This is a genomic window from Photobacterium kasasachensis (assembly GCF_050336885.1).
GTDB classification, from domain to species: Bacteria; Pseudomonadota; Gammaproteobacteria; order Enterobacterales; family Vibrionaceae; genus Photobacterium; species Photobacterium kasasachensis.
Genome location: NZ_JAKJSH010000008.1, coordinates 57,672 through 173,014, shown reverse-complemented (window position 1 = coordinate 173,014; position 115,343 = coordinate 57,672). Strand labels below are relative to the sequence as shown.

Here is a 115,343-nt window from a genome sequence, read left to right as displayed (position 1 = left end):
ACCAACTGCTCAGTCAGCCCCTCAATAAAGAAATCCATCGTATGACGTGGCGTTTCCTTTAACAGAAAAGAGCTTCCCATATAGGGCTCTTTACCGTTATATATCGGAGAATAAGAGCAAGATACAGTCATCGCTGCCAGTATCAGGACTATCCATTTTTTCATTCTTGCCAGCTCCGGATGAAAATAGACTTGTAGCCTGTTATCGTTCGTATAAAGAAAAACTTTACTCGTTATTATCTCGCCATTTCAAAAAGTGCTACTAGGAACACTCTTTGCATAGATGTTCCAAACCTAATTAAAGAAACGGCAATTTTCTTTAGCTAATCACTGAGTAAGCAATTTTCATACCGAAGTTGAAATATGAATAAAAAAATTATTAACACCTTGAGTTGCCTATGTCTTATCGCCGCGTTTCAGCTTAATGCCGCCTGGCTTGAGGTCACAGGCTCTGCCGTTATGCTTGAAAGTGAAAAGACAGCCAGAACCAATGCGCTGGAAGATGCCGTTTATCAGGCGATAGGGTATGCCGGTGCCGACCTTGCCAGCTTCCCGAAACTTAAGCCTTTTCTGGCCTCGGTCCGTGACGAGTACCAGTTTAGCGGTAATGAAGTACGCCATGTCATGGTGACGGAAACTCGTAAGAAAAGCGGCAAATATTACCTGACGGCACGTATCGACGTTTACCCATCGGCAAATACTTGCCACAAAATCCAATACAAAAAAGGTGTACTGCTAGGCAGCTTTGATATTGTCTCGCCTCAGCACGCTGCGATGGGGGGGGTCTATCAGCTCGGCAACGATTTTTCGTTAATGCTAAAGCGCCAGATTGAGCGGAAATCACAGAGCTTTGTTGTTTCCGGGATCACTCGCGTACCAGTAAGTGCCGGGCAACCTGCCGCGATGATGATGCTGGCCGAAGACAATGACGCCCAATATATTATCAACGGTCAAATAACTGACCTGACATCGACCCTGGATCAAAAACTGCTCCAGAGCGATAAGATAAACCGTCAATTTGCCGCCACTCTCAAGATAATGGATGGCAAAACCGGTGAAGTGCTGATGCAAAATAACTATCGTGAAATTGCCGAGTGGCCATTCTCCCGTGTCAGCCAGGTCGATACCCAGAGTGCCCGTTTTTGGCAATCGAGCTATGGTCAGGCAGTACAGCGGGTAAGTCGCAACATGATGCTGGATCTCGAGAGTGCCCTTTCATGCCGAACAAGCCTGCCTGAAGTCGTGAACGTCTACGGTAACAAGGTTCAAATCAATATTGGTCGTATTCATGGGGTAAAACGCGGCGATCAGCTGAAGCTTTGGCACAGCGCTGGCTTTATTGATCAACAGGGTATCCCGCGCAATCGAATGGTGCAGACGGACATTACCCTGACGGTAGATCGCGTATACGAAAAATCGACAGAGCTTTCCGTCGAGCAAGCAGATCTGGCGAGCAGCATTCAACCTGGTGATTTACTGACCAAGCAGCTGCCTCGTTAACACTAATTACTTAAAATCAGTAATATTTTAGGTATAATGGCAATTCAAGTATGACTTGATGCTCCCTTAGCTCAGCTGGATAGAGCGTCCCCCTCCTAAGGGGAAGGCCGCAGGTTCGACTCCTGCAGGGAGCGCCATTTCCCTTTTTATTATTAGCTTAATCCCTTCTCAAAATCACACTACCTGATTAGTACACCGAATGCTTGCCTAAACACAGTACTACTTCCTCGTTAAAGCCGATTTCTGACTGGATTCAGTTAATGGTAAATAATACCAATCTACATAATAATTGAGGGATAAAGTTCAGTTGGATGGAAAATGGTTGCGATTGATTGCTCTAAATAGCAAAAAACCCCGCAGCAAGGCGAGGTTTTTAGTTGCCGTGCTACCCTAAGGTGCCCGACATGAAATTTGGTGGAGCTATGCGGGATCGAACCGCAGACCTCTTCGCTGCCAGCGAAGCGCTCTCCCAGCTGAGCTATAGCCCCAAATCGTGGAGCTGATAATAAAAACTTAATGAATTCATGTCAATAGAATAAAAGCGAATGTGTAACCAGCGAGACAAAAGTGTTAAGAGGATCACACTTTAAATCGACTGGTCGACCAGCTTAGTATACACCGGTGTCAGAAAACTATTATTGGCGTATAAAAAAGCGGAAGCACAAAGGCATCCGCTTTTAGCCATCATGACAACAATCAGAGAAGCTTATGCGTTCGCTTCACGCTCAGCGATGAATGCCAGAGCCATGTTAATACGTGCAGCGACACGATCTTTGCCGACAAGCTGCATCACCGCGTCAACAGACGGCGACTGGCCCTGACCAGTTACTGCAACACGCAGCGGCATACCGACCTTACCCATGCCAACTTCAAGCTCCTCACAGGTTTCTTTGATCACGCTGTGTAGGTTTTCAGTTGTCCACTCAGCCAGCGCTTCTACTTTCGACAGTGCAAGAGCCAGTGCATCCTTGGCTACCGGGCGTAAGTGCTTCTTCGCCGCGCCCGCTTCAAACTCATTAAAATCCTGATAGAAGTAACGAGACTGTTCGGCAAGTTCAATCAGCGTATTGCAACGCTCACCCACCAATGCAATGACATCAGTAATCGCCGGTCCGTTGGCAGTATCGATTTCTTTCTGATCAAGGTGCCATTGCAGGTACTTAGCCACATACTCCGGTTCAGCCGTCTTAATGTAGTGGTTGTTTAACCACAATAGCTTGTCAGTGTTGAATGCAGAGGCAGACTTGCTGATTGAGTCCAGGCTGAACAGCTTGATCATCTCTTCCAGAGAGAAGATCTCCTGATCGCCATGAGACCAACCCAGACGCACCAAGTAGTTAAGCAGTGCCTGAGGCAAATAACCCTCATCGCGGTATTGCATCACGCTAACGGCACCATGGCGCTTAGACAGCTTAGCGCCGTCATCACCAAGGATCATTGCACAGTGCGCGAACTCAGGTACCGGCGCGCCAAGAGCTTTGTAGATGTTGATCTGGCGCGGCGTGTTATTGATATGATCTTCACCACGAACAACCTGAGTGATCCCCATATCCCAGTCATCAACCACTACGCAGAAGTTGTAAGTCGGGCTGCCGTCGGTACGGCGAATGATCAGATCATCAAGCTCGCTGTTGGCGATTTCAATACGGCCACGAACGTGATCATCAAAAACAACCGTACCTTCTTTCGGGTTACGGAAGCGGATCACAAACGGAGACTCTTCCGTTGCCGCTTCGTTTGCTGCAACCACCTTCGGGTGGCCCGCATCGTAACGAGGCTTCAAACCTGCAGCCATCTGCTCTTCACGCAGCTCATCAAGCAATTCTTTCGGGCAGTAGCATTTGTACGCCTTGTCTTCGGCAAGCAACTGATCGATAAGCTGGTTATAACGATCAAAACGCTTAGTCTGATAATGAGGACCTTCATCCCAGTTCAAACCTAACCATTCCATGCCTTCAAGAATGGCATCGATCGCTTCCTGTGTAGAGCGCTCAAGGTCTGTATCTTCAATACGAAGAACAAATTCGCCACCCATGTGTTTCGCGAATAACCAAGAATATAGAGCTGTACGAGCACCACCTACGTGCAAAAAGCCTGTTGGGCTAGGTGCGAAGCGAGTTTTAACCGTCATCTGTAATTACCTAAATGAAATAGAAGAGTCTGACAGCCACCAAAGGCTGCCGGACGAAAATTGGCTGCTATTTTAGCACCGTGAACCAATTGTACAAACATATCAAAGCGGGAGGTGATCCTGGTGGACAAGGTGAGGATAGGGAAAGTCGCTTGTAAGCACGATTGCCTTCAAGCGACCCAATACATTAGAAATTAGTTTTGCCACCTTTTTGCAGACAAATATGGTGCGGAACCCATTCTTCTCTGACACCGTTATCGGTATCAATGACACAGCGGTAGATAGGCATTGCAGGCGCCCCGCCAGCGTTATTGTTTGCAATCGCAAGGTGTGAGGAAAGTGACATCATCAGAACAAGACTAGCTGCAAGTAACGTTTTCATACACCCTCTCATCAGTGTGAACAAATCACCGTTGATTATAGGACAGCGGCTAATTTACAAAATCCGCCCGAATTATTTTTTGACACAAAGAAATAATTCATCTCACATCTGAAACGTCTTGCCCGTATTATCACTAGAAAGCCGGGCATAGTGCCCGGCCAAACCAAAAGAGACAGCTAACTATTTGCGTTACTTAACCGTAAATGGAATAGTCAGTGTCACCTTGATATCTGTCTCGTCCTGGAACAAGTTCGTGTATGGTGCCCAGTTACCGGCATCGGTATCATTGATGTATTCCGTGTAATAGAAGCCAAGGTTTGCCCCTTCTAATGCCCCACCCTGAATAGCATAGTTAGCGAACACACTGCCGGCATATTCGAACAGATCATCCACACCGTTGATATCCGAAGATGCCATACCGAACGCTCCTGAAACACCGGCACTGAAGCCCTGGGCCCCCAGGTCACTAAAGTCACGTGCAACAGAAGCAAATCCGGCAAACTCACCATCATGGTTGAAGTCTGAGCGGTTGTTCCACCACACATCATAAGTGCCGTTTGAACCACCGTATGCCGATGTCAGGCGGTAAGACATGTTTCCAACGACGCTTGAATCAAGCGACTCGGCCTCAGTATAGGTCGCTTCGGCACGAACAGAATAGGCACCATAGGATTTCGCAGACATGAAGACCAGCTGATAGGCTGTGCTGTCATATTGCTCGTCATCATCGACAACATAAAGCTGACCGGCAAGGTACCAGCCGTTGTCCAGGGTGTTGTTCACTTTAACATGGGCATTTTTACGATCACCGTCAGTCAAACCGGCATAGGCCACATCGAGCAACAGACCATTGTTGAAGGTATAGCGGGCACCGACTGAGTAAGCATCACCGGCATCTTCACCATTGGTTGTTTGTAAGTTGTAGGTATCCTTGAACCACGGAGCCTTATACTTGGTACCGTAAACGACACCCAGTTCCAGATTATCGAATTTATAACCTATTTCACCACCGAGCCATGTACCAGCCGCATAACTCCAGTTAACGCCGATAGCCGAAGGGACAGATGGCTGGAAGTAACCCAGTTTGGCGCTGCCGTCTTCACCCAACTTAAATTTGGCCGCCACGGTCTGATAGCTGATGCCATTGTCGGTACAACTGCTGTTCCACTGGCTATTCGTCTCTTCCAGCTCACCAGTCTCATCATTGGTCGTCACATTTTGACATTCGTCGACAGCCGGATTTTGGTCATACGGGTTATCAACGTTCCAAAAGTTCATTTCATGATCGGGAGAAGCATTTGACCACATATCAAAGGTTGCATAGACATTTAAGTCCAGACCGACAACGTCACTGGCGTATCCCGAATTGAAACCAAGGCTGGTATAGATTGAGCCGTGGTCCAGGTTTGGTGTCTTGCGTGTATCCTGACCAGTGTCGGCATCATAGCCAGCACGAGTACGATCACGCATCCAAAAATTAATTGCTCCGTTGATTGATGAGTCTTCAAAAAAAGCACTGGCCTGAGCAGAAGGAGCTGCGGTCACTGCCGATCCCGCCATAATGCCGACTACCACTGCGCTCAATAGTGAACGTTTGAACATGTTTTCCATGGAAATACTCCTAAAAATATAGCTGTATTTGAATGCACGCCTCAGTTGGCCGCCGAAGGCGCACGAACAAATCTTTATTGTGATTAATCTAATCACTGCTAAGGCTACCCGCTTTTTTTTCAGCGTGAAGATAGAAGCAAAATTTTCATGACAGCCTTCAAAATACAGAAACATCAAAAAACATAATGTCATATTAAACAGAAACTTAAGGTAAAAACATCAGAAAACATAAAGATAATTCGACATTTTATTTTGTGCGAAATACCGCAAAAAACGTGTCGTTTTTCATTTATGGGTCACAACCGAGACAAAATTCACAGGCAAGATTTATTCAATTTAGAACTATTTAGATGGAAGGTGTGATCAAACGCAGATACAGAAGTGGTTAAAGCGTATTGCTATTCATGTTGTAGCAAGGAATAAAATAAGCAGAGTTTATGTTTAAAGAAGTTCAATAGAAATAGTAATTAATGACTAAGAGTGAATGGAGAATCCATTCTCCATATAAAATAACTCAGAAGTCGGTCTTCTCTCCTTTCCCACCTTTCATTTTGCAATAGTGCCAGGGGACAAAGATAATTTTACCTGATGGTAACTCACAGACAGTTTGGCCAAAACCACCAGCCCTATCCGAATTACCTGCGCTGGCTGAAAATGAAGTGACGCTGGCTAACAATATTACGGGTACAACAAACTTCAATGTCTTATTCATATATAGCCCTCAAACATGACTTACATCACAATCAGTATAGGAGCTACTAACGATCTGGCAATTTTATAGAATTATTTTTCTCAGAAAATTAAAGGCTTATATTTAATATAGAAAAATATGTCGCATAATAAACAAAAAAAGCCAGTCATATAAATGACTGGCTTAGCTCTTTATTCAGGTTATTCAATTAATAAAAGCTATATGGAATAATTACTTGGAAACGTAGGTCGGTTTCATCATAACCACCAGCTGTATTCTGATCCGCAAACTCATCACGTACTAGGTATGTACCGTGCAGACGAACAGTCGAGCCTTTCAAAGAACCGGTTTGTAGCGAGTATGAAACAGTACCATTCACAGCATATTCACTTTCAAATGCCGAGCCAGGTTTACCATCTTTAGCCTCATCAGCACCAGTACCGTATCCGAAGCCTGCGTAATAGTTCCAACCATTACCTGCATCGTAGGAAACACGGTTATACCATGCAATCTCACCATCTTGGTTCCAGTCAGACAGAGCATCCCACCACTGAGACCAAGTACCATTGTTCGTACCGTATGTTTGAACAGTACGCGGCACGAACTCAGCACCATTCTTAGTGTCGGTGTAACGCAGTTCTGATGTCCATGCAATCTTGTCAAAGCTCTTATTCAGAGACAGACCAGCATGGTAACCTAAACCGTCATACTGGACATCGTCATCAACACCGTAGAAATCAAATGCAAATGTTGTTGTATCATTGAAGGTATAACGCGTATAAGCTCGGAACGATGTATTGTCATTATCCTCAGGCTGTGCGTTATATAAAACATTCGTTGCCTGACCAACACCAAGAGCTAGGTATAGGTCTTCTGTCGCGTTGCCACTTAGGCCAAGTGAGTGCAAATAGGTCCAAGATGTATTTGCCCAGCCAGTTGGTTCATAGTCATCTTCATGCAAAATCCACGGCGCAGTGAACTGATCAGCACCAAAGTATGACAGAGTAAAGTCACCAATCTTGCCATTTACTTCAAATCCACGGTAAGTACCTGGTACAAAACTCCACACGTTACCGACAGTACCGTTACCACCAGACTGAAGCATACCAAATCGACCATCAACTTGATCGTTAACCTTGAATTTTAATGCCGCCTTATAGATTTTCAGCTGGTTACCTTCACCTGAACCCCAGTCAAGGTTATTACAGGTTGAAATTTCATTACAAAGATACTCACCAGTTTCATCATTAACCGCGCTTGAGTTATATAGGTCACCAGAGAAGTAACCACCAACATCAGCACCCAACCAGCCATCATGGTAACCTGATGCAAAATCAAGGATAAGGTTGTATGAACCATAGTCAAAACGGCTCCAGACTTCGTCACCTTCCAGACCGCGGTTACGTGTACGTGTACGTGCATCGAAAATAACAGAAGCATTTAGCGCAGAGTCCTTCATGAACTCATTAACTGCCTCTACATATTTATCACCAGCAGCACTTTCAGTTGAAGCGTGTGCTGGTAGTGCCATAACACCAAACATTGCAGCTGTTAGTGCTGAAACTTTAAAAAGCTTTGAACTTTTTTCCATGGAATAACTCCTAAAAAATACTAGCTGTTTATTCGTGTCTTTATGGTTGGCCGCCGAAGACACCGAATAACTCTCCCATATGTCAGTCAAAAATCTAAATCCGACTAAATCATATTTTTTTAGTTTTCACGAACCCGTGTTTAACTTCAGCTACAAGACTACTTTTGCAGCGCAAAACATCAATAAGAACTTAATTTACTGTTTAAAAAATATGACTCAGTGCAAACTTTCCCGTTAATAGTGATCCATATCAAACCTTTTCGCACCCAAATATAAATAAAGCTAAAAACCAATCTAAAACATACACTTAAAGAACTAAATAAATATAAATGCGACCTCTCCCCAGTATTTCGATACGCGTTGCAACTGTTACATTACGAAAAAGCACAGGGTAAATATTCAACCTTCAGAAATATTCTCTAAAAAAGTGGCTGATATTTTGGTAGCAGGAAAAGAGAGAAACGGAGCGATGAAAAAGGCTCGCAATTTAGATTGCGAGCCTTTGTATTTATTCGAGTTCGTTGCTTTTTTTCAGGAATATAAAACAAAGAGATTATTCCTGACAACGATATTAATTAGCGATTCATAAAGTCGACAAGTGCCTGCTCATCCCATATTTCTATCCCTAGATCTTGAGCTTTGGCTAATTTCGAACCAGCCGCCTCCCCGGCAACTAGCAGATCTGTCTTCTTGGAGACACTCCCCGTTACTTTCGCGCCTAGATTCTGAAGTGCAGCTTTGGCATCAGTGCGAGTCAACTGAGAAAGAGAGCCTGTAAGAACCACCGTTTTGCCATCTAACGGAAGCTCTACTCCCTCGGCGACTTTCTCAATCGCAGGCCAATGTACACCTACGGTAAGCAAATCATTAATAACAGCCAGGTTGTGCTCTTCACGGAAGAAGTTAAACAGGTGCGCGGCAACGATGTCACCCACATCAGGGACTTCTATCAGCTGCTCCTTGGTTGCCTGAGTAATAGCCTCCAAGGTCTCAAAGTGATTGGCCAGGTTTGCCGCCGTTGCCTCGCCGACTTCACGAATGCCCAGTGAATACAAGAACCTCGGAAGTGTTGTTAGCTTAGATTTCTCTAAAGAATCAACCAGATTCTGAGCCGATTTAGGGCCCATCCTGTCAAGAACCGTCACCACACCGGCCGACAGTTTAAACAGCTCCGCCGGGGTGGCAACCATTTCACGGTCCACCAGCTGTTCGATCACTTTTTCACCGCAACCATCGACATCCAGCGCCTTGCGAGAAACGAAGTGCTTTAGGGCTTCCTTACGCTGCGCCTGACAAAACAGGCCACCGGAACAACGGGCAACCGCTTCGCCTTCCACTCGCTCGACCTTGGATTCGCACACCGGGCATTCTGTAGGGAACACAATCGGGGCGGCATCTGCCGGACGGCGTGACTCGACAACAGAGACAATCTGCGGGATCACATCACCAGCACGGCGGATTATCACGGTATCACCAACCATCACACCCAGGCGCTCAACTTCATCAGCATTATGAAGCGTCGCATTGCTCACCGTTACACCGCCGACAAATACTGGCTCCAGCTTGGCAACCGGGGTAATAGCGCCGGTACGGCCAACCTGAAACTCGACATTGTTCAGCAAGGTCATTTCTTCCTGAGCAGGAAACTTATAGGCAATGGCCCAGCGAGGAGCCCGGGCAACAAAACCTAATTGCTCCTGAAGCTCGACATCGTCAATCTTGATCACCACGCCATCTATCTCATAAGGTAGCGCCTGGCGCTTTTCGCCGATCACCTGGTAATAGGCAATGACCTTGCTCAGGCTGTCCAACCGCTGGATCTCCGGACACATTGGCAGGCCCCAGCCTTTCAGTTGCACCAGACGATCATACTGGCTCGGGGCCAGTTCAGCCCCTTCGACAACCCCGACAGAGTAGGCATAGAAACTTAACGGGCGAGTAGCCGTAATTTTCGAGTCAAGCTGTCGCAAACTACCGGCTGCGGCATTTCTCGGATTGGCAAATGTCTTCTCGCCTTTCTTTAATGCCCTTTCATTCAGATCGTCAAAGCCTTTCTTCGGCATAAACACTTCGCCGCGTACTTCCAGGCGCTCTGGCCAGTTATCCCCTTGAAGCTTGAGGGGGATAGAACGAATAGTTCGGACGTTGGCAGTAATGTTCTCGCCAGTGGTACCGTCACCGCGCGTGGCAGCCTGTACCAAGACACCGTTTTCATACATCAGGCTCACCGCCAGACCATCAAGCTTGGGTTCACAGCAATAGCTCAGAGGCGAAGCAGAAAGCAGACGATCCAACATGCGTTTTTCAAATGCCTGAAGATCTTCGTCGTTAAACGCATTATCCAGCGACAGCATCGGCAGTTCATGGGTTACCTGGGTAAAGCCATCCAACGGCGCTCCGCCTACACGCTGGCTCGGAGAATCAACCGTCATCAGCTCTGGGTTCTCTGCTTCCAGAGCCAGCAGCTGCTGCATCAAACGGTCATATTCGGCATCAGGGATTTCTGGATTATCTTCGACGTAATAGCGATAGCCATGATATGCAAGTTGTTCTCGCAACACTGTAAGTTGCTGCTGAATGTCGTGACTCATTGTTCTTCCTATCGTATAAAAATCAGGCCCCTCGAAAGGGGCCTGATTATCTCTATTCATTACCCGCATTAAGCCCGAGTATAAAGCTTGGCTTTCTCTCGATATTCATTAATGCGGTGCGGGGTGATCATCGCTCGTTCATGATCAAGCACGTCAGCCCCTAACTCGTCAGCAACACGCTGAACGGTCTGTAGCATCTGGTTAAAGTTATAATCCGGACGGCCAGGGCAAGGCAACATCAAATAAAAGGCTATTCCTGGTGTTTCAAAACTCTCGCTACCACCTTCAGGAAAATGTGCCGGGTGAACCATGTTGGTTACCGAGAAAATAATCGGCCCGGTACCGGCAACATCGGCATGGCGGTGATACACCGAGTTATCGCCATAATACAAATCGTTTTGCTCCAGGCTGTTAAACAGCTTGGTTCCGCGCAGGGTCTCACCATTACGGGCATGGATATTCAGTACCAGATAGTCAGGCTTAAGTTCTGGCTCTGGCTCTGGCTCTGGCTCTGGCTCTGGCTCTGGCTCTGGCTCTGGCTCTGGCTCAATAATGATTTGCTCTTCAACAACCGGCTCAACCTTAACTGACAGTTCTGCCACTTCTGCCACTTCTGGCTCTTGAAGAGCGGTCTCACCAGCAGCTTGCTCGTGAAGAGGTTGCTCACTCGGCTGCACAACCGTCATTTCTTCCGGGTCGATCAAAGCCTGCTTAGGTAGCTCTGGTTCAGCTGTTGCCTGAACGTGCACCGGCGAAGCGGGCTGCGGCTGCTGAATTTCAGGCTCAGGGCTAACCGCTGGCTGAGGTACAACGACAGGCTCCAATGGCTGTGACTCAGGCTCTCCGGTCAACGGATGGGAATCTACCTCCGGCCTTGTCGCTACAGGCTGTGCCTCAGGCTTGGCCGACATTTTTGGCAAGTCTAGTGCGGGTTCAGACGAGAAGTCACTGGTCGTCGACTCCATCAGCGGATCGGCTTCGATTTTAGCGCCAAAATGCAGTTCCGGCTCTCTCCGGCTAGCCTTTTCAGGTGCTTCACTATTCACAACCCGTACGCTACCGACACCATCCTGATCAAACCCATCGGGATCAACATTGCTAGCATCATCTAGCTTGCCCAACGGCTTCTCACCAAACTTCGCGGGTTTTTCCTTACGACTACTCCACAAGCCATGCAACAGTAACGCTGCAATAGCTAGCGCGCCGACAATAATAAGAACCAGACGCAATTCCTGCATATGAATACTCTGAATTTACTCGTTACCCATAACGGGGCAAATGACAACCAATGTTTCATCAAGCCAATCTGGACACATAAGTCACCCTAACTAACCTGATCACGCTAAACCAATTCCTTTAATTATCTAGCTTCGACAAGGCAGATAATTAAAGGAATTACTAGTAATGTACCAAATCTCAAATCAGAAAGAGAAGATGATTATCGTGATTCGTGCAAGATAGTGCTGCTGAGCACAAAATCGAGCAAAATACAGCCAGTTCCGTGGCATTTTTCCACTTTACCGCCTAGGTAGGCCGCAAGGAAATTTGATTCCTTGCACCACACACCGTTAACATGCACCAACTATTCTTTCCCGGTCAGTCGATCCCCCGAGAAAAAGAAGCTCATGAAGGAGAGTAAGATGCAACAACCACCAGCTATTCAAAACCCTGCCAGTGGGGCCGGGTATTTCTTTAAGGGAATGTCGCTAGCGATGCAACCAGGTACCCGCCGCTTCGTCATTCTGCCGCTGCTGGTGAATATTATCCTATTCGGCAGCGCATTTAGTTTTGTGTTGAGTCAACTGAGTGACTGGATCAACGGCTGGATGGCCTACCTGCCGCAATGGCTCGACTGGCTGTCTTATTTGCTATGGCCACTACTGGCCGTTGCCGCTTTAGTCACCTTCTCCTATTTTTTCAGTACCATTGCCAACTGGATAGCCGCCCCGTTCAACGGACTTCTGGCCGAACACCTCGAGGCCAAGCTGACTGGCGAGCCTGCCCCGGATGCCGGTTTAAAAGATATTCTCAAAGATCTACCGCGGATCATGAACCGCGAATGGATCAAATTGAAATACTACCTACCAAAGGCTATCGGCCTATTTATCCTGCTATGGATCCCCGCCATCGGCCAGACTGTCGGCCCGGTATTATGGTTCCTGTTCAGTGCCTGGATGATGAGCATCCAGTATGCCGACTATCCGTTTGACAATCATAAGGTGCCGTTTACCACGATGCGCGACGCGCTGAAAGAAAAACGCGGAAAATCCATCAGCTTTGGTAGCCTGGTCATGCTCTTCACCATGACACCGCTGCTCAACCTTGTGGTAATGCCTATTGCTGTTTGCGGCGCCACCGCCATGTGGGTTGATAACTACCGCACTCAATACAAACATCACTAGAAGCTCGAAGAGCAAGGTTCGAGAACCAAGAAAAGCGAAAGGTGTTTACCTTTCGCTTTTTTATAGGGCCTAATTTTATTAGCCCCTGTTTTCCCCGTCTTCCCATAAACTTGATTCTCGCCCTCTTATATAACAATAAGATATAACAATTAATTACTTTCCAAATGCCAATCACGGTTTATGCTTTACCTGTCATTTGTTGAAACGTGTCACGAAGGAACGACAAGCATGAGCAAGATTTACGAAGATAATTCACTAACGATCGGAAACACCCCGCTAGTTCGTCTTAACCGTGTTAGTAAAGGTAACGTTCTGGCTAAAGTTGAGGCTCGAAACCCTAGCTTCAGCGTAAAATGCCGTATCGGCGCAAACATGATTTGGGATGCCGAGAAGAAAGGCCTCTTAAAAGAAGGTGTAGAGCTAGTTGAACCAACTAGCGGTAATACAGGTATTGCCCTTGCTTTTGTTGCATCAGCTCGTGGCTACAAGCTTACTCTTACCATGCCAGAGAGCATGAGTCTGGAACGTCGCAAACTGCTTAAGGCGCTGGGTGCCAACCTGGTACTGACTGAAGCGCCGAAAGGTATGAAGGGTGCGATCGAAAAAGCAGAAGAGATTGTCGCTTCTGATCCATCCAAGTACCTGCTGCTTCAGCAGTTCAACAACCCGGCTAACCCGGAAATCCATGAAAAGACCACTGGTCCGGAAGTATGGGATGCCACTGATGGTGAAATTGATGTCTTTGTTTCAGGTGTGGGTACCGGTGGTACGCTTACCGGTGTTAGCCGCTACATCAAGCAGCAGAAAGGCAAGGCCATCACGACAGTTGCTGTCGAGCCTTCCGAGTCTCCGGTTATTACCCAGACGCTGAGCGGCGATGAGGTACAACCGGCTCCGCACAAGATTCAGGGTATCGGTGCCGGCTTCATTCCAGGCAACCTGGATCTCGCTCTGATTGACGAAGTCGAACGCGTAAGTTCCGAGGATGCCATTGAAATGGCTCGCCGTCTGATGGAAGAAGAAGGCATTCTTGCCGGTATTTCTTCAGGTGCCGCCATTGTTGCCGCCAACCGCATCGCCGAACGACCGGAATTTGCAGGAAAAAACATTGTTGCAGTGCTACCAAGCTCAGGTGAGCGTTACCTGTCAACGGCACTCTTTGCAGGTATCTTTACGGATAAAGAAACCCAACAGTGATCACATTTTATAATGATAGATTGATAATTGCTGCCTAAAAGCCCCCCTTGAGGGGGCTTTTTTGTTGCATTTTGAACTTAGCTTTAATATAAATCCGTTGCGTTTTATTTTTAGCGTCGAAATAAAAGGTCAAAAAATCGACCTTTTTGGGGCTTGTAAACCAATAATGTCACAAAAAATTGACTTGGATTAAGCTAAAACGCCGAACTGTTGGGTAGTTTATACTCCCAGTTAGCAAGCATACGTTATCCACGTTAAGCTTACTTTCAGTTACGTTAATATTAAATAAATACTATATCTACATCGGGGTGAAAAAATGTATCAGAAGCAAGTTGAAATCACTGCAGAAAACGGTCTACACACTCGTCCAGCAGCTCAGTTCGTAAAAGAAGCAAAAACTTTCGATGCTGACATCACAGTGACTTCTAACGGTAAAAGCGCAAGCGCTAAGAGCCTGTTCAAACTACAAACTCTAGGTCTGGTTAAAGGCACAGTTGTGACTATCTCTGCAGAAGGTGCTCAGGCACAAGCAGCTGTTGATCACCTTGTAGCACTAATGGACACACTGCACTAATCTGCAGTTGTTTATTACTACTTCCCCTAGTTTTTAGTCAATTTAAGGTAAGGCTATGATTTCAGGTATCCTGGCATCTCCTGGTATTGCGTTTGGTAAAGCACTACTGCTGCAGGAAGAAGAGATTGTTCTCAACAAAGCTCCAATCGCTGCAGACCAAGTCGAAAATGAAATTCAGTGTTTCTTCGACGCTCGAAAAAAATCTTCTGAGCAACTAGAAGTAATCAAAGAAAAAGCACTTGCAACCTTCGGTGAAGAGAAGGAAGCCATCTTTGAAGGCCACATCATGTTGCTGGAAGATGAAGAGCTTGAAGAAGAAATCATAGCCTTCATTAAAGAAAACAATGCTTGTGCCGCTCTGGCTATTCACTCTGTGATCGAAGAGCAGGCTGCGACACTCGAATCTCTCGATGATGAGTACCTGAAAGAGCGTGCGACGGATATCCGTGATATCGGTAGCCGTTTCGTTAAAAACGCACTGGGTATCAACATCGTTAACCTAAGCGCTATCAACGAAGAAGTCATCCTGGTTGCCAACGACCTGACACCTTCTGAAACTGCGCAAATCAACCTGGATTACGTACTGGGCTTCATTACTGATATCGGTGGCCGTACTTCGCACACCTCTATCATGGCACGTTCTCTGGAGCTACCTGCTATCGTAGGTACCAACGACATTACCGCTCAGGTGAAGAACGGCGACATGCTGATTCTTGATGCAATCAACAACCAGGTTGTTATCAATCCTAGCGAAGAAGAGCTAACCAAATTCAAAGCGATCCGTGACGCGCATATTGCAGAGAAAGAAGAGCTGGCAAAGCTGAAAGATCTTCCGGCAATCACGCTTGACGGCAAGCAGGTTGAAGTATGCGGCAACATCGGCACAGTCAAAGACTGTGACGGCATAAACCGCAACGGCGGTGAAGGCGTTGGTCTGTACCGTACCGAATTTCTGTTCATGGATCGCGATGCCCTTCCGACTGAAGAAGAGCAGTACCAGGCATATAAAGAAGTTGCCGAAGCCATGCACGGCGAGCCAGTGATCATCCGTACTATGGATATCGGTGGTGACAAAGATCTGCCGTACCTGGATCTACCAAAAGAAATGAACCCATTCCTGGGCTGGCGTGCCGTTCGCATCAGCCTGGATCGCCGTGAAATCCTACGTGACCAGCTACGCGGTATCCTGCGTGCATCTGCTCACGGCAAGATCCGCATCATGTTCCCGATGATTATCTCTGTTGAAGAGATTCGTGAACTGAAAGCGGCTATCGAAGAATACAAAGCAGAGCTTCGTGATGAAGGCCTGGCATTCGATGAAAATATTGAAATCGGTGTAATGGTTGAAACACCAGCTGCAGCAGCGATTGCTCACCACCTGGCCAAAGAAGTTGCCTTCTTTAGTATTGGTACTAACGACTTAACCCAGTATACTCTTGCAGTTGACCGTGGTAATGAGCTGATTTCTCACTTGTATAACCCGCTATCACCCGCTGTACTGAATGTGATCAAGCAAGTAATTGATGCTTCTCACAAAGAAGGTAAGTGGACAGGTATGTGTGGCGAGCTTGCTGGTGACGAACGTGCTACCCTATTGCTACTAGGTATGGGGCTGGACGAATTCAGCATGAGCGGGATTTCAATTCCACGCATTAAGAAAGTTATCCGAAACGCTAACTTTGCTGATGTTAAAGCTATGGCAGAACAAGCGCTTGCGATGCCAACAGCAGCTGAAATCGAAGCACACGTAGAAAAATTCATCGCAGAAAAGACCATCTGCTAATATAGCTGCAGATAGAATAACAACGCTTAGGAGCAACGATATGGGTCTGTTTGACAAATTGAAGAAGCTGGTTTCTGATGACAACAACGAAGCTGGTGCAATCGAGATTATTGCGCCACTTTCTGGTGAAATCGTAAACATCGAAGATGTGCCAGATGTTGTTTTCGCAGAGAAAATCGTTGGTGATGGTATCGCTATCAAACCTGCTGGCAACAAAATGGTTGCACCAGTAAACGGTACTATCGGCAAGATCTTTGAAACTAACCACGCTTTCTCTATTGAGTCCGACGATGGTATCGAACTATTCGTTCACTTCGGTATTGACACAGTTGAACTGAAAGGTGAAGGATTCACTCGTATCGCCGAGGAAGGCCAAACTGTTAAAGCTGGCGACACAGTCATCGAATTCGACCTAGCTCTTCTAGAAGAGAAAGCGAAATCAACTCTGACTCCTGTTGTTATCTCTAACATGGACGAAATCAAAGAGCTGAACAAACTTTCTGGCGCAACGACTGTGGGTGAAACTCCAGTACTACGCATCAAAAAGTAAGGCTATTTGGTCTTTGTAAAAAACGCAGCCCCTGGGCTGCGTTTTTTTATACCTGAGAGTCCGGGCACTCATTCCAACAGCGAGAGGGCTCCCCCTCGCTGTCTGATTGGAAACAGGCCCTACAGGCTTTGCAACATCTCGGCCGACGGTGCGAAGAAGTAGGCACCAGATACCGCTTTGGTAAACCGTAGCATCGTATCTGTCTTGCCGTCTGTCTCTCCGTACATGCTCTCCAGCATCGCATTAAAGTTGTGCTGAGTGTGGCAGTAAGCGATAAACAGCAGGCCGTGGTCACCGGTCACCGTGCCATACGGCAAGCTATGGCGTACGATCTTCAGGCCCTTGCCCTCTTCTTTGATATCGACACGACCGACGTGAGAGTTGGCCGGTACATCGTCCAGCTCAATGGAGTCCGGCTTGGTACGGCCAATCACCTTTTCCTGAGCCTCGACACCAAGACGGTGCCACGCCGGTAGATTGTGGACAAAGCGCTGGACCATCACAAAGCTACCGCCGGCAAAATCACCCTCTTTGATCAGTGCAACATCACTGCGCGACTCCAGGGTTTTCGGGTTTTCCGTGCCATCAATAAAGTCAGTCATGTCACGGGAATCCAAGTACTTGTAACCATAGGTCTCATCAAGCACTTCGACATCGCCAGCAATCGGCTGCAAAAACTGGCGCAGTACATAGAAATTCAAGTCATGGCGGCTGGAATTCACATGCAGAAGAAGATCGCCCCCGGTCGCCGGAGCCGTTACCTCACCCTCACCCAAGGGACTAAAATCGCCAAACTCAGCAGGAGTTCCCTTATCGAGGGATTGCCAGAAGGGCTTGCCAAAAGCGACACTTGCACGCAAGTTTGCGTCTGCCTGCTGTTCATTCAACGTTGCCAGGCTCTGGTGAAGGCTCTGACACTGCTGAATAACCGCTCGCTTATCTCCTACAATCTTCATAACGACATACAGGGCAAAAGGGCCGGCTTCCGGCAAGATTGCAGGTTGTGCGATAGCCATATTATTCTCCTAATTAGCCAATATTCAAAAAAACATTTGATTTTATCGCGCTTCTATAGCCCGAACTTGATCATGGTCATTGCTCTCATTAAATCACATCCCCTCTTTACTTCACCGCATTAGTTCACCAAAATTGGCTCCGGACAAAATAAACCAGCAGTTGCATATTGTGAAAAAGATTCTATCTCTGCTTATCTCCATATACCTGATGATACTGGCGATGCCTGCAGCAGCACTCGAAAGTGTCTCACTGCAATTGCGCTGGCTGCATCAGGCGCAGTTTGCCGGGTTTTATATGGCAAAGGAAAAAGGCTTCTATCACGATGCCGGGCTGGATGTATCCATTAAAGCTGGCGGCAACAACAAAGTCCCCATCAAGGAAGTGCTAGAGAAAAAAGCGGATTTTGGTGTCGGCAATACCGAGGTACTCGTCGCCTACGGACACGGCTTTCCTCTCACAGCGCTCGCGGCGATTTTCCAGAATTCCCCATCAGTACTCGTCGCCAAAGCCAACCGTGATATTCAAACTATTCATGATTTAGTCGGTAAACGAGTGATGATGTTCTCGGGAACCGAGGATGCAGAGCTAATTGTACTACTATCTCGCAATAACATCGCGCTGTCTGATCTTGAACAGGTAACAACTTCCGCCAATATCGATGATTTACTCAACGATCAGGTTGACGTGTTTAACGGCTACCTCACCAACGAACCGTTCTATTTGCAGGAACATGGTGAACAAGCACTGATATTCAGCCCTGCAGAATACGGGGTTAATTTTTATAGCGATGTGATCTTTACCCACCAGGACTTTGCCGACAGCAACCCCGAAACCGTTGAGCGCTTTCTCAACGCCAGCCTGCAGGGATGGTATTATGCGCTCACCCATCTTGAGGAGACCCTCGATGTTATAGAGCAGCAATACCAACCTCAGAAATCCCGGGCGAACCTGGCTTACGAGCTGGAAACGGCAGCACAGCTGATCATGCCCGAGCTGATCGAAATTGGCCATATGAACCCCAACCGCTGGCAAACTATCGCCGACGAACTGGCAAGGCTCAATATCATCCCCAGCACCACTATAGACAGTCACTTCCTCTATCCACTCCGAACTGAACTTACCTGGCAAGATATTAAACTGTGGATACAACTGGGAGCACTGCTACTGTTCATCACATCGCTGGCAACCGGGTACTTCTCTTATGTCAACCGCCAACTCAAACTGGAAATTTCTCGGCGGATAGAGGCAGAAAAGAAAGCCGAGGAGATGGCCAGAAAAGATACCCTGACCGGCATCGCCAACCGCTATGCCCTGATCGAAGAGCTACATCGCGCCGTCAACGGGATCAAGCCGCGACAAGCCAACCCGGCCCTGCTATTTATCGATCTTGATGATTTCAAGCGGGTCAATGATACCTACGGACATCATGCCGGTGATCGGGTGCTACAGCAGTTTTGTTTTCGAATTGACGCTTTGCTCACTGACGGACAAAGCTTTTTTGCCCGGCTCGCGGGTGATGAGTTTGTGATTTTGCTCAATACGACTTCCGAGAGCAATGCCAGAGAGTTGGTGGAAAAGATTTCATCGGTTGCCCGCAAAATATTTACCGTTGGCCCCCACAAAATCCAAATCGGTGCCAGCGTGGGTATCACCTTCTACCGCCAGGGTGATACCCCCGACTACTTCCTGTCCCGCGCAGACAATATTATGTACCAAAATAAAAGACGCTCCCAGAAGGAGCGCTTTGAAACTGTGTAGTTCAAACAGCCAGCAGCCATCAAACCGAGGTAACTTCTACCTGAAGCTTAACCTGTTCGTCGGCATCACCGTCAACCGTTTCAAACGATGCTGGCGAATTCAAACCAGTAGACAACGTCGGCGAGATCAGTGTCCGCCAAGCACCGTCATCGAGTCGCTCCTGCACCTTAAAAGCTATCTTGACTTCATCAGCCGAGACTTCGAGCAACTCGGCACTGCCCACTAATTCACGCGGAGCACTGCTTTCATCCGTCGTACCAAAAAAGACGGTTTCTTCGCCAGGCAACAGAGACAATGAGGTATTCACTGTTTGCGTATTGCCAGCGGTTGAGAATTCAAAGTTCACATCTAATAGCCAGTCAGCCATCGCCAGAGGGCTCAAGAAGGCGCTGAAAAGAACCAGGCCTTTACTCCAATCATTCATTTGCTTTACCTCTCCAAGGGCTTATCCGCAAATGTATTCCTGACCCGGGTGCTCCGAGCTATATAAGCGCCTAACCACAGTGTCAGTAACAAGTTAACTGCCTGGGTCCAGCTGAAAGCACCATCACTAAGAGAAAGTTGATACACTTGCAAAGCACAATCTGTCATGTAGGCAGCAAGCAAGGTGATCTTACCGTACTGCCATAGTCTATTTATTAGTTTTTTATTTTTGTATCGTTGTCCGGTTAACCACATTAGCAGTAATGCCGGTAACCCTGTTGCCATTGCGAAATATAAGTTCTCCCGCAACGGATATAAAACCTCAAGGATTTGCGCCCCTTGCTCCCGGCTAGCACCCGCCATAATAAACACGACCCACGCCTTGGCGCTAAATGCCAGTGTCAGCCAGAGCATAGCTGAAGGTTTTAACAAACCGTGCTTGTCATATGCATCAATCGGATAGAGCAAACTGTTTCCCCATTCGCCTGTTATCTATATGCAATGGAGGCTCAGTCGATTGATTTCAACCATCAACAAAGTAGCACGTCATAATATTATGCAGACACGATAATTCATCTCGCCCCAATCACAACCCTACAGTGTTTAATTCTGTGCTTTAACGCACTTATCAATTGTTCATCTTGTAGCCAAGATCACGATTTTGGTAATAAAAGTCGTAGTTTCCTACACTTTATTACACTAACCCTAAGGTATTAAGGCAAGAATGGAATCTATAAAAAGCTTTATCAAATATATAATTATCAACCCCTTACAGGTGTAAATACAATATTACAGAAAAAACACCACGTTATTCACATGTTGAAATATTCCTACATTGTTAATGGTTTTTTTATGTTTCTCCGGCTCTTTCAACCCCACACTAGCAAGGTATAATCACTGATAACCGACTGATTATCAGCCCCTCTACGGAACGACTATGAGCAAAACCACACAGCAAGCAGCACCGTCGCCGGAAACTCAGGCCGAGGCACTGAAGATTGCCCGCGCCACGCAAAAACCCGGTCAGACCAAAGAGCAGACCAAACTTATCGCCCAGGGGATCCAAAAAGGTATTGAGCAGTATAAAAAGCAACAGAAGGCAAAAGCCCGGGAAAGAGACAAACTGCGCAAAAAACAAGTGAAAAGCAAACAGGCCCAGCCAGAGCAAGAAGTGACGACGACTATCGAATCCCTGGTTATCTATAAACAGCATTGGCTACCTTGGGTGCTGCTTGTTCTCTCCTGGGGAGGCTTCGCCGCTTACTTAATGCGATAAAACCCAAGAAATACTGATAACGTCCGCCAATCGGCGGTACACGCCTCAGACAAAGGACTGCAAAATGAATAAGTCACTACTCTTATTATTGCCAAGCTTGGTGCTCGCCGGATGCTCTAATGCCGACAATGAGGCGCTGGTATTCTCGGACCGGAGTCTTGAGTCCTGTGGGGAAAAGCCAAACTGCGTGTCGACCATCGATTCTCGGCCTGACTTTTACCTATCTGCCTTCCGGCTTAACCAGCAGGGCATCAATAACTGGGAAGCTATCCAGCATATCGCCCTGTCTCTTCCCGGCGCCAGCCTAGGGCAGCAAAGCGAACACTACATCCGGGTAGAATGCCGCAGCAAAGTCTTTGGCTTTGTCGATGACTTCGAAGTCAGGTTGGATGGCGGGAAGCTGATCGTCCGCTCGGAATCACGCACCGGCTATTCCGACTTCGGCGTCAACCGCGAACGGGCAGATCTATTTCGGAGCCGACTGGCAGACGCAAAGTACCTGAAAAACTAGATCCAAGTTACATACCAAGCGATTAAACACAAGTCATACTTGATAATAGTTATCATTTAGATCTATATTGGAGATATTACTCTGAAGGAGATCTCATGGATAGGCCATCGTTTCTGGTATTTAGCTTTCTAGGCTCAATTGGCATGGTCATCTTGCACCTGATTGACATCTGGCTGCTGGAGTATAGCGACTCTCTTCTCAGGCACTTTCTGGTTGAATGGTTACCGCTGTATCTGGTTTGGATGAGCATGATGCTTATTGGCCTGGTCAGACGAACATCGCCCCCAACGCGCGGGTAATAAAAAGCCATGTCTTTCGACATGGCTTTTCAGTTAGCTAACACTGACTTAGGCGTTCTTATCTTTACCTAAAGCCAGAATCCCTACAGACACTGCAGCAACCGCTGCAAATCCCGCCAGGATGATCACTGGCATTGCGGCATAACCCAGCGTGTGCCAGATAAGCGATTCTAATGCACTCATCGTATACCTACCTTTCTATTATTGCCGGATAATCAGGCCTTACTGCCAGCCTTCAACATCTTTCATGTCAGGAAGCTTGTGCGCAATCCCTTTATGACAATCTACACAAGTCTTTTCGCCTGAAGCCAGTGCCGTTGAGTGTTGTTTCACACTACGAGGGCCCTGCTCCGAAAAGTCCATGTATTCAAAGTTATGACAGTTACGACATTCCTGAGAATCATTTTCTTTCATCCGATGCCATTCTCGGTTCGCCAGATAACCCCGGCGCTCCTTGAACTTCTCTTCGGTGCTAATGGTTCCCATCGCAAATGCCACCAGCTCTTTCGAAGCCTGTACCTTACGAACAATCTTATCGGTCCAGTTGTGCGGTACGTGACAGTCAGAACAGATTGCACGAACACCAGAGCGGTTGGCAAAGTGCACCGTCTCACGGATCTCTTTGACAATCGGCGCGTGACAGCCCGAACAAAACTCTTCGGTATTGGTTGCTTCCATCCCGGTGTTGAATGCGCCCCAGAACAGTAAACCGCCCATAAAGCCCATGAACAGGACCAGACCAACCGCCACCTTGCTCGGTGATGTTAACCTGCGCCAAAATGCTTTTAATATATTCATCTATAGCCTCTCTTTAATTAATGGCTATAACTAGCGCAACGCATCAACACGTTGGAATTCATTTTCAACAAGTGGCTTGGCGTCAGCCTGAGGCACATGGCACTGAAGACAGAAGTAACGGCGAGGCGACACATCTGATAGCACCTGACCTTCACGAGTCTGATAGTGGGTTACACTGATCTTGGTCGCGCCCATTTCATTGGCATTTTTCCAGCTGTGACAAGCCAGACACTTGTTCGCATTCAGTGATACTTCGTAGTTACGAATGGTATGCGGTACCAGCGGTGGCTGATAAACATAGTCGCTATCAATCGTGCCCTGATCGCGCGGGAAGCGTTTCATTGCATCTGCAGCACGGGTCGCTTCAAGCTCACTGGCACCACGCAGAGATTCCACTCCGCCAATACCGCCCGGATTATGAAGTTCTTCTGCACTCTGAACGGCACCGGCTACCAACATACCTACAGCCATGACCGCTAAAACTAGTCGTTTCATTGTATTCTCCGCCTAATGGCTAAATTCGAGTCAAGAGAGTGACTACCCATGAACCTGTCACGGGCAATCACACTGATTTCATTCGATTATTTATATTTTGGTGATCTTGATTGGACACTTCTTGAAGTCGGTCTGCTTAGACAGCGGATCCGTGGCATCCAAAATCAGCTTGTTAATCAAAATACGAGCATCGAAGAAAGGTACGAATACCAGACCAACAGGCGGACGGTTTCGACCTCGGGTCTCTACTCGACAACGAACTTCACCACGACGGTTTTCCAGCAATACTTCGTCGCCACGACGCAGGCCGCGAGCCTGAGCGTCATCCGGGTGGATATAACACACGGCATCAGGCGCTGCTTTATACAACTCAGGAACACGGCGGGTCATCGTGCCGGTGTGCCAGTGCTCCAGCACTCGGCCCGTACATAGCCACATGTCGTATTCTTTGTCCGGCACTTCCGGTGCTGGCTCAAACGGGGCAAAGATAATATTTGCCTTGCCGTCTGGCTTACCGTAGAAGCGGTAGCCTTCACCGGCAGGTACATACGGGTCAGAACCTTCAATAAAGCGCCACTTGGTTTCTTTGCCATCGACAACCGGCCAGCGCAGACCACGTACCTCGTGGTATACATCATACGGTGCCAGGTCGTGACCATGATCGCGACCGAAGGCAGCGTACTCTTCGAACAGGCCTTTTTGCAGATAGTAACCTTGTGCTTTGGCATCATCATTAAGCTCCTGCGCTTCGGACAGCGGGAACTTGTCGACCTGACCATTGCGGAACAGCACTTCATACATGGTTTTGCCACGGTACTGTGGTGCTTTGGCCAGCAGCTCTTCACCCCACACTTCTTCAATCGTGAAGCGCTTGGAGAACTCCATTAATTGCCACAGGTCAGATTTCGAATCACCCTGTGCTTCAACCTGCTGGTACCAAGCCTGAGTACGACGCTCGGCGTTACCGTAGGCACCTTCTTTCTCTACCCACATTGCTGTCGGCAGGATCAGATCAGCCGCCTGAGCCGTTGCCGTTGGGTACGGATCAGAACACACAATGAAGTTTTCCGGATTACGGTAACCCGGCAGACGCTCTTCGTTAATATTCGGACCAGCCTGCATGTTGTTGTTACACATCACCCAGTACGCGTTCATCTTGCCGTCTTTCAGCATACGGTCCTGTAGCACTGCGTGGTAACCCGGTTTTGGCGGAATAGTGCCTTCAGGCAGCTTCCAGATTTTCTCGGCGTAAGCACGGTGCTTAGGATTTTTTACTACCATGTCAGCTGGCAGACGGTGAGCAAACGTACCCACTTCACGCGCCGTACCACATGCCGATGGCTGGCCTGTCAACGAGAATGGGCCACAACCCGGTTTGGAGATCTTGCCGGTCAGCAGGTGAATGTTATAAACCAGGCTGTTCATCCAGACACCACGGGTGTGCTGGTTCATACCCATGGTCCATAGCGACATCACCTTGACATTAGGATCGGCATACTGCTTGGCCATTTCCAGCAGCTTCTCTTTTGAAACACCTGACATTTCAGAGGCTTTTTCAACGGTGTACTCGGCAACAGAGGCTTTGTACTCATCGAACGTCATTGGGTGCAGCTTGCCAGAGTTGGCGTTCTTGGCTTTCTGCTGCAGCGGATGCTCGTCTCGCAGACCGTAGCCGATATCGGTCGTCGCACGCTTGAAGTGAGTGTGCTTGTTGACGAAATCCCAGTTCACGGCATCATTCTGAATGATGTAGTTGGCAATGAAGTTGGCAATCGCAAGGTCACTCTGCGGCTCGAAAATCATGCCGTTGTCTGCCAGTTCGAACGAACGGTGGTAGTAAGTGGACAGCACGTTTACTTTAACATGAGGATGGCTTAAACGGCGGTCAGTCAAACGCGTCCACAGTACCGGGTGCATTTCGGCCATATTCGAGCCCCAAAGCACAAACGAATCGGCATGCTCGAAATCATCGTAACAACCCATCGGCTCATCGATACCGAAGGTACGCATAAAGGCACCTACAGCAGAGGCCATACAGTGACGGGCATTCGGGTCAATGTTGTTGGAACGGAAGCCGGCTTTCATCATTTTGGCAGCGGCGTAACCTTCCATTACCGTCCACTGACCTGAACCGAACATACCTACACCCGACGGGCCATGCTTTTTCAGCGCCGCTTTCCATTTGTCAGCCATCACATCGAATGCCTGATCCCAGGAAACTGGCTGGAAATCACCGTCTTTGTCGAACTTGCCGTTCTTCATTCGCAGCATCGGCGTCTGCAGACGGTCTTTACCGTACATAATTTTCGACAGGAAGTAGCCCTTAATACAGTTCAGGCCCTTGTTAACCGGTGCTTCAGGATCACCCTGGGTAGCCACGACACGACCGTTCTGGGTACCAACCAGTACCGAACAACCTGTACCACAAAAACGACAAGGCGCTTTGTCCCATTTAATTTTGGTTTCATCAGAACTAACGATTAAGTTAGTTGCTGATGCTGGCAACGTAATACCAGCTACAGCTGCTGCCGAAGCAGCGGCGTTTGCCTTAACAAACGCACGTCTTGTCATTTTCATGAATCATCCTCAGATTGCGAATCAAAGTGTTCAATTTGGTGATACACTAAAAAAGTTGTTAATACATGTTCTAAGTTATTGATCTTATCGATGGTGTCCGTCACGTATCCCTGGTTGGCGGTTTCCAGAACTACGATGACTTTTCCCTCTTCACTTTCGCCGTGAATCTCGGTGTTTGGCAATTCAAGTATTTGAGCTTTTACGACTTCCAGGTATTCAGGCTTGACGTGAACCACCAAGCTCGAAATATGTACTTCTTCTTGCGCCATAAGCTATTTCTCTTCTCGTTCTTTTGTGAGCATACTGATGGCTGATGCCGGACAGACCGACAGGCAGGCACCGCACCCATTACACACATCCGTATCAAGTTCCGGTATAGCTACGCCGCCGGCCTGGAGCTTGAATCGAATGGCCTGTACCTCGCACACATCACCGCAGCTTCTGCATTCAATTTTGTGTTGGGCCAGACAATCGGGAGTAATTTGCGCCCTGATGCCCCAGGGTTGTTCCGTTGTAGGGTGGAACAGTGGCTCGGGACATGCATCGGCACACCGGGTACAGAACGTACATTCACCGCGTGTAAAGTCGACAGTAGGAAACCCGCCGTCGCCTTTGACAATAATCTGTGTTTCGCATGCGCTGATACATTTATTGCAGCGAGTACAGCTATCCACAAATGTATCTTCGTCAACAACCCATGGCATTCGCTGTAATGCAGGTGTACGACGCCGAGAAAGTAAATTTCGGCGAGAACGATCAAACATTCGCTTTACCTTTCGTGAAGTAATATGAATAAAATACACATTACGGGTTGTTCTTCGACGCCGACAAACAGTCTTAAATCCTCAAAAACTGTTCACAAGTCGTCATCTTTTTACACAGCAAGTGTAAATCCCGTAAGAAATGCTTAAATACCTAGTTAGGGCTAAATAGGGGGTAAAATTGTCTTGGATCAAGAAACAGAAATGACAACCCTCACAATATTTACTACGACCATTACAACTATAGTTCAATAAACAACCTAACCAATTGATTTACAGTCAGCTGTCATTGGTAATAAATTAGAAAGGAATTTCAGTGCGAAATCGGCCGCTCAAGCCCGTCACCACCACCATTGCCCGTGCCATGCTGGCGATCCTGCTGCTGTCTGTAATGACCACCAGCTTTGCCCTCTTGACGCTGGCATCCAGCCTCAACGATGCCGAGGCCGTCAACGTATCCGGTTCACTCCGGATGCAGAGCTACCGTCTGGCCTATGACATCCAGACCGGCTCCTCGCAGTTCTCGGAACATCTCGACCAGTTCGAACAGTCACTGTTCTCGCCCTCGATGGCTGCCCTGGAGCATTGGACCGTCCCGACCGATATCAAAGTCCACTACTACAATCTCATCGGTCGCTGGGAAAACCTGCACCCCTTGCTCAATGATGGCGAAAAGCACCTTTTTCTCGATGAAGTTGCCAATTTTGTCGACAGGATCGACCGATTTGTCTTCGAGCTGCAAGAATTTTCCGTTATCAAACTTCAGGTACTGTCCATCGCTGGCGGGATAGGACTCAGCCTGATCCTGATTGTCGCGCTGTTTACTATTCACTTCACCCAGCGAAAAGTTGTCTCACCGCTCAACCAGCTAGTCGGTGCCAGCAAACAAATTCAAAACGGCCACTTTGATATCAGCCTGGACGTAAAAAGTGATAACGAACTCGGCATTCTGGCGGGTACCTTTTCCAAAATGGCCGCCGATCTCGGCAAGCTGTACCGGGGACTTGAAAAGTCGGTAGATGAAAAAACCCGTCGCCTGCGCCATGCCAACGAATCGTTGCAGGTGCTCTATAACTGTTCCCAGGAACTCTCTGTCAGCCGCCTGTCATCACAGAATTTCTCGGCGATGCTCGATACCCTGATTGAAATAGAAGGACTGACGGCAACCAAGCTGGTCATCGACGAAAACAACGGCATCAATACCGAGATAACAACGGGCAAACCATCAGAGCAACAGCAGTGGCACTACCAGGATCTAGAGCTGGACGGCCAGGTACTCGGCCAGCTGTGGTGGCAATATACCCTGCCCTGCCCGGATAAAAACCTGATCGACAACATCGCCCGCACACTTGCCCGGGGGATTTACTACAACCGGGCCCAGAAACAAGCCGAACAATTATTGCTAATGGAAGAACGGGCAACCATTGCCCGCGAGCTTCACGATTCACTGGCCCAGTCATTGTCTTATCTTAAAATTCAGATCACACTGCTTAAAAGGCAACTCGGCAAGAACGAGACCGAGAGTGCCATGCAGATCATAACCGATATTGATAGCGGCCTGTCAGGTGCCTATACCCAGCTGCGGGAGTTGCTGAGCACCTTCAGGTTAACAATCAAGGAAGCGAATTTTGGTGAAGCATTAGTTGAGATGCTCAAGCCGCTTGATGAGCAAACAGATGCTATGCTCATTGTAGACAACAACTTATCGTCGTTGAATTTGGATGCTCACCACCAGGTGCACTTGCTGCAGTTAATCAGGGAAGCCGTACTCAACGCAATCAAGCATGCAGAAGCTGACGAGATCATCGTTTCCTGTAATCAGGACGGCGATCACGTTAACATCAAGATCAACGACGACGGAGAGGGCTTTGACCCTGCCAACGAAAAACTCAATCACTATGGTCTGGCAATAATGACAGAGCGGGCATCGCGCCTGAATGGTGAACTGACAATTAATACAACCCAAGGCTCCGGCTGTGAGGTCGCCTTGAGCTTTTCGCTTGAGTCTTAAGGATTATAACTATGACATGTTGGAAGATAATGATTGTGGACGATCACCCGCTAATGCGACGGGGGATCAGCCAGTTACTTAGTTTTGAACCAGATTTTGAAATTGTAGGTGAAGCCAGCAACGGTGCCGATGCCGTTTTGCTGGCCACAGAGAAAGAACCCGATCTTATTCTGCTCGACCTGAACATGAAGGGCATGTCCGGGCTAGATACCCTGAATGCCATGCGGGCAGAGGGGATTCACGCTAGCATCGTCGTGCTTACTGTTTCCGACAGCCGCTCGGATGTCAAAGCGCTGATCCAGGCCGGTGCCGACGGCTATCTGCTCAAAGATACCGAGCCAGAGCAACTGATTGAACTGCTAAAGCAAGCGCTGTGCGGCGGCAAGGCCTACAGTGATCTGGTACGCGAATACCTGGAAGACAACTCAGAGCAAGACTCGTTGCTAAACTCGCTGACGGATCGAGAAATGCAGATACTGAAAGAAGTGGCGAAAGGTTATCGCAACAAACAGATCGCCGACTCCTTGTATATTTCAGAAGCCACCGTCAAAGTACATATGAAGAGCCTGCTGAAAAAGCTGCAAGTGAAATCACGTACAGCTGCTACAGTGCTGTACCTTGAGTATCAGGGTCAATAATGCTATTTCGGCGTGGCGTCGGACTTATCCTGTTGCTGCTTGCAGGTTGCGAGACAACACGCCCTCACACCCATAGCGAGAGTATACGTATACGCTGGAATGCATCAGAACAGCTCGAGACATGCACCGATAAGGGAACTGTAATCGGCTCAGAAGGGCATTGGTATTCATATTGGTTTATCAGCAACCGGGCACTGACAAAGGGTGCCCTGAACGACCTGAAAAACCAAGCCGTGCAGCGTGGTGCCAATACCGTGGATCTTTATCACCCACAAGCTTTCGGCACCTCGGTTACACTATTGGGCAATGCCTACGATTGCCCCTAGCCATAGCCAGCGGTTTCAGGTTTTTAACTGAAAGTAAGACATGATAATAATCCGCAAAATAGCGGTTTATTATTAGCTGGAAACGGATGTAATGATGTCCTGCTCTCTCGCTTCAACCCACTGCAAGTCAAACGGTCCCCAGTCACTTAATTGGTAATAGCCATCATTATGGCGCTTACCATCCTGTACAAATGCTAACTCAATGCCAAAACCCGGCAGGGCTTTTAATACATCCTGAATAGTACGACGCGGCCAGCCAGTAATTTCAATGAGTTTAGGAACATTAGGGCGTTCAAGCTGTTCAACAAGAAGCGCTAAGTAAAGACGACGGGCAAAAACCGGATTCAATTCCATTGAGACCTCCATAATTTTGAGGCTTCATTATTCCGACTTTGGCGAATTGGATGTTGAGTTTGATCAAGGAGCTATTAGATTTATGGTCACTACAAGTACAATTCAGTGACCAAGTTCTCAAATATTGCGTAATTCCAGCCAAAAAAAGGCGCCTTTAATTTGCTAACAAACTTTTTATTTTCAACAAGTTGTAACAAAATTGTTCCGACTTAGTTCGATTCATCCCGAACATTGCAGTAACAGCAAAGGCACCATGGCTGTATCCCTATCCTACTAGAAGGAATATCCGGCCGACACCATAACGATCCAAGGATCGATGTCAGTTTTCACAGACTGCTGCGCACCGTCCGCCTTGAAGTTCACATCCGTACCGATATCGGCATACCAGACCGAGGCCCCCAGGAACCAATCATCTTTTAGCTGATAATCAATACCGACGTTCGCTGCCAGCCCCCAGGAATCATCCAGCGACAAATCGCTCAGCTTGGCATTCTTGCCGGTAGAGTTAAATTCTTCGTTGAAGAAAGTGGTGTAGTTAAGCCCGGCACCCACATATGGACGCCACTTGCTGCTGCTCTCCATAAAGTAATACTGAAGCATCAGCGTTGGCGGCAGGTGCTCGACTTCGGCAATATCGCCGATACCGTTCAGAGACACCTTATGACTAAACGGTGTCGCCGCGAGAAGTTCGACACTGATGTTGTCGGTAACCATATAACCAAATGTCAGGCCAAGCTGAATATTTGAATCAATACCAAACTCGCCCAGCGAACCCAGTACGTTATCACTGCTTTCATTAGGCATTACAGAGGCAGCACCTGCACGCACCAGAAAATCACCTTTCTTGTGGGCCAGCGCCTGAGGGGCAACGGATAAAGTAGCGAGTACAGCTAAAGCACAAACAGTCTTTTTCATTATTATTGACTCCATTCCTTTTGAATCCCGGCTGAGGGATATTGGGCTTTCTGTTAAGAACGGAGCAGAATGTAACCACTTTGAAACAACGGGTTATTGATTGAAATCAATTTACAAAAATTAACAACAACAATTAACTTTTGATACAGATCAATAACCCCAAAGAGGGATTTTTCCTAACACGTTTTTCTCCGCAAAATGTTACTTTTGTGACACGTTATATGCATCATGCCTCGCAAAACTGCCACTGAATTAATGTATTAACAAGCATTCACATCACCAATAAAACACTTATTTTTCAATGACAAATAACCAGGCCAGAGCAGTCTTCTCGGCTTATCCGGCTCATCCGTTCTACACTCAATACCATCACCATAAGTACCCTTTACATGGTTTGCTATGCCTGCATGCTCAGCCCGTGGCGAACCATCGTATTCGCTGTCGGGTTGGCAGCCTGTATCTGGCTGATCAAAATGGCTGTCGCCTATGGCTAATTCCGTTGCGCAGGCTGGGTAATCTGGTTATAAAGGAAGGCTAACTCTAAATTAAAGTAAGTCAGCAATACTATGAGTACAGTTACATACGGCATTAAGAACTGCGATACCATCAAAAAAATGAAAAAATGGTTGGAAGCAGAAAACATCGAATACCGCTTTCACGACTACCGCACAGACGGCCTGGATCAAGCGATGCTGGAAACATTTGAAGCTCAGCTTGGCTGGGAAGCGATGGTGAACAAACGCGGTACGACCTACCGTCAGCTCAGTGACGAGCAAAAGGCCGGATTGAACCGTGAAAGCGCTCTTACCCTGATGCTGGAGTACCCGGCGATGATCAAGCGCCCGCTGCTTGTTCACAATGAATCCTACCATCTGGGATTCAAGCCAGCCCAGTATCAGGAAATTTTCCAATCTTCACTTGCAGAAAAATAGTTAAGGATACAAGGATGTCAGATAGCCCGGTTATCGCCCTGGCGAAAGACTTTATCAGCCGAATTTCGGTCACCCCGGAAGATGCAGGCTGCCAGGACGTGATGATTGCACGTCTTGAAAAACTCGGCTTCAAGATCGAAACCATGGTCTTCGAAGACACCACCAACCTGTGGGCACGCCGAGGCACGGAAGCGCCACTGTTCGTCTTTGCTGGTCATACTGATGTTGTACCTGCCGGGCCGTCGGATCTCTGGCATACCCCGCCTTTCGAGCCGACAATTATTGATGGCTACCTTCACGGCCGCGGTGCCGCCGATATGAAGGGATCACTGGCGTGCATCGTCGTTGCGATCGAGCGGTTTCTTGCCGACAACCCGGACCACAAAGGGTCAATTGCCCTGCTGATCACCTCCGATGAAGAAGGGCCCTTTATCAACGGAACCACCCGGGTGATCGATACGCTGGAAGCACGCAACGAGAAAATCGACATGTGCATTGTCGGCGAGCCCTCCAGTACCCATGCCGTGGGTGACGTGGTCAAAAACGGCCGCCGAGGCTCGATCACCGGTGATGTGACGCTGAAAGGTACCCAGGGCCATGTGGCCTATCCGCACCTTGCCGACAACCCTGTTCACCGTGCGATGCCGGCGCTGGCGGAGCTGGCGGCCACAACCTGGGACAACGGCAATGCCTATTTCCCGCCGACCAGCTTCCAGATCGCCAACCTGCATGCGGGTACCGGTGCCTCGAATGTCATTCCCGGCGAGTTTCACGTTCAGTTCAACTTCCGCTTCAGTACCGAGCTGACGGCAGACGACATCAAGCGCAAAGTGCACTCGGTGCTCGATGCCCACGGATTGGACTATGATCTAAAATGGACTTTCAGCGGCCACCCGTTCCTGACTGATCACGGTACGTTGCTGGAGGCTGTTGTCGACGCCATCGAAGAAGTTAACCACAAGAAACCGGAACTGCTTACCACCGGCGGCACCTCAGACGGACGATTTATCGCCCGAACAGGCGCGCAGGTTATCGAGCTTGGGCCGTGCAATGCCACCATTCATAAAGTGAATGAGTGTGTCAAAGTGGCCGATCTCGAAAAGCTCACCGATATGTACCAAAAAGTGTTGGAAAAAGTACTTTAATGACTAACCCAACCCCAGCCCGGCCGCTCAGCGCCGGGCAACTTACCGGACAGGCCGACTCGCACCTTGTCGACCACCAGCAGCACTTGCTGCACCGGAATATGCTGCCGGCATTTCTCCGACTCCAGCAGGCGGCAAACATGGCGGGCTTTGACTTGCAGATTGCCAGTGCTTTTCGCTCCTTTGAGCGTCAACTGCTGATTTGGAACAACAAATTCAGTGGCTCCCGTCCTCTATTGGATAGCAACAGCCAGCCCCTTGATGTCGGCCAGCTTTCGGAGCTGGAGAAAATCCATGCCATCATGCGCTGGTCGGCCCTGCCCGGTGCCAGCCGTCATCATTGGGGAACCGATATCGATATCTATGCGGCGAACTGCCTGCCCGAGGGAACCCGGCTTCAGCTTGAGCCGTGGGAATACAACCAGGGCGGACATCAGGCGGCATTCAGTACCTGGCTTAATGAACATATTGCCCAACTCGGCTTCTATCTGCCCTATGCCGAAGACCGTAACGGGGTAGCCGTCGAGCCCTGGCACATCAGCTACTACCCTGTCAGTCAGCCACTGCTGACGCAACTTACGCCAGAGCTGCTCTACCACACACTTAACGCGAGCCAAATTGCTGGAAAGTCGCAGATTTTGTCAAACCTTGATAATCTTTATAGTAGGTATATAGAGAATATCTGCGAGGTCTAAATGGTGGAATGGCTACTCAACCCCTGGGTTATCAGCATCATAGTCGTCAGCGTTGTGGTCAGTAACATTGCGGCCTTGAAATACACCGCGAACATGAAGTTTGGCTACCGCGACAAAATCAAATACCTGCACGAGAAGCAAAAGCGCGAAGAGGCGCAGAAGGACGAAGAGAAAAAGGACGAGCAATCGTAAAGCTAAGCAGGTTAGGAATGAAAAGCCTGAGCTGAGCAAAGAAAGCTCCTCCCACTTTTAAAGGGGGAGGCCGGGAGGGGGTTCGTGTAACCCCACCCTAACCCTCCCCCTTAAAAAAGGGAGGGAACAAATAGCTAGGAACGAACCAGGTAGTCGGCGACACCCACCCACTTATAGCTGGTCAGCTCTTCCAGCCCCATCGGGCCACGAGCATGAAGCTTCTGGGTCGAGACAGCCACCTCGGCCCCCAGACCAAACTGGGCACCGTCGGTAAAGCGCGTCGAGGCATTGACATATACCGCCGCCGAGCCAGCCGCATTGACGAACCGTTCTGCAGCGTTGATATCATTGGTCAGGATCGCATCAGAGTGGCTGGCATTATGCTTACGCATATGAGCAATGGCCTCATCAACCCCCTTGACCACTCTCACCCCGAGGGTAAAGCTCAACCACTCGGTATCAAAATCACCGTCAGCCACTTTACGCAGCTCTGAAGCCTTGCCTTCCAGCAATGCAAAGCTGGCTTCGTCGGCTACCAAAGCGACCTTATTGTGGTTCATACGCTCGGCAAGACGAGGTAGAAACGCCTCGGCAATGTCTTCGCTGACCAGCAGCGTATCCAGCGCATTACAGGCTGAAGGACGCTGTACTTTTGAGTTTTCCACCACATCCAGTGCCCGGGCCAAATCTGCTGTCTTGTCGACAAAGACATGGCTGATCCCGAAGCCACCGATGATCACGGGGATAGTGCTGTTTTCCTTGCACATCTTGTGCAGCCCGGCGCCACCGCGCGGGATAATCATATCGACATACTGATCGAGTTTGAGCAGCTTTGATACCAGCTCGCGATCCGGTTTTTCAATATACTGCACCGATGCCGCCGGCAGGCCTGCTTTCTCGAGGGCTACCTGGATCACTTTCACCAGCTCCATATTAGAATGGAAGGTTTCACGGCCGCCACGCAAGATACTGGCATTACCGGTTTTCAGACACAGCGCCGCAATATCAATCGTTACGTTCGGGCGCGCTTCGTAAATCACCCCCACCACGCCCAGCGGTACACGGCGACGGCTCAGGCGCATGCCATTTTCCAGCACCCTGCTATCAAGCTCTGCACCTACCGGATCATCTAAGCTGATCACATTGCGCACATCACCGGCAATACCGGCCAGGCGCTCTGTGTTTAGCAGCAGGCGATCAACCAAGGCATCAGACATACCCGCTTCACGTGCCGCAGCAATATCCTCGGCATTTGCTGCCAGTATTGCATCACTATTGGCTTCCAGTTCGTCGGCAATGATCGCCAGCGCCTGATTTTTCTGCTTTGTCGCTGCAGTAGCAAGTTCGAAAGCTGCCTGTTGGGCAGCTTTACCCATAATCTCAAGATCCACACTCTTCCCCTATCATCAAAATATTGTCAGTACGTCGCCATACGCGATCAGATCACCACCAGATCATCGCGGTGTACGGCAACCGGACCGTATTCGTAGCCCAGGACCTGATAAATATCCTGACTGTGCTTTCCGGCAATTTTCGCCATATCTTTGCTTGAGTAACGACAGATACCACGTGCCAACAACACACCCTTGGTATTAAAAATCCGGGTGACTTCCCCGCGCTCAAACTGCCCTTTGACTTCCGTGATACCTTTAGACAGCAAGCTACTTCCACGCTGTTGTACTGCAATGGCTGCGCCGTCATCGATCACAATGTCCCCGGCCGGCGGAGGCCCAGCCAGGATCCAGCGCTTCCGGCTCTCCAGCGGTGATTCCAGCGGCAGAAAACGGGTTCCCACCGATTCTCCCCTGACCAGATCAGCGATCACATCAGGCCGGCTACCTGCAGCAATAATCACTTCGATACCGGCCCGGCGGGCAACGTCGGCCGCCTGCAGCTTGGTCGCCATTCCGCCGGTACCCAGGCCACCCACACTACCACCAGCTAACTTGTGCAATGTTTCATCGATAGTATGGACTTCACGGATCAACTCCGCATCCGGATTATTGCGCGGATCGGCGGTAAACAGCCCCGGCTGATCGGTCAGCAGCAGCAGCTTGTCTGCGCTGGCCAGGATGCCAACCAATGCCGACAGGTTGTCGTTATCACCGACTTTGATTTCAGTGGTTGCAACCGCATCATTTTCGTTGACGACAGGAATAATACCGTTATCCAGCAGCGCCACGATCATATCGCGGGCATTGAGATAGCGCTCCCGGTCGTCAAGATCGGCCCGTGTCAGCAGCATCTGCCCGACATGCAGGCCATAGATACCAAACAGACTCTCCCACTCCTGAATCAAGCGGCTCTGACCGACCGCTGCCAGTAGCTGCTTGCTCGCCATTGTTTTGGGGAGCTCGGGATATCCCAGATGCTCACGCCCTGCTGCAATTGCACCAGACGTCACCATGATGACCTTGTGTCCCTGACGGCGCAGCGATGCGCACTGTCGAACCAGTTCCACCATATGGGCCCGATCCAGCTGCAACGTTCCGCCGGTCAGTACGCTGGTGCCCAGCTTGACGACGATGGTCTGAGATTGTCTAACCGCCGGGGTCTCTGTAGAAGAGTGAGCACCCGCGAGGTCCTGCTCTGTAGCGTTCGAATGTTTAGTATCTGCCATTGGGATTAAACAATTGTGATGAATAAATTTATATTCAGATGTTTTATCAATCCCCTTGCTAGATCACAAGAAAAATGCGCTATAAAAGCGCATTATTCTTTCATCTGACTACAGATAATCTGTTTGATGCACAATCAGGCAACCGTGCCCAGCTCTGCTTCTTCAAGGACGCTAGCTGCAGTTACTGTCAGTTTGAACTCATCTTGCAGCAAACCTGTTAATTTCGGATAAAAGTCGTCGAGTGTCTGGAGCACGGCCTGCTCATGCTTGGCAGGTACGTTTTCTTTCTGCCATTCACCGCGACTGTCATAGCGGCCAAAGAAATAGTGGTATTCAAAACCTGTCTCAGTGGCCGTCAGGATCAACCACCAGCCCCAGAACTCGCGCTCTTCCGGCTCTTTCTTGGCACTGATACAACTGGCAAGGCAGTCAAAAAAGAAATGGCCCTCAGAAGACTGTTGCTGGCGCAGATAGGGGCCCAGTGCAGTAAGCTTCGTCATCAAGCGCCCATGTGGCGGAAATGTTGTTGTAGTCGTCATAGCGTATCTCCATCCATAGTCAATAACACAATAACAGCATCCATCGGGTGCCAGACAGAAGCCAGAGGCTCATCACGACCCAGCTTCTGCCACTCGTTATTCCATTTAAGCCATAAAGCCAAGAGATAGCAACATTTTATTTACAATAGCACGACTGAGAACGCAGTCCTCAGGCGAGTTTCTCTTTCAACCAGTCCACCACGGTTTCCAAGGCTCGGTGATAGCCGTCGTGAAGGGGTTTTTCCGGAAGCGTTATCGCCTTACCACCACGGCTGGACATCGCAATAAGCTGGTTATCAAAGTCGGTACAAACAGGATCATTTTTCAAGCTGATCCCCAGCATCGGCACTTCGGTCTTACGGCGCCCCAGCAAACCCTGCTGCTTGAGCGACCAGGCAGGAAGGTGAGAAGTCAGGCTGGTCCGGGATACTCCCTTTTTGCCCATTCGCGAGGCAATCATATCGAGGTACATCCGCGGCATCGCATCTAGCCGCTTGGAATCAGCCAGGACACTGTGGATAGCCCCGCCAAGGCTGATACAGGTTTTCAGTCGGGTTGGTTCAAGAAACCCAAGGCGGATAGCGGCATTGCCCCCGAAGCGCAACCCCAGCATGGCAACACGGTGATGGTCGACCCAGGGCACGTCGCGAATTTGCTGTAACAACGCCTGATGCAACCGACTGGTATCCTCCGTCAAAGCCCAGGGGGCACTGTGGCCGACAGACGGCATGTCCAGAGTAACCATGGCAAAACCGGCCGGTCCGAGGTAATCATGGTACAGGCGCCACAAGTCTGACTGAAGGGTGTCGAGCCCGCCGCTGACAATCACGGTTGGCAGCAATTTATCGGTGCAAGGCAAATGAATGAATGCCTGGAACGTCTTACCTTCGTATTTGACATCTATCGTTTTCATTTTATGGGGCATATACTCCATGGCTTCACGATAGGTCTGGTTCGCCTGGAGCTCTGCCTGTGCCGCCAGTGTATCCCCTTTTAGATGAGGGTAAGCCGCGATACTGTAGTACATACTGGCCGTAAGCAGCACCTGTCCCGCCTTGTCTTTCTTATCCGCCTTAACCAGCTCCCGGGCTGTCTTATGGTACATAGCACCAGACTGACTCCACTCATAAATCCAGTTACCGGGCTTGTAGCCAATCACGGTATCGAGCAGCTCATCATCGGTTCGCTGGGCCTCGGAGTTTGCCATTCGCGCAAGAATCGCCTCCATCTCAATCGGGTCGATTCCCTGCCATGCCCATTGCGGACGCCTTAAGATCCGGTACCACCCTGCCTCACTGTCACCATCGATCGCGTTATGCATTGGCTTAGAGGCGACATGAGCCAGCTTAACCAGGCTAGAGGTCTCTTTCGAGGTTTGCCGTGGTGCAAACAGCTTTTCGGATAAGTTAGTTTTAGAGGGTTCAGACACGGTAAGCTCCATTGTTCGAATTCTTTCTATGCGCAACGACTCATTTGGCGCTCCTTTCCTCAGGAGAAAACGCCGCCACCGGGAAGCAATCATCGGCATACGCAATGACATTTATACCCAAAGTATACCACCCAACAGTCAATTGCAGTGTGCGCAAAAAAACAAAAAGATGGCAAAACCTCCTCCAACCATTTACCTGCAAGTGTTTGGCTCGGATGAAAAAATCATGAATGCAACATTGAATTAATTCGCTTACTTTGACGCAACAATGAGAATAAAGAAGGTTGAAACGTCACTTTTTGCCAGATCTCCGGCTGATTTTCTATCCTGAGCTATGCTGATAATACTGTTAGTATTTTATACGGTGATTGATGTATGAAAAAAATACTCGGTATAAGTCTGTTACTTCTTTCTAGCTCAGTACTTGCTTCAAACGGTGGTGGTAACGGCGGGTCTTTAGGCGGTAATCCTGGTGCAGCATCCGGTGCCGTCAATGCCAAAATAGCCGTCTGCCTCGATGGCTCAGGCGAGCAAATCCCAGGCTCCTACCAAACTAAACTCGACAGAAAGTGTAAGTTGACCGGTCACGATATGATCGATCTTATCAACTACAATAATTTCTATCGCAACAAGCCCAACGGCGAGTCTCTTTCTGACATAAGAGCCATGCGTTAACCGTCTTTCCATCAGGGCTGAGTTGAGTGCCCACGGTTGCGATTCGCAAACAAAAAAGGAGCCTTCGCGGCTCCTTTTAGTCATTCATCGACCGGCAACTATTGTTTGGCAATCGGGTCTACAAATGTAACGGCCATGTCCCATGGCTGCTCAATCCATGTGTCCTGAGCAATATCCACCACATAGTCATCAACCAGGTGCTTACCGGCAGGCTTGGCACAAACAGTGACAAATTTTGCCTTCGGGTACATGGCACGAATCATCTCGGCAGTGCCGCCAGTATCAACCAGATCATCAACGACAATGAAACCCTCACCATCACCTTCGGCCTGCTTCAACACTTTCATTTCACGCTGGTGATCGTGGTCGTAGCTCGAGATACATACCGTATCAACGTGACGGATGCCAAGCTCACGAGCCAAAATCGCTGAAGGAACCAAACCACCGCGGCTAACAGCAATGATACCTTTCCACTGATCAGCCGGAAGCAGTTTTTCTGCCAGCTGACGAGTGTACATTTGCATGTTGTCCCAGGTGATGATGAACTTATTACTCATATCCGATGAACCTCTGAATCAGCGATATTGTCGCTGGATATATTTATAAACTGTTATAAGAAGATAATTTTAGCAAGAAACAGGGCAGCAATAACCCATACGCTAATATTTACATCTCTTCCCTTGCCACTCATAACCTTAACAGCAGCATAAGTGATAAAGCCAAGGCCGATACCTTCAGCGATGGAGTATGTTAACGGCATTAACAGGCAAACGACAACCACAGGTGCCGCTTCTGTTAAGTCACGCCAATCTACGCTTACCAAACCTGACATCATCAGAATGGCTACATAGAACAACGCACCGGCAGTCGCATAGGCTGGAACCATACCTGCCAATGGCGAGAAGAACAACGCCAGGAAGAACAATACACCGACTGTCACTGCGGTCAACCCGGTACGGCCACCAACAGCCACCCCTGACACGCTCTCGACAAACGATGTCGTATTTGAGGTACCCAATACCGCGCCCACTGATGTCGCCGTACTGTCGGCCAGCAACGCGCGGTTCAGGCGCGGCAGCTTGCCGTCTTTGTCCATCAGCTCTGCTTTGGTCGCCACGCCTACCAAGGTACCTGCGGTATCGAACAGATCGACAAACAGGAATGCAAACACGACAGAAATCAGGCCAACTTCCAGTGCACCGCTAAAATCCATCTGCATAAAGGTCGGTGCAATGCTCGGTGGAGCCGATACAACGCCGCCATAGCTAATATCACCAAACAGCACGCCCAGGGCCGTTACCGAAAGAATGGCAATCAATACGGCAGCTTTATAACCACGGTGTACAAGCGCAATGGTCAGGAAAAAGCCCAGAGAAGCCATTACAGCCGGGAAGCTTGTCAGATCGCCGACATGAACCAGCGTCGCCGGGTTGTCGACCACAATGCCCGAGCTCTGTAGTGCAATGAACGCCAGGAACAAACCTATACCCGCCGAGATACCGGTCCGCAAAGACATTGGGATCGCATTGATGATCCACTCACGTACACGCAGCACACTCAGGGCAATAAAGCACAAGCCCGACAGGAATACCGCCGCCAGTGCAACCTGCCACGTGTGCCCCATGCCAAGAACTACGCCATAGGTAAAGAATGCATTCAAGCCCATTCCCGGAGCCTGAGCAACCGGATAGTTGGCGACAAAGCCCATAATGAAACAGCCGACCATTGCAGCCAGACAAGTAGCAACAAAGACAGCCCCCTGGTCCATCCCCGTGGTGGCCAGCATTGTCGGGTTTACAAAAATAATGTAAGCCATTGTCAGGAAGGTCGTCAGACCCGCCAACAGTTCGGTGCGAACATCCGTACCGTGCTCTGTCAGTTTGAATAGTTTCTCAAGCATTGCTCTCGGTTCCTTGGAGATAATATGCGCTAGGTTAAAGTTAAAATAGAAAACGTTTGCGTGGTCTATTTTTGGGGGGCGATTATATGTTGCTTGGCAAGCAATTTCCAGAAAATAACGCAACTATCAGTAGCACACGGGTCTAACCGAATAAAAAAACAACCCATCCGACACCTTAAAACACAAAAATCATTATGATTCATTGGTTTAACATTATTGTATCATGTTGATCTTTTAACCGTTTCAATTTTTTCACTGGCACGCAAACGATAATATGCATCAAGATAATGATGAATTTATTACCTAAGATGCAATGTAATCGAATACACCGCTATAACATTAAAAACTGCAAGGTTTGACGGCAAAAGATAAGGGATTTGATAGATAAAAAAACGCCACTCCAATAAGGAGTGGCGGAAGAATGTCTTGAATAGCCGAAAAGCGGATATTCCAAATTCTCAATAAAGGGGGGTGAACAATACTTGCTCGGGACACCATGCCTGAACCATTAGGGCTCAGACACAACATCATAAATTAATAGCCGAAAGAGCTCGGGTACTGGAAGTTACCAGTGAACACAGAACGGTTATTCCAAAAGTTTGCAATTGAATCGAATGCTTTCATCTTTATCACCTTAAATATTAAGTTATCAAAACACATAAAACGTTTAGTGCTCAGCCATCAGGGCTTTACTTAATCTCAGTTCCTTGGAGGCGATACCTCGGGCTCATCCTAGAGCGGTTTACTGTGTTATCTCGTCTTCACCAGAAGATGGATAAACTATACCCCTCGCGTAATAAACTTACAAGCATTTTCTTTAACTTCGTCACACTTTTTTATTTTATGTGCGTGACACCTCTTTTTTCTGTAATTTTATTACAGAATCGAACTGCACAATTTTAGCAATTCGCGACTAAAGTGTTACGGCCGAGTTCTTGATTTGTTATGCCACCGCAAAATACCCTAAGGGTTCTGGGGAAATAATAACGACAATAAAACAGGGACAGGTTATGGGCATCATACATAAGCTAAGAGCATTATCTATCAGCCGGCGACTTTATCTACTGGGGATCACCATCACGGTACTGTCCCTCATCCCTCTGCTTCTTTTCGCTTCCAATTACCAGTCAAGCATGCTGGAGCAGAAACGCCTTAAAACCCGCCACCTCGTCGAGTCTGCCCACAGTCTGTTTCACTATTATTACCAACAGGAACAACAAGGCGTGTTAAGTCGTGCCGATGCCCAACAGCAAGCCAAGCAGGCAATCGCCTCTCTCCGGTATGAAGAAAAAGACTATTTCTGGATCAACGACATGACACCTAACATGGTCATGCACCCCTTCAAGCCCGCATTGGACGGCAAGAACCTCTCAGGTTTTAAAGACCCGCACGGTAACCCGCTGTTTTTGAACATGGTCGCTGTGGTCAAGCAACAGGATGCCGGTTTTGTTGACTATTACTGGGAAAAACCTGGTTCAGAAGTCCCGGTAGAGAAAATTTCCTATGTCAAAGGATTCCAGCCATGGGGATGGGTTATCGGCTCGGGCATCTATGTCGACGACGTCCAGGCCCAGTTCTATGCCGAAATGAAACAGCTCGGGCTGATCCTGCTGGGCTCGTTATCCATCATGTTTGTGATGGCATGGTCGATTGGCCGCTCCATCACCGCTCCCTGTGAAGAGACTCTCTCGGCCATGCAGGATATTGCCGAAGGCGATGGCGACCTGACACTCCGCCTTCCCAGCCATGGTAATGACGAGCTTAGCCGCCTTGCCCGAGCCTACAACACCTTCGCCGGCAGGATCAGCATTATGCTGAAGGACATCTCCCCTGTCAGCGAACAAATCAGCTCTACTTCTACCCAACTCAATGCCGTCGCAACCCACACAGTCAACAGCGCAACAGAGTCGCATAAAGGCGTCGACAGCGTGACCGCCGCCATGCTTCAGCTTCATACCAGTAACCAGCAGGTATCGCAGTCGGCCCGCCAGGCCGCAGAGGCCGCCATGGATGCCCACCAGCAGAGCGAAACCAGTATTTCTGTTGTCTCAAACTCGTCTGCTGAGATGCATGCTCTGCTCAACCTGCTCGATAATACCGATACCAGTGCCCAGGCACTGGCCAGAGACTCGCAAACCATCGGCTCGGTGCTCGACGTGATCCGGGGCATTGCCGACCAGACTAACCTGCTGGCGCTCAATGCTGCTATCGAAGCTGCCCGCGCAGGCGAACAGGGCCGTGGCTTTGCCGTGGTTGCCGACGAGGTACGTACCCTGGCGACCCGCACCCAGGCCAGCACCAACGAAATCGAAGAAATCATTGATAGCCTTCAGGCCCGGGCCATAGAGGTCAGTGAAGCCCTGGTGCAAACCCGAGAGCAATCTGCCAGTACTGCCAGGCATGCCGATGACGTTGCCCGGACGCTGACCACCATCGGCGAGCAAATCACCACTATCCGTGAGCTCAACCAGCATATTGCCGACGCCAGCAGCCAGCAAACCCAGGCGGCCGAAGCGATCAATAGCAACCTTGCCCAACTGACGGAACACAGCCAAAAAACCGTTCAGCAAGGAGAGCAAATATCAGCCGCCAGTGAGCAACTTCTTGCGAGCGGTCACAATCTTAACGCCCATATTTCGCAATTTAAGATTTAACTGTCCACGTTTCAGACACAGTGGTATCCTTGAAGCAATCGCGATAGTTTATTCTGCTAGATAAAATAGCTCACTGGCTAATATTCAGCTAGTGAATCGCTCAAGCCCAATAGTTTATAAGGGAGACTGCTGTGTCTGAAATCAGTCAACTGTCACCGCAACCTGTGTGGCAATTCTTCGATCAAATCTGTTCAATTCCCCATCCTTCAAAGCATGAAGAGCTACTCGCTCAGCACATCATCAAATTTGCCGAAGGTGAAGGGCTAGCTGTACGTCGTGATGCGGTCGGTAACGTCTTTATCAAAAAGCCTGCTACTCCGGGCATGGAAGACCGTAAAGGTGTTGTTCTGCAAGCCCACATTGATATGGTGCCGCAGAAAAATGAAGACACTGAGCACGAATTCACAGAAGATCCGATTCTGCCTTACATTGACGGCGAATGGGTTACAGCCAAGGGCACGACCCTAGGTGCTGACAACGGCATGGGTATGGCCGCATGTCTGGCTGTGCTGGCTGCAAAAGATGTTGAGCACGGTCCGTTGGAAGTCCTGCTGACTATCGATGAAGAAGCCGGTATGACAGGTGCATTCGGCCTGGAAGAAGGTTGGCTGGAAGGCGACATCCTATTGAACACTGACTCTGAGCAAGAGGGTGAAGTGTACATGGGCTGTGCTGGCGGCGTCGACGGTTCAATCACGCTGGATATTGAGCGTGAGACAGTACCGGCTGAACATGCAGCAGTTAAACTGGTAATCAAAGGCCTGAAAGGCGGTCACTCTGGCTGTGACATTCACACCGGCCGTGGCAATGCCAACAAGCTGCTGGGTCGCTTCCTGTTTGCCCACGCTGAAGAGCTAGGCCTGCGTCTGACTAGCCTGACCGGCGGTAGCCTGCGTAATGCAATCCCACGTGAAGCCTTTGCCCTGGCAACACTACCGGCAGCCAACGTTGACAAGCTAAACGAGCTATTCACCCACTACCAGTCAATTCTGAGTGCTGAACTGGGCAAAGTCGAAACCGACATCAACCTGTTTGTAGAGCCTGCAGAACTGCCTGCTGACGTACTGACTGAAACAGCGCAGAAGCGTTTCTATGCGGTACTGAATGCCTGCCCGAACGGTGTACTTCGCATGAGTGATGACATCGAAGGAGTGGTTGAGACCTCGCTAAACGTTGGTGTTATTACCACCGACGCAGACAAAATCACTATTCTTTGCCTGATCCGCTCACTGATCGACTCTGGCCGCAGCAATGTGGAAGGCATGCTTAAGGCTGTTGCCGAGCTGGCCGGTGCACAGTGCGAGTTCTCTGGCGCCTACCCGGGCTGGAAGCCAGATGCAGACTCTGAAGTCATGCACCTGTTCCGCGAGACGTACAAGAACATCTACGGCAGAACACCGAATATCATGGTGATCCACGCCGGCCTTGAGTGCGGTCTGTTCAAAGAACCGTACCCGAACATGGATATGATCTCTTTCGGCCCAACCATCAAGTTCCCTCACTCGCCAGACGAGAAAGTGAACATTGAAACAGTAGGTCTGTTCTGGGAGCAGATGGTTGCTATCCTGAAGGCGATTCCTGTTAAGTAATTACGAAATCCGTTTAATAAAAGGCGAGTCTCTAGCAATAGAGGCTCGCTTTTTTATCACTAAAACCCCTCGAAGGAGAGCTGCTGTGCCCTGAGCCCTTGTTCGAGCCCGACACTAAGCCCTACCAGCCTGATCTCCCTATCCTTCTGGCGGGTCAACGCTTCGTTGAGCAGGCCGACAAACTGGGCCTTATCCAGCTTGGGCTGGCTGTGCTCCACTGTTGTCTGCTGAAAGTCGGCAAACTTGACCTTAATCCCCTGTTTGGCAATATTGAGTTCCGGCCGCACCTTCCTGAGACGTTTTTCCAGCTCGGGATACAGCGCCTCGACAACCTGCCAGCACTGCTCATAGCTGATGATATTCTTCGAGAAGGTCCGTTCGACACCTACCGACTTGCGTTCTCGCTCAACCACAATTTCACGATTATCGATCCCGTGCGCCCGTGACCACAGAGACTGACCAAATTTGCCGAACTGCTGCAGCAGCAAATGCCGATCATACTTCTGGACATCCCTGCCGATATACAGGCCCTTTTCATGCAACTTCTGAATGGTGACCTTGCCGACCCCCGGGATCTTCTCCAGCTTCAGATTGGCAACAAAATCGGGGATATCGTCAGGTGTCACCACGTACTGGCCATCGGGCTTGTTCAGATCCGATGCTATCTTGGCAATGAACTTAACAGGTGCGATGCCTGCTGACGCCGTCAGATCCAGCTCTTCCCGGATTGCCCGACGGATGTCCTGAGCAATCAGTGTCGCCGAACCATGCATCACTTCACACTCGGTGACATCCAGGTAGGCCTCATCCAGCGAAAGGGGCTCAATTTTATCGGTATAGCGTTGAAAGATAGCCCGGATTTGTTTTGATACCTCGCGATATACTCCCATACGCCCGGCAACAAGCGTCAGGTGCGGACACAGCTTCATCGCCTGGGCTGTCGGCATAGCTGATCTGACTCCATACTGGCGAGCCAGGTAGTTACAGGTACTCAGCACCCCACGCTGCTCCGAACGTCCCCCGATAGCTATCGGCTTGTTCTTCAGCTCCGGGTTATCACGCATTTCAACGGCGGCGAAAAAGCAATCCATATCAACATGGATAATTTTACGTTGCGTTATGTCAGTCGATGTGGTGTTTGGCTGCGGCATAGCTCTCTGGAATTACCGGCTGGAATCATGATATCTCACACAATGGTTAGATTTATTATACCACTGTTTTTTTATACAGTTGCTATTATCTACCCCCTAAGAACAGGGTTAGCCCTGCCACAGCACAAATATGCCTTTATGGTGTTGCCGTCCAGACGGCAATAATGCTATTACTCAATAAATAAAATCACAAGGATAGCTGTAACGCCCTGCACTATCGGGTAAAGGAATAATAATGTCGGTATATAAAATCCTTGTCGTAGAAGACAGCAGAGCCTTTCGAAATTACCTCAACGTCCAGCTAACACAGGCAGGTTTCGAGCCCGTATTTGCCGAAACTATTGCTCAGGCCAGACAAATTCTTTCGTTGCAGAAGGACTTTCTCTGTACTGTACTCGACTACTGCCTCCCGGATGGTCAGGACGGGGAAATCATTGCTCTCGTCTTGAGCCAGAACCTTAAGGTTATCGTGCTAACAGCGCAATTCAGCACACAGATCCGCGATACCGTTCTGTCCAAGGGAGTGATCGACTACCTGCTGAAAGATAGCCCGGCTTCAGTCGCTTACCTCATTCCGCTATTACAGCGACTTGAGGCAAACACCCAGCACAAGGCCATGGTGGTGGAAGACTCTGCCACCGTACGCCGCCATCTGGTCAACCTGCTAAGGCGACAAAACCTCGAGGTCATAGAGGCCTGCCACGGCCAGGAGGCTATTGCGCAACTGGAACAACACCCTGACATCAGCCTGATCATCACCGATCATGACATGCCTGAAAAAGACGGGATCACTATGGTTCGGGAAATCCGCCAGCAGTACAGCCGTAACCAACTTGCCATACTCGGCCTTTCAGGCAGTAACGACGATGCAATGACAGCCCTGTTTCTTAAAGCAGGCGCCAATGATTTCCTTAAAAAGCCATTTAATCAGGAAGAGCTCTACTGCCGCATTCACCATATCCTGAATATGAAGGATACCGCTGACAAACTGTATCGCATGGCCAACCAGGACTCACTGACCGGACTTTGGAACCGGCGTTACTTCTTCAATCACAGCTGCAGCCAAGACCGTTGCGAATTTCGCAATATTGCCATGGTGGATATCGACTTTTTCAAAAAGGTCAATGATACATACGGCCATGATGCCGGAGATGAAGTGCTGATCCAGGTCAGTCAGCAACTGCAGCAGCTTTTTCCCGATGACATTGTCGCGCGCTTTGGCGGCGAAGAATTCTGCATTCTGAGCTGCGGAGACTTTGAGCTGTTCACCAGCCGGCTGGAGGCGTTACGGCAGTCCATCGATGGCTTGGATATTATCTATCAGAACTCAACGCTTAATGTCACAATCAGCATTGGCACCGTAAGTGGTAACCAGTCCCTTAGCGATCTGCTCAAGGCAGCCGATGACTACCTTTACCGGGCTAAGCAAAGTGGCAGGAACCAAATACAGGTTGCCCAGAGTATTTAGTTTACCGTCTGCCTGCCATAAAAAAGCCTGAGCATGCTCAGGCTTTTTCTATTGGCTCGGGTGGATAGGTATCAGATGATCTGATTTTTCTTCCATTCGGCATGTCTTGCTTCACGTGCTTCACGCTTTTTACGGGCATCACACGGTTCCGGGCAATCACACTCTTTGGCAATACCGATACCGTCAAGACCGCCGCAGCTACCGCTCACCGTTTTACGCTGGAAAATGTATCCCACTGCCATCGCAACGATAACCAGCAAAAACACGGCAAAGGTGGTTAAATATACGACCATAATAATTCTCTACTTCATCTGCAAATAAGGGGCAAAGGCATCAGATGTGAATTCTTTATAACCCTGCTCGGTTTTAACAACCAGCAACACCGGCAAATTCTCTCGCTGTGCCAGTTCCAGTGACTTTTCTTCTCCCATCACAGAAAACGCTGTTGCCAGTGCATCAGCTGTCATACTTGACGGGTGCAAAACAGTTACCGACACAACACGGTTAGTGATCGGCTTGCACGTCTTCGGATCGATCAGGTGTGAATAACGCACGCCGTCTTCCTCGAAGTAATTGCGATAATCACCCGATGTTGCCACAGCCATGTCACCCGGTTCAATGATTTCCTGTACCGCTCGGCTACCGTCATCAGTCGGTTTCTCGATAGCAATACGCCAAGGTTTGCCCTTAACATTATTGCCCTGCATAGTGAGCTCACCGCCGATTTCAACCATGTAATCAACAACATTCAGCTCATCGAAGTAGCCAGCAACAACGTCCACCCCAAAGCCTTTGGCAATCGAAGACAGGTCGACATACAGCTCAGGAATTTTTTTCGTCAGTGTATTGCCATCGACCGACAAATGTCCGATACCGACTATTTCTCGGCGTGCAGCCAGCTCTTCATCCGTCGGCGTTTTTTCCGGACGCGCTTCCGGCCCGAAACTCCACAGATTAACCACCGGACCAACAGTCACATCAAGCGCACCATCCGTCAACTTGGCCAGACGAATAGCCTCAGCAATAACCATGGCGGTATCAGCAGACACTTCAAACGGCTGGTTGCTCTGATGCTGATTGAACCGGCTAAGCTCAGAGTGCTTGCGGTAAGTCGACATTTGATCGTTGACCAGCTCGAGACGGCGATCGATCTCTGCCTGTATGACGCTACTATCTGGCAGCCCCTCTTGCTTGATCAGTTTGATTGAGTAATAGGTTCCCATCGTCGATCCATTTAAGTGGATCAATTCACGCTGATCACTGCATGCCGACAGGGTGACAGCAAAGACAAACAACATTATTGCCTTGCGTAGAAACATCTTCATTCAACAACTCTCGATTTCAACGGGTCACTTTTTATTAGGGTCATCGCTCCACCGGACTGGCGCAGCCGTTGTTATGACCACAATAAAAAACGTTTTCTATACTGTTTACGAAAAAAGGCTGACCCAAACCGGATCAGCCAATTTCTTCTAGCGGTGTAGCCTATTAGCCACCGAAGTCATCCAGCAGGATGTTTTCGTCTTCGACACCAAGATCTTTCAGCATGCCGATAACGGCGGCATTCATCATTGGTGGACCACACATGTAGTATTCACAATCTTCAGGCGCTTCGTGATCTTTCAGGTAGTTCTCGTAGATCACGTTGTGGATGAAGCCTGTGTAACCGTCCCAGTTATCTTCCGGAAGTGGATCTGACAGGGCAACATGCCACTCGAAGTTCTCGTTGTCCGCTGCCAGCGTATCGAAATCTTCTACGTAGAACATTTCACGCTTAGAACGGGCACCGTACCAGTATGTCATCTTACGCTTGGATTGCAGGCGCAGAAGCTGGTCGAAGATGTGAGAACGCATTGGTGCCATACCCGCACCACCACCGATGAATACCATCTCGTTGTCAGTCTCTTTGGCGAAGAACTCACCGAACGGACCAGAAATAGTACACTTGTCGCCAGCTTTCAGTGACCAGATGTATGAGGACATCACACCCGGTGGCACGTCAGGGTTGTTTGGCGGCGGCGTTGCAATACGTACGTTAAGCTTAATCAGGCCTTTCTCTTCTGGGTATGACGCCATTGAGTAAGCACGGATTGATGGCTCTTTAACGATTGACTCGTAGCGGAACAGGTTGAACTTGTCCCAATCTTCACGGTATTCCTCAGGAATATCGAAGTCAGCGTATTTAATGTGATGCGGTTCAGCTTCAATCTGAATATAACCACCAGCACGGAAAGGTACTTCCTCGCCTTCTGGGATCTGCAGCACAAGCTCTTTGATGAAGGTCGCTTCGTTGTCGTTAGAAAGAACAGTACATTCCCACTTCTTAACACCGAAGATCTCTTCTGGCAGCTCGATATCCATGTCGGTTTTCACGTTAACCTGACAAGCAAGACGCTCGCCTTCACGTGCTTCACCTTTAGTGATGTGGTCAAGCTCGGTCGGCAGAATGTCACCGCCACCCGATTTCACTTTCACACGACACTGGCCACATGAGCCACCGCCACCACATGCAGATGATACAAAGATACCATTTGCAGAAAGAGCGCTAAGTAGTTTGTCACCGGCAGCCGTTTGAATTGCTTTTTCCGGATCACCATTTACTGAGATAGTAATGTCACCTGATGGTACCAGCTTAGATTTAGCGAATAGGATCACTAATACTAGAGCCAGGATAATCAGGGTGAACATAACTACGCCAAGAATAATATCCATTGATTATTCCTTATTTCCTGATTACAGCTGAACACCGGAGAAGGACATGAAGCCCAACGCCATTAGACCAACGGTGATGAATGTAATACCCAGGCCACGCAGACCAGGAGGTACGTCAGAGTACTTCATCTTCTCGCGGATACCCGCAAGAGCTACGATTGCCAGCAACCAACCGATACCGGAGCCAACACCGTAAACCACAGATTCAGCGAAGTTGTAATCACGCTGTACCATGAAAGATACGCCACCGAAGATGGCACAGTTAACTGTGATCAGCGGCAGGAAAATACCCAGTGCGTTGTATAGCGGCGGGAAGAAGCGGTCCAGAACCATTTCCAGGATCTGTACCAGTGCCGCGATAACACCGATAAAGGTAATAAAGTTCAGGAAGCTCAGGTCAACGCCTGAAACAATCGCACCGTCTTTCAACAGCAGGTTGTAAATCAGGTTGTTCGCAGGTACGGCGATAGCCAGTACAACGGTAACCGCAACACCCAGGCCGAAAGAAGTTTTAACCTTCTTGGAAACGGCCAGGAATGTACACATACCCAGGAAGAACGAAAGTGCCAGGTTCTCGATAAAGATCGAACGAACTAAAAGGCTTAGATAATGTTCCATGGTCCCCTTACTCCTTCGCTTCTACTTGTTCTGGACGGAAAATACGAATAGCCCAGATCATGAAACCGATCAGGAAGAACGCTGATGGTGCAAGCAGCATCATACCGTTTGGCTGGTACCAGCCACCTTCAGAGATCAGCGGTAGAACCTGAACACCGAATAGTTTGCCCGAACCCAGTAGTTCACGGAAGAAACCAACAGTGATAAGTACGAAACCGTAACCCAGGCCGTTACCAATACCGTCGATAAGAGATGGCAGCGGCGCAGACTTCATCGCATACGCTTCTGCACGACCCATGACGATACAGTTAGTAATGATCAGACCAACGAATACAGACAGCTGCTTGGAGATGTCGTAAACAAAGGCTTTCAGTACCTGGTCAACCACGATTACCAGTGAAGCGATGATTGCCATCTGGGCAATGATACGCACACTGTTAGGAATGTGGTTACGGATCAGTGATACGAAAAAGTTAGAAAACGCCGTAACGAAAATTACCGCTAGCGTCATAACAAACGCTGTTTCTAGTTTGGTTGTTACTGCCAGAGCAGAACAAACACCAAGAACCTGAAGCGCGATTGGGTTGTTGTCAACAACCGGCGCTAACAGAATCTTTTTCATTTCTTTAGCATCAGCCATTGTTTAGGCCTCCCTCACGAACCTTAGTCAGGAATGGACCAAAGCCCATGTCACCCAGCCAGAAGTCGAAGGTGTTCTGTACACCATTACCTGTCAAGGTTGCACCAGACAGACCATCTACACCGTATAGATCGCCGGCAGGAGCGCCACCTTTGACAACACGAATTGCTGGCTTGTTGTTCTCATCAAACAGCTTCTTGCCAACAAACTGAGCACGCCAGCTCGGGTTTTCTACTTCACCACCCAGCCCAGGAGTTTCTCCCTGCTCGTAGTAAGTAATACCCGATACGGTGTTGCCGTCTGTCTCGACTGCAACAAACGCGTACATCATTGACCACAGGCCGTTACCGTGAACAGGCAGGATCAGTTTTTCAGTGTTGTCGCTTGCATCTTTAACCAGGTAAATCGTGGCAATATTCGCGCGGCGAATGATTTTTGCCTTGTCCTGATCACCAGACAGCTTGATAGACTGGCTAGGATCTTTAGCCGCGGCACGCTGCTTGTATTCTGCAGGTGCTACGCCAGCTTCAGATTGCTCAACAAACTCACCGGTTTCAAGGTTAACCAGTTTTGGTTCAATGAACTGATGGTAAGCTTCGGTTACGTTAGTGCCTTCCTCAAGCAGGCCTGCAACTGAAAGGATATTGCGCTGAACATCCAGTACGGCATTTTTCTGCTGAAGCGGACGCAGGCTAACGGCTGCGGTTGATACCACGATAGAGCACACTAAGCTCAATGCGATAACAACAATCAGCGTTTTCTTAATGCTATCGTTATTACTTGACATGACGAGCTAGTCTCCGTTTGATGTTGCCCTGAACCACTAGGTTGTCAAATAGAGGTGCGAATAGGTTAGCGAATAGAATCGCCAGCATCATACCCTCTGGGTACGCCGGGTTAACTACACGTACCAGCACCGCCATAACACCGATTAGTGCGCCGTACCACCACTTACCTTTGTTGGTAAATGCTGCAGACACAGGATCGGTTGCCATGAACATCATACCGAATGCAAAGCCACCCAGAACCAGGTGCCAGTGCCAAGGCATGCTGAACATTGCATTAGTGTCAGAACCAATGATGTTGAACAGAGTAGCCGTCGCAATCATACCAATCATGGTACCTGCGATGATGCGCCATGAAGCGATGCCCATGAACACGATCATTGCACCACCTAGGATGATAGCAAGCGTCGACACTTCACCGATTGAACCCGGGATGTTACCGATAAACGCATCCATCCAGCTGATTGCTTCGCCAGTCACGGTGTTGATCACACCAGCCTGGCCGCCGTTAGCCCACTGGCTCAGTGCAGTTGCACCCGAGAAGCCATCTGCCGCAGTCCAAACCAGATCACCAGAGATCTGAGCCGGGTAGGCGAAGAATAGGAAGGCACGGCCTGCAAGCGCAGGGTTCAGGAAGTTACGGCCTGTACCACCAAAGATTTCTTTCGCCACAACAACACCAAAGGTAATACCCAGTGCTGCCTGCCAAAGTGGTAGTGTTGGCGGAACGATAAGTGCGAACAGGATAGAAGTAACAAAGAAGCCTTCGTTAACTTCGTGCTTGCGCACCATACAGAAAAGCACTTCCCAGAAACCACCTACGGCAAAAACAACCGCGTAGATAGGCAGGAAGAATGTCGTACCCAGTAGCATTTTGCTACCCCAGCCAGCGTCTGCCGACAAGGTGCCACCCAGCATTTCTGTCAGCCAGTAGTGCCAGTCACCTGCGATAATCGCAGCCAGCTGCTCACCGGCGTACATGTGGTTGAGTGCAACAACAGCCTGGTGACCGGTGTTGTACATCCCCCAGAACATGGCTGGGAAAACGGCAAACCACACCATGATCATGATGCGTTTCAGATCAATGCTATCACGCACGTGCGAGCCAGAACGCGTCACCTGACCCGGCGTATACATAAGAGTGGCAAACGCTTCGTAAAGCGCAAACCATCTCTCGTGCTTGCCACCCGGCTCAAAGTGGTGCTCGACCTGCTCGAGTAAATTCTTGAGGCTCATGAATTACCCTTCCTTCTCAATTGTATCCAGGCACTCACGTAGAAGTGGGCCGAACTCATACTTACCTGGGCATACGAATGTACATAGAGCCAGATCTTCTTCGTCAAGCTCTAGTGCACCTAGCTGCTGTGCACTGTCAACATCACCTGCACACAGGTCACGAAGTAGCAATGTCGGTTCAATATCAAGCGGCATTACTCGCTCGTAGTTACCGATTGGCACCATTGAACGCTCACTACCATTCGTCGACGTTGTCATATTGAACAACTGGCCAGGGAAAAACTGGCTAAGGAACGAGCGAGTCACAGAGAACTTGTTCTTACCTGGTGCAATCCAGCCAAGAAGCTCTTTCTCGCGACCTTCACGAAGTGCAGTTACCTGTAGGTGGTAACGGCCAAGGTAGGCATGAGCACCAATCGCATGCAGACCATTAAGAACTGAGCCTGAAAGCACACGCAACTCACCTGGCATTAGCTCAGAGTCGGTGATCTGTTCGACAGACGCACCAATTTGAGTACGGACCAGACGAGGGCTGTTTACAACAGGACCGGCAAGAGAAACAACGCGATCAGTGTATAGCTCACCAGTCAGGAACAGCTTACCGAATGCAATCACATCCTGATAGTTGATGTGCCATGCCACGTTCTCCAGGTTTGCACCAAATAGCGTGTGGATATGAGTACCCACAAGGCCAGCAGGGTGTGGACCGTTGAAAACATGCTCTTCGATATTGGCTTCATTCGAACGAGGCAGGCTAGCACCAGATTTACAAACCATCACCTTGTCGCTAGTCAGACGAGACAGAAGCGTCAGACCGGCTACAAAAGCATCGCTTTGTTCATTGATGATAACTTCCGGGTTGGCAGCCAGAGGATTGGTATCAATAGCGGTAACAAAGATAGCCTGAGTTTCCGCATCTACCGCTGGAACCTTGCTGAAAGGGCGTGTACGCAGAGCCGTCCACATACCTGACTCAACAAGCTGCTCGACAACTTTGCTGCGCTCTAGCTGAGCCAGCTGAGCTGCATCGTAGCGGTTGAATGTTACTTGCTCGTCGCCTTCTACATCGATCACTACAGACTGTAGAACACGCTTCGCACCACGGTTAATTTCTGCAACCTTGCCGCTGGCCGGTGCAGTGAACTTAACGCCTGGGTTCTTCTTGTCTTCAAAAAGAACCTGGCCTTTTTTCACTACATCCCCTACGCGGGTATGCATTGTAGGACGCATACCAACATATTCTTCGCCAAGCAAGGCGACTCGTGTGATGGTCTTACCATCATTTATCGCCTGGGCAGGAGTCCCTGAAATTGGGATATCCAGACCCTTTTTTATTGTAATCATACGCACTTGCACTACATTAACGGGAAAAAGAATTTTCTATTGCGCAATTAAGACACGACTTTCCTTCGTCCGAAGCCGGTTTGAAACCACACCGACACCGCAACATCCTATTAACTTACTTGTCACATAATTTGTGCCGAGTAATTTTGAGGCCGCGATTCTAGCATTAATCCACGTGTTTTTACTATGCCAAACCACGCTAAACGAGGTGAAAATCCATGAACATTTCAAACGCAATAGGGGTATTCGGTTATAAGTTTGAGCCAACGCACAAATGTGAGAAGTAAGCTGATTTATCAAAACATTCTCACTTGAAATACGTCGTTAACAAAAAATCAATGCCGATGAAACAGTCACAATAATGGGGCAACAAAGCCCCATTTGAGTTGTTTGTTTTTTGTCATATTTTGTTAATCAATATTCACATCAGCATTATCTGACACCCGACCATATTGACGGATATCCGTAAGAAACTGGCTATATGACGAATAGATCCGCCCAACGTCCGGATCACTGGCACTCTTTTCATTCATCAATTGCCGTGTCAACGATTTCAGCTCAGCCAGTACCTCTTCGGGAAACAGCCTGATCTCAACGCCGTGCTCATTGACCAGCACATCCAGCGCCTGCACGTTCTTCACCATATACTCATCAAGCATATCTTGATTGATGGCGCGCGCAGCCACTACAACAATCTGTTTTAAATCATCCGGTAAGGCTTGATATGCATTTTTATTAACCAAGAACTCCAGTGTCGTACTCGGCTCTTGCCACCCCGGATAATAGTAGTACCTAGCAGCATTATGTAAACCAAATGCTAGATCATTATAGGGACCAACCCATTCGGTAGCATCTATCGCACCGGTCTCAAGCGCCGTAAACAACTCGCCGCCGGGCAAGCTTACCGGGATACCACCCGCCCGTTTCAGCACATCCGCGGCAAACCCGGGCAGGCGCATCTTCAATCCTTTAAGATCAGCGAGGGTGTTGATTTCTTTATTAAACCAACCTCCCATCTGAGCTCCGGTATTCCCTCCGGCCATAGGAATAACACCATAGGGCTCATAAAGTTCCTGCCAAAGCTCAAGACCGCCGCCATAGTGCAGCCAGGCATTCATCTCCTGAGCCGTCATACCAAAAGGAGTCGCAGAAAAAAAAGATGCCGCGGGAATTTTTTCCTGCCAGTAGAAGGCTGCTGAATGCCCCATCTGGGCAGTTCCTTTTGACACCGCATTGAACACCTCGAAACTGGGAACCAGTTCACCGGCACCGTAAACCTTTATGACCAGACGACCATCACTGAGCGCATTGACCTTGTCGGCAAACCGCTCTGGAGCCAACCCCAGGCCCGGGAAACCTTTTGGCCACGAGGTAACCAGTTTCCATTCCACGGTCTTGACCTGTTGGTTTTTTTTGTCGCTGCCCTGCTCGCCACAAGCAACCAACCCCATAGCAAGCACTAATCCGATTACGATCTTACGACTACGTTGTATCATTGAATTCCCTTCTACTATCTGAACGGCCGCTGCAAAAGTCACAGAGGTTCAAGTTCTTAACAGTATAGTCAGCTCACCATCGCTGACAGCTTCCTATCTCGGCAAGCACCGAGAGGCAGGCTCCGCATGTCCTATGAAGGTAAATGCAATAATACGCGAATATTCAAGATAATGATGCCTGCAGATTCAAAGTTTATGACTAAAAAAACCGCAGCAAAGTGCGGTTTATCAATCAGTTCGGCGCTAATCAGGTCACTCAGTCACCCAGTTTTGACCCGCCTCCGCAAGCCGGTGACGCAGGCGCGCCGTCAACCAGGCTCTGCCATTCACTCTCGGTGTAGGTGTGTATGGCCAGTGCATGGATACTGTTGGCCAATTCTTCGGCAAGCGCCGTATTGATCGCGCGGTGACGACCAAGCAGGCGAACACCGTCAAACTGCTTGCTCACGACAACCACTTTAAAATGGCTTTCCGATCCTGGCGGGACATTGTGCATATTGCTCTCGTTAACCACTTCAAGATGTAAAGGCTCAAAAGCTTGCTGCAGTTTTTCTTCTATACGTTCCTGGATCATTACTCTCACCTTTATCGCCATGCAATAGCCACTAAACCGCCACGAAACAACTAGCCGCTTTTACTTTAATATCCGCCAGTCAGGTAACTGACCGTAATTAATCAGCCCCAAAAGCCGGGTTTTAGTTTGCAGCGCAGGCATGTTCTGCGAAAATGGACAACTCAATTAACTGTAAACATACCCTAAAGTAACCGGTAATGAAACCAGAGCTAACCCTGCACGAGCGTACGCTGACACTCAAGCGCTACCCTGTACGAAAAAACGAAACCCTGCAAGCATGGGATGCCGCGGATGAATATCTCATCAACCATACCCAGGAGATGACCCTGGATCCTCAGCGACCAATTCTCATCATGAATGACAGTTTCGGGGCGCTAAGCTGCTGGTTCACTCAAAAAGGCCGCGTAACCAGCGTCACCGACTCGTTTATCGCCCGGCAAGGCTGCCTCGCCAACCTCAATGCCAACCAGCTACCGCATGTCAATATTGTCGACTGCCTGGCCGAGCTACCGGATAACCCGCAGTTGGTGTTAATTAAGCTGCCAAAAAACAATCGCCTGCTTACCTGGCAGCTGCAGCAGCTTTGTAACCTGTTACCAGAAGACTGTACTGTCATCGGTGCCGCAAAGGCCAAGGACATCCATACCTCGACGCTGAAGCTGTTTGAAAAACACCTGGGTGAAACCAAAACATCCCTGGCGGTTAAAAAAGCCCGCCTGATTTTCTGCCAGCCTAACCTGGTGCTGGCGAAGCCGCTTCCGGTCCCACAGCAATGGGAAGTTCCTGAGCATGAGCTGACAATCACCAACCATGCCAATGTCTTCTCTAGCGACAGCCTGGATATCGGTGCCCGCCTGCTGCTGGAACATATCCCGCAGAACGACAACTATCGCGACATTATCGATTTAGGTTGCGGCAACGGTGTTATCGGCCTTAAAGCCGCTCGGCTGAATCCCCAAGCATCCGTCACCTGTGTCGACGAAAGCTATATGGCTGTCGCCTCATGCCAGGCCAACGCCAAGCTTAACCTGCACACGCCGGATCAGCTGACAGCCAAAGTGGCCAACTGCCTGGATGGGCTTGAACACGACAGTGCCGATCTCATTCTGTGCAACCCACCGTTCCACCAGCAAACCGCCATCACCGATCATATTGCCTGGCAAATGTTTTGTGACTCAAAGCAAGTTCTCAGAGCAAAAGGCCAGTTAATTGTCATTGGTAACCGCCACCTGGGCTACGATGGGAAACTCAGACGCTTATTTGGTAATGTGTCGGTCGTCGCCCAGAATAATAAGTTTGTGGTTTACCGTTCAGGAAAATAACCCAATGTTTTACTATTGAGCCGTTGTCTGCTCACAACAGCTTTTGTTAAGGATAGAAATAAATATGAAGAAGCTCTTTGTTGCCGCCACTGTCTTGGCACTTACTGCCTGTACGGCACCATCTGAACCACAGCTAACCATTGCGCCGACGCCAGTTGTTAGTACCCAGGCTAACGCTCAGGGTAAGTCTCTGAGTCTGGAAAGCCGCGACCTGAGAACGGCTCAGTTCATAGCCGTTGTCGATAGTGGCCGCCAGAACGTTCAGCCTCTGCACGCGACACAAAACTTACGCGTCACGCTAGAACAAGCCCTGTCCCGCCAGCTGAGATCACAAGGTTACGCCATTACGCAAGATAGTCAGGGAACCATGCGTTTGGATATCCTTGAGGCAATGATCAACGTCAAGCACAGCATGATGAGCCACGAGCTTAACAGCAAACTTCAGCTTCAGCTGGTTATCGAGTCCCCGACCGGCAAGTTCGTCAAGCGCTACTCCGGCAAGTCCGAGCGTAACGGTGCGATGAGCGCGTCAATGGGAGATATGGAAGAAGCAATGAACAGCCTGATCACGGCAGTATTAAAAGACATCCATTCAGACCCTGAACTGAACAACTACATGCAGGAGAACCTGTAATGCGTCGCTACCTTGTCGCTCTGCTACTGAGCTTTGCGTTGCCTGTCAGTGCCACGCAGGTACTGATGACGACGAACCTCGGCGAACTCACCATTCAGCTGGATGAGAAAAAGGCCCCGCTCTCGAGTCAGAACTTTCTGCGCTACGTCGAAGACGGTAGCTACGTCGGTACCATTTTTCACCGCGTGATCCCGGGCTTTATGGCCCAGGGCGGTGGCTTTGACAAAGATTTACAGCGCCGGCCAACTTATCCACCAATCAAGAACGAGTCAACCAACGGTCTGAGCAATGCCCGTGCAACCATTGCAATGGCACGCACTCAAGATCCTGACTCGGCAACTCGCCAGTTCTATATCAACTATCAGAACAACTCGTTTTTGGACGCTCAGGGCAGCCGTCCTGGTTATGCCGTATTTGGAAAAGTTGTGAAGGGCTTCTCAGTTATTGAAAAAATGGCTGAAATTCCTACTACAACTATCCGATCTATGGGTATGAAAGATGTCCCGCAGCAGCCTATAGTTATTAAAGCTATTACTATTATCAAAGAGTAGGCTAACGTCACCTGGCCGTTAGCCTACGACCAGGTGACTGCTATGCTAACACTGATCTCATCCCGGCCAGATGTATCTTCTGAATTGGTCAATCAGCATATCGCTGACTACGCCCCCGCCTTGGCACTAAGCGCCTTAGGTACACTGAGTGGCGACGTCAGCTACGACTCCATGAGTAAAACCTGTTCTGAACATCTGCGTGATTGGTGGAAGCTCTCGGTCGCATCGGGAACGCCAGCCGACAGTTATGAATCGGCTTATTGGTACCTGCTCCATCTGCTTGAATCACTCGAAGAACACGAGCTACTCGGCAATAACTTTATTCAGTTTAAAGTCACAACCACAGCCCAGTTTTTGCTCGGTCTAGGCGAACACCAGAAAAAAATGCAAGGAATTAGGCCGTAAAAAGGAACAGAATTCCGCAGAACCCCACCCTAGCCCTCCCCTTCAAAAAGGGAGGGAACAAGAACCAACTCTTCCCGCCTCTCCCTGACTCTGGGATTTCACCCCACAATTTTTTACTGTCATTTTACTGAAGTTCCCAGTAGCTTAGATTTATAATCGAGGAAAAGCGGCAACATTGCGATGATTTAGGGGAAGTAATGGAACAACCTATCAAGGAAAACAAACTAGGCTGGCGCGTCTATTTCGAAAAGAAAGTACTGATCATGCTGGCACTAGGGTTTTCTTCCGGCCTGCCTCTGTTGCTGGTATTCGGCACCTTGTCATTCTGGCTCCGGGAAGCAGAAGTTAGTCGAACCGATATCGGCTTTTTTAGCTGGGTCGCTTTGGCCTATGGCTTTAAGTGGATCTGGTCTCCCCTGATTGACCGTTTTCCCGTTCCTGTACTCTCACGGCTATTAGGCCGTCGCCGCGGCTGGATGGTCTTTTCCCAGCTCTTAATCATCGCCTCGCTATGCGGTATGGCCTTTAGTAACCCGCAGGTCGATTTGGTACAGTTGGCTGTATTTGCCGTCATTGTTGCCTTTTCATCGGCCTCTCAGGATATCGTCATAGATGCCTACCGTATCGAATTGGCCACGGAACGGCTCCAGGCTGCCCTTGCTGCTGCCTATATGACGGGCTACCGGTTGGCGATGATCATGGCCGGAGCAGGAGCCCTGGCCTTTGCCGCCTGGCTTGGCTCCGACACCGGCTATGATGCCAACGGCTGGAAGCAGGCCTACTTCATCATGGCATCGCTCATGCTTGTCGGCTTGATCACGGCACTTTGTATCCACGAGCCCAACATCGACAGCTCGGAAATTGACAATGTAGAGCGAGAATTCCGCCATCAACTCACAAACAACGGTATGATGCCGCAGCTGGCCAGGATCGTCGCCTGGTTCTATACCGCTGCAGTCATGCCGTTCAAGGACTTCTTCTCCCGTTATGGCCGTGACGCCCTGCTTATTCTGGTACTGATTGGCTGCTACCGGATTTCAGATGTTGTGATGGGGGTGATGGCCAATGCCTTCTATGTCGATATGGGCTTTACCAAAACGGAAGTCGCTTCGGTATCTAAGGTATACGGGGTGATCATGACCTTGCTCGGAGCAGGACTCGGTGGAATTTTAGTCAGCAAGTTCAAAACATTACGTATTCTTGCACTGGGTGCAGTACTTTCTGCCGGTACCAATATCCTGTTTATGGTATTTACCTATATGGGGAACAGCCTGCCTATGCTGACGCTGGTGATATCGGTTGATAACCTGAGTGCGGGTATCGCTACCGCAGCCTTCATTACCTATATGTCGAGTCTGACCAATATCGCCTTTTCAGCAACGCAATATGCATTATTTAGCTCAATTATGCTTTTATTCCCTAAGTTTATTGCTGGGTTTTCAGGCCTTTATGTCGACACTTTCGGATATAACATTTTCTTCCTTACAACTGCACTGATCGGCCTGCCCGTTTTAGTGCTGATCTATGCCGTAGACAAGACCTCAAGCTCCTCCTCGCAGACCAGTTCAGAGGCTGGTTAGGCAACCAATCTCACAGCATCATTAAACAATCGCACTAACCGGAAGTATTCTGTTGATGAAGGATACTTCCGCCCTTCATTCATCTCACTTTTCCACGCCGATAACCCCCTCAAAACTGCGGTTAGATAAGCGCTTTCTCATTTAGTTCAGAAAAATTTCATTGAAAGCACTAAAAATAACGATCGAGATCACCATTACCTTGCTTTGTAATCGATTACAGAGGATCGCGATCACGTTTGGGAAAGGATTGCGCAATCGTTACATTCACAAGAGTGACATAAAGCAATAGAATCACCGCCATAAATACGGACAACGTATAAATAAGTCCGAAAGATAAAACACAATTAGCGAGGCTTCACCATGCGTAAATCACTAGTAGCACTTAGCGTTCTAGCTGCAACAGCTCTACCTGCCGCAGTTAATGCTGCAGACTATTCTGACGATATCCACAAAAACGACTACAGCTGGTCTCAGTTCAACCTAATGTACGCTTTTGATGAGAAAGGTGCAGGTAAAGAGTCATCTCACGACTACCTGGAAATGGAATTCGGCGGCCGCTCTGGCATCTTTGACTTGTACGGCTACGTTGATGTATTCAACCTGACCAGCGACAAAGATAGCGACAAGCATAACCAAGAAAAAATCTTCATGAAGTTTGCCCCTCGTGTATCTCTGGATGCAGTAACTGGCAAAGACCTGTCTTTCGGTCCTGTTCAGGAACTTTACCTTGCTACGCTTATTGAGTGGGGTGGCAACTCTGGTGTAAACAACCAGAAAGTTGGTCTGGGTTCTGATGTAATGGTTCCATGGCTAGGTAAAATCGGCCTGAACTTGATGGCTTCTTACCGCGGTAACGACCATGAATGGAACGGCTACCACCTAGCCACTAACTGGTTCAAACCATTCCACTTCTTCGATAACGGCAGCTTCCTGTCTTACCAGGGTTACATCGATTTCGAATTCGGTCTAGACGATGACGCAGCTCACCAGTCAAGCACAGGTGCAGCAATGTTCAACGGTCTATACTGGCACTCTGATCGCTACGCAGTGGGTTACGGCCTGAAACTATACAACAACGTATACGGTTTCGAAGATGGCGAAACTCTACCATGGGGACCAGTTGCTGACTCTTCAGGTGTTGGTCACTACATCTCTGTTACCTACAAGTTCTAAGTTAATTTGTACTTAGCTAGATGAAAGGCGCCTTTGGCGCCTTTTTGTTATTTGCCACGAATATATCTCGAAAGTAAGATTGAAATTACTTACGAGACATCCCCGCTTTCTAGTTCATTTTCTTCCATATTTTTCCCGACTTTTTTCCCAACAACTGAGAAATACGACTTAGCAATAAGACAGAAGCACAGCGCTGAGAATATGCGCTAGCCTTTGCTGTATGAGCGCGAAGTATATTTTTACTCCTACAACACGCTCACGACATACTTCTTGTCATGCCTTTCAAGACTGTGGCAATACCTAGAAAAGCAAACTGACGAGAAGAACAACAAGCAATGGCAAATGGTTAGCGGGAAGTCATCATGTATAAAACTCTGGCAGCTCTTAGTATCAGTTCCGCCCTCGCCCTTTCCGGTGCGAGCTTTGCCGTCGACTATTCCGACGACATCAGAAAAAATGACTATAAGTGGTTCACTTTTAACCTGATGCAAAGTATCAACAACCGCATCCCTTTCGGGTTCCAGGATGATACCTACTTCGAGATGGAGTTTGGCGGCCGTTCCGGTTGGCTGGATCTCTACGGGTATCTGGATGTCTTCGATGTGCTTAACTCCAGCAACTCGGACCGAAACAAACCTGAAGGCAGCGATGACTTTGCAGATAACTTCTTCTTCAAGTTTGCACCAAGAGCCTCATTAGATGCACTAACTGGCAAAGATCTTTCCTTCGGGCCAGTTCAGGAACTCTATATATCGACAGTAACCAATGTGGGTGATAATGCCCTGTTCGAGCACTATATAGGGATAGGGTCGGATGTTGAGGTTCCCTGGTTCGGGAAAATAGGGCTCAATACCTATGCCCGCTATGTCCGCGAAAACTTCGGGGCAGACAACGAAAGTGAGTGGGATGGATACATGATTTCCACCAACTGGTTCAAGCCTTGGTATACCCTCAGCAGCGGCGATTTCATCACCTATCAGGGGTACCTGGATTATAAATTCGGTGCCTCGAAGATATCAGATGATGTCAACCGGACAACAACAGCGGTTGAATGGTTCAACGGTATTTACTATCACACCCCGCAGTGGGCTTTTGGCTATGGTGCTAAGTACTACCACAATATGGCACTGTTCAAAGACGGCGGTTTTGCCGGCGATACCACAGGCTGGGGTCACTACTTCTCGATCAACTACAAATTCTGACCCTATGAATCCTACTCTTTTCTGACTTTCAGTGGCGCATCCATAGCAATATGAATGCGCCTTCTTTTACCTGTTCTCCCTCTCCAGCAGAAAATGCTATCCTGCTTTTCTCGTATAGCTCTCAGTATAAGTAACGTTAAAATACTGGCGCCAATTGAAATAAACTCAAAAAGGAAGGTTCAGGTGAAATTAACCGTTGTCGGTGCCGGTGCCGTCGGCCGTTTATGGGGATGCAAACTATCACTGCAGCATGAGGTTCATTTCTGGACCCGAGATAGCGCCCCGAGTTTGACAGTAGAGCTAAACCCGTTAGCACCCAATGAAAAATCAACGTCCTGCAGCTTTCCAGCCAATCACCCCGCCCTGCTAACCCAGGCTGACAGCATTCTTGTTACCGTTAAAGCCTTCCAGGTTGAACAGGCTCTCGAGGACATTCGCCGTCACCTAAAGCCGGAAACCCCGGTCATTATTATGCACAACGGGATGGGAACTCAGGACATAGCCCGTAAACTGTTACCGGAGACCCCGTTACTCTACGCCACAACAGCGCAGGCAGCCTTTCGCCCCGACGAGCAGCAGGTCAGTCATACCGGCATCGGGCAAACCTGGCTAGGTGCCCTGAACACGACAGGCAAAGAACACAAAGCGCTGGCCGATGAACTGAACTATGCCCTGCCCCCCTGCCAGTGGCATGATGATATCGCCTACCCGCTGTGGCAAAAACTGGCTATCAACTGTGCCATCAACCCACTGACAGCGATTCACCAGTGCCGTAACGGTGAACTGGCCAATCAGAACTACAGCCAGCAGCTCACAGATATCTGCCACGAAGTCGCCCAGGTTATGACCGCTGAGGGCTATCCAATAAACAGCGATGAGCTGAAGCAACTGGCCGACAAGGTGATTAAGGCCACCAGCCAGAACTTTTCTTCTATGAATCAAGATATTTGCCAGCATAGACCCACTGAAATCGACTATATTACTGGCTATCTGATTGCCCGGGCTAAAGCGCACCGGATCACCGTTCCGGTCAATTCCCGGCTATGGCAACAAATTAAACAACTGGAGCAACACTATAATGACCAATGACGCTCAGCAACGTCCGATCAAAGTGGCGGTCTGCATCGCCCCTGGCACCGAAGAAATGGAAGCGATCAACACTATCGATATCCTGATCCGCGCTGGCTTTGAGGTCACCACAGCCAGCGCAGCCTCTGACGGTGCATTAATCGTCGAGGGCTCACGCGGGATCAAGCTGGTGGCTGATGTCGCGCTGGTGTCGATTGCCGACGACCCTTTTGACTGTGTCGTCCTGCCCGGCGGCCTTGGCGGTGCAGAGTGCTTCCGCGACAGTCCGTTACTGGTCGAGTTCGTCAACCAGCATAAATATGACGGCAAACTGGTGGCAGCGATTTGTGCCTCGCCGGCCGTAGTGCTTGAACACCATCAAATGTATCCGAAGGCTATTATGACGGCGCACCCGGCCTTCATGGAGCAGATCCCTGAAGATCGCCGCCGTACCAAGCGTGTCGTCTTTGATGTCAACGGCAACCTGCTGACCAGCCAGGGGCCGGGCACCTCGCAGGAGTTCGCCCTGGAAATTGTCGTCCGTCTGGCAGGCAAGGAGAAGGCAGCAGAAGTAGCCAAGCCAATGGTGGTATGGCCGAACATGCACTACGACGTGCTGCCAAGGGCATAAGCTGTTTCAACTCCCCTGACCCTACCCTTAAAGAATGCTCCTCCCACTTTTTAAGGGGGAGGCAGGGAGCGGGTTCACAGGTCCCAACAACAAAAAACGAGAGCCAAAGCTCTCGTTTTCTAGGATCTCGTCTCTAGAAACTAGGATCTGTTCTTAAGGACGATAGACCTTAACGTTATCAAAGCCGTTCTCTTTCAGGTACAGTGCCTGAAGGCGACTCATCACACCACGGTCACAGTACAGCAGATAGGTGTTGTCCTGCGGCAGATCGCCAAACTGTGTTGCCAGTTTATAGAACGGCAGATGCTTAACCTCGACATTTTCAATTTCCAGCGGGTTTTCATCTTCTTCGTCCGGGCTGCGGATATCGAGGACAATGGCACCATTGTCGATCTGATCAACTAGCTCAATCTCCGGCGCCTGCTCCTGGCTTTCTTTTGCGATGTCACGAATATCAATCACACGGGCTTCTTGAACCACACGATCAAGCACTGCAAAATCAAATTTCGCCTCTTCAATTTCCAGCTTTTCTTTTACAGCTTTCACTGTCGGGCTCTTGGAGATGACACCGCAGAATTCAGGCATGGTCTTGGCGAAATCTTCAGTACCAATATCACGCGCGACATTAATAATATCTTCTTTGTCCCAGTTTATTAGCGGACGCAGAATCAAAGTATCAGTCACGTTATCGATATGGCGCAAGTTGGTCAGCGTCTGGCTTGAAACCTGACCAAGTGCTTCACCAGTGACCAGCGCCTGAAGGCCCATGCGTTCGGCAACCTGCCCGGCAGCGCGCATAAACATACGCTTAAGTACGACACCCATCTGACCATCGGCCACATTTTCCAGAATTTCGGCAACTACCGGTTCGAAGTCAATCGCAATAAATTTAACTTTGGCTGATGAACCGTATTTATTCCAAAGGAAATGCGAAACCTGCTTAACACCGATTTCATGAGCCGGACCGCCAAGATTGAAGAAACAGTAGTGCACTTTGCTACCGCGCTTGATATGCAGATAGCTCGATACACCCGAGTCAAAACCACCGGAAATCAGGCTAAGCACATCTTCCTGAGTTCCCAAAGGAAAACCACCCAGCCCCTTATGACGCGCCAGGACCTGGTTCAGCTTGTCCTGAGCAACTTCGATTTTTACGGTAACGTCAGGATTTTTCAGTTTGACAGAAGCAGATTCCACCGCCTGATTCAGGCCGCCACCTACGTAGCGCTCCAGTTCAATCGAGGTGAAGTCATGTTTGCCTGTTCGCTTGGCGCGTACGCAGAACGTCTTACCTTCAATTTGGTCGCGGACGTGATCTAGTGTCTGCTCGTAGATATCGTGCATGTCAGTGAAGTCACTTTGCTTCACTTCCAGCGAATGGTGAATACCTGGCGTTCGCGTTAATACCGCCAGAACCTGATCACGAATGCTGTCATCTTTTGATGACACTTCGATGTGACTACGGCGATTTTGTACCGCTACTGAATCGGACAAACGCTGGACAATAATGCGGATGTTGCTTTCCAGGATTTTAGTGAAGCGCTTTCGGACAGAATCACTCTTTACAAAAATCTCAGGATGGGGTTTAACGATAAATTTCATAACACGCTTCGCTACACTGGGCCAAACAATACCAAAAGGATTAATCCTTAAAGGGATCAAAGGCGCGGATTATACAGCAAGCAGGCTGTTGCTGAAACAAGGATATACAGGGTGAGCTCCCTTCCCTGTATATCATTCCATTATTAGGTTTAGTGTAGGCTTAATTTTCGCCGCTAGGCACTTCATCCGAATAATAGGGTTCGCCCTGCATGATAGAAATCTCAACCCGGCGGTTTTCTTTGCGTTGCGCCTCGGTCTTGTTGTTGTTCAGCGGCGCCGTATCGGCCAACCCGACCACCCGCAGACGCTTGTGTTCAAAACCATCCACTTTTTCCATCTCCTGGGCAACCGACACGGCGCGCTGTGCCGACAAGTCCCAGTTTGAACGGTAGAGCTCCGAATCCAGTTTCTGGTTATCGGTATGACCAGAGACACGGATCACACCGGGTACATCCTTGACCAAATCGGCAACCTGCCTCACCAGCGGCCTAAATTTGGGCTGCAAGAAAGCAGAGCCGGCAGGGAACGATCCCTTCTCCTTGATCCGGATAACGACCTGCTGGCCGAAACTTTCCACTTCAACCGCCCCGTCCTGGATCTCACGGTCAAGCGCCTTCTGCAGAATCTCCATCAGCTGCTCCTGTGATTCCGACAGTTCAGAATCACTGTTCTGCTTCTGCTCGGTCGACAAGTCAGCACTCTGCCCGCCCGTCATCTTGCCGGCGTCACGCTGGGTACCACCTGCCCTGTCGGACTCGCCCTCATGAAAATCCAGCGAACGCTGGGTCATGTCTATCGTCTGCTGCATGATAACTTCAATCGGCGTCGGCTCCGGACGCCCGGGACGAAACTCCTGGGCAATCACGCTGGTCCCTTTCGGAATATCTTTCACTTCCAGCATATTCTGAACACCGAAAGCAAACTTCATCGAACCGGCAATTTGCTTAAACTTCAGTACGTCCATCTCCGAGAAGGACAGCAGAAGTACAAAGAAACACATCAGCAGTGACATCAAGTCGGCGAAGGTACCCATCCAGGCCGGTAGCCCCGGGGGGGGACATTTGCATTCTTCTTCCATCGTCCCTCCTGTTACTCGTCGCCGTCGATGCTACGTTTCTTCTCGTTCAGATAGTTTTTCAGGTAGCCATCAATCACCCGCGGGTTCTGGCCGTCCTGAATAGCCAACACCCCGTCGAGGATAAGACGACGGTTCAGCTTTTCTTCATCCTTGCGCAGCTCAAGCTTGGCGGCAATCGGCAGCATCACCATGTTCGCCAGAACCGCACCGTAGAGCGTGGTCAAAAGGGCAACGGCCATCGCCGGGCCAATCGACTTGGGATCATCCATGTTGGACAGCATCGCAACCAGACCGATCAGCGTACCGATCATTCCCATCGCCGGTGCCACATCGCCGAGGGCCTTGAAAATACCCGCCCCCAGCTCATGACGCTCGTTGGTCAGGGCGATATCTTTTTGCAAGGTTGCCCGGACCACGTCGGCATCATGACCGTCAACCAGCAAATCGATGCCTTTGCGCAAGAAAGAGTTTTCCACTTCCATTTCTTCCAGCGCAAGAAAACCGCCCTTACGGGCCGCATCGGCCATCTCGACAACTTTGGCAATTAAGTCTTCAGGGTTGTCCGTCTTGAACATAAAGGCCTTGGCGGCAATTTTCGCAGCGCCGAAAAACTGCCCGATACTGTATTGCATCAGTGCAACAAACATCGAGCCACAAAAAACGATCAAAATCGACTGCGTATCAATGAACATACTGATACTACCGCCCAGTACCATCGCCATGATAACGAAGGCAAATGACCCGATTAAACCTATGAGGGTAGCCAAATCCACCGGTAATTCTCCAACTTGCGACACGTAGCCAAAATGATTTCTGTGGCTATTCTAACCAACTCAGACTATATCGGCACCATTGAATTTTGATTTAGCTTTCTTGACAGCAAAACTCGAAAATAACTGTTGGCGACACAGAATCCTGTGACATAATTTGACGCTGTAAACTCTCTACGTTATTTTTCCTGCACTTAAATCATAGTGAACCCTTTATGGCAGCTAAAAAACCTGAAAATATGGCGTTTGAAGCCGCACTGGACGAACTGGACAGCATCGTAAATGAGCTGGAATCCGGTGACATTGCGCTCGAAGATGCGCTGAAGAAATTTGAGCGTGGCATTGCGCTTGCCCGTAGCAGCCAGCAAAAACTGACTCAGGCCGAGCAGCGAGTAGAGATTCTGCTTCAGGCAGATGATGAAGCCCCCCTGACTGAATTTGATGCCAATAATGAATAAAAACACTTCCCTGTCACAGTCTCTGCAGTATTACCAGCAGCGTAATAACCAGCAACTGGCACAATGGATCTCGGCGCAGCCGTACGCTGAACAGCCTCTCATTGAGGCCATGAAGCACGGTACGTTGCTGGGTGGCAAACGTGCTCGCCCTTTCCTGACCTATGTAACAGGCCAGATGCTTGGTGCCGATTGTGCTAATCTAGATACTCCAGCGGCGGCAGTGGAATGCATTCATGCGTATTCGTTAATTCATGACGATCTGCCGGCAATGGACAACGATGATTTGCGCCGTGGTCAGCCGACCTGCCATATTGCCTTTAACGAGGCGACAGCTATTCTGGCGGGCGACTCGCTGCAGACGCTGGCTTTTGAAATTCTGGCAACCGGTCCCTTGAGCGAAGACGGGGAAACATACCGCATCCAGATGGTCAGGGAGCTGGCACAGGCATCTGGCGCGGCCGGTATGTGCATGGGACAGGCACTGGATCTGGCGGCAGAGGGACAGGATGTCACGCTGCAGGAGCTGGAAACCATTCACAAGCATAAAACCGGCGCATTGATCCGCTGTGCGATTCGCCTCGGGGCGCTTGCCGCCGGTGACAAAGGTGCCGAGATACTGCCGCAGCTCAACCAATATGCGGATGCTATCGGCCTGGCCTTCCAGGTTCAGGACGATATTCTGGACGTTACCAGCGACACAGAAACCTTGGGCAAACCGCAAGGTTCCGATCTCGAACTAGAAAAAAGTACCTACCCGGCCTTACTCGGATTGGAAGGTGCGAAGCAAAAAGCTCAGCAACTTTATCAAGAAGCGCTACAAGCATTGGACGCAATACCCTACAATACAGACCAATTAGAAGTTTTTGCCCGATACGTCATCGAGCGCAATAACTAAAAAACAGTAAAAGCGCCGAAATGTTATGACACTGGATATTTCAAAATACCCTCATCTGGCTCTGGCAAACACTCCAGATGAACTACGCTTGTTACCAGTCGACAGTCTACCTGCTGTCTGCGACGAGCTACGTACCTACTTACTGAAGTCAGTAAGCCAAAGCAGCGGTCACTTTGCTTCCGGCCTTGGTGCCGTCGAGCTGACGGTTGCCCTGCACTATGTCTACAATACGCCGTTCGATCACCTCATCTGGGACGTCGGCCACCAGGCATACCCACACAAAATTCTTACCGGCCGCCGCGAGGCGATGTCGACGATCCGTCAGAAAGACGGGATCCACCCCTTCCCGTGGCGTGAAGAGAGCGAATATGACGTTCTTTCCGTCGGCCACTCCTCGACTTCGATCAGTGCCGGACTGGGGATGGCGATTGCCGCGGAAAAAGAAGGCCTCGGGCGCAAAGTGGTCAGCGTGATCGGCGACGGCGCAATCACCGCCGGAATGGCATTTGAAGCGATGAACCATGCCGGTGATGTCCACTCGGACATGCTAGTGATCCTGAACGACAACGAAATGTCGATTTCAGAAAACGTCGGTGCAATGAATAACCACCTTGCGCGCCTGTTATCCGGTAGCCTCTATACCACCATCCGTGAAGGCGGCAAGAAAGTGTTGTCTGGTGCGCCGCCGATCAAGGAACTGGTCAAACGCGCCGAGGAACACATTAAAGGCATGGTTGTTCCCGGTACCATGTTCGAGGAGCTGGGCTTTAATTATATCGGCCCTGTCGATGGCCATGACGTCGACGAGCTGGTCAATACCTTGAAGAACATGCGTAACCTCAAAGGGCCGCAGTTCCTTCATATAATGACCAAGAAAGGTAAAGGCTATGCTCCGGCCGAAGCGGATCCAATTAACTATCACGCCGTACCTAAGTTTGATCTAGCCCAGAACCCGATTCCGAAAGCCAAGAGCCAGCCGACATTCTCCAATATCTTTGGCGACTGGCTGTGCGATATGGCCGAGCAGGACAGCAAGCTAATGGCCATTACCCCGGCCATGCGTGAAGGCTCTGGCATGGTTCGGTTCTCAAAAACGTTCCCCGAGCAGTACTTTGATGTTGCCATTGCCGAGCAACATGCCGTTACTCTGGCAACAGGCATGGCTATCGGTGGCTACCACCCGGTTGTTGCCATCTATTCGACCTTCTTGCAGCGCGGCTATGATCAGCTGATCCACGATATCGCGATCATGGATTTACCGGTGATGTTTGCCATTGACCGTGGCGGTCTGGTCGGTGCCGACGGGCAGACGCACCAAGGCTCGTTTGATCTGAGCTTCATGCGCTGTATCCCCAATATGGTGATCATGGCACCAAGTGACGAAAACGAATGTCGCCAGATGCTCTATACCGGCCACCAGCATCAGGGGCCGAGTGCGGTACGCTACCCGCGCGGCAGCGGTACCGGCATCGTGCCGAATCGCGAAATGACAGCTCTGGAGATAGGAAAAGGGATTGTTCGCCGTCAGGGGGAGAAAATCGCTATCCTCAACTTCGGAACCACCCTGAGCTATGCGCTGGAAGCGGCTGAGAACCTTAACGCGACCGTGGCCGATATGCGTTTCGTCAAGCCTCTTGACGAAGCTTTGATCCTGGAGCTGGCGGCGACCCACGACACCTTGGTCACCGTTGAGGAGAATGCCATTGCCGGTGGTGCCGGTAGCGGTGTGAACGAGTTCCTGATGAAGCAGAAAGTGCTCAAGCCGGTACTGAACATCGGCCTGCCGGATCGCTTTATCGAACAAGGCACTCAGGCAGAACTCCATGCCCTGCTCGACATTGATGGTCCGGGCATCGAGAAGCAGATAAAAGCCTACATCGACTAACAAAGATAAAACCCTGGCCCGGTAGCTTTCTTGGCAGCCGGGCTCCGGTTTTAGAAGCTCTCCCCGACCACCGTCACATTGGGCCAGGGAACCTTTTTCAGTACCGCCCCCTCGTAACCTCCCAGCTCGATATAGCGCATAGGCTCACCCAGCGAACCGTCATAATTTATCCGCTGATACTCTCCCGGAAGGGATATCCGCATGGGTTTGGCCAGCAAAAAGCCTTTTTGGTTTCTTTCCTTAACGGCCCGGTAAACAACCAAGCCTTCGCTGTAACGGCGTGCAATCACGCCTTCCCGGGGAAAGTCACCAAACCAGCCGGAGCGGTAAAGCCAGAACCAGTTTGCCGGTTTCAGCGCAATATCCGATATCATCGATGCCGATGTTTTTGCCTTATCGCCCTTGTTTTCCCAGATCACGGCCTTGTGTCCTTTAGGGATATTAACAGGCCGGCCGATATCAATTTCCAGCATTCCCGTCGGCTGATAAACCCAGTTTTTTGGTACCCCTTGCCGGTACCAGTTACGCAACGTCGTATTACTGCTGCCATAAAAATAGGTTTGGTTCCAACTATGGAAGAAGGTATAGCCGGGCAGGTTAAAAAAATAGTATTGGGCCAGCCCGGTTTCTATATCCCGCTGCCAGGCGAGATCAGAAGAAGGGGCCAGCTCACTGCGCCCTCCTTTCACCGACGCCATGATGACACTCTTGTCACCAGCCTTGGCCAACGCAAAGGTCTCCCAGGCACGCTGCATCCTCTGCAAGCCCATCGCCGGGGTGAGATAATGCTCCCGCAACCAAAGATCGATAACATCCCGCAGCTGCACCGGCCATACCGAATAATGCCAGAGGTTGATCTCCGAAATATTTGCAGCCAGCCAGGTGGTTTGCGTTTTCTTTTTCACCCGCTGCAAAAAATCGGCCAGTTGCTTGGCATACTCTGTTGCCGCGTCTGTCGTACCTGCCTTGAGCGGCAGTTCGCTGAGCAGCCCGCCCTCGAGGACACTGAACTGATTGCTGTCGAGTAACTTGGCCATATCATCATTGTATGCCCCGCTTAGCCCCTGCCGCTGCCAGTCATGGCGATACCAATTGGCATGCACTTCATTAAAAGCATCATTAGCAAAACTCACTCGGTACCAGCAAGTACCCGGCCACATATTGCTGGCCGGTATCAGGCGTGCCTGATGCCTGAAACGGGCACTGGCCTTGGTATTAGGGCGTTCATTAAACTCGGTGGCGCTCACATACCCGTCACCGTCCTGATCATTGGCACTGTCCCAGCCGGGGATCCGCAATTGCTTGGCATCGAGCTGCAGCCAAGGCTTAATACGTAACTCACTGAGCCTAGTCTCATCCGGCCAGGCGAGCTTAACCATCCATGTTTTTAGGCCGTTATCCAAGCCAATATTTCCGCTGTTGAGTTTACGTTGCTGGTAATACGGCCATGCACTGTGCCAGGTTTCTTTATGCTCAAGATAACCCGTCAGTATTTTTTCCCCTTGAGTGCTTCCTCCTTGAAAGCCTCCTCCTTGAATGCTTTGTCCTTGAGAGCCTGACAGGGACCAGTCAACCTTAGTCTTTTTCCAGCCAGCCACATTTCCCTTCTCATCGGTCAGGTTGCGTTTTAGCAAAGGCGAGCCGTCAGCAACAAGCTCAAGGGCATCAAACGGGTAGGAAGAGAAGAGGATCACCTCGTCGCCCGGCTGAAGAGTCAGCGGCAAACGCGCAGTAGAGAACTGATTATTACGAACCAGCAGCAAGTGATAGGGCTGACCTTTGAGCAGATAATCCAAGCCGGAGCTCGGCTTATCAGCCGCTAACAGGGTATCTTCGGAGAAATGCATGAAACCGTCTTCCATATCAATCCCGGCCAGTGCAGCCTGTTTACTTAACCATGCCGACTGTTTTCCCGGCCGACAGTCCAGCTTCTGGCTATAGATATACCCCATCGCAATGGTCTGGCGGTTAACATCAACATCCTGCATGCCGCCAAAAATAATATCCGCATGGCTTGCCTCCCAGTCCTTCACGTCCTGCGCCGTGTTGAAGAACGATGTAGCCAACGGCTCATCCCAGCTTCCCGGCAACACCCAGGCCGCCCCTGTCGAGGGATAAACCTGCGCATTAGCCTGATAGGCCAACAATAACCCTGCAACTAACCCCAACCCGCGCCACGGCATAGCTCACCACTTAATTGTTCTGAAAACCTTAATAAAGCCTAGACGAACAATTTTTAGCAGGTTGATTTAAAGCCGGTTTATCTATAAAAAAGCCGCGCTATTGCGCGGCTCATCATTTCCGTTTATCAGCAAGCTGCAGGCTTTTTCTACCATCCCATCCAGTAACCCACACCCCACAGGGCAATCATTGCCATAAAGCCAGCCAGGATATCATCTACCATGATTCCCAGGCCGCCATGGACATGTTTATCCAACCAGCTGATCGGCCACGGTTTGACCATGTCAAAGAAACGGAACAGAACAAAACCTGTCAGTACCCATTCCCAGCTCGCAACCGGGGCTACCGCCATGGTGATCCAGAAACCGACAAACTCATCCCAGACGATACTGCCATGGTCGTGAACCCCCATATCATTTGAAGTTTTCTGACAAATAATAATGCCGACCAGCGCCGCGACAACCGTGATAACCAGATAAGCCGCAAAAGGGAGCTTAACCATCAATAGATAAAAAGGGATGGCCGCTACAGTGCCCATGGTCCCCGGTATGATTGGTGACAAGCCACTACCGAACCCCGTTGCCAGCAAATGCCAAGGGTTTGTCAGGTTGATATTCTCTTTAGGATTTCCCACTTACTACTCCGCAAAATGATCATAGCCATGCAACTGCCAGTCAAGCGGCTGATCAGCTCTGATCAGCGTGATCCCCCGGCCCGGGCGCAACTGACCGATACAGGTCGCCTTGACGCCACAGTGTGCCAGAGTCGTATCGATTGCTCCACGGTTCTGCTCGGGAACCGTAAAGCAGAGCTCGTATTCTTCACCACTGCCCAGCGCCAGCTGCAGAGCCTTGTCCCTGTCAGACTCAAACAAACACAGCTCCGGTGACAGCGGCAGTTTATCAACCTCAATACTGGCTGCCAGCCCGGAGCGCTTCAGAATGTGGCCGAGATCAGAAATCAAGCCGTCGGAAACATCCAAGGCTGCCGATGCTATCCCGCGCAGTGCCTGCCCGGCCAAAATCCGGGGTTGCGCCTTGTAGTGGCGATCAAGCAAGGTTTTTTGTAGCTGCGGATCACTCACCGTCTTCTCACCAAGCAGCAAGGCAAGCCCGGCGGCGCTATCCCCCAAATTACCGGTAACATAGACCCAGTCACCTGACTTCGCCCCACTGCGAGTGAGTGCTTTCCCCTTGGGAACAAAGCCATGCACGGTAATCGTAATACTCAGTGGCCCTTTGGTAGTATCGCCACCCACCAACTGAACATTGTAATAGTCAGCCAATGCAAAAAAGCCCTGGCAAAACTGGCGCAGCCAACTTTCATCCGGGGCAGGCATGGTCAATGCCAGTGACACCCAGGCTGGCGTTGCCCCCATGGCTGCCAGGTCACTCAGGTTCGAGGCCAAGGCCTTATGGGCTACCAGCGCCGGATCAGCATCGGCCAAAAAGTGAGTACCTGCTACCAGCGAGTCGGTGCTGACGGCAAGCTGGCTGCCGTCCGGCACCTCCAGCAGGGCACAATCATCACCGATGGACAAGGCGACATCACGGCGGTTTACATTCTGGTGCTCAAAATACCGAGCAATAAGGTCAAATTCGTTGCTAGCCATACTGTTTTTCAAATTAAAGACAGAAAAAAGGCCAGCTAAGCTGGCCCTCTAGAATCGTATTCGATTACTTCTTGCGAAGTGTCGGTGCCGCTTTATCCAGCACACCGTTTACAAACTTGTGGCTGTCTTCCGCACCGAAGGCCTTGGCCAGTTCGATAGCTTCGTTGATCACCACTTTGTATGGTACATCATCACGCTTGGTCATCTCGTACATAGCAAGACGCAGCAACGCAAGCTCCATCTGATCCAGATCCTGTAGCGGACGAGACAGGTACGGACGCATTTTGCTGTCCAATTCCTGATGGTTCAGAACCACACCTGTTAACAGGTCACGGAAGTAAGCAACGTCAGTATGCGGTGCTGCCAGCTCAGGCGCGTCAGCCTGGTGCTCTTCTTCTTCAAATTTATCGCCAGAAAGGAAGTGTTGCTCGATATCGGCAACATTGCCCTTAGTGATCTGCCAAGAATAAATAGCTTGGATAGCAAAGTGACGTGCATTTCGACGTGCGGCTGGTTTCACAGTAACCCCCATTAGGATTCGATTTGGGACAGGACATTAACCATTTCAAGCGCGCTTAGTGCAGCCTCTGCCCCTTTATTACCAGCCTTGGTACCGGCACGCTCAATGGCTTGTTCGATTGAATCTACAGTCAGAACACCGAACGCTACCGGAGTATTGAACTCAAGAGCGATCTGCGCCAGACCTTTATTACACTCACCGGCAACATAATCAAAGTGTGGCGTACCGCCACGGATCACAGAGCCTAGCGCCACGATAGCATCGTAACGATCGCTCTTGGCAACCTGCTGAGCAACCAGTGGAAGCTCGTATGCACCAGGGCAACGAACAACAGTGATATTGTCATCGCTTACCTGACCTTGACGTTTCAGTGCGTCCAACGCACCTGAAAGCAGGCTTTCGTTGATAAAGCTGTTGAAGCGTGCGATTACGATAGCAACTTTTGCGTTTGGTGCCGCGATGGCGCCTTCAATTACCTTCATGGGCCTTCCTGTGACTATGTCTTTCCGGTTTGAGAAACCGCGGGAGTCTATCACACTTTAAAAGTTATACCAATTGACATCTCACCGGCTCAGGGTGAATAAATAATCGGTCATAGCAGGTGATAAGCGCGTATTTCTCGCCGGTATTATCAAAATAACCTCCTGTCCTGCAGCTAAGCTGCAACAGGAGAAAGAAAAAACAGGCCAGTCGATACTGGCCTGCTTACTGATTTACTCGCAGATATACTCAACGACTTCCAGGCCAAAGCCTGACAGCGAATGGTAACGCTGGGTCGAAGACGACAGCAGCCGCATTTTCGACACCCCCAGGTCGGATAGGATCTGAGAGCCTACACCTACCTGACGAGACTGATCTTTCGGATTCAGCTTCACCACCGGTTTGCCTTCTTCCTGCGCTGCCAAATGTTTTAGCTTGGTGATCACCGCTTCTTGCGGCTCGTGCTTGCTCAGTACCACCAGCACACCGCCCTCGTCAGCAATACGCTTCATGGCTGCTGGCAGGGTCCACTGCGACGCGCCCGAGTGAAGAATATCTTTGAACGTATCTTGCAGGTGAACACGAACCAATGTCGATGACTCGGGTGCCACATCACCCTTGCGCAGTGCATAATGAACTTCATTGTCGATCGTATCGCGATAGGTGATCATGTCGAACTCGCCAAACTCTGTCGGCAGTCGGCATTCCGCCACGCGTTCAATCGTCGTTTCGTTGTTGTTACGGTATTCGATAAGATCGGCAATGGTACCCAGTTTCAGACCGTGTTTTTCGGCGAACACTTCCAAGTCAGGACGACGAGCCATAGTGCCGTCTTCATTGAGGATCTCGACAATAACGCTGGATGGCTCCAGACCCGCCAGGCGGGCAACATCACAACCGGCTTCGGTATGGCCGGCGCGTGCAAGCACACCGCCTTCCTGAGCCATTAGCGGGAAGATGTGTCCCGGCATGACAATATCAGCCGCCGTGGCATTTTCAGCCACCGCCGCCTGAACGGTACGGGCACGGTCTGCCGCAGAGATCCCGGTAGTCACTCCCTCGGCCGCCTCAATCGATACTGTAAAATTGGTACTGAACTGCTCGGTATTATCCTGCACCATCAGCGGCAGGTTAAGCTGCTTGCAGCGCGTCTGGGTCAAGGTCAGGCAAATCAGGCCCCGGCCGTTGGTCGCCATAAAGTTCACCGCTTCAGGCGTGATTTTCTCTGATGCCATGATCAGATCGCCTTCATTCTCGCGATCTTCATCATCCATGAGGATAACCATCTTACCCAGGCGGATATCTTCGATTATTTCTTTTGCACTGCTTAACGCCATAACAATACCTTTATCCTAATGCTTTATCCTAAGAACCCAGTTTTTGCCAGTAGGTCCATGGTAACTTCCGACTTTTTATCTGCGGCTTTCTCACCTAGCATCAAACGCTCTAGGTAGCGGGCAATCACATCAACCTCCAGGTTGACTTTGCGTCCCGCTTTAAAAGATTCCATTGTCGTTTCCGCCGCAGTATGCGGCACAATTGTCAGCTTAAACTCATTGCCACGGATCGCGTTGACGGTCAGGCTGATACCATCGACGGATACCGAGCCTTTCTCCGAAATATATTTTGCCAGATGCTCAGGCGCCCTGACCCAGAATTCTATCGCCCGACCGGTATGGGTACGCTCGATAATTTCAGCGACATCGTCAACATGTCCGGAAACCATATGGCCACCGAAACGGGTCGTCGGCAACATGGCTTTTTCCAGATTGGCCTTCTGTCCGGCCTTGTAGTTGGCAAAAGCAGTACGCTGGAGAGTTTCCAGAGAGAGATCGGCAACATAACCGCTACCGGTCAGCTCAACGACGGTCAGGCATACCCCGTTGGTTGCAATACTGTCACCCAATTTAACATCGGATAGATCGAGCTTGCCGGCATCGACCGTGACAGAAATATCCGCACCTTTCGGCGTCAGGGCCGTAATCGTACCTACAGCTTCGATAATGCCAGTAAACATGAATTAAAATTCCTTGAATTGCTCGTTAAACGTGTTTGACTCGGGCAGTGATCCGGATATCCGGCCCGACCATCCGAACATCGCTGATCGCCAGCTCAGGCACCTGAGACATTGCCGTCAGCCCCTGCAGATCAACCAGCCCGCGGCTGTCGCTTCCCATCAGTTTAGGTGCCTGGTAAATAATTAGCTCATCAACCAGATCCGCCGAGAGCAGCGCACCGGCCAGTCCGGCACCGGCCTCAACCCAGATGTGATTGATATCCTGCTCAGACAGTGCCTTCATCAGCGCTGGCAAATCGAGCGGACCTCCGGCTTCGGTTGCCGGTACCAGTAACTGCTCAACTGACTCCGGCCATGCTTCGTCACCCTGTTCACGGCGGGCCAAAATAGTCCGCCCTGGCAAATGTACAAGCTTATGGTCCGGTGTCACCCGATTCTGACTATCAATCACGACCCGACACGGCTGGCGAACGGCCGACTGCGGATACTCTTGCTGTACCGCCTCACCCAGCTCGTCCCAACGAATATTCAGCGAAGGGTCATCGGCCAATACGGTCGCACTGGTTGAAAGAATCGCACCGGCCCTGGCACGAAAGCGCTGTACGTCCGCACGGGCCGCAGCCCCTGTGATCCACTTGCTCTGGCCATTAGACAGCGCAGTACGGCCATCAAGGCTCGAGGCCAGCTTCAGTTGCACATACGGCATTCCGGTTTTCATCCGCTTGATAAAACCGGGGTTAAGCGCCTGGGCATCTGCTTCAAGCAGACCAGTCTGAACTTCGATTCCGGCCACCTGCAGCATCTCGATACCGCGCCCAGCTACTTGCGGATTGGGATCAACCATCGCGCACACAACCCGTGATACCTTGGCCTTAACAAGCGCTTCGGCACAAGGCGGTGTGCGTCCATAGTGAGAACAAGGCTCTAGCGTGACATAAGCGGTGGCTCCCCGGGCCTTATCGCCCGCGGCACGCAGCGCAAACACTTCGGCATGCGGCTGACCAGCCTGGTAATGGTAACCTTCCCCGACAATACTATCGCCGTGGGCAATCACACAACCAACGTTGGGGTTCGGAGCAGTTGTAAAACGACCACGTTTTGCCAACTCAATGGCACGCAGCATCATGGCATGATCTATGGGTGAGAACATCTGGCTTTGCATTCATTTGAAGGCGTTAGCCGGCAGGTAACTGCCGCTAACACCGCTTACTTCTCTAACTTGGCGATTTCTTCGCCAAATTCACGAATATCTTCAAAACTACGGTACACAGAGGCAAACCGGATATAGGCAACCTTATCCAGTTCCTTCAGCGCTTCCATTACCAAGTTTCCTATCATCTCTGACGGTACTTCACGCTCGCCCGTCGCACGAAGACGAGACTTAATAGTGTTGATGGCACGTTCGATGTCATCAGCACTCACTGGTCGTTTTTCCAGCGCACGCTGGATCCCGCCACGAAGCTTTTCTTCGTTGAACGGGTCACGGTTACCGTTGGTCTTAATCACCCGAGGCATGACTAACTCAGCGGTTTCAAACGTCGTGTAGCGCTCATTACAAGCCAGACACTGACGGCGACGACGGACTTGATGGCCGTCTGCAACCAGACGGGAATCGATTACTTTGGTGTCATTTGCACCACAAAAAGGACAATGCATCTTGCCTCCTAAAATTCGTCGACTCAGTGTAACTCATTTCAATCGGTTATTGAGAATATAAGAATGGTTTTTCTTATTATTCTGGCTTACCAAAGCAAAACGGCACCTTAAGCAGGTGCCGTTTTATCAGATTCAAAGTGCTAGCTTCAAACTACATTTCGTATCTGCCACTTAATCATATAGTACTTCAGCTCGACACTATTTCGTTCAAGAGCAAAAAGGAAGCGCGCAGTTTATAAGTATAAATGAGCACTTCCGATGCTGGTATTGGACTAAATAGCAAAGAGGTGAGGCGCTATTAAGCGTAAACAGGTAGACGCTTACAAATCTCCAGTACCTTCGCCTTGGTCGCTTCAATCACTTCTGGCTTGTCAATGTTGTCCAGAACATCACAGATCCAGCCAGCAAGCTGTTTAGCTTCATCTGCCGAGAAACCACGACGGGTGATCGCAGGTGTACCCAGACGGATACCCGAAGTCACAAACGGGCTACGAGGATCATTCGGTACACTGTTCTTGTTCACTGTGATGTTGGCTTCACCCAGTGCCGCATCGGCCTCTTTACCTGTAATGCCCTTATCAATCAGATCAACCAGGAACAAGTGGTTTTCGGTACCGCCTGAAACGATCTTGTAGCCACGCTCGGTAAACTCGGCAACCATCGCTTTGGCATTTTCAACCACACGTGCCTGATAGGCTTTGAACTCAGGTTCCATTGCTTCTTTGAAGGCAACCGCTTTAGCGGCAATCACGTGCATCAGAGGACCACCCTGGCCACCAGGGAATACCGCTGAGTTCAGCTTCTTGTAAAGCTCTTCACCTTCGCTTGACAGGATCAGGCCACCGCGAGGGCCAGCCAGTGTCTTGTGCGTTGTAGTAGTGACGACGTGAGCATGAGGAACAGGGTTAGGGTAAACACCTGCAGCAATCAGGCCGGCAACGTGCGCCATATCAACAAAGAAGTACGCGCCAACTTTGTCAGCAATTTCACGCATGCGCTTCCAGTCAACAACCTGAGAATAGGCAGAGAAGCCACCAATGATCATCTTCGGCTTGTGCTCCAGAGCAAGAGCTTCCATCTCTTCGTAGTCAATCTGACCACTTTCATCAATGCCGTAAGGAATAATGTTGTATAGCTTGCCCGAGAAGTTTACCGGAGAGCCGTGAGTCAGGTGACCGCCGTGTGCCAGGCTCATACCCAATACCGTATCGCCGGCATTCAGCAGTGCCATGTAAACCGCGTTGTTGGCCTGTGAGCCAGAGTGCGGCTGAACGTTCGCATATTCTGCGCCGAATAGCTGACAGGCGCGCTCAATGGCGAGCTGCTCAGCTTTGTCGACATACTCACAACCGCCATAATAACGCTTGCCTGGATAACCTTCGGCGTATTTATTCGTCAGCTGAGAACCTTGCGCTTCCATTACACGTGGGCTGGTGTAGTTTTCAGAGGCAATTAACTCGATGTGCTCTTCCTGACGCGCAGTTTCTTCCTGAATGGCTGCAAAAAGTTCTGCGTCATAATCGGCAATATTCATGTCGCGTTTTAGCATCTGTATCTCCTGACTCAGATTGTTCTCATACAAATTGACAGAAGTACCTGAAAAATTCAGATCCTTATGTGAATTGGTGGTAATCATAAATCTTCGGTGCAATTCGAAAAACACAAACCTAGGCCCCGCCTAGACGCAAACGTTTTCGTTACACCTGTATATAATTCGCCATCTTACAGAATTTGATCTAAATCAGATAGTCCTCAAGGCACTTTTTCTTAGTCATTCTGCATGTTTATTTTCGATGGCTGCATGAATTGTTTTCATCTTGATGAATCAATCACCATTACAATTCATGCTAATTGCATCATATTACAAGTAAACATGAAAATTAATATTTTACGATCGCGTAAAACATTTCTTACAGCCATGTTCTGACTGTTTTCGGCAACAATTTCGTTTTCCCCAGCTTCCCCCTTATTATTGCGCGCTTCTGATATAAGGAGTGTACATTTGAGCGGTTATCATCATTCACTGAAAGAAAACATTATTGCTATCCTGACCGGTACGTTCATCGTTTCCCAAGGTATTTTCTTTCTCCAGCAGGCTGACTTACTAACAGGCGGCACAACAGGACTGGCACTCCTCCTTAGCCAGTTTGTCGACCTTTCTTTCGGCCAGCTGTATTTCCTATTGAATACACCATTTTATCTGATGGCCTGGTTTCGAATGGGTAAGAGCTTTGCTGTCACCAGTATCATCTCTGGTGGCCTAGTCTCAGTGATCACCGATAACCTTCATCATGTCCTTGAGATCAGCCGACTTGAACCGCTCTATTGCGCCGCTATCGGCGGCCTGCTTATGGGACTGGGCATGCTGATCCTGTTTCGTCACCAGACCAGTCTTGGCGGCTTCAATGTACTGGTGCTGTTTTTACAGGAAAAATTTGGTCTGTCAGCAGGCAAACTGCAAATGGGCATTGATACCTGCATCCTGGTTGCGTCTTTTTTCCTGGTCAGTCCAATAGTTTTGGCCCTGTCTGTACTCGGTGCAGTCCTGCTGAACCTGGTGCTTGCCATGAACCACAAGCCGGGACGCTATAGCGGTCAGGCACTCACCAGCTGCAACTAACCCGTCGACTGATAACGAAAAAGGCTTGCCAAATGGCAAGCCTTTTTCTTTCAAAATGTAATTTGCATTAGTGCGAAGAGATTTTAGATGGCGTCTTCGTCTTCCTCGCCTGTGCGGATACGCACCACGCGCTCAACATCGAACATGAAGATTTTACCGTCACCGATCTTACCTGTCTGCGCGGTCTCGATGATGGTATCAATGCATTGCTCGGCAACGTCGTCTGCTACTACGATTTCCAGCTTCACTTTCGGCAGGAAATCGACCATGTATTCTGCTCCGCGGTATAGCTCGGTGTGACCCTTCTGGCGGCCGAAACCTTTCACTTCCGATACTGTCATCCCTGTGATGCCCACTTCTGCCAGGGCTTCACGAACATCATCAAGCTTAAACGGCTTAATAACGGCTTCAATTTTTTTCATCTTTCATCGTCCTTTGCTGAGCAGAGGTCGCTGGTGCTCGCACCAACTGCCTGATTAATCTTGGAGGTATTATCACAGATCTGAGTCAGTAAGCTCAATGTGTAGTTATGCGATTCAATGCTTTTCAGTGGGCAATATGACATTGGAGTCCATCATTCTGAGCAGCAGGAAAACGGCATAGACAAGTACACTGCTATTTATTGCTATGACCATCAAACTACGGTATTCGGGTTCTATCAGCAAGGGGAGATAGGGGATCAGGCTAATACCGAAGAACATCGTGGCTGCCGGAATAAAGAAATACAGCGGGATAAAGCCCCACTTATAGCCACGCAGCAAGCCCGCTATGGCGAACAGGCCGGAGAGCAGCACCAGCGTAGCGATGATACTTGGCACTATGCCTACTTGCTTGATACTGAAGATAACCGCAAAGGTATCAAAGTAGCGGAGCAAACAGATAATCACGAGTGCAGCCAGCCCCTGGGCGGCACTTACTCTTCCATTGCTTTTAGGGTCTTCCATTCCCTTCTCTCTTCCATGATGTTGTAGTACCAGGAGCCACCTGTTCACAATAGCCGCATAGTTTATGTGGTATTGATGTTTAGCTCAACCCGAACAACTGCTTTCCAGGCACTTGAGTATTATTTTGACTACTGTTTTTTTAGACATTCCTTGCCCGAAAAGTTCAGTAACTGTCAACTTTGTCAGTGTTGTATTTTGACCAGATCCACAAATCCGGCCATAGAACGCACTACGCGGGTATGGACATTTTCCCTCAGCCCGCGGCGATTAAGCCAGACTGTTTTCATGCCCACTTCCTGAGCCGCCTGTGCATCATTCAACGGGTGATTGCCGATATACCAGCATTCATCGGCACTCTTGTCGGCAAACTTAAGCGCCGCCTGAAAGATACGCGGATCGGGCTTGGCTGCACCGGCCTGTTCAGAGGTCATAATAAAACTAAAGTAATCGGCAATACCGGTCTCGACAAGCTTGGTTTGCTGCTGCCTGCTCAGGCCATTTGAGATCACGGCCAGGGGAGATAGCTCGCGCAGCTGCTCCAGTGCCGGTTTGACGTCAGGAAACAGCCGCCAATGCTGGCGATAAATTGCGTAAAACTCGGCAAACAGCTGATCCGCTTCCGCCACCGTCAACGGCCGCTCAAACAACTCGCTGATCCTGGCCCGTCGCTGTCCTTCAAACGTCAGCTCCCCGGCACGCCAGCGGGCCCGGTGCCGATCGGTGATCTCACGCCAAATACCCTCCGGCTTACCCTGAAACGGGACAATATCAGCACGATAACGGGCAACAAAGCTTCGGATTGCATCCTGTTCGGCACCGTCGTGATCAAGCAAGGTATTATCAAGATCAAAAAAAATCATACCCCCTCCTGTGAACACCCTACCCTCAGCTTAATCACACTTTATCCACAAAGGCGAGTAAATTCAGCGAAAAAGGTTAGGCAGTACAAACTTTGCTACTGACATGCCTAATGTTTAATCAACCTCTGCCATTAAACACCAGAAAATAAAAAACCGCTCCGAAGAGCGGTTTTCAGTTCTCGCAGGGATTAGCCAGCGGTTAGCCGATATTGACGCGGGCATTACGGAACATACGCATCCACGGGCTGTTCTCGTTCCAGTCATCCGGGTGCCAGGAGTTTGCTACGGTACGGAATACACGCTCAGGGTGCGGCATCATGATCGTAACGCGGCCATCCTGAGTCGTCAGGCCCGTGATCCCGTTCGGGGAACCGTTCGGGTTCGCCGGGTAGTTCTGGGTCACGTTGCCATAGTTGTCCAGATAACGCAGCGCCACAGTGCCTGATTGCTCAATTGCGTTCAGGTGTTCGCCATTTCGCACTTCGACTCGGCCTTCACCGTGAGAGACTGCAATCGGCATCCGAGAGCCAGCCATGCCATTGAAGAACAGAGAATCACTCTGCTGGACTTCCACCAGGCTAAAGCGGGCTTCGAAGCGTTCTGACTCATTGCGGACAAAACGAGGCCACAAGTCGGCGCCCGGGATCAAGTCACGCAAATTCGACATCATCTGACAGCCGTTACAGACACCAAGAGCGAAGGTGTCATTGCGATGGAAGAAGCGCTCGAACTGCTCACGGGCCATGTTGTTGAACAGCACAGACTTCGCCCAACCTTCACCGGCACCCAGAACGTCACCGTAGGAGAAGCCGCCGCAGGCAACCAAGCCATTGAAACCGTCCAGTTTAACATTGCCCGACAGGATATCGCTCATGTGGACATCCTTGGCATCAAAGCCAGCGCGGTCAAATGCCGCCGCCATTTCAACATGAGAGTTCACCCCCTGCTCACGCAGAATAGCCATCTGCGGCTTAGCACCTGTCGAGATAAACGGAGCAGCCACATCTTCATTGATATCGAAGCTCAGCTTGGTCGACAGGCCTGGATCCTGGCTGTCCTTCTTGGCGTCGAACTCTTGCAGGGCGCCAGCCGGATTGTCACGCATCGCCTGCATCTGGTAGGTCGTTTCAGCCCAGATCGTACGCAGTTCAGTACGGCTTTGCTCCAGGACACGATCATTGCCGTTCCAGATACGGACAACATCTTCGTCAACCACAGTACCAATCACATGGCTGCAGGCCTCAAGGCCATTGGCCGCCAGTACAGACTGTACGTCGTCAAGATCATCGGTACGGACCTGAAGCACAGCACCTAGCTCTTCGTTAAACAGCGCAGCAAGCACATCGTCGCACTCGTCGGCATCGGTTGTATTGATGTCAACTTCAATACCGGTGTGGCCGGCAAATGCCATCTCGGCCAGCGTCACGTACAAACCACCATCACCACGGTCATGATAGGCCAACACTTTTTCATCACGGACCAAAGCCTGTACGGCAGTAAAGAAGCCTTTCAGCAGTTCAGGGCTATCGACATCAGCCGGTTTGTCGCCCAGCTGCTTGTAAACCTGCGCCAGCGCCGTCGCGCCCAGGCGATTCTTGCCACAACCCAAATCAACCAACAGGAGTGTCGATTCACCTTTATCGGTGCGCAGCTGAGGCGTTACGGTTTTGCGGACATCTTCAACCCGGCCGAAGGCGGTAATGATCAGAGACAGCGGCGAAGTCACTTCTTTCTGTTCGCCGTTCTCTTCCCACTTGGTCTTCATCGACATCGAATCTTTGCCGACAGGAATGGTCAAACCAAGGGCCGGACACAACTCTTCACCCACAGCTTTAACGGCTTCGTATAGACCCGCATCTTCTCCCGGGTGACCGGCAGGCGACATCCAGTTGGCCGACAGGTTAATCCGCTTCATGTCACCGATATCCGCACTGGCAATATTGGTGATCGCCTCACCGACAGCCAGTCGAGCCGACGCACCGAAGTCAAGAAGCGCGACAGGGGTGCGCTCACCCATCGACATCGCCTCGCCATGGTAAGTGTCGTAGCTGGCAGCCGTAACGGCACAGTTTGCTACCGGCACCTGCCAAGGACCCACCATCTGATCGCGAGCCACCAAGCCGGTTACCGTGCGGTCACCGATGGTGATCAGGAACGTTTTCTCGGCAACTGCCGGCAGACGCAGAACACGGTGAGTCGCGTCTTCTAGCTCGATCCCAGCGCGGTCAATGGCTTGGCCTTGCGCTTTCTGGGTTTTCACATCACGATGCATTTTCGGCGGCTTGCCGAGCAAAATATCCATCGGCATATCGATAGGCGTATTGTCGAAATGACTATCTTCGAGTGTCAGATGACGCTCTTCGGTCGCTTCACCCACCACGGCATAAGGTGCACGCTCACGCTGACAAATGGCATCAAACACAGCCATATTCTCGGGCGCAACGGCCATCACATAACGCTCTTGTGACTCGTTACACCAGATCTCCAGCGGACTCATGCCCGGCTCATCATTTGGTACATCACGCAGCTGGAATTTGCCGCCGCGCTCGCCATCATCCACCAGCTCCGGCAAGGCATTGGAGATGCCGCCGGCACCCACATCGTGAATAAAGGCAATCGGGTTGGCTTCGCCCATCTGCCAGCAGCGATCGATCACTTCCTGACAACGGCGCTCCATTTCCGGGTTCTCACGCTGCACCGAGGCAAAATCCAGATCTTCTGCCGACTGACCTGATGCCATCGATGATGCCGCCCCGCCACCGAGGCCGATATTCATCGCCGGGCCGCCCAGCACAATGAGCTTGGCCCCTACCGGGATTTCTTTCTTCTGCACATGTTCGTCGCGGATATTACCCATACCACCGGCAATCATGATCGGCTTATGGTAACCACGGATCTCCTCGCCATTGTGCGAGTCCACCTTCTCTTCATAGGTACGGAAGTAGCCCAGCAGGTTCGGACGACCGAACTCATTGTTGAATGCCGCGCCGCCCAACGGGCCTTCCAGCATGATATCCAAGGCATTGACGATTCGGCCCGGTTTGCCAAAATCCGTCTCCCATGGCTGCTCGAAACCTGGAACACGAAGGTTAGAGACGGTAAAGCCGACCAGGCCTGCTTTTGGCTTGCCACCAATACCGGTTGCGCCTTCGTCACGGATTTCACCGCCGGACCCGGTTGAGGCTCCCGGCCAAGGCGAAATCGCCGTTGGGTGGTTGTGGGTTTCCACTTTCATCAGGATATGTGCCGCTTCCTGATGGTAATTATATTGACGCGAGTCCGGGTTCGGGAAGAAACGGCCGACATGGGAGCCTTCCATCACCGCAGCATTGTCTTTATAGGCAGACAGCACATAGTCGTGGTTCTGCTCGTAGGTGTTCTTGATCATCTTGAACAGTGACTTTTCCTGATCAACACCGTCGATCGTCCAGTCAGCATTAAAGATTTTATGGCGGCAGTGCTCCGAGTTGGCCTGGGCAAACATCATTAGTTCGATGTCATTCGGGTTGCGGCCCAGTTTGGTGAAGTTCTCAACCAGATAATCAATCTCATCCTCGGCCAGTGCCAGACCAAGGCTAACATTGGCCTCTTCGAGTGCCTTGCGGCCACCAGCTAGGATATCGACACTTTGTACCGGCGCAGGCTCAGCCTGCTTGAATAGCGCACTGGCCGCTTCCATCTCGGTGAAAACCACTTCCATCATACGGTCGTGGATCAGGCCCTTAAGCTCGGCAAGCTGAGTCTCGGTCAGAGCCGTGGTTGTTTCAACATAATAAGCCGTACCACGCTCCAGACGCTTAATCGTCGCCAGGGCACAGTTATGGGCAATATCCGTTGATTTTGAAGACCATGGAGAGATAGTTCCAGGACGAGGGGTAACCAGTAGCAAGGTACCTGTCGGCTCGTGCTCTGCAATCGTTGGACCGTAGGTTAGCAGGCTTTCCAGCTTGCTTTGCTCATCAGCATTCAGGGGAGCAGATACATCAGCGAAATGCATAAACTCAGCGTAAATGCCTGACACAGGCAGATCTAACTCGCGGCAACGCTCTAATAGCTTGTTAACGCGAAACTCAGACAGTGCGGGTGAACCACGCAAAATTTCCATGTGCGTACGTCTCTCGATTAGCAGTTGAATGAAGGTGATATTGGCCTAACACCCAGCTCAATTACTGGGCTAATTACGTCAATGCCACCTTTTTCACCAAATTGACCCGAGGCGAGTAACTCACGATGGAGCGTAGTATAAGGGAATTTTTTTTGTGACGTAACACCTGACGCAACCGTTTGCGTGTTTTTTTTTCATTCAAGTGTAAATCAAGAGGAAGAAAGCCAACTTTTACTCAAGGAAGTCGCCGGGAGGGCGATACTTTCCAAGATAGCAACGCAAAACCAGCATCGAGCAGATACACTTAGTTGTATTTCAAAACGGAAAATTCCTCACAGTGGGCTACTGAGCGACTTTGCTGATATGACGAGCTTTGGTATAAAGAACACCTAATTATAATGATGAGCACATGTTGTTGAACAATATTCGATTAATCCCTTCCCCCCGATACGCGATTGCTATCATGCTGAGCCTGTTACTGCTTAGCGGATGCAAATGGCTAGAACCTCCTGCGCGTAGTGATCTGGAGAAGATCCGCGAGAGCGGCGTATTACGTGTCGGTACCCTGAACAACCAGCTAGCTTATTTTATCGGTGCCGACGGCCCGACCGGGCTGGATTACGAGCTTGCCCAGCGATTTGCCGACAAGCTGGGGGTAAAACTGGAAATGCAGCCGATGTTTACCCTGGCCGGTCTCTTTCCCTCCCTTGAACGAGGTGATGTGGATATCATCGCAGCCGGGCTGACCATGACCGATGATCGGCTGGAAAGTTTCCGGGCCGCACCGGCCTATTACTACGCCAGCCAGATTGTGGTCTACAAAAAAGGTCAGTGGCGCCCTCGTGATACCGAGGATCTTTCGCAGAACAAAGGCTCGCTAACTGTCGTTAAAGGCTCCAGCCATGAGAAAAGCCTCAATACGCTGAAAGTGCTCTACCCGGATCTGAAATGGCAAGCCGTTGAGGAAACCGACAGCGACGACCTGCTGCGGATGGTTGCCAAAGGCGAGCTGGACTACACCATTGCCGATTCGGTCGATGTTGCCCTCAGCCAGCGCATTCATCCAGACATCGCCACTGCCCTGGAACTGACCGAGGACGAGCCTATCGCCTGGTTTGTCAACAAAACCACAGATGACAGCCTGTATGCGCTGCTCATCGAATTCTTCGGCGACATGCAGCAAAACGGCGAACTGGCCAAGCTGGAGGAAAAGTATTTCGGCCATGTTGCTACCTTTGACTATGTCGACACCCGTGCCTTCCTGCGCGCCATCGAGAAAAAACTGCCGCGCTGGGAATCACTTTTCAAAAAATATGCCGAAGAATTTGACTGGCGTCTGATTGCTGCCCTGTCCTACCAGGAGTCGCACTGGAACCCCAAAGCCGTTTCTCCAACCGGTGTCCGCGGTATGATGATGCTCACCCTGCCGACCGCGAAGTCTGTCGGGGTGAACAATCGTCTGGATCCCGAGCAGAGTATCCGCGGGGGGACCGAATACCTGCGGAAGATGATCAACCGGATCCCGGACAGCATCGCCGAGCATGAAAAAGTCTGGTTTGCCCTGGCCTCCTACAATGTTGGTTTCGGCCACCTGATGGATGCCCGGCGCCTGACCAAAACACAAGGCGGCAACCCGGATGCCTGGAGCGATGTAAAACAACGCCTGCCGTTGCTACGCCAGCGTAAATATTACACCCAAACACGCTACGGCTATGCCCGCGGTGATGAAGCGCTCAACTATGTCGAGAATATTCGTCGTTACTATCAAAGTATTATCGGCTACGAGCAGGCACATAATCAGCAATCACAGCAGCAGGACATTGCGGTGATCGATGATCTCCACACCATCACCCCGCCAAAAACACCTGAGGTCGCCCCTCAGGAGGCAGGAACCAACGCGGAAGCCGACATTGTAGATAAAGCCAAACCGACCAAAACGACCAACAACTAACCCTCCCTTGCTTCCACAACAGCCCTACTTCGGTAGGGCTTTGTTTATCGGATAATGAGTCACACGTATAGCGTCTCTTGATGCAAGAGTAAGTGCAAATCTGCGATGTTGATCATTCATAATCCTCGCTATTTAGGTGACAATCGAACCATGAATCAGGCTCGCCTAAAAAGCCTATCCCCTACTATATCCGGCAGCTAATGCCATTGCTTTATGGGAAGAACCGATGCGATTTTCCAGACAAAAAAAGGCCGTAAAAAGCCTAAAACAGCGAATGACCTCGATCGCAACCCGGCGTAAACGCTTGAATGCCAATATGCGCAAAAAGATCCTCTGGCGCCAGCGCAGCTATGTGGTTGCAGCCAGCATTGTCAGCTAACTGCAGGCTGGTTTCACTTCATTACTCCACAGCTAAACGACAAAGCCCGGCATCGCCGGGCTTTGTCGTGATTATAGGCAGTAGTTATCGTTAGGCCTTGGCAGGATGTTCGTTAAGTGCTGCTTGGCTAGCCTTCTTTTCCGCTTTTTTCTCTGCACGGCGACGCTTGAAGAAAGCCTGTAACTGGGCCCGGCACTCGTCAGCCAGTAAACCTGATTCGCAGGCCACATGGTGATTTACCTGATCATAGCTCAGCAGATTCATCACGCTGCCGGCCGCTCCGGTTTTTAAATCACAGGCCCCGTAGATCACCTTGCCCACCCGGCTGTGCACCATCGCACCGGCACACATCGGACAGGGTTCCAGCGTCACATACAAGGTAGCATCTAGCAGACGGTAATTCTGGATCACTTTGCCAGCCTGGCGAAGTGCCATAATTTCCGCATGGGCCGTTGCATCATGCTGGCCGATGGAGCGGTTCCAGCCCTCGCCGATCACCTGGCCGTCATACACTACGACCGCCCCGACAGGCACCTCACCCTCTTCCTCGGCTTTAGCCGCCAGTTCAATGGCGCGGCGCATAAACAGTTCGTCTTGGCTCTGATCGGTCACAGGGTCTCTCAAATCATACTTTCAGTATCAGGAGGCGCATTATAATGCCAAGCACAGCTGGCTCCAACCATCGGCGTACGATGAGTTAACGCCATCAGAAATATCAACACCTTGCCTGCTCTCTTTAAAAAACATTATTACCACTTGGTAAAAGTAATTTACTCAACAGGGTAATTATCATTAATTTCGAAACAAATATAATACTCGCCATCACAACAAGCGACGTTAGATGGCAATCACTATCGTCGATAGCGAATTTCTTTTCTACAGTGTATTGATACCGCCCGCGATATTTTGGTTCGTTCAACCGGACAAAGCGCGATAAGACGGAGCTCTGTAGATACCTAAATCCTTAGAGAAGAGAGTGCAGAATGTCTGATCAATTTATCAAATCCAAAGCTGCTGTTGCCTGGGGCCCTAATCAGCCACTGTCAATCGAAGAAGTCGATGTCATGCTACCAAGAGCAGGAGAAGTGCTTGTCCGCATCGTCGCAACCGGTGTTTGCCATACCGATGCCTTCACACTTTCTGGCGAAGATCCTGAAGGTATCTTCCCGTCTATTCTCGGCCATGAAGGCGGCGGTATTGTTGAGCAGGTCGGCGAAGGCGTAACCAGTGTCCAGGTCGGCGATCATGTCATTCCACTCTACACCGCTGAGTGTGGCGAGTGTAAGTTCTGTAAGTCTGGCAAAACCAACCTGTGCCAGGCAGTACGCGAAACGCAGGGCAAAGGCCTGATGCCTGACGGCACTACCCGCTTCTATAAAGACGGTAAGCCGATCTTCCATTACATGGGCTGCTCAACATTCTCTGAGTACACAGTACTGCCGGAGATTTCACTGGCCAAAGTCAACAAAGACGCGCCTCTAGAAGAAGTTTGTCTGCTGGGCTGTGGGGTCACAACCGGTATGGGGGCCGTGCTTAACACAGCCAAAGTTGAGAAAGGTGATACGGTTGCTATCTTCGGTCTTGGCGGTATCGGCCTGTCAGCCATCATTGGCGCGACCATGGCCGGCGCAAGCCGCATCATTGGTGTCGATATCAATGAAAGCAAATACGAGCTGGCCAAGAAGCTGGGCGCAACAGACTGCATCAACCCGAATGACTACGACAAACCAATTCAGGAAGTGATTGTCGATATGACCGATGGCGGCGTCGACTACTCTTTCGAATGTATCGGTAACGTCAACGTCATGCGCTCTGCACTTGAGTGCTGCCATAAGGGCTGGGGCGAGTCCGTGATCATCGGTGTGGCCGGTGCAGGTCAGGAAATCTCTACCCGTCCGTTCCAGCTGGTTACCGGTCGAGTATGGCGCGGTTCTGCCTTCGGTGGTGTGAAAGGCCGCTCTGAACTGCCTGAGATTGTTGAACGTTACATGGCAGGCGAGTTCGCACTGGATGACTTCATCACCCATACCATGGGGCTGGAAGATCTTAACCACGCGTTTGACCTTATGCACGAAGGCAAGAGTATTCGCAGCGTTATCCACTTCGACAAATAGTCCAATCGCCTGTAGAGCCTATCGGCGTAAAGATAAATCAGCGCTGCTCCGGCAGCGCTTTTTGACATATCAGAGACAAGCCATCTTATGACTTTAGAAAATATCAGTGCCAACAAAAGTTTCGGCGGCTGGCATAAACAATACAGCCACCACTCAGCCACCCTGAACTGCAATATGCGCTTTGCGATTTATCTGCCGCCCCAGGCAGCCAAAGGCGTCAAGGTGCCGGTCCTCTACTGGTTATCCGGCCTCACCTGCAGCGACGAAAACTTCATGCAGAAAGCCGGGGCCCAGCGCATGGCAGCCGAGCTCGGTATCGCCATTGTCGCCCCTGACACCAGCCCGCGTGGTGAAGGCGTCAGCGATGATCCGGACGGCAGCTACGACTTCGGTTTAGGTGCCGGTTTCTATATCAATGCCACCCAAGCGCCGTGGAACCGCCACTATCGTATGTATGACTATGTGGTCACAGAGCTGCCAGAACTTGTCGAGAATAACTTCCAGGTCAGCCAGCAACGGGCGATAAGCGGCCACTCGATGGGCGGACATGGCGCCCTGATGATTGCCCTGCGCAACCCCGAGCGTTTTACTTCGGTCTCGGCTTTCAGTCCGATCACCAACCCGGTTAACTGCCCATGGGGCAAAAAAGCCTTTACCGGCTACCTGGGAACCAATCAGGAAGACTGGAAACACTATGACAGCAGCGAGCTGATGAAACAGGCAACCAAACAGGTTCCGGCCCTGGTTGATCAGGGCAGCAAAGATGACTTCCTGACCGAACAGCTAAAACCCGAAATGTTGCAGGTTGCCGCCAAGCACAGCGGCTATCCGCTCGAGTTACGGATGCAGGAAGGCTATGACCATAGCTACTATTTCATTGCCAGCTTTATCGAAGAGCATCTTCGCTTTCATGCCAGACACTTCGAAGCGTAACCCGCGAAACAGGCAGAACGAACAAGCCCGGCAGTTGCCGGGCTTGATGTGTATTTAGAGCTTCAATAGTAAGATCAGAAACCTAGCGGAATGTTGAACGCAAAGAAGCCAACCAGAACCGCCGTCCACACGCTCAGGAACGTCAGTGAGTACGGCACCATCATCGCAATCACATCACCAAAACTCAGCTCAGGCTTGTACTTACGCATAAATGCCAGAATAACACCTGCATAGGTCATCATCGGGGTGATGATATTGGTTGATGAGTCCGCGATACGGTAGGCAGCAGTCACCAGATCCGGCGTCATGTTCGGGTTAACCTGATATAGCATAGGAACAAAAATCGGTCCCAGCAGCATCCATTTGGATGTCAGGCCACCGACAAACAGGTTGATCACCGCTGTTGTCATGATAAAACCAATGATCAGCAAAATGGGATAATCCTGCAATCCCAGCGAACCGAGGAAAGAGGCACCAAGGTAGGTGACATACGTACCCAGCCCAGAAAAACCTAGTAACGCCAGAAAGTTATAACAGAAGAATGTCAGCACCAGAATGTAGCCCATGGTGTTCATCTGCTTCACCATCGCCTTGACCACGTCCTGCAAAGACTTAAACTTCCCGGTTGCGACACCGAAGAAAATCCCCACAACGGCAAATACCATCGCAATCAGCAAGATAACGTTATCAAGGAATGGCGTTACTTCACGGCCAGCCTCATTGGTGTACGTAGCCAGCGGCCCCATCGCCAAGCCAGCAACTGCCAACAGAGCCAGCACCAGGCCGATACCAGCAGCGCGCAGACCTTTATTGTCGGCATCCGATACCTGAAAATCGTTCAGGTTCAGATCTTCCGGCAGCTCATAGGACATCTTCTCAAGGCGCGGTGCCACGAAACGGGTGGTCACCCAGGCACCCAGTCCTGCCAGAATGAAGGTTGAGATAAAGATAAAGAAGTAATGCATGGTTGCCGGGTTAATGGCCTCACCGCTTGCCGTTTCAAACGGGATACCCTGAGATTCGGCAAAAATACGGGCGTTCGCCCCCAAAATGACGTCAACCGGTGTGGCCGGGATCAGGTTGGCAGAGAAGCCGGCAGAAACCCCGGCAAATGCCGCAGCCATACCAATCAGCGGGTTTTTACCTAAACCAGCATACAGCAGGCCAGCCAACGGAATAAGAATAAGGTAGCCGGCATCCGTGGCAATTGAGCTCATGATGCCCAGAAAAACCACCATCAACGGCAGCCAGCGATCATTGATACGTAAGCCGACTTTCTTGATCACCGCCGACAGCAGACCAGAGTTTTCAGCAATACCGACACCCAGCATCACAATCAGGATCACCCCCAGCACACCACCGCCAAATGACAGCCAGTTGGTCAGCAGCGCATTGTCGAACATCCAGCGCACACTTTCAGTCGCCATCATGTTTTTGATGGTATGGGTAACAGCGCCACCATCAGCCCCGGTGGTCTCAAACTGCAAACCGCCAATTAGCCCGGTCAGCAACAGCGAAAAGGTAAACAGGAACATGAAAATTATAACGGGATCAGGAATTTTCTTTCCTGCACGCTCGATAAACGCGATCACTCCCTTTTGGGCGGGAGGCGGTGTAATGGTCTCACTCATAATCGTACTTCCTTACTACTTCGATTGAGTTATATGTTGTGTTTGGATGGTGAAAGTAACAAATCACTCGCAACACGTAAAACTCACAAAAAGGCAACAAGCAAGATTAATAAACCACCAAAAACTTAAATTTCAGAGAATAAGGAAAGAGTAACAGCATGAAATTGGCATTAATAACCAACACACAACAAACGACCAAAATAATAATTTTTAGAATAAAAAATTACAAAAATACAATTAATTAGAATTTTATACGTTTTGGGTATTTATTATCATTCCCACCAATAAAAAGCCCCGCAGTGCGGGGCTTGATAACAAACAGTAACAGTATTGGTTACATGCTGTATGTGTACGGCGCCTGAATACCCAGCGGGATACCAATCGCCCAGTAGGCCAACAGGAAGATTGTCCAGCCAATCAGCATGGCAATCGAGTACGGCATCATCAATGAGGCCAGCGTACCAATACCCGAACTCTTCACATAACGCTGGGTATAGACCACCACCAGCGGGAAGAACACCATCAGTGGCGAAATGATATTAGACACCGAGTCACCCACACGGTACGCCGCCTGAGTCAGTTCAGGGGAAATACCAACCGCCATCAGCATTGGCACCAAGATTGGGCCAATCAAGGCCCACTTCGCCGATGCCGAGCCCACTAGCAGGTTAACGAAAGCTGTCAGCAGGATCATACCAACGATGGTGATCTGGCCCGGCAGGTTCATGGCTTTCAGTAAATCTGCTCCCGATAGCGCCAGCAATGTGCCAAGGTTAGACTGACTGAATGCTGCCAGGAACTGGGCACAGAAGAAAGCCATGACAATATAGCCGCCCATGGTTCCCATGGTCGCCGACATCGCCTTGATAATATCGTCACTCGATTTAAACGTACCTGATACGCGGCCGTAAACCACACCCGGGATAATGAACAGGATGAAGATCAGCGGCACAATAGACTGCATCAAAGGTGCGGTAAAGGCAGTTATTTCCCCTTCCGGCGATCGCAGTGGTGAGGTTTCAGGGAAAACGGCCACCACCAATGCCACGATACCGATAACCATTGCCCAACCAGCGCGATTGAAAGCTTTTGATTCAATGTCGGTAAATGAGCCCAGATCCGGCGCTTCTTCGGCATCGTCATCGATTGGTGTCTTGCTCAGGCGTGGCTCGATGATTTTCTCAGTGACATACCAGCCGATCGCTACAACGATAATTGAAGACAGGCCGGTAAACAGCAAGTTAGACAGCGGGTTAACGACATACTCAGGGTCAAGAATTTGCGCAGCAGACTGAGTAAAGCCGGCCAATAGCGGGTCAATGCCAGAAGGAATAAAGTTAGCCGAGAAGCCGCCCGATACACCAGCAAATGCCGCTGCGATACCCGCTAGCGGATGACGACCCGCAGCATGGAAAATAATACCGCCAAGAGGAATAACCAGAACGTAGCCGGCATCTGCGGCAGTGTGGGAAACAATCGCCACCAAGATAAGCATTGGTGTAAGCAGCTTGGCTGGCGTGAAGTTAAGCATTTTCTTCAGGCCGGTGTTAATGAACCCGGACGCTTCTGCAACACCGACACCCAGCATCGCTACCAATACAATGCCAAGCGGTGCAAATCCGGTGAAGGTTTTAACCATACCAGACAGGAACCCTGCCAGGGACTGCCCTGTCAGAAGGTTGTTGATCTCGATGGCTTGTCCTGTAACAGGGTGGATCAGTCCAAATTCGAACTGAGAAAGTAGTGCTGACAAGGCCCAGACGATGACGAGTCCCCAGAAAAAAAGTAGGGCCGGATCGGGGATTTTATTACCTGCGCGTTCTATGAAGTTTAAGAACTTATCCATCGCACTCGATGGCGCATCGGGTGCTTTCTGTACTGCTTCATTACTCATGGGAACTCCATGGCTGTTGATGATGTGTATAGTTGCGGCGCTGCATTTATAGTTTTGTCGCCAATCAAATATCCCTCTCGGGTTATTAGATGATTGTAATGAAAGCGGGAAAATAAAACGCACACAAACCCAACAAACAACCAGAAAGCATAAGGATATATTGTAAAAAAGTATTAATGCAGAACACACCACCAACGATCATTTAACACACCAGAATCATTTGCTCAACAACAATACCTACAAGCAAACCAGCACTTCGTTTTTATTGCCCATTAGCATCTATCTTCTAGTTCATTAGGATCAAAACGAAAAAAGGCACCCGAAGGTGCCTTTTTCAACTGCTTCACCCAGTCAATGGGCGGAGCATCAAAGCTTCTGTCAACGCAGTAAACTTATTCCCACTCGATAGTCGCTGGCGGTTTACCGGATACATCGTAAACCACGCGGGAGATCCCATCAACTTCGTTAATAATACGGTTCGATACCTTGCCAAGGAAATCATATGGCAGGTGAGCCCAGTGCGCAGTCATAAAGTCGATTGTCTCGACGGCACGTAGCGATACAACCCAGTCATACTTACGTCCATCGCCCATTACGCCAACCGAACGTACCGGCAGGAATACAGTGAATGCCTGAGAAACCTTATTATACAGCTCCGCATTGTGCAGCTCTTCAATGAAGATTGCATCAGCACGGCGCAGCAGGTCACAGTACTCTTTCTTCACTTCACCCAGTACGCGGACACCAAGGCCTGGTCCCGGGAACGGGTGGCGGTAAAGCATGTTGTATGGCAGGCCTAGTTCCAGACCAATCTTGCGAACTTCATCTTTAAACAGCTCTTTGAGCGGTTCAACCAGGCCCATTTCCATATCATCTGGCAAACCACCCACGTTGTGGTGAGATTTGATAACGTGTGCTTTACCGGTTTTAGACGCCGCCGACTCAATCACATCCGGGTAGATAGTACCTTGTGCCAGCCACTTCGCATTCTCAAGCTTCTTCGACTCTTCGTCGAACACATCAACAAAGACGTGGCCGATGATCTTACGCTTGGCTTCCGGATCCGCTTCGCCAGCCAGTGCATCAAGGAAACGGTTTTCAGCGTTCACGTGAACAATGTTGAGACCAAAGTGATCGCCAAACATCTCCATCACTTGCTCGCCTTCGTTCAGGCGAAGCAGGCCGTTATCAACAAATACACAAGTTAGCTTGTCACCGATGGCACGGTGGATAAGCATTGCTACCACCGATGAGTCAACACCGCCGGACAGGCCAAGGATCACCTCGTCGTCACCTACCTGCTCTTTGATGCGGGCAACGGCGTCTTCAATAATGTTGGCCGACGTCCAAAGCTTTTCACAACCACAGATGTTCAGCACGAAGTTTTCGATAATACGCATTCCCTGACGAGTGTGCGTGACTTCAGGGTGGAACTGAACGCCGTAAAAGTGTTTCTCTTCATTGGCCATTGCAGCGTACGGACAGGTGTCGGTTTCTGCCACTTTTACAAAATCAGACGGGATTTCGACCACTTTGTCACCGTGGCTCATCCATACGTCAAGTAGCGCCGTGCCGTCTTCAGCGATGGCATCTTCGATATTTTTGAAGAAATCTGTCGGCTCAACCACCTTAACCTGCGCGTAACCAAACTCACGCAGTGTTGAACCGGCTACCTTACCGCCAAGCTGCTCAGCCATGGTCTGCATGCCGTAGCACACACCAAATACAGGTACACCCGCTTCGAATACATATTGCGGCGCACGCGGAGAACCTTCCTCGGTAACACTCTCCGGACCACCAGAAAGAATGATACCATTAGGGTTGAAGTCGCGGATATCGGCTTCATCAACATCCCAGCTCCAAAGCTCACAATACACACCGATTTCACGGATTCGACGGGCGATTAGCTGAGTATACTGAGAACCAAAATCCAGGATCAGGATGCGTTGGTCATGAATGTTTGTGGTCGTGGTCATTATCGAGCAGTCTCAAAAAAAAGTGAAATTTGGGGGCCTAGAAACGCCCCCGATCTTATACAAGTTTCCCGTTTAGGCAAACGTTTTCCTCAAGCAAAAGTGCGCTTGGTGAAAATTACCCCATACGGTAGTTTGGTGCTTCCTTGGTTATGGTCACATCATGAACGTGCGACTCTTTCATACCCGCACCGGAGATACGCACAAACTCAGCTTTTGTACGCAGTGCCTCAATCGTTGCCGAACCGGTCAGGCCCATGCTCGAGCGCAGGCCGCCCATCTGCTGGTGAACGATTTCCTTGATATGGCCTTTGTAGGCAACACGGCCCTCGATACCTTCCGGTACCAGTTTGTCAGCAGCATTGTCAGACTGGAAGTAGCGGTCAGAAGAGCCCTGGGACATTGCACCCAGCGAGCCCATACCACGGTATGACTTGTAGGCACGGCCCTGGTAAAGCTCAACTTCACCCGGTGCCTCTTCGGTACCTGCAAACATAGAGCCCACCATTACACATGATGCACCGGCAACGATAGCCTTACACATATCACCCGAGAAGCGGATACCGCCATCGGCAATAACAGGAACGCCGAACTCTGCTGCCGCGTCTGCTGCATCAGAAATCGCAGTAATTTGCGGCACACCTACACCGGTAACGATACGGGTAGTACAGATAGAGCCTGGGCCGATACCGACTTTAACCGCATCAACACCGGCTTCAATCAGTGCACGGGCACCGGCACCTGTTGCCACGTTACCACCGATGATTTGTAGTTCCGGGAAGGCTTCACGCGTCTCGCGGATACGCTGCAGAACACCTTCAGAATGGCCATGTGACGAATCAATCAGCAGCACGTCAACTCCAGCTTCAACCAGAGCCTTAACACGCTCTTCGTTACCGGCACCGGCACCAACCGCAGCACCAACACGCAGACGACCTAGCTCATCTTTACATGCATTTGGCTTACGCTCGGCTTTCTGGAAATCTTTCGCTGTAATCATTCCCTTTAGCTGGAACTCATCATTGATCAGCAGCACCTTCTCTACACGGTGCTCTTGCATGATGGCCTCAACCTCTTCACGGGAAGCGCCTTCTTTGGCCGCAGCCAGCTTGCCTTTCGGCGTCATCACCTCTTCAACCTTCATCGAAAGGTCGGTAACAAAACGAACATCACGGCCGGTAATAATACCCACCAGCTCGTTGTTGTCGGATACTACTGGGTAACCAGCAAAACCGTTCTCAATCGTTAGTTGTTTAACATCAGCAATGGTTGCTGTTGGCTTTACTGTCACAGGTTCGGATACCACGCCAGCCTCGAACTTCTTAACCATGCGAACTTCATTCGCTTGTTGTTCGATAGACATATTCTTGTGGATAAAACCGATACCACCTTCCTGAGCTAACGCAATCGCGAAACGGCCTTCGGTTACTGTGTCCATTGCAGCAGAAACCATTGGAATGTTGAGCGTAATTTTCTTCGTTAGCTGGGTGCGCAGATCGGCAGTGTTAGGTAAAACAGTTGAATGGGCAGGGACGAGTAGAACGTCGTCAAAAGTCAGAGCTTCTTTAGCGATTCGTAACATTGCAATATCTCACACCAAGTTGTGGTTTAAAGGAGGATAAAATATTGCGAACGAATTATACGGGGAGAGCAAACGTTTAGCCACAAAAAAATTAATTTTTTTTGTTGACACTTTTTGCTTGATGCGTAATATATTTCGGTTAAGTTTCCGGTGCTGCGGTCATAAGATATCGACCAAGATCTGTCCAGCGATCTGTCTACTCATTTATCAACACGTTATCGCGCACTACTTAGCCTCTCGAAAACAGGTGTCTTGCCTTGTGACCATGTTCGCTCAACAGACCCAATCCAACGATCGTATCTATACCGTTTCCAGTCTCAATGCACAGGTCCGTCTCATTCTCGAAAATGAAATGGGTGTTGTCTGGCTGGTCGGGGAATTGTCAAACCTGTCCATGCCGGTCTCCGGTCATTGGTATTTCACGCTAAAGGACTCACGGGCTCAGGTTAAGTGCGCAATGTTCCGCGGCAGCAACCGCCGGGTGACCTTCAAACCAGCCAACGGCACTCAGGTACTGGTGAAAGCCAGGCTTTCTCTGTATGAGCCGCGTGGTGACTATCAGCTGATCATCGAAAGCATGCAGCCGGAAGGTGACGGTCGCCTGCAGCAGCAATTTGAGCAGCTCAAAATGTCGCTGGCCGCTGAAGGCCTGTTTGCCCAATCGCTGAAAAAGCCCCTGCCCGAGCAGCCAAAACGGGTCGGCATCGTGACCTCGAAAACCGGCGCTGCCCTGCATGATATTCTCAATGTCTTGCAACGACGTGATCCCGGCTTGCCCGTGGTCATTTACCCAACCATGGTACAGGGCGAAGGGGCTGCAATCTCCATCGCCCAGGCTATCGGCCGGGCCAATGCCCGCCAGGAGTGTGATGTTCTGATTGTTGGTCGCGGCGGCGGCTCGCTGGAAGACTTGTGGGCCTTTAACGAAGAAATCGTCGCCCGTACTATCGTTGCCAGCCAGATCCCAGTGGTCAGTGCCGTCGGCCATGAGGTCGATGTGACAATTGCCGATTTTGTTGCTGATGTCAGGGCGCCGACACCGTCTGCCGCGGCCGAACTGATCAGTCGTGATATGACCCATCAGACCCAGAAAATCAGCCAGAAAACCCAGCAGCTCCACCATGCTATGCGCCACTACCTGGCAGGTCGTCAGGCGACAGTGATCAAGCTTCAGCACAGGCTGGACCGCCAGCACCCGCAGGTGCGTCTGAACCAACAACAGCAACACCTCGACGAGCTGTCGAGCCGGATGGAGCGGGCGATGCGCCAATTGCTTAACCGCCACCAGCAGCATATTAGTCGTGCCGAGTACAAGCTGGCCCTGCACTCGCCGGCCCAGACGCTTAAACAGCAGAGCAACCGGCTGGAAAAAGCACAGCACCGCCTGCTCGATGCCATGGATCGCCGCCTGCTCAATGCCAGCCACAAGCTGGCCATGGCCGCAGAGAAACTGGAAACGGTCAGCCCGCTGGCCACACTGGGGCGCGGTTACTCCATCACCCGCAATGACAAGGGTAAGGTGATCCGCCGAGCCGATCAGGTCAGCGCCGGAGATATCCTGAATACCAAAGTGGCAGACGGGGAAATTCGCTCCGTCGTCAGCGACTAGATGGCCGCGCCAGAATCAAAAAACGCCGCAATAGCGGCGTTTTATAATTCTAAACCTTGAATAAACAGACTAATACCAATCTGGATAAGTAGTTGTTCAGATAGTTGCGCAGGAAAAATCACTTAGAACAAGGCATGAATTGCAGCTAACTAGTTACTCTAATTACAAAATTCATAACGCAGTTAAAAGTGATTTTAACCAGCAAGAATGATCAAATACTTATGTAGATTGGTATAAGTTCAGCTATCAGGCCACATCATCAACCAGCATACAGGCATCAATCAGGCGCTGGGTATAAGCCTGTTGCGGCGCTTCAAACACTTGCTGGGCAGTCCCCCGCTCTACCACTTCGCCGCGCTGCATCACGATCACTTCATCTGAGATCGCCCGAATTACCGACAAATCATGGCTGATGAACAGGTAGCCGATATTGTGTCGCTTCTGAATATCCTTCAGCAACTCCAGCACCGTTAGCTGTACCGACCGGTCAAGCGCCGATGTCGGTTCGTCAAGCAGGATAAACTGCGGCTCCATAATCAAGGCCCGGGCAATCGCGATTCGCTGCCGCTGTCCGCCCGAAAACTCATGGGGATAACGGTTAATACAGCTCGGCTCGAGGCGCACTTCTTCCAGCGCCTTACGTGCTCGCTGCATACGCTCTTGCTTGCTCAATTCGGAAAATACGGTAAGTGGCTCAGTTATAATTTCACCAACCGTCATCCTTGGTGACAGTGACCCATAGGGATCCTGAAACACCATCTGCATGTTACGCTTCAGCTCGTAGCGCTGCCGATCCGTCATCGAACGAATGCTCTGGCCTTCAAACAAGATATTGCCGGTAGACGGAAGCAACTGCATCAACGCTCTGCCCAAGGTCGACTTACCAGAGCCTGACTCGCCAACGATCCCGACCGTCTGACCCGGACGTACCGCCAAACTGATCCCTTTGACAGCCTCAAGGTATTCTGTCTCGACACCAAGCCAGTTGGTTTTGAGGACATACTTCACTCTGACATCTTCGGCTTCCAGCACATACGACGAGTGTGCCTCCTCGGAAGGCCCATGGGCCTTAGGTTCGGCATCCAGCAACATTTTAGTATAGCTGTGACGAGGCTGTTCAAATATCTGATGGACACTCCCCGTTTCGACCACTTCCCCTTTGCACATCACCACAACATCATCGGCAAAGTGCTTTACCACCCCCAAGTCATGGGTAATGAATAAAATCGCCATCCCCATCTCAGCCTGGATATCTTTCAGCAACCTGAGCACTTCAGCCTGTACCGTCACGTCCAGTGCCGTAGTCGGCTCGTCGGCCACCAAAATATCGGGCTTATTGGACAGCGCCATCGCAATCATGATCCGCTGCAGCTGACCGCCCGAGAACTCATGAGGGTAATGATTGAGCCGCTTTTCCGGCTCGGGCAGTTGCACCTTGTGAAACAGCGCCAGCGTTTGGGCTACCGCTTCCTTGCGCGACACCTTACGGTGACACACAATCGCCTCTGCAACCTGCTCCCCTACCGGCATGTAGGGGTTAAGCGAGGTCATCGGCTCCTGAAATATCATGGCAATCCGGTCGCCACGGACACTCCGCAATGCCTTTTCAGACATCGACAGAATTTCATGTTGCTGAAAGCGCACTGAGCTGTCAGGCGAGATAACCGCATTGGGTGGCAACAGACCCATTATACTGCTGGAGGATACAGACTTGCCTGAGCCGGACTCACCGACCAGCGCCAGCGTCTGCCCCTTTTCGAGCTGAAATGAAATATTCTTCACCGCCTCGACGGTTTCATCTTCCATGCGGAACGAAACAGAAAGGTTGCTGACCTGCAAAAGTGGAGAAGCTGATGTCATACCAATAATCCCTATCAGTGAATATAAATACCGTAATGATAATTATTATCAAGGAAGGTTACCGTGATTAAACAAGATTTACCACTGTTAAGTATTAACTCACGCAGGCTAATTAGCCATATAACAAAGCAACAGGCAGAGGAACCTAGGCATAATGAACAAGTACCTGCAAACAACCTAGCCGTTCACTGAGATCACACTCAGGCTTTCTCAAAGACCACTCTGACCCGCGACTTGGACTTCAACTCGTTGCAACTATTACAGAAATAACTTGCCGAACCGCATGCATGTAGCTTTTCCAGCTCACTATCACAGTCGGGACAAAACGCCCGCTTCCTGACCGGATGCTGGCAGGCATCACAATAGTACTGACCGTCCTTCCAGTTCAGTTCGTCCTGACAGACAGGACATCGATTCTCGCTCATAACTGTTCTTCCATTATCACTTTCAATGACCAAATCATCTGCGATCCATCAGCCTGGTGCAATGAAAAAACACACGCTTCAAAATATCCGTTGATCCACCTCAGTTTCTGGATCCTTTCGATCCAGATCACGTTACCCACCAAAAATGAAACCGGTTACTGTAACCGGTTTCATTTTTCTATTACAGTGACTGGGTCCTGTTCACCAAACACTACTAAGGTAATCCAGCTATGACGAGCGAAAAGAGAGCATCAGCCTTTCCTGAGAGCTTCTTGTGGGGCGCAGCCTCTGCGGCCTACCAAGTCGAGGGAGCCCATGACGCCGACGGCAAAGGACCGTCAATCTGGGATATTTTTTCTCACCAGCCCGGAACCACCCATGAAGGTACCAACGGCGATATTGCGGCCGATCATTACCACCGTTTCAAAGAAGATGTCGCCCTGATGGCTGAAGCCGGCCTGAAAAGCTACCGTTTCTCTATCAGCTGGCCACGCCTGCTTCCCGAAGGCCGCGGCGAAGCCAACTCTGCCGGTATTCAGTTTTACAGTGAGCTGATTGATGAGCTGCTCAAGCATGGCATCAAACCCATGATCACCCTCTATCACTGGGACCTGCCGCAGGCTCTGCAAGATATCGGCGGCTGGGAAAATCGCGAGACTATTGAGGCTTTCGAGCATTATGCCCGTCTGTGTTACGAGGCGTTTGGTGACCGCGTCGAGCTGTGGTCAACCTTCAACGAGACCCTGATCTTTATCGGTATGGGCTATTTTACCGGTGCGCACCCTCCGAGCCTGACCGATCCCAAGCGCGGTATCCAGGCCTGCCATCACGTGTTTATTGCCCATGCCAAGGCCGTCAGGTTATTCCGCCACTATCAGGCACAGGGCCGCGTGCCGACCAGCGGCCAAATTGGCTTTGTTAACGTCATGCAACCCCATGACCCGATCACCGATAGCCCGGAAGACGTCGCCGCCAGCAAGATGGCCGATGATCTGCTAACCCACTGGCTCTATGATCCGGTGCTCAAGGGAGAGTATCCGCCGCACATCCTGAACATGGCACAGCTGACCTGGGGCGTTCCCGAGTTTGCCCCTGAAGATGAAGACCTACTCAAGGACAATATCTGCGACTTTATCGGGGTCAATTACTACAAACGCGAATGGGTGGCAGCCAACCCAGATACCGACAACACCAAGATTAATACCACAGGCCAAAAAGGCTCGGGACAGGCGTTCGGCTTCAAAGGACTGTTCAAGTTTGTCCGTAATCCCGAGTCAACCTATACCGACTGGGATTGGGAAATTTATCCGCAAGGACTGTGCATCGGAATGATGCGACTAAAAGAGCGCTATGGCGATATCCCATTTTATATCACCGAAAACGGCCTGGGTGCCAAAGACCCTATCATTGACGGCGAGGTCGTCGATGATCCGCGTATCGATTACCTTTCAGGCCATATTGCCGCCGCTGAAGACGCCATCAAACAAGGTATCGATGTTCGCGGTTACTATCCGTGGTCTTTTATTGACCTGCTGAGCTGGCTGAACGGTTACCAGAAACAGTATGGCTTCGTCTATGTCGACCGCGAGAATGGCCTGGCCCGTAAACGCAAGAAGTCCTTCTTCTGGTATCAGGGGGTGATTGAGTCGAACGGTGCCACGCGCTAACGGCATACAACGACAATAATTCCTTGTTGATCCAAAGAGGGATCATGCCCGACAATACGCCTCTCGCGCATTGCTCGGGCTTTTACCTTTTCAGTTTGACATTATTTTCAGGAATCGATTCCCCCATGGCAACGATTAACGATGTATGTAAACTTGCCGGTGTCTCCAAGGCCACTGTTTCCCGTGTGCTTAACAACACCGGACAAGTCAAAAAATCCACCGCAGACGCCGTATATCACGCTATGGATACCCTAGGCTACAAACCCAACAGCCTTGCCCGTGCATTGGCAACCAACTGTACCAATACATTAGGTCTGGTGGTTTCTGCTTTTGAAGGGGCTTATTTCAGCGGCCTGATGCGCACAGCATCGGAAACCAGCGCCTGTGCCGGGAAACAGCTGCTGATCATGGACGGCGGCCACAGCCCCGAATCCGAAGAGCTTGCGATCAACAGCCTGGTCGAACGCAAGGTTGATGCGATTATTCTCTACACCCGGAAAATGCCAGCCAAGAGCCTGAAACGGCTGATGGAGACGCTGCCGGTTCCGCTGGTTGTCATCAACCAAATGGTGGAAGGTTATGAGGAGCGCTGTATCTGTTTCGACCAATACAAGGCAGCCTGCCAAGCGACAGAGTTCCTGATAGCCAATGCCCACCGCAATATTGCCTGTATAAGCGGGCCAGAAGACTCGGTTAACTCCGGCCTGCGGCTGCAGGGCTTCAAAGACACACTGGCCAGGCACCAGCTCGATCACTGCGGCATTTATCACGGTGACTATTACACCCAAAGCGGCTATCACGCCTGTCAGGCCTTGCTGAACAGCGAGCAACAGTTCAGCGCCCTCTTTACTGCCAACGACAGCATGGCAATGGGGGCCATTCGTGCACTGCACGAAGCTGGCATTAAGGTGCCGGAGGAGGTTTCGGTGATGGGTTTTGACAACGATCCAGCCGGTCCGTTCCTAATACCTAGCCTCTCCAGCGTTATGCTTCCGGTAGAGGCCATGGCGCAAACCGCGGTCGAACAGACGCTGTTACTGTTAAAAGGTGAAAAGATCAGCGCTATCGAGTTATTTTCAGGCAGCTTGATCGTGCGTGAATCTGTTGATCAACCTCAAAAGCCATCGTGATCAGCGATCAGGTACCAAAAGAATATTTATCAATACACATCCCGAAAGCATAAGTTACATGTTCTGTTTTTGGATTTTAAACGATATATATATCTTATCGTTTCGCTATATACGGGAAGATCAAGCAAGAAATAAAACCACTTACTATCGTTCGGCTGACAATTGACGGTATCAGGCAACGGGACATCAACAATGTGCTGTCTGATACACGCCCTACGGTCATTTAAGCTGCAGTTCGCGTTATCATTACCAGCTCTTGGTCGCTAACAAGCTGAAATTCAACAGCAATTTTACTGTAATCGGCCAGTGAGCCAATGTGTGTTCCGCCGCAGGGAATTTCAATCAGTACGTCGTTTTCAAGCTCACACTGCCAGTATCGTGAATCGGTCAGCGCCTTTCCTTCACAACGCATTACCACGGCAGCCCCGGCCATACGCCAAGCTTCCAGCTGCTGATTGATCCTAGCCTCGACTTTATCCAGGCAGTGCAGTAGATCTGAACTGTTCAATCCACGTTTACGCAGCGTTTTGCCTAACCGATAGGTATCTGTACTGCAGTCTTCCGACACCCGGCTCTCGGTTTGCGCATAGCTATGAAAGTCGTAATGGCCCATCTCGTCCTTGCGCGAGGCATCTTTACGCCAGAAATCATGATGCAGCACCTTATTCAGTGCCAGTGACGACAGGTGTCCCCCACTGTGGCCCCGGCTCAGGGCCTGTTGGCGAACTTTATCGACATCCAGCTCAACAAGTGCACCGGCTGCCAGCTCCAGAGCATTTTCAGTATGATGCACTACAACAAAAGCCCAGCCGTCGGTATCACGCTTTACAGGAATATCCTTACCGACAAACAGGTTGCCGCTTGCCAACTCGACGGCGCCGGTATAACAACCGGCAACAGCATAGCGACGGCCGTCAATTATGACTTCACCCTGATCGGCGGGATGATCCGGCCAAATATGGCTGACCGGATGAAAAGGCGTCTGATCCGTTACCAGCCAACTTCCTCCACATTCGGCCGGGAGACATAACTGGATTTCAGCCTTGGCTTGCCATTGTGGTTGGGCAAACAACACCTGGGTCGGGGTAACAACTGACATCTTCTTTCCTTTGCAACTACATTGATGCTGGCATTGTATACCAATATGCAAACACATAAAAAAACCCAGCCTCAGGCTGGGTTTCTCAATCTTGTCAGCAATAACGATCGCTTCTTGGCAACGGCCGGACTTACTTGTCCCGGTTCTTGATGGCGCTGGTCAGTCGCTTGCGCTGACGCTCCTGAGACACGGTCAGCTTCTGCTTCTTGCCTTCGAACGGGTTGTCGCTGCTCTGGAACTGAATGCGGATCGGCGTCCCCATCATCTCCAGTGACTTGCGGTAGTAGTTCATCAGGTAGCGCTTGTAAGAGCCCGGTAGCTCGTTCACCAGGTTACCGTGGATCACAATGATCGGCGGGTTGTAACCACCGGCGTGAGCATATTTCAGCTTAACACGACGACCGCGAACCATAGGTGGCTGGTGGTCATCCTGTGCCATCTGCATAATACGGGTCAGCATCGAGGTACTGATACGCTTGGTCGCCGACTGATAGGCTTCCTGTACAGACTCGTAAAGGTGGCCAACGCCTGTACCGTGCAGGGCTGAAATAAAGTGGATACGCGCAAAGTCAACAAAACCAAGACGGCGGTCCAGCTCGGACTTAACACGCTCTTTCACTTCGTTGTCCAGACCGTCCCACTTGTTGACGGCAATCACCAGCGAACGACCGGCATTAAGGGCAAAGCCCAGCAGGCTCAAATCCTGATCCGAGATATTTTCGCGGGCATCAATGATCAGCAGCACTACGTTGGCATCTTCAACCGCTTTCAGCGTTTGAATCACCGAGAATTTCTCTACGGCTTGGTGCATGTTCTTACGACGGCGAATACCTGCGGTATCAATCAGAACGTATTCCTGTCCATCACGCTCCATCGGGATATAAATAGAGTCACGCGTTGTTCCTGGCATATCATACACAACAACACGTTCTTCACCGAGAATACGGTTAGTCAGGGTTGATTTACCGACATTCGGACGACCGATAATTGCCAGCTTGATTGGCTGCTCCTGCAGGCGCTTGTAGGCGGCTTCTGCATCAGCTTCGGACAGGTTGGCTTTTTCAATGTCCTCAACCGAACTCAGGTCAATCAGCTCGTCTTCTTCGCCTTCTTCAGATTCTTTCAGAGACTCGGCAAACGGGGCCAGTGCACGCTCCATCAGCGCCGTCACACCACGGTTCTGCGTAGCAGCAATCTGATACATTGCATCGACACCCAGCTTCCAGAAATCAGCACAGGCGCTGTCGGCATCAATACCGTCAACTTTGTTAACCACAAGGAAAGTCGGCTTTTCGCGGCTACGAAGGTGCTTGGCTATACCTTCGTCGGCCGGTGTCAAACCGGCACGGCCATCAACCAGGAACAGAACAACGTCCGCCTCCTCGATGGCAGCCAGTGACTGCTCGGCCATCTTGGTTTCCACACCTTCCTCGGTGCCATCAATACCACCTGTATCGATAACAATAAATTCGTGCTCTTCGAGCTCAGCTTTACCGTACTTACGATCCCTTGTTAGGCCAGGAAAATCTGCAACCAGCGCATCCCTCGTACGGGTAAGACGGTTGAATAACGTCGATTTACCCACGTTTGGGCGCCCGACAAGGGCAACAACAGGAATCATAACTACCTCTTACTTTTCATAGTCTTAATGACATACTTTCCATTCATTCTTGCCTCCAGAAGCCTCCGTGGGCGTCCTTCATCCGACAATAATATAGGGAATGGATATAACGATAACGGCTCCTAACTGTATAACACAGCAGGAGCCGACAAATTTAATACGGGCGCATTATACCGACAATTTACGGCATTTGCATTTTGTTAATACGGCCGTCCCGTGTTACTAGCAGATAACCATCATTCAACGGCTGAGGTGGAATTGCTATTCCGCTACCATCCGTTTCCTGCTGGGCCACGAAGTCACCGCTAACCGGATCGAGCCAATGCAGATAGCCTTCACTGTCCCCAAGTACGACATAGCCATTAATGACTGACGGCGCACTGAGCAAGCGGTGCTCCAGAGACTGGTTCTGCCACAACTCGGTGCCGCTGCGGATATCAACAGCAACCACATGATCTTTATCTGTTATTAAATATAGCTGACTGCCATCAATAACAAAGTCTGTGGCTGATGAGTAACTGCGCTTCCAGGCTGCCTGGCCAGTACGCAGTTCGATTGATACCAAGCTGCCATTATAGCCAATTGCATACAGGCGCTCGCCGGCAATAACCGGTGTCGCGTCCACATCCACCAGACGATCAATCTCTGTCCCGCCTTTTGGCGAGCCGACAGGCTGTTGCCACAGCACCTGGCCATTGTTCATCAATGCCCCAGCGAGTCGACCATTGGCCTGCCCCCAGAAAATACCGCCAGAGATCGAAACCGGCGAGCTGTCACCGCGTAGTGTCAGATTCGGCACTTCACTGCTTAGCTGCCATTTGGCTTCACCGCTATCGGCATCCAGCGCCTGTAGGATACCGCGGCTGGTATTCACTACAACCAGGCCTTCGTCTACAAGAGGTTTGGCAAGCACTTCGCCTTCGACAGTCGTACGCCAGGCTTCTTCGCCTGTCTCCTCGTCAAGGGCAATAACCTCAGCATTCTCGGAACCGATAAATAGCTTACCGTACGATAGCGCAATTCCACCGGCCAGCTTTGCAGTGACCTCGGTTTCCAAATTCTGTTCCCAGAGCGTCTCGCCTGTTTCCGGATCCAACGCTTTGACGACACCGTTACGGTCAGCAACAAAAATCTTGCCGTAACCCACGGCCGGGCTCAACTTAGAAAAGTAATGCCCTACGCCATCACCTACAGTCTGAGACCAGCTCTGCTGGGGAGAAAAAGCACTGTCAACCTGCGGCAGCGGGGCCATCTGGATAGTATCTTCTTCTCCGGCACAACCGGCAAGAATGCCAACGGCCAGTGCCACGGATACGGCTTGCTTCAACACCTTCTGCATACGTATCAACCTTACTGCGCCAGATCGTCAAGTTTGATCTTCAGCGCAGGCGAGGCACCCAACTGCTGAGCCTGAACATATGCTTCACGGGCAGCGACTGCATCGCCTTTTTGTAACAGCATATCACCGCGCAGCTCAGCAACCTTGGCCTGCCAGCTTTCGGCAGTTACCTTGTCCAGTTCTGCCATTGCCTGGTCAAACTTTTGCTGCTCGGCATAGATACGTGCCAGACGCGTTTGCGCAATCGGTAGGATTGCCGCGTCCTGAGTATTGCCAATTGCCCAGCTCAGTTGCTCGGCAGCTGCATCCAGCTCACCCTGTGTGACCTGAGCCTTGGCCAGCTGCAATGCCGCCAGTACCGAATACTGGCTGCTTTCATGGGCAGAGATGAAAGCCTGAACATCCGCTACAGCATTAGCGCTGCCGCTTTCCAGACGGTTTATCACCTGAGTATAAGCATCGGATGCCTGCTCTTTGGCTGCCTGTACTTCACCCTGGTAATAACGCCAGCCGTACAGACCACCCAGACCAATCACAGCGCCAAGAACAACGGCTTTACCGTTCTCTTTCCACCAAGCCTTAATCTGTTCAACCTGTTGCTCTTCTGTGATGTTGACGTCCACTTCCTGTCCTCTCTTAAATCAATTCTGCAAGCTTCGCTGCTACGTCGTCCTGTGCCATGGTCGTTTGCTCGCCACCACGCAGGTCTTTCACAACCACCGTGTTCTCGGCAATCTCGCTCTCACCAAGAACAAGCGCAATAGCAGCGCCAACATTGTCGGCACGTTTAAACTGTTTCTTGAAATTACCACCACCGAAGTGGTTCATTACGCGCAGGCCCGGTACGTCTTCGCGAAGTTTCTCGGCCAGTTTCATCCCGGCCAGCATAGTCCCTTCGCCGGCTGTCACCATGTAGACATCAACCGAGCGGCGTACGTCTGTCAGCTCCAGCGTTTCCATCATCAGAACCAGACGCTCAAGGCCCATTGCAAAACCAACGGCCGGGGTAGCCTTACCACCTAGCTGTTCAACCAGACCATCGTAACGACCACCAGCACATACGGTACCCTGGGCACCCAGGCTTTCGGTGATCCACTCAAAAACAGTGCGGTTATAATAATCCAAACCACGTACAAGACGTTCATTTACTTGATATTCGATACCAGCAGCGTCTAATAGTTCACATAAACCAGCAAAATGTTGCTTAGATTCTTCATCTAAGTACTCAGACAGTTTAGGTGCATCAACCAAAATTTCCTGCACAGCAGGGTTCTTGGTATCAAGAATACGGAGCGGGTTAGTGTGCAAACGGCGTTTGCAGTCGTCATCCAACACATCCATATGCTGCTCAAGGAACGCCACCAACGCGGTGCGGTAGCTTGCACGCGCTTCCAGAGAGCCAATCGAGTTCAGCTCCAGGCGCACATGCTCAAAAATACCCAGCTCGCGCCAGAAGCGCGCCATCATCATAATTAGCTCAGCATCGACATCCGGACCGTTAAGACCGAAGACTTCGACACCAAACTGATGAAACTGGCGGTAGCGGCCTTTCTGCGGGCGCTCGTGACGGAACATCGGGCCCGTATACCACAGGCGCTGTTCCTGGTTGTACAGCAGACCATTCTGGATCCCGGCGCGTACGCAACCAGCAGTACCTTCCGGACGCAGGGTCAGGCTGTCGCCGTTACGATCGTCAAAGGTGTACATTTCCTTCTCGACGACATCCGTCACTTCACCGATAGCACGCTTGAACAAATGCGTAGACTCAACGATTGGCATACGGATTTCATTATAGCCGTATGCGCTAACTACTTGCTTAATGGTATTTTCCACTTTGTGCCAAAGCGGTGATTGTGTTGGTAGGCAGTCGTTCATGCCTCGAATTGCTTGAATTTGTTTCGCCACGTTTATTCTCGTTAACCGATGGGGAATTGAATCGAATATATAGGTTCTTGCAGAAATAGTGAACCACGCCCTGAGTTTTCAGGGCGTGGTTCGGGCATATTTCGCTATTTTTCTTCTACATCAATGCGATTGTTGACATCTAGCATTGATGCTTTTGCACGGATCTTAGTCTCTAGCTGATCAATCACGTTGTCGTTGTCAAAACGCTCTTTCTGACGAACACCGTCATCATAGAAGGCGCTCTTGCGGTTACCGCCGGCAATACCCAGGTGCGAGACCTCGGCTTCGCCCGGACCGTTAACCACACAGCCAATGACAGAGACATCCATTGGAATCGTAATATCTTCCAGACGCTGCTCCAACTCGTTCACGGTGCCGATCACATCGAACTCCTGACGCGAGCAGGTCGGACAGGCAATAAAGTTGA

111 protein-coding genes and 2 tRNA genes (2 of these 113 cut by a window edge) are annotated in these 115,343 nt (G+C 50.2%); 44 read left to right on the top strand and 69 right to left on the bottom strand.

The features are described 5' to 3' along the window. Positions 1-164: the start of a FlgO family outer membrane protein gene (locus tag L4D19_RS12640; protein WP_160648765.1), read on the bottom strand. 472 nt of this gene lie to the left of the window's left edge; only the first 164 of its 636 coding nucleotides appear in the window; its start codon is at positions 162-164; its stop codon lies beyond the left edge, outside the window. A gap of 198 nt (positions 165-362) precedes the next feature. Between L4D19_RS12640 and L4D19_RS12635 the strand changes: the two genes are divergently transcribed. Continuing rightward, entirely contained in the window at positions 363-1,499 is a 1,137-nt protein-coding gene (locus L4D19_RS12635) for a flagella assembly protein FlgT (RefSeq protein WP_428452760.1), read from the top strand. A gap of 60 nt (positions 1,500-1,559) precedes the next feature. Continuing rightward, positions 1,560-1,636 (top strand) — tRNA-Arg (locus L4D19_RS12630). Between the two features lie 275 nt (positions 1,637-1,911). Here the strand turns inward: L4D19_RS12630 and L4D19_RS12625 are convergent. The 8 genes from L4D19_RS12625 to zipA form a co-directional block, all read right to left on the bottom strand. Continuing rightward, positions 1,912-1,987: transfer RNA gene (locus L4D19_RS12625), tRNA-Ala, on the bottom strand. A gap of 218 nt (positions 1,988-2,205) precedes the next feature. After that, positions 2,206-3,630, bottom strand: coding sequence for a glutamate--tRNA ligase (gene gltX / locus L4D19_RS12620; RefSeq protein WP_428452759.1), 1,425 nt, complete (start codon positions 3,628-3,630; stop codon positions 2,206-2,208). A gap of 187 nt (positions 3,631-3,817) precedes the next feature. Next, positions 3,818-4,012, bottom strand: a complete 195-nt coding sequence (locus L4D19_RS12615) for a hypothetical protein (protein ID WP_428452758.1) — start codon at positions 4,010-4,012, stop codon at positions 3,818-3,820. Between the two features lie 189 nt (positions 4,013-4,201). Continuing rightward, complete coding sequence (locus tag L4D19_RS12610; protein ID WP_428452757.1) at positions 4,202-5,623, bottom strand: multidrug transporter; 1,422 nt, start codon at positions 5,621-5,623, stop codon at positions 4,202-4,204. A gap of 514 nt (positions 5,624-6,137) precedes the next feature. Next, positions 6,138-6,335 (bottom strand): hypothetical protein, encoded by a 198-nt coding sequence (locus L4D19_RS12605; protein ID WP_428452756.1) that lies wholly within the window; start codon positions 6,333-6,335, stop codon positions 6,138-6,140. 187 nt (positions 6,336-6,522) lie between these two features. Then, the gene (locus tag L4D19_RS12600) at positions 6,523-7,905 is read right to left on the bottom strand and encodes a porin (RefSeq protein WP_428452755.1); all 1,383 of its coding nucleotides are present in this window, start codon (positions 7,903-7,905) and stop codon (positions 6,523-6,525) included. Between the two features lie 575 nt (positions 7,906-8,480). Continuing rightward, positions 8,481-10,496: an NAD-dependent DNA ligase LigA gene (gene ligA / locus L4D19_RS12595; RefSeq protein ID WP_428452754.1), complete on the bottom strand. Its 2,016-nt coding sequence runs from the start codon at positions 10,494-10,496 to the stop codon at positions 8,481-8,483. Positions 10,497-10,564: 68 nt separating this feature from the next. Next, positions 10,565-11,734 (bottom strand): cell division protein ZipA, encoded by a 1,170-nt coding sequence (gene zipA / locus L4D19_RS12590; protein ID WP_428452753.1) that lies wholly within the window; start codon positions 11,732-11,734, stop codon positions 10,565-10,567. Positions 11,735-12,136: 402 nt separating this feature from the next. On the opposite strand from zipA, the gene cysZ reads away from it, so the two are divergent. From cysZ to crr, 5 genes are all read left to right on the top strand, one after another. Then, positions 12,137-12,898: a sulfate transporter CysZ gene (gene cysZ / locus L4D19_RS12585; protein ID WP_428452752.1), complete on the top strand. Its 762-nt coding sequence runs from the start codon at positions 12,137-12,139 to the stop codon at positions 12,896-12,898. A gap of 228 nt (positions 12,899-13,126) precedes the next feature. Continuing rightward, the gene (cysK, locus tag L4D19_RS12580) at positions 13,127-14,095 is read left to right on the top strand and encodes a cysteine synthase A (protein ID WP_428452751.1); all 969 of its coding nucleotides are present in this window, start codon (positions 13,127-13,129) and stop codon (positions 14,093-14,095) included. Positions 14,096-14,411: 316 nt separating this feature from the next. Further along, entirely contained in the window at positions 14,412-14,669 is a 258-nt protein-coding gene (locus tag L4D19_RS12575) for an HPr family phosphocarrier protein (protein ID WP_075763869.1), read from the top strand. 55 nt (positions 14,670-14,724) lie between these two features. Further along, positions 14,725-16,452: a phosphoenolpyruvate-protein phosphotransferase PtsI gene (gene ptsI, locus L4D19_RS12570; protein WP_428452750.1), complete on the top strand. Its 1,728-nt coding sequence runs from the start codon at positions 14,725-14,727 to the stop codon at positions 16,450-16,452. A gap of 40 nt (positions 16,453-16,492) precedes the next feature. After that, on the top strand, positions 16,493-17,002 hold the full coding sequence (gene crr, locus L4D19_RS12565; RefSeq protein ID WP_075763865.1) for a PTS glucose transporter subunit IIA: 510 nt from the start codon (positions 16,493-16,495) through the stop codon (positions 17,000-17,002). 119 nt (positions 17,003-17,121) lie between these two features. On the opposite strand, the gene L4D19_RS12560 is transcribed toward crr, so the two are convergent. Then, positions 17,122-18,018, bottom strand: a complete 897-nt coding sequence (locus tag L4D19_RS12560; protein WP_428452749.1) for a Dyp-type peroxidase — start codon at positions 18,016-18,018, stop codon at positions 17,122-17,124. Between the two features lie 169 nt (positions 18,019-18,187). Here L4D19_RS12560 and L4D19_RS12555 point away from each other — a divergent pair, with 169 nt between their 5' ends. Then, positions 18,188-19,777 (top strand): ABC transporter substrate-binding protein, encoded by a 1,590-nt coding sequence (locus tag L4D19_RS12555; protein WP_428452748.1) that lies wholly within the window; start codon positions 18,188-18,190, stop codon positions 19,775-19,777. 19 nt (positions 19,778-19,796) lie between these two features. Here L4D19_RS12555 and L4D19_RS12550 read toward each other — a convergent pair whose 3' ends face one another. Together L4D19_RS12550 and L4D19_RS12545 are read right to left on the bottom strand one after the other, a co-directional pair. Continuing rightward, positions 19,797-20,201, bottom strand: a complete 405-nt coding sequence (locus tag L4D19_RS12550; RefSeq protein ID WP_160657920.1) for a hypothetical protein — start codon at positions 20,199-20,201, stop codon at positions 19,797-19,799. Between the two features lie 5 nt (positions 20,202-20,206). After that, complete coding sequence (locus tag L4D19_RS12545) at positions 20,207-20,668, bottom strand: DUF2919 domain-containing protein (protein ID WP_428452747.1); 462 nt, start codon at positions 20,666-20,668, stop codon at positions 20,207-20,209. 469 nt (positions 20,669-21,137) lie between these two features. On the opposite strand from L4D19_RS12545, the gene L4D19_RS12540 reads away from it, so the two are divergent. From L4D19_RS12540 to L4D19_RS12530, 3 genes are all read left to right on the top strand, one after another. Further along, positions 21,138-21,476 carry a DUF2956 domain-containing protein gene (locus L4D19_RS12540; protein WP_428452746.1) on the top strand — a complete coding sequence of 113 codons (339 nt, stop codon included), beginning with the start codon at positions 21,138-21,140 and terminating at the stop codon, positions 21,474-21,476. Positions 21,477-21,540: 64 nt separating this feature from the next. Continuing rightward, complete coding sequence (locus L4D19_RS12535) at positions 21,541-21,987, top strand: DUF1499 domain-containing protein (RefSeq protein WP_428452745.1); 447 nt, start codon at positions 21,541-21,543, stop codon at positions 21,985-21,987. Between the two features lie 95 nt (positions 21,988-22,082). Further along, the gene (locus L4D19_RS12530; RefSeq protein ID WP_428452744.1) at positions 22,083-22,286 is read left to right on the top strand and encodes a hypothetical protein; all 204 of its coding nucleotides are present in this window, start codon (positions 22,083-22,085) and stop codon (positions 22,284-22,286) included. 48 nt (positions 22,287-22,334) lie between these two features. Here the strand turns inward: L4D19_RS12530 and L4D19_RS12525 are convergent, their stop codons facing one another. From L4D19_RS12525 to napF, 6 genes are all read right to left on the bottom strand, one after another. Then, positions 22,335-22,469, bottom strand: coding sequence for a TIGR02808 family protein (locus L4D19_RS12525; RefSeq protein WP_075763849.1), 135 nt, complete (start codon positions 22,467-22,469; stop codon positions 22,335-22,337). A gap of 39 nt (positions 22,470-22,508) precedes the next feature. Next, positions 22,509-23,084 carry a NapC/NirT family cytochrome c gene (locus L4D19_RS12520; RefSeq protein ID WP_075763847.1) on the bottom strand — a complete coding sequence of 192 codons (576 nt, stop codon included), beginning with the start codon at positions 23,082-23,084 and terminating at the stop codon, positions 22,509-22,511. Between the two features lie 30 nt (positions 23,085-23,114). Beyond that, the gene (locus L4D19_RS12515; protein ID WP_075763845.1) at positions 23,115-23,579 is read right to left on the bottom strand and encodes a nitrate reductase cytochrome c-type subunit; all 465 of its coding nucleotides are present in this window, start codon (positions 23,577-23,579) and stop codon (positions 23,115-23,117) included. A 90-nt stretch (positions 23,580-23,669) separates the two neighbouring features. Continuing rightward, positions 23,670-26,156: a periplasmic nitrate reductase subunit alpha gene (gene napA / locus L4D19_RS12510; protein WP_428452743.1), complete on the bottom strand. Its 2,487-nt coding sequence runs from the start codon at positions 26,154-26,156 to the stop codon at positions 23,670-23,672. Next, on the bottom strand, positions 26,153-26,425 hold the full coding sequence (locus tag L4D19_RS12505) for a chaperone NapD (RefSeq protein WP_075763840.1): 273 nt from the start codon (positions 26,423-26,425) through the stop codon (positions 26,153-26,155). The genes napA and L4D19_RS12505 overlap by 4 nt, the downstream gene beginning before the upstream one ends. Positions 26,426-26,428: 3 nt before the next feature. Beyond that, positions 26,429-26,920 carry a ferredoxin-type protein NapF gene (gene napF / locus L4D19_RS12500; protein WP_428452742.1) on the bottom strand — a complete coding sequence of 164 codons (492 nt, stop codon included), beginning with the start codon at positions 26,918-26,920 and terminating at the stop codon, positions 26,429-26,431. Positions 26,921-27,233: 313 nt separating this feature from the next. On the opposite strand from napF, the gene narQ reads away from it, so the two are divergent. The 3 genes from narQ to L4D19_RS12485 are packed head-to-tail and all read left to right on the top strand — an operon-like array spanning position 27,234 to position 29,892. Beyond that, positions 27,234-28,928 (top strand): nitrate/nitrite two-component system sensor histidine kinase NarQ, encoded by a 1,695-nt coding sequence (gene narQ / locus L4D19_RS12495; RefSeq protein WP_428452741.1) that lies wholly within the window; start codon positions 27,234-27,236, stop codon positions 28,926-28,928. A gap of 11 nt (positions 28,929-28,939) precedes the next feature. Beyond that, positions 28,940-29,566, top strand: coding sequence for a response regulator (locus tag L4D19_RS12490; protein ID WP_428452740.1), 627 nt, complete (start codon positions 28,940-28,942; stop codon positions 29,564-29,566). After that, positions 29,566-29,892 carry a DUF4156 domain-containing protein gene (locus tag L4D19_RS12485; RefSeq protein ID WP_428452739.1) on the top strand — a complete coding sequence of 109 codons (327 nt, stop codon included), beginning with the start codon at positions 29,566-29,568 and terminating at the stop codon, positions 29,890-29,892. The genes L4D19_RS12490 and L4D19_RS12485 overlap by 1 nt, the downstream gene beginning before the upstream one ends. 72 nt (positions 29,893-29,964) lie before the next feature. Here the strand turns inward: L4D19_RS12485 and L4D19_RS12480 are convergent, their stop codons facing one another. Both L4D19_RS12480 and ompW read right to left on the bottom strand, forming a co-directional pair. Further along, complete coding sequence (locus L4D19_RS12480) at positions 29,965-30,246, bottom strand: winged helix-turn-helix domain-containing protein (protein ID WP_075763830.1); 282 nt, start codon at positions 30,244-30,246, stop codon at positions 29,965-29,967. A 273-nt stretch (positions 30,247-30,519) separates the two neighbouring features. Next, the gene (gene ompW, locus L4D19_RS12475) at positions 30,520-31,161 is read right to left on the bottom strand and encodes an outer membrane protein OmpW (RefSeq protein ID WP_428452738.1); all 642 of its coding nucleotides are present in this window, start codon (positions 31,159-31,161) and stop codon (positions 30,520-30,522) included. Positions 31,162-31,462: 301 nt separating this feature from the next. On the opposite strand from ompW, the gene L4D19_RS12470 reads away from it, so the two are divergent. Genes L4D19_RS12470 through L4D19_RS12450 form a run of 5 tightly spaced genes read left to right on the top strand, consistent with a single transcriptional unit; the run spans position 31,463 to position 34,125 of the window. After that, a complete protein-coding gene (locus L4D19_RS12470) occupies positions 31,463-31,699 on the top strand; it encodes a hypothetical protein (RefSeq protein WP_428452737.1) in 237 nt (78 codons plus the stop codon). A gap of 28 nt (positions 31,700-31,727) precedes the next feature. After that, the gene (locus tag L4D19_RS12465) at positions 31,728-32,093 is read left to right on the top strand and encodes an ArsC family reductase (RefSeq protein ID WP_428452736.1); all 366 of its coding nucleotides are present in this window, start codon (positions 31,728-31,730) and stop codon (positions 32,091-32,093) included. Between the two features lie 14 nt (positions 32,094-32,107). Then, on the top strand, positions 32,108-33,238 hold the full coding sequence (gene dapE / locus L4D19_RS12460; RefSeq protein ID WP_075763817.1) for a succinyl-diaminopimelate desuccinylase: 1,131 nt from the start codon (positions 32,108-32,110) through the stop codon (positions 33,236-33,238). Continuing rightward, complete coding sequence (locus tag L4D19_RS12455; RefSeq protein ID WP_428452735.1) at positions 33,238-33,933, top strand: M15 family metallopeptidase; 696 nt, start codon at positions 33,238-33,240, stop codon at positions 33,931-33,933. The genes dapE and L4D19_RS12455 overlap by 1 nt, the downstream gene beginning before the upstream one ends. Next, positions 33,934-34,125, top strand: a complete 192-nt coding sequence (locus L4D19_RS12450; RefSeq protein WP_075763800.1) for a DUF2897 family protein — start codon at positions 33,934-33,936, stop codon at positions 34,123-34,125. Between the two features lie 134 nt (positions 34,126-34,259). Here L4D19_RS12450 and L4D19_RS12445 read toward each other — a convergent pair whose 3' ends face one another. From L4D19_RS12445 to frsA, 5 genes are all read right to left on the bottom strand, one after another. Continuing rightward, the gene (locus tag L4D19_RS12445) at positions 34,260-35,501 is read right to left on the bottom strand and encodes a glutamate-5-semialdehyde dehydrogenase (protein WP_428452879.1); all 1,242 of its coding nucleotides are present in this window, start codon (positions 35,499-35,501) and stop codon (positions 34,260-34,262) included. A 62-nt stretch (positions 35,502-35,563) separates the two neighbouring features. Then, on the bottom strand, positions 35,564-36,745 hold the full coding sequence (gene proB, locus L4D19_RS12440) for a glutamate 5-kinase (RefSeq protein WP_075763796.1): 1,182 nt from the start codon (positions 36,743-36,745) through the stop codon (positions 35,564-35,566). 134 nt (positions 36,746-36,879) lie between these two features. Then, the gene (gene crl, locus L4D19_RS12435) at positions 36,880-37,284 is read right to left on the bottom strand and encodes a sigma factor-binding protein Crl (protein WP_428452734.1); all 405 of its coding nucleotides are present in this window, start codon (positions 37,282-37,284) and stop codon (positions 36,880-36,882) included. Then, entirely contained in the window at positions 37,281-37,406 is a 126-nt protein-coding gene (locus tag L4D19_RS12430) for a hypothetical protein (protein WP_428452733.1), read from the bottom strand. Before L4D19_RS12430 ends, crl begins: the two co-directional genes overlap by 4 nt. Positions 37,407-37,453: 47 nt before the next feature. Then, positions 37,454-38,713: an esterase FrsA gene (gene frsA, locus L4D19_RS12425; RefSeq protein WP_428452732.1), complete on the bottom strand. Its 1,260-nt coding sequence runs from the start codon at positions 38,711-38,713 to the stop codon at positions 37,454-37,456. 28 nt (positions 38,714-38,741) lie between these two features. Between frsA and L4D19_RS12420 the strand changes: the two genes are divergently transcribed. After that, positions 38,742-38,960, top strand: coding sequence for a hypothetical protein (locus L4D19_RS12420; protein WP_428452731.1), 219 nt, complete (start codon positions 38,742-38,744; stop codon positions 38,958-38,960). Positions 38,961-39,088: 128 nt separating this feature from the next. After that, complete coding sequence (locus tag L4D19_RS12415; RefSeq protein ID WP_160657870.1) at positions 39,089-39,388, top strand: hypothetical protein; 300 nt, start codon at positions 39,089-39,091, stop codon at positions 39,386-39,388. 98 nt (positions 39,389-39,486) lie between these two features. Here L4D19_RS12415 and gpt read toward each other — a convergent pair whose 3' ends face one another. From gpt to vcdP, 3 genes are all read right to left on the bottom strand, one after another. Then, positions 39,487-39,945: a xanthine phosphoribosyltransferase gene (gene gpt / locus L4D19_RS12410; protein ID WP_075763786.1), complete on the bottom strand. Its 459-nt coding sequence runs from the start codon at positions 39,943-39,945 to the stop codon at positions 39,487-39,489. Positions 39,946-39,998: 53 nt separating this feature from the next. Next, positions 39,999-41,288, bottom strand: a complete 1,290-nt coding sequence (locus L4D19_RS12405) for an NCS2 family permease (protein WP_075763784.1) — start codon at positions 41,286-41,288, stop codon at positions 39,999-40,001. Between the two features lie 534 nt (positions 41,289-41,822). After that, on the bottom strand, positions 41,823-41,912 hold the full coding sequence (vcdP, locus tag L4D19_RS30445) for a small protein VcdP (protein ID WP_483875137.1): 90 nt from the start codon (positions 41,910-41,912) through the stop codon (positions 41,823-41,825). 386 nt (positions 41,913-42,298) lie between these two features. On the opposite strand from vcdP, the gene L4D19_RS12400 reads away from it, so the two are divergent. Continuing rightward, entirely contained in the window at positions 42,299-43,942 is a 1,644-nt protein-coding gene (locus L4D19_RS12400) for a methyl-accepting chemotaxis protein (RefSeq protein WP_428452730.1), read from the top strand. A 131-nt stretch (positions 43,943-44,073) separates the two neighbouring features. After that, positions 44,074-45,531, top strand: a complete 1,458-nt coding sequence (locus L4D19_RS12395; protein ID WP_428452729.1) for an aminoacyl-histidine dipeptidase — start codon at positions 44,074-44,076, stop codon at positions 45,529-45,531. A 59-nt stretch (positions 45,532-45,590) separates the two neighbouring features. Here L4D19_RS12395 and dinB read toward each other — a convergent pair whose 3' ends face one another. After that, a complete protein-coding gene (dinB, locus tag L4D19_RS12390; RefSeq protein WP_428452728.1) occupies positions 45,591-46,682 on the bottom strand; it encodes a DNA polymerase IV in 1,092 nt (363 codons plus the stop codon). Positions 46,683-46,917: 235 nt separating this feature from the next. On the opposite strand from dinB, the gene L4D19_RS12385 reads away from it, so the two are divergent. Next, positions 46,918-48,150 (top strand): diguanylate cyclase, encoded by a 1,233-nt coding sequence (locus L4D19_RS12385; RefSeq protein WP_428452727.1) that lies wholly within the window; start codon positions 46,918-46,920, stop codon positions 48,148-48,150. A 71-nt stretch (positions 48,151-48,221) separates the two neighbouring features. Here the strand turns inward: L4D19_RS12385 and nqrM are convergent, their stop codons facing one another. From nqrM to bolA, 10 genes are all read right to left on the bottom strand, one after another. Beyond that, positions 48,222-48,443 carry a (Na+)-NQR maturation NqrM gene (nqrM, locus tag L4D19_RS12380; RefSeq protein WP_075763764.1) on the bottom strand — a complete coding sequence of 74 codons (222 nt, stop codon included), beginning with the start codon at positions 48,441-48,443 and terminating at the stop codon, positions 48,222-48,224. 9 nt (positions 48,444-48,452) lie between these two features. Beyond that, positions 48,453-49,475 (bottom strand): FAD:protein FMN transferase, encoded by a 1,023-nt coding sequence (locus L4D19_RS12375; protein ID WP_428452726.1) that lies wholly within the window; start codon positions 49,473-49,475, stop codon positions 48,453-48,455. Positions 49,476-49,638: 163 nt separating this feature from the next. Next, complete coding sequence (gene nqrF, locus L4D19_RS12370; protein ID WP_428452725.1) at positions 49,639-50,862, bottom strand: NADH:ubiquinone reductase (Na(+)-transporting) subunit F; 1,224 nt, start codon at positions 50,860-50,862, stop codon at positions 49,639-49,641. Between the two features lie 21 nt (positions 50,863-50,883). Further along, positions 50,884-51,480, bottom strand: coding sequence for an NADH:ubiquinone reductase (Na(+)-transporting) subunit E (gene nqrE / locus L4D19_RS12365; RefSeq protein ID WP_075763758.1), 597 nt, complete (start codon positions 51,478-51,480; stop codon positions 50,884-50,886). Between the two features lie 7 nt (positions 51,481-51,487). Then, a complete protein-coding gene (locus tag L4D19_RS12360; protein WP_075763756.1) occupies positions 51,488-52,120 on the bottom strand; it encodes an NADH:ubiquinone reductase (Na(+)-transporting) subunit D in 633 nt (210 codons plus the stop codon). After that, positions 52,113-52,907 carry a Na(+)-translocating NADH-quinone reductase subunit C gene (locus L4D19_RS12355; RefSeq protein WP_428452724.1) on the bottom strand — a complete coding sequence of 265 codons (795 nt, stop codon included), beginning with the start codon at positions 52,905-52,907 and terminating at the stop codon, positions 52,113-52,115. Before L4D19_RS12355 ends, L4D19_RS12360 begins: the two co-directional genes overlap by 8 nt. Further along, positions 52,897-54,141 (bottom strand): NADH:ubiquinone reductase (Na(+)-transporting) subunit B, encoded by a 1,245-nt coding sequence (locus L4D19_RS12350; RefSeq protein ID WP_428452723.1) that lies wholly within the window; start codon positions 54,139-54,141, stop codon positions 52,897-52,899. Before L4D19_RS12350 ends, L4D19_RS12355 begins: the two co-directional genes overlap by 11 nt. A 3-nt stretch (positions 54,142-54,144) precedes the next feature. Then, on the bottom strand, positions 54,145-55,485 hold the full coding sequence (locus tag L4D19_RS12345) for a Na(+)-translocating NADH-quinone reductase subunit A (protein ID WP_428452722.1): 1,341 nt from the start codon (positions 55,483-55,485) through the stop codon (positions 54,145-54,147). 410 nt (positions 55,486-55,895) lie between these two features. Continuing rightward, positions 55,896-56,981: a TRAP transporter substrate-binding protein gene (locus L4D19_RS12340; protein WP_428452721.1), complete on the bottom strand. Its 1,086-nt coding sequence runs from the start codon at positions 56,979-56,981 to the stop codon at positions 55,896-55,898. A gap of 256 nt (positions 56,982-57,237) precedes the next feature. Further along, positions 57,238-57,555: a transcriptional regulator BolA gene (bolA, locus tag L4D19_RS12335; protein WP_160654543.1), complete on the bottom strand. Its 318-nt coding sequence runs from the start codon at positions 57,553-57,555 to the stop codon at positions 57,238-57,240. Between the two features lie 197 nt (positions 57,556-57,752). On the opposite strand from bolA, the gene L4D19_RS12330 reads away from it, so the two are divergent. From L4D19_RS12330 to yajL, 9 genes are all read left to right on the top strand, one after another. After that, positions 57,753-58,877, top strand: coding sequence for a methyltransferase (locus L4D19_RS12330; protein ID WP_428452720.1), 1,125 nt, complete (start codon positions 57,753-57,755; stop codon positions 58,875-58,877). Positions 58,878-58,941: 64 nt separating this feature from the next. After that, positions 58,942-59,511, top strand: a complete 570-nt coding sequence (locus L4D19_RS12325; RefSeq protein WP_075763742.1) for a YajG family lipoprotein — start codon at positions 58,942-58,944, stop codon at positions 59,509-59,511. Further along, positions 59,511-60,062, top strand: coding sequence for a peptidylprolyl isomerase (locus L4D19_RS12320; RefSeq protein WP_075763740.1), 552 nt, complete (start codon positions 59,511-59,513; stop codon positions 60,060-60,062). The genes L4D19_RS12325 and L4D19_RS12320 overlap by 1 nt, the downstream gene beginning before the upstream one ends. A 42-nt stretch (positions 60,063-60,104) precedes the next feature. Continuing rightward, the gene (locus L4D19_RS12315; protein WP_075763738.1) at positions 60,105-60,467 is read left to right on the top strand and encodes a hypothetical protein; all 363 of its coding nucleotides are present in this window, start codon (positions 60,105-60,107) and stop codon (positions 60,465-60,467) included. Positions 60,468-60,664: 197 nt separating this feature from the next. Then, on the top strand, positions 60,665-62,047 hold the full coding sequence (locus L4D19_RS12310; RefSeq protein WP_428452719.1) for an AmpG family muropeptide MFS transporter: 1,383 nt from the start codon (positions 60,665-60,667) through the stop codon (positions 62,045-62,047). A 360-nt stretch (positions 62,048-62,407) separates the two neighbouring features. Beyond that, entirely contained in the window at positions 62,408-63,220 is an 813-nt protein-coding gene (locus tag L4D19_RS12305; RefSeq protein ID WP_428452718.1) for a nucleoside-specific channel-forming Tsx family protein, read from the top strand. A 362-nt stretch (positions 63,221-63,582) separates the two neighbouring features. Then, on the top strand, positions 63,583-64,422 hold the full coding sequence (locus L4D19_RS12300; RefSeq protein WP_428452717.1) for a nucleoside-specific channel-forming Tsx family protein: 840 nt from the start codon (positions 63,583-63,585) through the stop codon (positions 64,420-64,422). A gap of 183 nt (positions 64,423-64,605) precedes the next feature. Beyond that, positions 64,606-65,511, top strand: a complete 906-nt coding sequence (panE, locus tag L4D19_RS12295; protein WP_428452716.1) for a 2-dehydropantoate 2-reductase — start codon at positions 64,606-64,608, stop codon at positions 65,509-65,511. Beyond that, on the top strand, positions 65,501-66,121 hold the full coding sequence (yajL, locus tag L4D19_RS12290) for a protein deglycase YajL (RefSeq protein WP_428452715.1): 621 nt from the start codon (positions 65,501-65,503) through the stop codon (positions 66,119-66,121). The genes panE and yajL overlap by 11 nt, the downstream gene beginning before the upstream one ends. 153 nt (positions 66,122-66,274) lie before the next feature. On the opposite strand, the gene thiI is transcribed toward yajL, so the two are convergent. The 3 genes from thiI to pomA all read right to left on the bottom strand — a co-directional run bounded on the left by thiI (position 66,275) and on the right by pomA (position 69,574). Beyond that, the gene (thiI, locus tag L4D19_RS12285; protein ID WP_428452714.1) at positions 66,275-67,723 is read right to left on the bottom strand and encodes a tRNA uracil 4-sulfurtransferase ThiI; all 1,449 of its coding nucleotides are present in this window, start codon (positions 67,721-67,723) and stop codon (positions 66,275-66,277) included. Positions 67,724-67,883: 160 nt separating this feature from the next. Next, positions 67,884-68,801, bottom strand: a complete 918-nt coding sequence (locus tag L4D19_RS12280; RefSeq protein WP_160654514.1) for a flagellar motor protein MotB — start codon at positions 68,799-68,801, stop codon at positions 67,884-67,886. Positions 68,802-68,812: 11 nt separating this feature from the next. Further along, complete coding sequence (gene pomA / locus L4D19_RS12275; RefSeq protein WP_160654512.1) at positions 68,813-69,574, bottom strand: flagellar motor protein PomA; 762 nt, start codon at positions 69,572-69,574, stop codon at positions 68,813-68,815. A gap of 212 nt (positions 69,575-69,786) precedes the next feature. Here pomA and xseB point away from each other — a divergent pair, with 212 nt between their 5' ends. Genes xseB through dxs form a run of 3 tightly spaced genes read left to right on the top strand, consistent with a single transcriptional unit; the run spans position 69,787 to position 72,809 of the window. Next, positions 69,787-70,029: an exodeoxyribonuclease VII small subunit gene (gene xseB / locus L4D19_RS12270; protein ID WP_428452713.1), complete on the top strand. Its 243-nt coding sequence runs from the start codon at positions 69,787-69,789 to the stop codon at positions 70,027-70,029. Beyond that, complete coding sequence (ispA, locus tag L4D19_RS12265; protein ID WP_428452712.1) at positions 70,022-70,924, top strand: (2E,6E)-farnesyl diphosphate synthase; 903 nt, start codon at positions 70,022-70,024, stop codon at positions 70,922-70,924. Before xseB ends, ispA begins: the two co-directional genes overlap by 8 nt. A gap of 25 nt (positions 70,925-70,949) precedes the next feature. Then, on the top strand, positions 70,950-72,809 hold the full coding sequence (gene dxs, locus L4D19_RS12260) for a 1-deoxy-D-xylulose-5-phosphate synthase (protein WP_428452711.1): 1,860 nt from the start codon (positions 70,950-70,952) through the stop codon (positions 72,807-72,809). 50 nt (positions 72,810-72,859) lie between these two features. Here the strand turns inward: dxs and L4D19_RS12255 are convergent, their stop codons facing one another. The 10 genes from L4D19_RS12255 to glyA all read right to left on the bottom strand — a co-directional run bounded on the left by L4D19_RS12255 (position 72,860) and on the right by glyA (position 82,824). Then, the gene (locus L4D19_RS12255) at positions 72,860-74,992 is read right to left on the bottom strand and encodes a hypothetical protein (RefSeq protein ID WP_428452710.1); all 2,133 of its coding nucleotides are present in this window, start codon (positions 74,990-74,992) and stop codon (positions 72,860-72,862) included. Between the two features lie 146 nt (positions 74,993-75,138). After that, on the bottom strand, positions 75,139-75,624 hold the full coding sequence (gene pgpA / locus L4D19_RS12250; protein WP_428452709.1) for a phosphatidylglycerophosphatase A: 486 nt from the start codon (positions 75,622-75,624) through the stop codon (positions 75,139-75,141). Between the two features lie 3 nt (positions 75,625-75,627). Then, entirely contained in the window at positions 75,628-76,602 is a 975-nt protein-coding gene (gene thiL / locus L4D19_RS12245; protein ID WP_428452708.1) for a thiamine-phosphate kinase, read from the bottom strand. 64 nt (positions 76,603-76,666) lie between these two features. After that, on the bottom strand, positions 76,667-77,134 hold the full coding sequence (nusB, locus tag L4D19_RS12240; protein WP_428452707.1) for a transcription antitermination factor NusB: 468 nt from the start codon (positions 77,132-77,134) through the stop codon (positions 76,667-76,669). Continuing rightward, on the bottom strand, positions 77,134-77,604 hold the full coding sequence (gene ribH, locus L4D19_RS12235) for a 6,7-dimethyl-8-ribityllumazine synthase (protein ID WP_075763709.1): 471 nt from the start codon (positions 77,602-77,604) through the stop codon (positions 77,134-77,136). Before ribH ends, nusB begins: the two co-directional genes overlap by 1 nt. A gap of 231 nt (positions 77,605-77,835) precedes the next feature. Further along, positions 77,836-78,939 carry a bifunctional 3,4-dihydroxy-2-butanone-4-phosphate synthase/GTP cyclohydrolase II gene (ribBA, locus tag L4D19_RS12230; protein WP_428452706.1) on the bottom strand — a complete coding sequence of 368 codons (1,104 nt, stop codon included), beginning with the start codon at positions 78,937-78,939 and terminating at the stop codon, positions 77,836-77,838. A 23-nt stretch (positions 78,940-78,962) separates the two neighbouring features. Beyond that, the gene (locus L4D19_RS12225; RefSeq protein ID WP_239410257.1) at positions 78,963-79,619 is read right to left on the bottom strand and encodes a riboflavin synthase; all 657 of its coding nucleotides are present in this window, start codon (positions 79,617-79,619) and stop codon (positions 78,963-78,965) included. A 25-nt stretch (positions 79,620-79,644) separates the two neighbouring features. Further along, positions 79,645-80,769, bottom strand: a complete 1,125-nt coding sequence (gene ribD / locus L4D19_RS12220; RefSeq protein ID WP_428452705.1) for a bifunctional diaminohydroxyphosphoribosylaminopyrimidine deaminase/5-amino-6-(5-phosphoribosylamino)uracil reductase RibD — start codon at positions 80,767-80,769, stop codon at positions 79,645-79,647. A gap of 56 nt (positions 80,770-80,825) precedes the next feature. Next, the gene (gene nrdR / locus L4D19_RS12215; RefSeq protein ID WP_428452704.1) at positions 80,826-81,275 is read right to left on the bottom strand and encodes a transcriptional regulator NrdR; all 450 of its coding nucleotides are present in this window, start codon (positions 81,273-81,275) and stop codon (positions 80,826-80,828) included. A 298-nt stretch (positions 81,276-81,573) separates the two neighbouring features. After that, positions 81,574-82,824, bottom strand: a complete 1,251-nt coding sequence (glyA, locus tag L4D19_RS12210) for a serine hydroxymethyltransferase (protein ID WP_075763699.1) — start codon at positions 82,822-82,824, stop codon at positions 81,574-81,576. A gap of 453 nt (positions 82,825-83,277) precedes the next feature. Here glyA and L4D19_RS12205 point away from each other — a divergent pair, with 453 nt between their 5' ends. Continuing rightward, complete coding sequence (locus tag L4D19_RS12205; RefSeq protein ID WP_428452703.1) at positions 83,278-83,895, top strand: YitT family protein; 618 nt, start codon at positions 83,278-83,280, stop codon at positions 83,893-83,895. 83 nt (positions 83,896-83,978) lie between these two features. Here L4D19_RS12205 and glnB read toward each other — a convergent pair whose 3' ends face one another. The 4 genes from glnB to purL all read right to left on the bottom strand — a co-directional run bounded on the left by glnB (position 83,979) and on the right by purL (position 89,804). Then, positions 83,979-84,317, bottom strand: coding sequence for a nitrogen regulatory protein P-II (gene glnB, locus L4D19_RS12200; protein ID WP_075763695.1), 339 nt, complete (start codon positions 84,315-84,317; stop codon positions 83,979-83,981). Positions 84,318-84,431: 114 nt separating this feature from the next. Further along, entirely contained in the window at positions 84,432-84,839 is a 408-nt protein-coding gene (locus L4D19_RS12195) for a hypothetical protein (RefSeq protein WP_428452702.1), read from the bottom strand. Between the two features lie 182 nt (positions 84,840-85,021). Then, positions 85,022-85,699, bottom strand: a complete 678-nt coding sequence (locus tag L4D19_RS12190; RefSeq protein WP_428452701.1) for an HAD family hydrolase — start codon at positions 85,697-85,699, stop codon at positions 85,022-85,024. A 199-nt stretch (positions 85,700-85,898) separates the two neighbouring features. After that, positions 85,899-89,804: a phosphoribosylformylglycinamidine synthase gene (gene purL / locus L4D19_RS12185; protein WP_428452700.1), complete on the bottom strand. Its 3,906-nt coding sequence runs from the start codon at positions 89,802-89,804 to the stop codon at positions 85,899-85,901. A gap of 409 nt (positions 89,805-90,213) precedes the next feature. Here purL and mltF point away from each other — a divergent pair, with 409 nt between their 5' ends. Both mltF and L4D19_RS12175 read left to right on the top strand, forming a co-directional pair. Then, positions 90,214-91,755 (top strand): membrane-bound lytic murein transglycosylase MltF, encoded by a 1,542-nt coding sequence (mltF, locus tag L4D19_RS12180; protein ID WP_428452699.1) that lies wholly within the window; start codon positions 90,214-90,216, stop codon positions 91,753-91,755. 226 nt (positions 91,756-91,981) lie between these two features. After that, positions 91,982-92,134, top strand: a complete 153-nt coding sequence (locus L4D19_RS12175; RefSeq protein WP_428452698.1) for a hypothetical protein — start codon at positions 91,982-91,984, stop codon at positions 92,132-92,134. A 90-nt stretch (positions 92,135-92,224) separates the two neighbouring features. Here the strand turns inward: L4D19_RS12175 and tadA are convergent, their stop codons facing one another. After that, positions 92,225-92,716: a tRNA adenosine(34) deaminase TadA gene (gene tadA, locus L4D19_RS12170; protein WP_428452878.1), complete on the bottom strand. Its 492-nt coding sequence runs from the start codon at positions 92,714-92,716 to the stop codon at positions 92,225-92,227. Positions 92,717-93,117: 401 nt separating this feature from the next. Here tadA and L4D19_RS12165 point away from each other — a divergent pair, with 401 nt between their 5' ends. Continuing rightward, positions 93,118-94,248, top strand: coding sequence for an S-(hydroxymethyl)glutathione dehydrogenase/class III alcohol dehydrogenase (locus tag L4D19_RS12165; RefSeq protein ID WP_160654459.1), 1,131 nt, complete (start codon positions 93,118-93,120; stop codon positions 94,246-94,248). Positions 94,249-94,335: 87 nt separating this feature from the next. Beyond that, a complete protein-coding gene (fghA, locus tag L4D19_RS12160) occupies positions 94,336-95,181 on the top strand; it encodes an S-formylglutathione hydrolase (protein WP_428452697.1) in 846 nt (281 codons plus the stop codon). A gap of 74 nt (positions 95,182-95,255) precedes the next feature. Here fghA and L4D19_RS12155 read toward each other — a convergent pair whose 3' ends face one another. From L4D19_RS12155 to guaB, 4 genes are all read right to left on the bottom strand, one after another. Then, positions 95,256-96,812, bottom strand: coding sequence for an AbgT family transporter (locus tag L4D19_RS12155; protein WP_160654453.1), 1,557 nt, complete (start codon positions 96,810-96,812; stop codon positions 95,256-95,258). 334 nt (positions 96,813-97,146) lie between these two features. Further along, positions 97,147-98,706, bottom strand: coding sequence for an AbgT family transporter (locus L4D19_RS12150; RefSeq protein ID WP_428452696.1), 1,560 nt, complete (start codon positions 98,704-98,706; stop codon positions 97,147-97,149). 392 nt (positions 98,707-99,098) lie between these two features. Continuing rightward, positions 99,099-100,682, bottom strand: coding sequence for a glutamine-hydrolyzing GMP synthase (guaA, locus tag L4D19_RS12145; RefSeq protein WP_428452695.1), 1,584 nt, complete (start codon positions 100,680-100,682; stop codon positions 99,099-99,101). Positions 100,683-100,797: 115 nt separating this feature from the next. After that, positions 100,798-102,261 (bottom strand): IMP dehydrogenase, encoded by a 1,464-nt coding sequence (gene guaB, locus L4D19_RS12140; protein ID WP_428452694.1) that lies wholly within the window; start codon positions 102,259-102,261, stop codon positions 100,798-100,800. Positions 102,262-102,520: 259 nt separating this feature from the next. On the opposite strand from guaB, the gene xseA reads away from it, so the two are divergent. Continuing rightward, positions 102,521-103,870, top strand: coding sequence for an exodeoxyribonuclease VII large subunit (gene xseA, locus L4D19_RS12135; protein ID WP_428452693.1), 1,350 nt, complete (start codon positions 102,521-102,523; stop codon positions 103,868-103,870). A gap of 246 nt (positions 103,871-104,116) precedes the next feature. Here the strand turns inward: xseA and L4D19_RS12130 are convergent, their stop codons facing one another. Further along, on the bottom strand, positions 104,117-105,730 hold the full coding sequence (locus tag L4D19_RS12130; RefSeq protein ID WP_428452692.1) for an ABC transporter ATP-binding protein: 1,614 nt from the start codon (positions 105,728-105,730) through the stop codon (positions 104,117-104,119). A 200-nt stretch (positions 105,731-105,930) separates the two neighbouring features. Further along, the gene (locus L4D19_RS12125) at positions 105,931-106,155 is read right to left on the bottom strand and encodes a zinc ribbon domain-containing protein (RefSeq protein ID WP_428452691.1); all 225 of its coding nucleotides are present in this window, start codon (positions 106,153-106,155) and stop codon (positions 105,931-105,933) included. Positions 106,156-106,385: 230 nt separating this feature from the next. Here L4D19_RS12125 and L4D19_RS12120 point away from each other — a divergent pair, with 230 nt between their 5' ends. Together L4D19_RS12120 and L4D19_RS12115 are read left to right on the top strand one after the other, a co-directional pair. After that, on the top strand, positions 106,386-107,822 hold the full coding sequence (locus L4D19_RS12120; protein ID WP_428452690.1) for a GH1 family beta-glucosidase: 1,437 nt from the start codon (positions 106,386-106,388) through the stop codon (positions 107,820-107,822). A 125-nt stretch (positions 107,823-107,947) separates the two neighbouring features. Next, positions 107,948-108,952, top strand: a complete 1,005-nt coding sequence (locus L4D19_RS12115; RefSeq protein WP_428452689.1) for a LacI family DNA-binding transcriptional regulator — start codon at positions 107,948-107,950, stop codon at positions 108,950-108,952. Positions 108,953-109,175: 223 nt separating this feature from the next. Here the strand turns inward: L4D19_RS12115 and L4D19_RS12110 are convergent, their stop codons facing one another. The 6 genes from L4D19_RS12110 to ispG form a co-directional block, all read right to left on the bottom strand. Next, positions 109,176-110,051, bottom strand: a complete 876-nt coding sequence (locus L4D19_RS12110; RefSeq protein WP_428452688.1) for an alanyl-tRNA editing protein — start codon at positions 110,049-110,051, stop codon at positions 109,176-109,178. 130 nt (positions 110,052-110,181) lie between these two features. Further along, complete coding sequence (der, locus tag L4D19_RS12105; protein ID WP_428452687.1) at positions 110,182-111,672, bottom strand: ribosome biogenesis GTPase Der; 1,491 nt, start codon at positions 111,670-111,672, stop codon at positions 110,182-110,184. A 181-nt stretch (positions 111,673-111,853) separates the two neighbouring features. Continuing rightward, the gene (gene bamB, locus L4D19_RS12100; RefSeq protein ID WP_428452686.1) at positions 111,854-113,011 is read right to left on the bottom strand and encodes an outer membrane protein assembly factor BamB; all 1,158 of its coding nucleotides are present in this window, start codon (positions 113,009-113,011) and stop codon (positions 111,854-111,856) included. Positions 113,012-113,022: 11 nt separating this feature from the next. Beyond that, the gene (locus L4D19_RS12095; RefSeq protein ID WP_428452685.1) at positions 113,023-113,634 is read right to left on the bottom strand and encodes a YfgM family protein; all 612 of its coding nucleotides are present in this window, start codon (positions 113,632-113,634) and stop codon (positions 113,023-113,025) included. Between the two features lie 13 nt (positions 113,635-113,647). Beyond that, a complete protein-coding gene (hisS, locus tag L4D19_RS12090) occupies positions 113,648-114,916 on the bottom strand; it encodes a histidine--tRNA ligase (protein ID WP_428452684.1) in 1,269 nt (422 codons plus the stop codon). A 104-nt stretch (positions 114,917-115,020) separates the two neighbouring features. Next, a protein-coding gene (gene ispG, locus L4D19_RS12085) for a flavodoxin-dependent (E)-4-hydroxy-3-methylbut-2-enyl-diphosphate synthase (protein WP_428452683.1) crosses the window boundary here: on the bottom strand, positions 115,021-115,343 show its 3' portion. The gene runs 793 nt beyond the window's last position; 323 of the gene's 1,116 nt are visible here — the last part of the coding sequence; its start codon lies off the right edge, out of view; the stop codon is at positions 115,021-115,023.

What these genes read in the sequence shown, in the direction of transcription:
- L4D19_RS12635 (WP_428452760.1), top strand. Translation starts at nt 363, where the DNA reads ATGAATAAAAAAATTATTAACACCTTGAGTTGCCTATGTCTTATCGCC.
- gltX (WP_428452759.1), bottom strand. Translation starts at nt 3,630, where the DNA reads ATGACGGTTAAAACTCGCTTCGCACCTAGCCCAACAGGCTTTTTGCAC.
- L4D19_RS12615 (WP_428452758.1), bottom strand. Translation starts at nt 4,012, where the DNA reads ATGAAAACGTTACTTGCAGCTAGTCTTGTTCTGATGATGTCACTTTCC.
- L4D19_RS12610 (WP_428452757.1), bottom strand. Translation starts at nt 5,623, where the DNA reads ATGGAAAACATGTTCAAACGTTCACTATTGAGCGCAGTGGTAGTCGGC.
- L4D19_RS12605 (WP_428452756.1), bottom strand. Translation starts at nt 6,335, where the DNA reads ATGAATAAGACATTGAAGTTTGTTGTACCCGTAATATTGTTAGCCAGC.
- L4D19_RS12600 (WP_428452755.1), bottom strand. Translation starts at nt 7,905, where the DNA reads ATGGAAAAAAGTTCAAAGCTTTTTAAAGTTTCAGCACTAACAGCTGCA.
- ligA (WP_428452754.1), bottom strand. Translation starts at nt 10,496, where the DNA reads ATGAGTCACGACATTCAGCAGCAACTTACAGTGTTGCGAGAACAACTT.
- zipA (WP_428452753.1), bottom strand. Translation starts at nt 11,734, where the DNA reads ATGCAGGAATTGCGTCTGGTTCTTATTATTGTCGGCGCGCTAGCTATT.
- cysZ (WP_428452752.1), top strand. Translation starts at nt 12,137, where the DNA reads ATGCAACAACCACCAGCTATTCAAAACCCTGCCAGTGGGGCCGGGTAT.
- cysK (WP_428452751.1), top strand. Translation starts at nt 13,127, where the DNA reads ATGAGCAAGATTTACGAAGATAATTCACTAACGATCGGAAACACCCCG.
- L4D19_RS12575 (WP_075763869.1), top strand. Translation starts at nt 14,412, where the DNA reads ATGTATCAGAAGCAAGTTGAAATCACTGCAGAAAACGGTCTACACACT.
- ptsI (WP_428452750.1), top strand. Translation starts at nt 14,725, where the DNA reads ATGATTTCAGGTATCCTGGCATCTCCTGGTATTGCGTTTGGTAAAGCA.
- crr (WP_075763865.1), top strand. Translation starts at nt 16,493, where the DNA reads ATGGGTCTGTTTGACAAATTGAAGAAGCTGGTTTCTGATGACAACAAC.
- L4D19_RS12560 (WP_428452749.1), bottom strand. Translation starts at nt 18,018, where the DNA reads ATGGCTATCGCACAACCTGCAATCTTGCCGGAAGCCGGCCCTTTTGCC.
- L4D19_RS12550 (WP_160657920.1), bottom strand. Translation starts at nt 20,201, where the DNA reads ATGAATGATTGGAGTAAAGGCCTGGTTCTTTTCAGCGCCTTCTTGAGC.
- L4D19_RS12540 (WP_428452746.1), top strand. Translation starts at nt 21,138, where the DNA reads ATGAGCAAAACCACACAGCAAGCAGCACCGTCGCCGGAAACTCAGGCC.
- L4D19_RS12535 (WP_428452745.1), top strand. Translation starts at nt 21,541, where the DNA reads ATGAATAAGTCACTACTCTTATTATTGCCAAGCTTGGTGCTCGCCGGA.
- L4D19_RS12530 (WP_428452744.1), top strand. Translation starts at nt 22,083, where the DNA reads ATGGATAGGCCATCGTTTCTGGTATTTAGCTTTCTAGGCTCAATTGGC.
- L4D19_RS12525 (WP_075763849.1), bottom strand. Translation starts at nt 22,469, where the DNA reads ATGAGTGCATTAGAATCGCTTATCTGGCACACGCTGGGTTATGCCGCA.
- L4D19_RS12520 (WP_075763847.1), bottom strand. Translation starts at nt 23,084, where the DNA reads ATGAATATATTAAAAGCATTTTGGCGCAGGTTAACATCACCGAGCAAG.
- L4D19_RS12515 (WP_075763845.1), bottom strand. Translation starts at nt 23,579, where the DNA reads ATGAAACGACTAGTTTTAGCGGTCATGGCTGTAGGTATGTTGGTAGCC.
- napA (WP_428452743.1), bottom strand. Translation starts at nt 26,156, where the DNA reads ATGAAAATGACAAGACGTGCGTTTGTTAAGGCAAACGCCGCTGCTTCG.
- L4D19_RS12505 (WP_075763840.1), bottom strand. Translation starts at nt 26,425, where the DNA reads ATGGCGCAAGAAGAAGTACATATTTCGAGCTTGGTGGTTCACGTCAAG.
- napF (WP_428452742.1), bottom strand. Translation starts at nt 26,920, where the DNA reads ATGTTTGATCGTTCTCGCCGAAATTTACTTTCTCGGCGTCGTACACCT.
- L4D19_RS12490 (WP_428452740.1), top strand. Translation starts at nt 28,940, where the DNA reads ATGACATGTTGGAAGATAATGATTGTGGACGATCACCCGCTAATGCGA.
- L4D19_RS12485 (WP_428452739.1), top strand. Translation starts at nt 29,566, where the DNA reads ATGCTATTTCGGCGTGGCGTCGGACTTATCCTGTTGCTGCTTGCAGGT.
- L4D19_RS12480 (WP_075763830.1), bottom strand. Translation starts at nt 30,246, where the DNA reads ATGGAATTGAATCCGGTTTTTGCCCGTCGTCTTTACTTAGCGCTTCTT.
- ompW (WP_428452738.1), bottom strand. Translation starts at nt 31,161, where the DNA reads ATGAAAAAGACTGTTTGTGCTTTAGCTGTACTCGCTACTTTATCCGTT.
- L4D19_RS12470 (WP_428452737.1), top strand. Translation starts at nt 31,463, where the DNA reads ATGACAAATAACCAGGCCAGAGCAGTCTTCTCGGCTTATCCGGCTCAT.
- L4D19_RS12465 (WP_428452736.1), top strand. Translation starts at nt 31,728, where the DNA reads ATGAGTACAGTTACATACGGCATTAAGAACTGCGATACCATCAAAAAA.
- dapE (WP_075763817.1), top strand. Translation starts at nt 32,108, where the DNA reads ATGTCAGATAGCCCGGTTATCGCCCTGGCGAAAGACTTTATCAGCCGA.
- L4D19_RS12455 (WP_428452735.1), top strand. Translation starts at nt 33,238, where the DNA reads ATGACTAACCCAACCCCAGCCCGGCCGCTCAGCGCCGGGCAACTTACC.
- L4D19_RS12450 (WP_075763800.1), top strand. Translation starts at nt 33,934, where the DNA reads ATGGTGGAATGGCTACTCAACCCCTGGGTTATCAGCATCATAGTCGTC.
- L4D19_RS12445 (WP_428452879.1), bottom strand. Translation starts at nt 35,501, where the DNA reads ATGGGTAAAGCTGCCCAACAGGCAGCTTTCGAACTTGCTACTGCAGCG.
- proB (WP_075763796.1), bottom strand. Translation starts at nt 36,745, where the DNA reads ATGGCAGATACTAAACATTCGAACGCTACAGAGCAGGACCTCGCGGGT.
- crl (WP_428452734.1), bottom strand. Translation starts at nt 37,284, where the DNA reads ATGACGACTACAACAACATTTCCGCCACATGGGCGCTTGATGACGAAG.
- L4D19_RS12420 (WP_428452731.1), top strand. Translation starts at nt 38,742, where the DNA reads ATGCGCAACGACTCATTTGGCGCTCCTTTCCTCAGGAGAAAACGCCGC.
- L4D19_RS12415 (WP_160657870.1), top strand. Translation starts at nt 39,089, where the DNA reads ATGAAAAAAATACTCGGTATAAGTCTGTTACTTCTTTCTAGCTCAGTA.
- gpt (WP_075763786.1), bottom strand. Translation starts at nt 39,945, where the DNA reads ATGAGTAATAAGTTCATCATCACCTGGGACAACATGCAAATGTACACT.
- L4D19_RS12405 (WP_075763784.1), bottom strand. Translation starts at nt 41,288, where the DNA reads ATGCTTGAGAAACTATTCAAACTGACAGAGCACGGTACGGATGTTCGC.
- vcdP (WP_483875137.1), bottom strand. Translation starts at nt 41,912, where the DNA reads ATGAAAGCATTCGATTCAATTGCAAACTTTTGGAATAACCGTTCTGTG.
- L4D19_RS12400 (WP_428452730.1), top strand. Translation starts at nt 42,299, where the DNA reads ATGGGCATCATACATAAGCTAAGAGCATTATCTATCAGCCGGCGACTT.
- dinB (WP_428452728.1), bottom strand. Translation starts at nt 46,682, where the DNA reads ATGCCGCAGCCAAACACCACATCGACTGACATAACGCAACGTAAAATT.
- L4D19_RS12385 (WP_428452727.1), top strand. Translation starts at nt 46,918, where the DNA reads ATGTCGGTATATAAAATCCTTGTCGTAGAAGACAGCAGAGCCTTTCGA.
- nqrM (WP_075763764.1), bottom strand. Translation starts at nt 48,443, where the DNA reads ATGGTCGTATATTTAACCACCTTTGCCGTGTTTTTGCTGGTTATCGTT.
- L4D19_RS12375 (WP_428452726.1), bottom strand. Translation starts at nt 49,475, where the DNA reads ATGAAGATGTTTCTACGCAAGGCAATAATGTTGTTTGTCTTTGCTGTC.
- nqrF (WP_428452725.1), bottom strand. Translation starts at nt 50,862, where the DNA reads ATGGATATTATTCTTGGCGTAGTTATGTTCACCCTGATTATCCTGGCT.
- nqrE (WP_075763758.1), bottom strand. Translation starts at nt 51,480, where the DNA reads ATGGAACATTATCTAAGCCTTTTAGTTCGTTCGATCTTTATCGAGAAC.
- L4D19_RS12360 (WP_075763756.1), bottom strand. Translation starts at nt 52,120, where the DNA reads ATGGCTGATGCTAAAGAAATGAAAAAGATTCTGTTAGCGCCGGTTGTT.
- L4D19_RS12355 (WP_428452724.1), bottom strand. Translation starts at nt 52,907, where the DNA reads ATGTCAAGTAATAACGATAGCATTAAGAAAACGCTGATTGTTGTTATC.
- L4D19_RS12350 (WP_428452723.1), bottom strand. Translation starts at nt 54,141, where the DNA reads ATGAGCCTCAAGAATTTACTCGAGCAGGTCGAGCACCACTTTGAGCCG.
- L4D19_RS12345 (WP_428452722.1), bottom strand. Translation starts at nt 55,485, where the DNA reads ATGATTACAATAAAAAAGGGTCTGGATATCCCAATTTCAGGGACTCCT.
- L4D19_RS12340 (WP_428452721.1), bottom strand. Translation starts at nt 56,981, where the DNA reads ATGATACAACGTAGTCGTAAGATCGTAATCGGATTAGTGCTTGCTATG.
- bolA (WP_160654543.1), bottom strand. Translation starts at nt 57,555, where the DNA reads ATGATCCAGGAACGTATAGAAGAAAAACTGCAGCAAGCTTTTGAGCCT.
- L4D19_RS12330 (WP_428452720.1), top strand. Translation starts at nt 57,753, where the DNA reads ATGAAACCAGAGCTAACCCTGCACGAGCGTACGCTGACACTCAAGCGC.
- L4D19_RS12325 (WP_075763742.1), top strand. Translation starts at nt 58,942, where the DNA reads ATGAAGAAGCTCTTTGTTGCCGCCACTGTCTTGGCACTTACTGCCTGT.
- L4D19_RS12320 (WP_075763740.1), top strand. Translation starts at nt 59,511, where the DNA reads ATGCGTCGCTACCTTGTCGCTCTGCTACTGAGCTTTGCGTTGCCTGTC.
- L4D19_RS12315 (WP_075763738.1), top strand. Translation starts at nt 60,105, where the DNA reads ATGCTAACACTGATCTCATCCCGGCCAGATGTATCTTCTGAATTGGTC.
- L4D19_RS12310 (WP_428452719.1), top strand. Translation starts at nt 60,665, where the DNA reads ATGGAACAACCTATCAAGGAAAACAAACTAGGCTGGCGCGTCTATTTC.
- L4D19_RS12305 (WP_428452718.1), top strand. Translation starts at nt 62,408, where the DNA reads ATGCGTAAATCACTAGTAGCACTTAGCGTTCTAGCTGCAACAGCTCTA.
- L4D19_RS12300 (WP_428452717.1), top strand. Translation starts at nt 63,583, where the DNA reads ATGTATAAAACTCTGGCAGCTCTTAGTATCAGTTCCGCCCTCGCCCTT.
- yajL (WP_428452715.1), top strand. Translation starts at nt 65,501, where the DNA reads ATGACCAATGACGCTCAGCAACGTCCGATCAAAGTGGCGGTCTGCATC.
- thiI (WP_428452714.1), bottom strand. Translation starts at nt 67,723, where the DNA reads ATGAAATTTATCGTTAAACCCCATCCTGAGATTTTTGTAAAGAGTGAT.
- L4D19_RS12280 (WP_160654514.1), bottom strand. Translation starts at nt 68,801, where the DNA reads ATGGAAGAAGAATGCAAATGTCCCCCCCCGGGGCTACCGGCCTGGATG.
- xseB (WP_428452713.1), top strand. Translation starts at nt 69,787, where the DNA reads ATGGCAGCTAAAAAACCTGAAAATATGGCGTTTGAAGCCGCACTGGAC.
- ispA (WP_428452712.1), top strand. Translation starts at nt 70,022, where the DNA reads ATGAATAAAAACACTTCCCTGTCACAGTCTCTGCAGTATTACCAGCAG.
- dxs (WP_428452711.1), top strand. Translation starts at nt 70,950, where the DNA reads ATGACACTGGATATTTCAAAATACCCTCATCTGGCTCTGGCAAACACT.
- L4D19_RS12255 (WP_428452710.1), bottom strand. Translation starts at nt 74,992, where the DNA reads ATGCCGTGGCGCGGGTTGGGGTTAGTTGCAGGGTTATTGTTGGCCTAT.
- thiL (WP_428452708.1), bottom strand. Translation starts at nt 76,602, where the DNA reads ATGGCTAGCAACGAATTTGACCTTATTGCTCGGTATTTTGAGCACCAG.
- nusB (WP_428452707.1), bottom strand. Translation starts at nt 77,134, where the DNA reads ATGGGGGTTACTGTGAAACCAGCCGCACGTCGAAATGCACGTCACTTT.
- ribH (WP_075763709.1), bottom strand. Translation starts at nt 77,604, where the DNA reads ATGAAGGTAATTGAAGGCGCCATCGCGGCACCAAACGCAAAAGTTGCT.
- ribBA (WP_428452706.1), bottom strand. Translation starts at nt 78,939, where the DNA reads ATGGCGTTAAGCAGTGCAAAAGAAATAATCGAAGATATCCGCCTGGGT.
- L4D19_RS12225 (WP_239410257.1), bottom strand. Translation starts at nt 79,619, where the DNA reads ATGTTTACTGGCATTATCGAAGCTGTAGGTACGATTACGGCCCTGACG.
- ribD (WP_428452705.1), bottom strand. Translation starts at nt 80,769, where the DNA reads ATGTTCTCACCCATAGATCATGCCATGATGCTGCGTGCCATTGAGTTG.
- nrdR (WP_428452704.1), bottom strand. Translation starts at nt 81,275, where the DNA reads ATGCATTGTCCTTTTTGTGGTGCAAATGACACCAAAGTAATCGATTCC.
- glyA (WP_075763699.1), bottom strand. Translation starts at nt 82,824, where the DNA reads ATGCTAAAACGCGACATGAATATTGCCGATTATGACGCAGAACTTTTT.
- glnB (WP_075763695.1), bottom strand. Translation starts at nt 84,317, where the DNA reads ATGAAAAAAATTGAAGCCGTTATTAAGCCGTTTAAGCTTGATGATGTT.
- L4D19_RS12195 (WP_428452702.1), bottom strand. Translation starts at nt 84,839, where the DNA reads ATGGAAGACCCTAAAAGCAATGGAAGAGTAAGTGCCGCCCAGGGGCTG.
- L4D19_RS12190 (WP_428452701.1), bottom strand. Translation starts at nt 85,699, where the DNA reads ATGATTTTTTTTGATCTTGATAATACCTTGCTTGATCACGACGGTGCC.
- purL (WP_428452700.1), bottom strand. Translation starts at nt 89,804, where the DNA reads ATGGAAATTTTGCGTGGTTCACCCGCACTGTCTGAGTTTCGCGTTAAC.
- mltF (WP_428452699.1), top strand. Translation starts at nt 90,214, where the DNA reads ATGTTGTTGAACAATATTCGATTAATCCCTTCCCCCCGATACGCGATT.
- L4D19_RS12175 (WP_428452698.1), top strand. Translation starts at nt 91,982, where the DNA reads ATGCGATTTTCCAGACAAAAAAAGGCCGTAAAAAGCCTAAAACAGCGA.
- tadA (WP_428452878.1), bottom strand. Translation starts at nt 92,716, where the DNA reads ATGCGCCGCGCCATTGAACTGGCGGCTAAAGCCGAGGAAGAGGGTGAG.
- L4D19_RS12165 (WP_160654459.1), top strand. Translation starts at nt 93,118, where the DNA reads ATGTCTGATCAATTTATCAAATCCAAAGCTGCTGTTGCCTGGGGCCCT.
- fghA (WP_428452697.1), top strand. Translation starts at nt 94,336, where the DNA reads ATGACTTTAGAAAATATCAGTGCCAACAAAAGTTTCGGCGGCTGGCAT.
- L4D19_RS12155 (WP_160654453.1), bottom strand. Translation starts at nt 96,812, where the DNA reads ATGAGTGAGACCATTACACCGCCTCCCGCCCAAAAGGGAGTGATCGCG.
- L4D19_RS12150 (WP_428452696.1), bottom strand. Translation starts at nt 98,706, where the DNA reads ATGAGTAATGAAGCAGTACAGAAAGCACCCGATGCGCCATCGAGTGCG.
- guaA (WP_428452695.1), bottom strand. Translation starts at nt 100,682, where the DNA reads ATGACCACGACCACAAACATTCATGACCAACGCATCCTGATCCTGGAT.
- guaB (WP_428452694.1), bottom strand. Translation starts at nt 102,261, where the DNA reads ATGTTACGAATCGCTAAAGAAGCTCTGACTTTTGACGACGTTCTACTC.
- L4D19_RS12130 (WP_428452692.1), bottom strand. Translation starts at nt 105,730, where the DNA reads ATGACATCAGCTTCTCCACTTTTGCAGGTCAGCAACCTTTCTGTTTCG.
- L4D19_RS12125 (WP_428452691.1), bottom strand. Translation starts at nt 106,155, where the DNA reads ATGAGCGAGAATCGATGTCCTGTCTGTCAGGACGAACTGAACTGGAAG.
- L4D19_RS12120 (WP_428452690.1), top strand. Translation starts at nt 106,386, where the DNA reads ATGACGAGCGAAAAGAGAGCATCAGCCTTTCCTGAGAGCTTCTTGTGG.
- L4D19_RS12115 (WP_428452689.1), top strand. Translation starts at nt 107,948, where the DNA reads ATGGCAACGATTAACGATGTATGTAAACTTGCCGGTGTCTCCAAGGCC.
- L4D19_RS12110 (WP_428452688.1), bottom strand. Translation starts at nt 110,051, where the DNA reads ATGTCAGTTGTTACCCCGACCCAGGTGTTGTTTGCCCAACCACAATGG.
- der (WP_428452687.1), bottom strand. Translation starts at nt 111,672, where the DNA reads ATGATTCCTGTTGTTGCCCTTGTCGGGCGCCCAAACGTGGGTAAATCG.
- bamB (WP_428452686.1), bottom strand. Translation starts at nt 113,011, where the DNA reads ATGCAGAAGGTGTTGAAGCAAGCCGTATCCGTGGCACTGGCCGTTGGC.